The sequence below is a fragment of the Thermoplasmataceae archaeon genome, assembly GCA_038729425.1.
GTDB lineage: Archaea > Thermoplasmatota > Thermoplasmata > Thermoplasmatales > Thermoplasmataceae > B-DKE.
Genome location: JAVYSB010000001.1, coordinates 60,523 through 175,865, shown reverse-complemented (window position 1 = coordinate 175,865; position 115,343 = coordinate 60,523). Strand labels below are relative to the sequence as shown.

Below are 115,343 nucleotides of genomic sequence, written 5' to 3'. Positions count from 1 at the left end.
CTTGACATCCTTCTCTCTGACGATATAATAGGAAGACAGACAATCATATACAGAAACGCTGATAACTATGGCGGGGAGTCCGATTCCCTATACGTGATTCTTGAGGGAACTGAGGCGATATTCTCTAGGATAGCCGAACTTAAACTGGACGATCTCAAGGAAGTGAAGAATGGCCAAAAAATATATGAGAAGGTAAAGGAAGAAGAGGACGAGGCCGAAAGCGGGATGGGCTTCATGTTTGGGCGGTAAGTAAATGATGTTGGTTACGGGAATGCCGGGGGCAGGCAAGGACGAATTTATAAATGTTGCCAATAATTTCGGTTTCACAGACGTTCACATGGGGAATACTGTCAGAAAATATGCTGTCGAAAATGGCATAGAGCTAAGTGATCATGAGGTAGGAGCGTTCGCCACTCAGGAGAGAGAGAAGCACGGGAAGCATATCTGGGCTCAGAGAACCTGCCTTTATATAGAGGGAAGAGAGAATATCGTGATTGATGGCGTGAGGAATTACGAGGAGTTGGAATATTTCCAGAAGAAATATGAAACGTTATCCGTGGTTGCCATTTTCGCGAACAGGAGGGACAGACTCGATAGAATCATGCGCAGGAACCGCCCAGACGACATAAAGTCCGAACAGGGACTCCTGGAGAGGGACAACAGGGAACTATCCTGGGGCATAGGCAACGTAATAGCCCTTGCAGATTACATGATAGTAAATGACTCTACCCTCGAGGTTTTCAAAGAAAGAACAACTGAGTTTCTCAGCACACATGCACTGAAGTAACGAAATTACCTGTTTTTTCTCGTGTATTCCACTATGGAATCAAAGAAATCTTTGCCCGTACCCCTTTCGCCGGTCATTTCTTTGCCCATCATCTGAAAAGGATAATAGACTCTTTCTGGATGCGGCATCAGACCCACAACATTTCCCTCTGGGTTAGTAATGGCTGCTGTATCCAGATCCGATCCGTTCGGGTTCCAGGGGTATCCGCACCCATCCCCCTCTGGATTTGAATATTTAAAAAGGATCTGGTTATTATCTGAAATTCTTTCAAGCAAATTCTTGTTTACGGCTCTTATTCTTCCTTCAGCGTGACCAACAGGTACTTGCCTCGGTTCCCCAATCTTGAATCTTTTACTGAAAATTTTGTTCTTCGAAGCCATTTTGAAATAAACGTACCTGCATTCGTATCGGAAAGATTCGTTGGGCGCAAGAGTTACTACCCGCCCCTTCTTACCATCGACATCAGGAATAAGACCCAGCTCAGCGAGAACCTGAAACCCGTTGCATACCCCAATTACCGGCTTTCCTGTATCAATAAATTTTAAAAGTTTGTCCATGACAGAATATCTAAGCCTAGCAGCGAAAATTGCTCCCGCTCTAACATAATCACCTGCAGAGAAGCCACCCGGAATGAATATGGACGAATAATCATCTAGGTCAACCAAGCCACGGCTGATCTCATTTATATGGATAAAATTAGGCAGGGAACCGCTTCTTTTGAAAGAGTAGTATGCTTCATCTTCATTATTGGTGCCCTCCATGCGAATGATCGCAATTCTGGGTAAGTCACTGCTGGAGGATACGGACTTACTGTCCACCTCTCCTCTCCTTCGCTTTCATTCTAAGCCCGGTATACCCGCACTTTCTGCATCTCTCTGCTCTGGGAGAATTTCTGGCATTGCATCTCATGCAAATCTTTTTGTTGAGTCTTCTTTCAACAGCTTCAGGAAACGCCATTTTGTTCGACCTGTATCAAATATATCCACAATAACTGTAGCGGCAGACAATTATGAAACCATATATGGACTTTTTCCTCTCGATTATTTATCTTCCGTCATATGGGCACAAATTTTCTTTACGCTTCTGGTGGATGAGAGATCGTGGGTTCTCATCATGCTATATAGGGCAAAACGATCTCATAGATCAGTATCATTACGATAATCAGGCCAATAGTGTTTATTATCATCCTTACGGTTTTCTCGTTTTTCAAAAAGCTAAGCCTTTTTCGCCTTCCCCAGATATATAAGGTATCTCTGAGAAACTGGCTGCCATCAAAGACTGATATCGGAAGAATATTGGATAGTCCCAGAAGAAAGTTGATCCAAAAGAACCAGTAAAGTAAGTTCACTACGCCCCAGAACACGGCAGGCATAAACGGCGTAACCGTAAGGGACTGCAGGTACGCGGGAACAGGTGATAGCCCAAGGAATGGAAGAGCTATTGCATAAATGACCCCTTCGAATCCTCCGGTCAGCATTGTTCCGCCAAAAACTTCTGATATGACTGAGTTAACTGGAACTCCTTCAAGCCCGAGGTAGCTAGATTCTACGCCAATAAAACTCTGGGTCCTGTAAGCGACATTGTTAGCAGAAGGATCAAACTGCTGATAATACGAATACTTGGATACGGTGGTAATGCTGAATGTCTTCTGCTGATTGCTTTGAGTAGTTTCATTGTGATAAAGCACGGTCAGTGAAAGCGTACTTCCGGGTGTGATGTTATCGAGTATTCCGGTCAGTTCGTTCTCATTTGTCACAATTCCGTTGTTCACTGATATGATCACAGATCCAGAAAGCTCGCTGCTGAAATTGTTGGCCGGAAATCCCTGAATCGTACTGACTATATTGACGCCGGCTACTAGTTTTGTGTCCACAGTCTTACCCTCATAGACATAGGTAGCGTTATACGTGGTCCCGGGTCTAAGCGTGGAAGCGGTGGAAAGGCTGTTAACAGAATCACCTGAATAATTCCCAAAAGAGGTGATGAGGCTCCCTGGTAATATGTTTGTGTTGTTCACCAATGGCATAGGGGAAACCTGCTCGACATACATGCCACTGCTTACGGGATGTACGCTTGGCATCATGACAAAAAGCAGAAGGAATATGGTGATTAAAGCTATTACAATGTTTACACCAGGTCCAGCGGCAACGATGCGTCTCCTCACAACCGGATCGGCATTGCTCATTTCCTGCTCATCCGGTTCCACAAATGCTCCCAGGGGAGCAACAAAGAACAATGCACCGACGGAATTCACCTTCATCTTCTGCTTTCTCGCAACAACGCCGTGCATGATTTCATGAACTACGACGGACACAAAGAGAGCAATCCCTCCATAGACTACAGGAATTGCCGGGTTTATCCCGGGAAGTGCTATATAATAGCTCAGCGGTGGGGCGGTAGTGATCCTCACAGACGACACCAAGATCGTCTCATAGACTATCAGGAACATTGCGAATATGAGAGTCAGAAGGGAAAGAATCACTGAAAGCTTTCCGAAAACTATGGCTGGAAAACGCTTGGAAATCCCATCAAGGACACCTCGGTTTTTCGTAGTCTTTATCATCAGGGCAGGACCGAGCAATGAAAAGTGTTTTGTTTTCAATATTCTTTCCCGGAGGGAAATTAAAATGACAATCCATGCAAATATGAGAATTACAGCTATTTCCAGCCCCGAAATCATCTGACGCTCATTGAGATTCTATTATTTAGTTTTTCTGCGATCAGTGCGCATATTATATTTGTATGCCCGAAATATAGAGAAAGTTTTTAATTGTTAATTCCATAAGAAAAGGATATCATGAAAACTACTATTTCCCATATTAAAGCAGATATAGGAAGTTTGCCCGGCCATTCGAGCGTTTTTGCTCCAGTAGTTGAGGCAGTTGACGGTTATGTAAGGGATCACAGTAAGGGAATTCTATCAGATTACAGGATATCCCACGTTGGAGATGATATACAGATAACCATGATTCATGGTCTCGGAATTGATAATTCACAAGTCCACGGACTTGCCTGGGAAGCATTTAAAGCTGGTACTGCGGTGGCGAAGAAGTTCGGTTTGTACGGTGCGGGGCAGGATCTCTTAAAAGATGCTTTCTCCGGAAACATTAAAGGGATGGGACCGGGAATTGCGGAAATGGAGATATCCCCAAGGAAATCCGAACCTTTTATTGTTTATATGATGGATAAGACAGAACCTGGAGCTTTCAATTACCCTATTTTCAAAATGTTTTCGGATCCGTTTAACACACCGGGCTTGGTGATTGACCCTAACATGCATGAAGGCTTTATTTTTGAAATATGGGACATAATGAAAGCAAAGAGGATCTTTCTTCCTAGTCCGGAAAGGACGTACGACATTCTGGCGATGATAGGATCCAAGAGCAAATACGTGATTAAGAGGGTGTATACCAAACCATCTCATGAGAAACTCCCTGACGAGAACGTTGCGGTAATTTCCACGGACAAGTTGTCTTTCATTGCCGGCGAATATGTTGGAAAGGATGATCCCGCTGGAATAGTAAGGTTGCAATCGGGACTCCCTGCTGCCGGTGAATCTCTTGAGGCCTTTTCGTATCCGTTTCTCGTGTCAGGCTGGATGAGAGGATCGTTTAACGGGCCACTTATGCCTGTCGGGATGAAGGACGCCAAGATGACAAGATTTGACGGCCCTCCAAGAGTCGTTGCCCTCGGGTTTGTTCTGAAGGACGGCCTTCTTTCAGGTCCTGTGGATATGTTTGATGATCCAGCTTTCGATGGAGCAAGAAAAACAGCCGTAAATATTGTTGACTACATGAGGAGAATGGGGCCCTTCGAACCTCACAGACTGCCGGATGAGGATATGGAATACACCACACTTCCAAAGGTGCTTGAAAGTATGAGCGGAAGCTTCGAAGACATAGATCAACCCAAGAAAAAGGAAAAACTCAAGGTTGCAACGAGAGATATGGATTAAATTACCATTCCCTATTTTTAGAGTATAGTGACCAATGGCTTGAGATCCAATATACTAAGTTCAGGTTTTTATAAGAATGGCAAAGTTTCCTTAATGCTTAAAATCTTGACGCGTATTGGGTGTATGATACACATTTTTTACATTCGTCGCTTAATTTCTAATTTCCCTTTATGAACCGATTCCTCGGAACATTATTATCTATCGAATCGTATTTTTAGCAATTCACAACGAATTCTGCGTGTTTGAATATATTAAATTGTTGCTGATTTGACGACTCTGGTGATAGACGACAGTGATTGATTCTAATTATATTTTACACTTTTTATATGTAGACTACGTTAAAATAAGGTTTACCGAGCAATTGTCCGACATCAATTTCGAAAAGACTTATATAAAGCAGGTGTATCACACATTTATGGATGAGAAAATTAAGATAATTCTCATTTTCTTTATTGCGTCTGTAATTATCGGAGTCGTCAGTGACCTTCTGCTGGCTTACTCTTTTGCGAGGTTTTTTGGAGGGAACCCCGGTTCCCAGACAGCCGCAGTCGCAGCACCCTTCATGGCTTCCGGAATAGCAAGTGGAGCCCTTACGATATTACTTTTGATTTACCCAGTTTTTAAGAAAGCAGATCGATCGCATAATTGGGAGGACTTCAGATGAACAAGAAGATCAAGACAGAACTGCTATGGATGATTGGCGTACTTGCGGTTATTTCTGTTGCAATGTACTGGAATTTTATGGTGGTGCAGAATCAATCCACTGAGATTGCCCAGGCCGATTACGGCAAAATCCCTACCGGCCCAAATGTAATTGATGTTGTGGCTACCCAGTGGCTCTGGTCCTTTACGAATTCTACGGGGAATACTACCTACGACGCTTTCAACGTAGCAGTTAACGAAACATATACACTTGTAATTACGTCTGCAGCCACGCAAACGAGTTCCGCGGTTATTCACTCGCTTCTTATTCCCCAATTAGGTGTACAATCCTACGCAGTTCCTGGCCAGACCAATGTTGTTCAGTTCACGCCAACGCATACTGGTAGCTATTATTTTGTTTGTGTGGAATACTGCGGTCAGGGTCACTACACAATGAGAGGCTACATGACGGTGGTGCCCTGATGGCACTTTACGTTACGCTGCTTGAGTATTCTCTTGGGCTGTCTGTTGCTGGCCTTGTCATGTTTTTCATATACTATTTATATAATTCAAGAAGAGACGCGCTGGTTGACGACGCAGAGAGCCATGATTATGCAGATCCGGATTCTTACGCAAGGGACCAACTAATATCGAGGCAGCGCTTCGCAGACTGGTCAATTTTCATGTACAACGATTCCAAGAGTATAGGACTGAGATTTATATTCACCAGCCTTCTTTTTTTCTTCATAGCCGGGGCATTTGGAATCCTGCTTAGGGTAAGCCTATCCGTGCCGACACCCTCTGTATTGACTCCCGATTTGTATGATATTGTGCTTACCCAGCATGCTACACTTATGATATATATGTGGGCTCTGGGCATAACTGTCGGACTTTCATATTACCTCCTTCCATCAGCAATTAGGATAAAGAGAGACACTATGGGGAATTATTCCTCCTTCGCATACTGGGTCTGGCTCCTAGGCGGAATATTCATAATTCTCTCCAGAACATCCACAAGATGGTATTTCTATCCTCCTCTTGCACTTCAAGCTACGCTTAATGGTGCCGGAGCTGATAACTGGTTAGCGATAATTGGCCTTGAACTCATATTCGTTGCACTGATTATCATCTGCATAGTGGTGATTAGGATGATCCTTCTTGATCGCGGTAATTCGGTCAGGCTGGACAATATGTCAATCTTTGCGTGGTCGGTTCTATTCACCATGATCCTTGCCATACTTTCTCTCGGTCCTGTAGTGGTAGCATTGGGCATGTTGTTTTATGACTTTTTCAATCCAATCTTTTTTGTCGCTTCCTCAGGTAACGTTCTTTTGTTTACAATCCTGTTTTGGTTCTGGGGCCACCCCATCGTCTATATCCCGGTTATTCCCTTCTTCGGTGTAATATATGAATTGTTGCCAACCTTTACTGGTGCGAAAATATACAGCCGTTCATCTGCTATACTAGGACTTGGACTACTGCTCATACTTAGCATGTTGGTCTGGGGGCATCATCTAATGAATTCTGGGCTTGGTGTCATGTGGGACCTCATTTTCAGCACCGCATCATTCCTTATTGTAATACCGTCGGCCATCACGGTATTTAACTATATTGCTACATTGTGGACGGCTACCAGGATAAGGATGACAACGCCCATGCTCTTCATAATAAACGGTATCATTGATTTCATCATTGGCGGCATTACGGGTGTCATGCAAAGTAACGTGGGGGTCAATGAAATAGTTCACGGGACATACTGGGTTACCGGTCACTTCCACTTCATATTTCTTGGTATAACCACGGGAATTGCTTTTGCAGCATTCTATGTTCTTTTCCCAACTTTCACCCGTGGAAGGAAGTATAACGAAAGGCTAGCAAGGTGGCATTTCGGACTGACAGCGATTGGATCCATGATAATGTCACTTGCCTGGACCACTGGAGGGTTTCTTGGTATGCCGAGGGCGGTCGACGGATATTTCGCATTTTTCCAGCCTTTCCAGGATACTGCAATTCTCGGAGGACTGATAATTGGTGTAGGTCAGCTGATATTCCTCTATAATATTGCTTCGAGCTGGCTGAAGTCACCCACTACGGATACATCAAATGTGCTCGAGCCAAACTTCCCTGAAACTTCCCCAGGTGCTGTGGCTGGAGGAGGTAAGTAATCATGCCCGGTAACAAAGGCGGGATTGCCTTCGCGTTGATTGTTGTCCTCGCGGTTGCAGGGTCTGTAGGGTTCGTCATAAGCCCACAACCTACTTCCGTTCTTTCACAAACAATACCAGCAAATCCTGCTTACAAGGTGAGTACCACTCTTTACGCAAATGTTCTCGGGTGGGACACACCTACAAGTTACGGCAACTCAAACGGATCCATACCGATTAATCCTACACTCAACTACACGGTTGGCACTGTGGTAACATTCACTGTGATTGAAACAGACACTCTGCCACACGACCTGTACATAGCTAAAGGGTCAAATGAAAACATGGCGGCATATTATTCTGTTATCGGAGCTATCAACCCAATACCCGGTTCCGTCTATACCGGAGAATGGTACGCACTGGCGGTTGGCACCTATACGTACTGGTGTGAGGTTCACCCCACTACCATGGTTGGCACAATAAATGTCCTGCCGGTTAACTCCAGTTCAGGATCAGGTGGATCACCATCCGTAAACCCAGCACTGCCTGTCGGTTCCCAACATAGAGTTACGGGTATTAATTTCCCAGACGCGCAGGGCTTGTCAATGGGTATCAGCGGAATGCACTCAGGCTTCATGAATCTAGTGCAGGTGGGGATTAACGGAATTTTAACTTTTCCCCCGTTTCTTTCGCTGGTTGAAGCAGGATTGAAGTTATGAGACTGAAACGTGACTCGGCAAGGTTAAATTTAGGTTGGAGATAGAGGAACGCCGGTTTGAAATGAACGTACGCGACTTCATGAAAATTACAAAGGCTGAAATCACGGTACTCATAGACATAGTAGCTGTAACAGGCTTTCTGGTTGCTCCATCATCAGCATCTCGTATAATTCTACTTGTGCCCCTACTTATATCCGGAACCCTTGCATCTATGTCTGCATCGGTTTTCAACAATGTTTACGATGTTGACATTGACAGCCGAATGAAAAGAACCCTCTCAAGAAACAGGATAATCCACATTGGAAACAGGAGATCCTACCTGATAATGGGAATAGTAATGGTGCTTGTCTCTCTGCCTGTGGCATATTTTGCGATCAATCCACTCACATCTCTTTTTATCCTCGGGGGTTTCCTCAGCTATGTATTTCTGTACACAATCTTCCTCAAGCGCAGGACGACATGGAACATTGTGATAGGAGGCATAGCTGGTAGTTTTCCAGCGCTCGCTGGATGGGCTGCCGTTACTGGATCTGTATCATTCACATCCCTCTTTATAGCGTTTCTAGTGTTCCTTTGGACTCCAACTCATTTCTGGAGCCTTGCTGCCGGGAATACTGAAGATTACAGCCGGGCTGAAGTACCGATGCTGCCCGCTGTGGTTGGGATAAAGAGAGGCAGCCAGTGGATCTTCATCAATACGCTCATACTGGTGCTTTATTCCATCCTCCCGATATTTGTGCACCAGATCCAGGTAGGAATGTATTATCTCCCTATTGCTGTCCTGATGGATGGCATAATGCTTTACTTTGTTGTATCTTCCATGTTGGGTGATCACAAGCTTGAAGGATTCAAAAAGGCATTTCACGCTTCAAATTACTATCTACTGTTTATCCTTGTTTCCATCTGGATTGCCTTCATATGAAAGTCCGGAAGTTATCGCTCTGGCTGTCTTTGATCTCCTTGGGTAGCGTAGTTGCCGCATTTTATTTTGGTCATTCCTCCGGATACCTCTTATATGAGAAATCCGTGTTTTTGGAGTCCATTGAGATCATAGCTCCGGCTCTGGTTTTCCCCTTCGTTGTTTCGCTTGAATATCCGAGAATCAGGACGCTTCAGTTTTACTTTTCACTTCTTACCATGCTCTACTATGCCCTACTCGCCTCAGTGTTCGTTTACGTACCAAATATAGACATTTTCCTGATAATTTCTCTGGCTGCTAATGTCTACATTTTCTACAAGTATGCGTACGAAGGAAAAGTCTCGATTTACAGGGCATCCATATTCTATGCTGTCTTCTTCCTGATGTTTTATCTCTCAGGTCTCATGAGGATATACTTTGTCCCTTCATTTTCACCCGTGATGTACGTCGGTTCCATTTATGATGATGAAAATCCTGCCGGTGTCCCGGCGTTCTTTGCTGGGTCTCTCGTCATTTATTCCAGGCTTTTTGTTCTAACCATAAGTTCCCAGACCCTTGCATTGTTTGCTGGGCTCTCTTCAGTCCTCACAGAGAATTATACGCTGATATTCCGGTACGTCAGGAAGCGCGCTTCAACAAGTGCCTTTAGCGGAACTCTCTCAGGGGCGCTTTCTGTGCTGAGCTGCCAGTGTGAGGGCATAACTGCGGCGTTTCCAACTGCGGTAACCCTGCTTATTTCTGTAATGGTCATCCCACTGATACTTGAAAGCATAGTCCTGCTTGCCATGACCAATATTTTTCTTCTGGTTTTCTACATCAAGGGGAGGAGGCTAAGACTAAAGCTCATACTGCTTCATAAGAAGACCGTATCTCCTTACGTACTGTCCGCCGTTTTCCTAATTCTAGTGCCACTTTTGGAAACAACTGGCATATATTATGGAATGGAAAGAAATCTCTTCTTTTTTGTTTCCATCAATTTGGTAATGTTCATTGAGGGCATTACAATTTCGACTATCATTTCAACAGTGGTCAGATTCAGGAAGATAGGAACGTTATTTGTCTATATTATGTCGATAATGTCATTCTGTCTCATGTTTTCATGGTTCATCCCCGCGGTTTCTGTTTACGCATATACATATGTCGAATGGTTTTCCGTTATGACCTTTAGTAGCCTTGCTGCCGGGGTCATTACCGGTTACGTCTATGGAACATTAGACCCAAATCAGAAAAGGGTGTATCTGGAATTTATCACAATGATGTTCAGCATGTTTGCGATTGTCCTGTTCTACATTACAGTGATCGGAAACGTCGTCCTGTGGAAAGGAATCTCCGGGATCGGGGAACAGAGCACCCTTGCTATAGCGATCTGGATGGTATCCCTTCCAGTTATGTGGATCGCAACAAATGTAAGCTTGAACTCATATGGAGATAATCATGCGGCCAGGTCGCAGGCTTAGAATTCTCTTATTCGTGGCCCTTGAGGCTGTGATTTTCTTCCTTTTCTTCTCAGTATATTTATCCGGGGCCGTATATTCTTACTGGATATATGTTACATCAACCCCTATCATTTTGATTTTTTTAATTTACCTGCAGGGTGATATCGGGGCCAGGATCAGGCAACTGGTCTTTTCTAGAGATGTTGTTGTCCTGCTTACAGTATTATTTCTCTGGTATTATTTATATGCAGTAACTGGGGAAAGTGCCTCTTATCTTACTGTTACATTCTATGCTCCCGTCCTGCTGGAGGAGCTGAATTTCAGGTATGTTGTAACGAGTTATCTGTCCTCTCTTACCAGATCCGGGATGGCAACAATAATTCAGGCTTTCTTATACGCTATCTTCTATTCTTCGGTACTGATAGCAACTCCGGGAGCGTATCCAGGTTTCTTTGCGGTATTCTACCTTATTGACATGTTCTCAATAGGGCTTATCTATGGTGTAATTTATTATTTCAGGAAGAATATATATTTAGACATGGCTATTCATTTCACACTTTGGGCCATGATTCCGTTCACGCCTGCCTGGTTGGCCTGGCTCCCTTACAGCATGGCTCCGGCATGATCTGACGCAATTCTCCTGATTTCCACGGGAACAGGAGTTTTCTGGCCGTCTTTCATGAACACTGCGATGGTCTTACCCCTGCAGTAGACCTCTTCTGTACCGAGTTCGAGTATTACATGATCGAACGTTACGCTTGTATTCCCTGTTCTGGATATATAAGTTTCTAGGACGGGCATCGAGAACAGCGTTATTGGTTTGAGATAGTCAGCCTCGACCCTAGCAAGTACGAAGTTTATACTCTCAATTTCACGCAACAGTCCGTTCTTCCTGAGAAGATCGATCCTCCCCAGTTCGAAATAAGTGAAATAGACTGCATTGTTAGCGTGGCCAAGGGTGTCCATGTCGCCATAACGGACCTGGATTTTTAGCACGGACTTATATTCAGACATGATCAAGGTAATCGGCGAGAAGGCTAATAAATTGCGATGGCCGTTCCACAAATATATCCCTTGCGTTTCCTGAAATTTTTACAAGCCTCGAACCGGCTGTGAGATCATGATACCGAAACATAACCCTTTCCTCCTCAACAGGACCCCCCCGTCCATATATGTACCAGACGGGTTCTTCTATTCTGTAGAGGAGTGAAAAGATACCTTCACTGTATTCAGGGGAGATTGCTATGAATCCAGAAGATCCAACCTTTCTGTTAACTAGGGATACTATAATTGCGAGTGCCGCGTAGCCGCTGCCTATAAGAACAGGGGATTCCAGACCCAAGTTGCTGCAGGCAAAAGAAAACGATTCAGAAAGGGGTTCAACATGGCTCCCAACTTCAGCCTTAATCTCAGGTAAAATCACCAGCAAATTAAGATTGAGGCCTTGAGCCTTCCTGACTATCTCGAGGTGTTCAATGTCTCTCACATGACCAATGGGATCGAGCAACAGGACAACGTCTTTCAGGCCATCACTGTTCTTCACCATTATATATTTTAGATCGACACTGTTCCATTTCAGTGCACCAGTTAGCTGATCCATTGCCCATGGTCATGCGTTATAAGAATTAAAAATGGCACATCCTTTCCCGCCAGGAGGTTAAAAAGTTAATTAAGCGCTCCGCTGATAAGGGCGTAACAATGAAGCTGAAGCAATCTTCGCTTGATTTTCACGCATTTATTGCCACCTATGGCCAGGAAATAAGTGGATCTTTTATAAAAAAGATTTTCCAGATATCCTCAAATGAATTCATTTTCCAGATATACAGGTCAGACGTAAAGCGCAGAAATTTGATGGTTTCACTCACTAAAGGCATCTTCTTTTATGATCTAAGAACACCCGATGAGGCATCCTCTGTCGCCATGATTCTCAGAAAGAGCCTTTCAGAGAGAAAAATCGTTAATATTGAACAGATCAACTTCGACCGCGTCGTGAAAATAGAACTGAATACAGGGCAGGAAATCATTTTTGAACTCTTTCGCGAGGGCAATCTCATTATCAGTGAATCAGGGTTGATGAATTTTGTTTTCAATCCCAGGGAATGGAGGAACAGAAAGCTTGTGAAGGGGGAGAAATACATCCCCCCTGGACTTACAGATCCATTATCATACTCTCCTGAAGAAATGTCTATGGTGCTGTCAGAGAGCAAAGGATCCATAGTCCAGACACTGGCCACTCGAATGAATCTTGGAGGTGATATTGCTGAAGAAGTTGCGTTCCGGCTTGGAATAGACAAGGACTTGCCATCGAAATCCCTTCAGGACAAAGGCATGGCTATACTTGCCAAAATAGACGAGGTGGTTCAGGAGAGCGAGAAAAGTGGGGCATTTTACTACGATACTGAACAGATAATATCTCCAATCAAATTATACCATCTGGGCAAAGACCCAGTGAGAACATTTAACGATCTGTCCGAAGGATACAGGTATTATCTGGACAACTATCCGGAAGAATCCAGGAAGGAATCTCCTCTTGAACGCAGGATCGAATCCCAGAGAAAGAGCATTGAGGAATTCACCACACAGATGAACATGTATCAGAACATTGGAAAAGTCATAATGTCTAACCTCGGGCTGGTTAAATCCATCCTGAAAGAATTTCAGAACATACTTAATGAAAAAGGGATCAAGGCAATAAAGGAAATACAAGGCCATCCTGTGTCCAGTATAGACCCAGTGAAAAAGAAATTCAGAATAAGTATTGATGACACAGAAATCATACTTGATTACACAGTCTCCGCCGGGGAAAATGCAAACCTGGTGTTTGGAGAGTCCAAATCTTTCAGATCCAAGATCGTTGGAGCAGAACAGGCTATAGAAGAGACTAAGAAGCAGATGAACCTTGCATCCACAAAATCGACTGCCGTAAGGAAGCGGCCCAAATTCTGGTTCGAGGTGTACCACTGGTTCAGGTCTTCAGAAGGTTTTCTTGTTATAGCTGGGCGCGACGCAAAAAGCAACGAGAAGATCGTGAAGAAGCATCTATCGGACAGGGATATCTATGTTCATGCTGATATACATGGAGCACCGAGCACCATAATAAAAGTAGAAGGTGACTCAAAGCCCAGTGAACAGACCATCCGTGAAGCGGCAATATTTGCATTCTCGTTTTCGCGGGCATGGGCTGCAGGAATCACATCCGGATCAGCTTACTGGGTTCTTCCATCTCAAGTCAGCAAAACTCCAGAGTCAGGAGAGTATGTTTCCAAAGGTTCCTGGATAATCCGTGGAAAGAGGAATTACGTTTTTGACCTGCCGGTGGGGCTGACGATTTGCAGGGTAATGGAAAATGGCATTGCCATTCCCTTCATAGGCCCGACTACATCGACGGCACAGATTGAGGGAAAGAAGGTAAACATCATACCTGGGGGCCAGAAAAGGGGCCAGGTAGCTAAGATAATAGCGAGAGAGCTTGAATTCTCCACTGATGAGGTTGAGGGAATACTTCCTCCAGGTAATTCACAGATCGTTGGCTGATCTACATGTCGCTGGGGGAATCACTTCACGAGCTCAGATTTTAGCTTCTCGATAACACTCACGTCTTCCGGATCCAATCCCCTCAAGATAGAAGCGTGATAGGAGACATAGTCAGCACAGTGGATCGCGTACATAATCTTCTCTACAGGATTTTTTCCCTTCACTGGCAGCAGTTTGAATTTGTATCCTGTTAGGTTTGAAGTCGCACTTATCCTCTTTTCCATCTGGCTGTTTGTGGTATCCCCTATAACAATTGGATAAAATCTCTCCCTGAGATACGACCTCTCGAAAGCCATGATATCATTGTGATCGAGTTCTGGGAAATTCAGGGAGAATGAAAGGATCTTCGCGTTCTCGTTGAACTGTGTTTTCCACCTGAACCCTGCTGACCTGAACCCAGGGAGGGTCAGGAGAACAGGTATCTTTTCATCTTCTACTATCTCACTTGCAACAAGGTCAAGGAATTTATGTTCCTTATCCAGTTCGTCAAGCAGTTCGTAAACTCTCTCTTTTCCAGCGCTATTTATTATGTTGAATGTGTTGAGAAGGGGACTCACTAGGTAACCTAGCGCAGACCTAGGTTGTAGCCCCCCTGGAACTACGACGTTAGTAGAAGCCATGCGTGATATTTTCCCACCGGAAGAAATGCTGACTGTCTGCGCTCCAGCTTTGATAGCAGCTTCCAATGCGGCCAGCGTTTCCTCGGTGTTCCCCGAGTAACTGATTCCTATAAATAGAGTATATTGGTCCACCCACCTGGGGATATCGTAGGATTCGTTCACAAACAGAAGTTTTTCATTGTATAAATCCTGGAATATTTTCCCAGCAATTCCGGATCCTCCCATTCCGGAAATAACCATATTTTTAAAATTCCCTGGTAATTGGAACTTGTCCGATGTCTTGAATTGTTCCTTGAGACTCAATATTTGCTCGTAGAATTCCATGTTTATGTAATGTACTACTGATTTAAAATATATCTCAGTGGATAACAGAGCTGTCGTACTTTCAGTAATTTTGAAGCGGAGGGCTTTGGTTCTCGCTTAAGGGCTCTTCTAGAAACTGAAAGAAAGGGTTTGGTATTATGTTCAGAGGTCCTTCTTAATGCCATTTAATTTTTCCATAACTATGTTATATTAGATTGATTGCGCATACTCAGATATATTGTTATGTAATGACAAAGATTTAAATATGGTTTTCAATGTACTGACACAGCATGATACTGGTTTACGACAGAGATAAGAAACATAATTCTGTCGTTGATGACCTTTTCGGTCCCTTGGGAATGCCATATACGGTAACAACAAAGCTCCCCCTTTCTGCTCCCACAGAAACTCCGTCTGCGGTGGTATTCTTCGTGGATGGAGAGGTAAGCGATACAATTAAAGAATATGTGTTGACGCCGAAAAGGACTTCGATTATCATCCTGATTCACACAAAGGACATCGTAGTAGAGGATAGTGTGGCTCTTACCTGTGCCCTCGTCAAATACGAGGAGAAGGACTTGCTTCTTACTCGTTCCAGGCTAAGAGATGCTCTTACAAACAGACTGTTGAGACACCTGAGCGTCATTGATGATTTCACCATATATATGGCACGAAACGGCCTTTATCCGGGCCAAAGCTATTATACTAACCCAAAGAATGCACAACATTTTTTGAATCTCATAGTTTCGAAGCGAATACCCTGGAAGAAAGTATTGCTTACCTCAAGATACAATCTTATGATAGATGCGCCTGATGTTGTAAAGCAGGAAAATTTCATATGGGTCACAGACTCTGCAGGCCCCCAGAAGAGCCGTCCTGTAAATCTAACATTTATTATTGATGCAATAATTAAGAAAATAAATGAACTGAATCCACAGATCGTCTATATCGACGTTTTTGACTTTCTCATGCTGTATCACCCTTTCTTCGAGATAGCAAGAGGTCTTGAGCAAATTAGAAGCGTTTGCGTAGAGAAAAATATATATCTTATCGCAGTGATAGGGCATTCGTCAATGGATCCAATCCAGTATGGTCAAATTACAAGATATGGGGAGCAGTGGGAGCCAGCAAGTGGTATAATAGACGAGGATTGATCGGAGGAAAATATGCCCAATGAGGATTTAATGAGTCTGTTAAAGCAATTCTTTTATCAGGGAACTGGCAAGTCTCTTATCATTAAGGGCAAACCCGGTGCCGGTAAGACTACTTTCGCTCTCGAGTTCATCGGTCAGATAAAGGATGATACACCCGTTTTCTACCTTCCTGCAAGATCTTACGACGAGCCGCTGAGGGATAAGTACCCGTGGATCAAGGAAATAAAATCGGGAAAGATTTATGCCAATCAAAACCAGGTTAACCTCAACAATGTTGTGAGAAGCTCACTTGAGAAGATGGAGAAGAGTATAGAGGAAAAGATAACCGCGAAGGAATCTTATACCTTTGACAGTGGACTCGTTTTCAACGTCAGTGAACTTATGCCTGATATTGAGGCAATGTATGACTTCGTCGATGAAAACATGGGGATGAACCCAATTATAGTTATCGACTCCATAGACGCCCTTTCGGAGACATACAGGCTCAACAGAGAACTGATATTCTCAATACTGCAGAAGGACCTGGTGGAATCTTCTGGAGCTGGACTAATCTGCATCATGGAAGAGAAAGAGAGCACCAAACTGGAGTATTTTTCTGATGGTGTAATAACACTAGATTACATGCTGAACGATCACTTCCTAGTCAGATCTGTCGTCCTCGATAAACTGAGGGGAGTATCGGTAGGATCGAGTCCTTTCTTCCTTTATACCCTGTTGAACGGCGTGTTCATGCCTTTCCAGAGAATACCCGTTCTGTATCCGGAAACCAAGGTCGAGCACACTCTGAAGGACGAGTCAAAACAGTTTTCTGTCTCCATAGGAAACCCTTCTCTTGGTGTTCTCAACGACTCTGAGGAAGCAAGTATTCCGCTCGGGTCTGTTATAATGATCCATCGCGTCAACAATACAAATAATGTTGATGAAATTGTCAAGCTCATCAAGAACAACCTTGTCCTGCATACAATAGCTAACGGAAGGGGGGTAATCGACGCCTCGTCGAGCAACTACGAGACCTCTAGAGTGATGGTTTCAGCCGCGGACAAAGAGTGGATAAGCCACTATATAACTGCGGAGAAATCCAAAAAATCAAACCCTTATGTTATCAATATTGAGGGAAAAAGCGTTGAAGACGATTTTCCGAGTGAGGTCCTGGAGTTCTATCTTTCTTCATCTGCAAAGCCGGCTGCTTACATTTTTTCAACAGATTATCTGAGGTTCATCTACGGTGACCAGTTCCTTGGAGGATTGTCAAATCTCCTCAATCCAATTAGAACCACCGGGATAATAATGATCATTGCGGACGAGGATGATTACCAGAAGCTAAGCCATTATGCCAATATGACCATACACCTCCGGGAAATCAGAGGGTACGTGGTTGCCAACTCAAATTCTAGTCACTATTTTGCCGCTTCTGTATCATACAACAAGGATAGCTGGCCGGAAATTGTCTTGACAGAGATCGTTTAATCAAGGATTTTCTCGATTCTTGTTATCTCCAGGTTCTTTATCTTGGTAAAATTGTTCTCATCATTTATCATGAAATCCTCGCCCTTTATGCTGTTCAGGAGGGATAGCATTGCCGCCGAGACCAGCACTATAGCTGCGACTTTTCCGCCTGCAGCATCATTGCTTGAGAGTTTGGATAAGACCTTGAGACGGTTACCGTCAGACTCAAAGTGCACCTCCGGACATTCAATTTTGACTTCGTGACCCAGAAGCCTTCCACCGATCTCAGACAAGATCGCAATAGATTCCACACGTGATTTTTCAAAAATACTGTAACGATCGCGATCTATTGTTATCAGGGTTCCAGAACTCTCAAGGTTGACAATAAGGTCACCACGCGCTTCAAGCCTAAACATACTTACCAGCGTCAGTTCAGGAAAGTTTAACTCTATATGAAAACTTATGGTCTATGTTTCCTGTAACTAGAATGCGGCGCACGAGAAGAAATGAACAGATACGTGACCTCTTCAGTGAGGTAAGCGTTGATAGGAACCGCATGGTTATGCCAGTTTTCATCGACGAGACAATCAATGGCAAGGAGCCGATATCTTCAATGCCTGGTATTTTCAGGTACTCATACGATTCATATAAGCAATATATTACCGATCTTGACGCCATCGGCGTAAAATCCGTGCTTTTCTTCGGAATTCCCAAACTGAAAGACAGTATTGGATCGGCCGCGTATGACAGCGATGGAATCGTACAACGCTCCATCGCATATGCAAAGGAAAATACTGACCTTGTGGCTATGGCGGATCTCTGCATGTGTGAATATACGGATCACGGGCATTGTGGAATACTGTCGGGAACTGAAGTGGACAATGACAACACGCTTGAGTCCTACAGGAAAATTGCCAAAAGCTATGCGCAGGCGGGCGTGGATGTAATAGCCCCGAGCGGCATGATGGATGGACAGGTTGGTGAGATAAGAGATGAACTTGACCTGAATGGATTCAAAGACACAATTATAATGGCATACAGTTCGAAATTCGCCTCCAGCATGTATGGTCCGTTTAGGGATGCCGCACAGTCGACCCCCGGTTTCGGAGACCGCAAGTCCTACCAGATGGACTTCAGGAATTCTGACCAGGCAATGAGAGAAATCGAGCTGGACATATACGAGGGGGCTGATATCGTGATGATAAAGCCGGCACTGTTCTATCTTGACCTGATCGAACGCGCAAGATCGAGGTTTGAAATGCCAATAGCGGCCTACAACGTGAGCGGAGAATATTCCATGATCAAAAACGCGATATCATCTGGTCTGGTCTCTGAATCGGTAATAGGTGAGTCCCTTACCTCAATTTTCCGTGCTGGTGCGGATATTGTCATAAGCTACTTCACGGAGTCACTTTACAGGTCGAAAGCTTAGCTCATAAGATTCCCATAAACCGGCAGGATCAGGCTCGATCATCTTTCGCCGTAATCTATTATTTTTCTTTCCTTCCTTGTTTCGGATTTCAGCCTTCCCAGATCATACTGTCCTTCATCTGCAAACCTTATTATTTCAGAAAGTTCTGGATGTACACTCCGAATCCTGTTGTACATTTCAATGGAGATCCTCCTGAGGTCATTATGGGCCTGTGGAGTTGACCTGAGTTCTATGAAATATGTGATTTCCCTGAGGTTAGCCGTCACAGCCACCGGGTATCTGTAGGCATAAGGAACAACGTATTGTGCCTTGGTTGGATCAGATTCATCCAGAATAATGTCATAGGCTGCTCTTGCGCGTTCCATGGCTGTTGTGAATGCTCTCCTGTATCTGTCTACAGATCCTATGATGTCTGGAATTTCATATCCATACCTAGCCGAAAGAGGATTTCGTATTATGGAAAGGAAGCGATGCCGCTGGAGGTCTCTGAAAGCCCCAAAATTGGTATTGACTTCAAAGACATAGTTCACTGACTCAAAAGCCCTTGGGGGTTTCATTCTTCTGTTTTTCCTGAGATCGCCGATGGCTTTAAGCAAACCGTACTTTTCTTCAGTGCTCATTGCCTTAACGATTTTCCCGATGCCCTGCAATGAGCTGGTATTGTGATACAGCAGCAGGGATATAACCCTGTCAAGTGAAGAATTCCTGTCGTCAAAATACGATAGGGAAACAAGCTTATCTGGTGCTTTACGCTCAATATTCCGCGTGGTAAGTTTCTGGACAGCTTCCCCATATCGCAGGATCTCCTGTTTTCTTTCGGAAATAGCATTCTCTAACAGGCCGGGGAACTCCTTTATTAGTTCTCCATAAATACTGTCTGCCAGAGAAACTGATTCAGGATCACCAGCATATTTTAGCCTTGCTACAAGATCTATAAATGACCTACCGTTTCCAGAGATGCCGAGGTTGGTAAGGGTACCGGCTGGCAGTAGGAAACGCAGATCGTCAAGAACTCTTGATCTGACAGACGTCTCATAAGACTTCTTCGCTATCGCTGCATCCTGAAGGCTAAGCCTGTCAAACTCAATTTCGCTATTTCCATCCCGCGGGGTGAATGTGAAGTTGTTTATGGGAAACATATTCCTGACAGTTTCCATCATCGGATCGTACATCGATGTGTAAGTATCAAACAGCTGTTCACAGGCATCTGTATATTCGGCAGCTGATCTCCCTGAAAGCCCTATCCTACTTGGGTCTATAAAAAGATATCTTCCGTTGATCTTTTTATCATATCTAACGTACCTAGAGGACTTCTCCAAAAATGAAAGCCCAACGCGTATCTCTTCTATATTTTTGGATGCTATGTTGGATATGTTCTGGACAGCCATCTGTGCTGTGACAAGTTCAGATACTGATTCATCTCCGTACTCTAGGAAAACCTTCCTGTAAAATTCCACTCCCCGGCTCTCATTTGTTTCAAATTCCTTGTGATATAGATCCCTGATATCCATGGAAGCTGTCCGGCTGTACCTGGACAACAGGGCTCCCCTGTCTATCATCCTCTTGGTGTGGATAACGAAAACATCCTTATCCGTATTGGAGAAATCTTCCATTCTAAGTCATTGTAAGAAAAATAAAAACAATTTGTTCTCCTTCGTACTTGATGTTTTTGGGTAAGTTGTTTACGAATCAATACCAGCATTGCAATCGTTTAATACAGCTCAGGGTTAGATATTCGCAAGAAAAGATGAATCTAATACTGCAAATGTCAAGTGAGTAAGAGGGATCGTGCACAGCCTGAGACGCATAGCCTTTTGCTAAACAGAACCAAAATCCAGATAACCCAACGGAGCGATAAAAATACAGGTTGGACAAGCGATTTTCAATCCTCTTTATTCAAAAAAAAGAACACAAGAGGTGTGAATCTAATTTCCCAAAGCCAGTATGCATTGCTATGCCAAGAAAAATGGATATTAATTTTTATTAGGATAAAAATAAAAAATGTGTAATTTCACTTTTCCTTTCTTTTCTTCTTCTCGGTTGTTCTCTCTGGAACGAAATACACATCAGTCGGGCTGAACTTCAGGTTTCTCCTGAATTTAGCTACAACAGGCATTCCAACGTATATGTCATCCAACGATGCACCGATAAGCCTCGCCATGAACAACGAGTCTACATTCTCAAACTCGACCATGATGAGGTTAAACGGAGTCTCCTTGAGAAATTCCTCGCTGCCGAAATAACAGGTTGTGTACGTATGCACTTTTCCCTTGTTCGGGAGTTCATACCACTGGGTAGGAGCACCGCAGATCATGCAGTGTGCTCTTGGTGTAGCGTAAGTATATCCGCACTTTGTGCACTTGCTTCCCATGATCTTTTTCTTTCCAAGTGCCCGGAAGAACTCTGAATCCTGGGCATAGCTGTGGATATAATCAATTTCGTAATGAGACTTCACTATCAGTGGATCTATGCTATAAACTTCGGTGCCAGTCTGGGTCTCTTCCATTTTTGCGTCCGGGTTGATTGTCATTTCACCGCCTCCATTATCGTTGCAGTAACATAGGTCCCAGTGCCGGCGTGACTGTGTATGAGACCCCGTTTTGGATTACTTAACTGGAGGTAATCGTCCTTGAAATGCTTCTTTACGGTTCTCTGTAGCTGCCAGAACATGAACACAGACTGCATGATCCCGGTGGCGCCCACCGGATGCCCGGATGCGAGTAGCCCTCCGGACGGATTCACCGGAACCTTTCCCTTAAGCTCAGATTTTCCGCTCTCTATGAAGCTTCCACCCTCGCCGTATTTGCAGAGCCCCAGATCTTCGTAAGTTTGAATTTCGGAAGAAGTGTACGCATCGTGAAGTTCAACAAGATCAAGTTCCTCAAGCGGATCTGTGATTCCGGCTCCTTCATAAGCCTCCTTTGCTGCGGTTCTTCCAGCTCGAAAAGAGTGCACGCCAGGGTACTTCAGGTTCGCGTAATCTGATTCTTTCTCGTTTGGCAGGAGCGGTACTTTCAGCATTGGTCTGTCCGCCAGCCTCATGGTATCCGTTCCAGTGCCTATGCTCTTTATCAGCACTGGCCTGTCGGTGATCTCGAATGCCTTTTCTTCAGACGCTAGTATCGACACCGCAGCCCCATCAGACATCGTGCAGACGTCAAGTCTTGTGAGAGGATACGATACCATGGGAGAATTCCTCACGTCGGCAACTGTAATGTCCATTGGGCTCTGAGCATAGGGGTTGTGCAGAGCATTCCTGTGGTTCTTCACAGACACCTTGGCTAACTGTTCCACGGTTGTGCCGAATTCATGCATGTGACGTACTGCCATCATCGCATAATAGCCTGTGTAAAACCCTCCCACAGGATAGTCAAAATTTGTATCGCTTGCCAGTGCTATAAATTCATTCCCTTTCCAGGTGTTCACGTGGGACATTGTCTCAAATCCATAGACTGCGCAGGTATCCATTCTTCCGGAGGCAATCTCCTCATATCCAGTCTGGAACGCGAGACCGCCAGTCGCTCCTCCTCCTTCGACTCTCTTGCTTGGCTTTGGTGTCAGGCCCAGATAATCCTGAACCATAATGCCCGACATTAACTGTCTCTGAAAGTGATCAGAGAAGTACGATGCCACGGATCCGTCTATATCTTTCAATGATAGATGGACATCCTCCATTGCATAGTCAAATGCCTTCTTCACCCTCAACCTGAAATCCATATCCGGAGTCGCCTTTGCGAATTTTGTAACGCCTCCGGCAACCATGTATACATTTCTTCCCTTATGTTTCATCAATCTCAAATAAGTGTAGAACTAATTGCATTAAAAATTTCGCTTAATTAGATTTTTTCTCTCGGCAACATTAATATTTTCATAGACAATAAAGCAGGGTGAAAACAATTGTGTTTGGCGGTTCAGGTTTCTTGGGTACGAATTTTATCAGGTCATTCGGTTCAGAGGAAAATGCCTATTATTCAAGGCACAGGTCAAAAATTTTAGATGATTTTGGGGCAAAATGGATTGAGGGTAGCATACTCGATGAAGCAAAAGTGATTGAGGCAGTGAATGGTTTCGATACCGTAGTCGTCTCGGTCGGAACCCAGAATGAAGTGGATGAGTCCCACTTTGATCTGCAGGTCAACGGGATGAAGAACGTGGTAAAAGGGATAAAAAAAGTCGATAAGGATCAGAAACTGATTTACATTTCGCAGATAAACCTCGAGAAGGGTAAAACAGAATATTTCAGGGTAAAGAGAGTGGCGGAGGGAAACGCGCAACTCGTGAAGAATCACCTTATTGTGAGACCATCTAACATCTTCGGAGACGGAGATCATCTGACGGCAAGAATAATAAACACTGCCAAAAACCATATGGGAAAGTTTCCGCAGGAGGGCGATCTGAGCCCAGTTTACGTAGAGGACCTGGTCACTGTCATTAAGAATTCACTGGAAACCCGAGGCGCCATTAATGTGTCTGCGAAGAACAAATTCAGCTTTCTCGATTGCATAAACACTGCAAGAGTTTCTCTTGGGGTTAAACCTGCTAGGTCGGCTGGGAAACTGTTCAGAAGGGGTGCAATAAGGAAACTTGCCGAAAGATCAATCTTTACGGAAGAAGAGATCAACAGGATGTTGCTTAATTACTACAGGGATAACACAATGCTTCTGGATCGATACGTAAAGGAGCCACTTTCATACAAGCAATACATTGAAAGGTCTGCGAAGTCATCGTGAACCATTTACATTAACACGTGCCCCATCGCTTCTCTGTACACAAAAATACTGAGTTTGTACATATATTTGATGGTATAATCAGGAATCACTCCGGCAAAATCGGGGTCCTTCCTTGCACTGGTCAGATAGCCGGCGGCTAATTGTATCATCGAGCTCGCAGAAAGAAGGTGCGCGGCCCTGAGGTCTCCTCTTGACATTTTTTCAACTAGATCCACAGGTGTTTCTTCAGATCTCTTTATCATTTTTCTCTGGAGGTCTGGAAGTTTAACATCTGGATCGTAAAGGCCGCTGGAAAGTGTGTCTAGCATGTCAAGGATGTCCCTGGTCTCCTGAATTTTGTCTGTTGTGGATATGGCAAGTCCGATATGAGCCTGGGCATTGCGAATGCTGGATAGGTACCTGAAAAAATCGTGATCAATAGGTATCTCCTTCTCTATTAGATCGCAGAAAGCTAAGGTTACGTCTTCACCCTCATCAACACCCTCAGGCATAATATCACCATATCCAAAGATAAATAGCTCCGGGCAGATTCGAACTGCCGTCGACGGGTCCAGAGCCCGTAATGCTTGGCCACTACACCACGGAGCTAAGCAGTACGGCTAACGCTAATCTCCATTAATATTTTTGCCTGCATGCTGATTGGTTAATAACACAAAATTAAATATCCAAAATTGATAAAGAAGCGTGAAAAACTGGAGCGGTCACATTTATTTTGACGAGAAATTCCAGTGGAAAAATCTAGACAAAGCATTCCCTGAACTCTGGAATACAATAGCCAGTCAGACCAAACAGAACATCGAGGATGAACAGTACGATCAAGTCTCCCTCGAACTCAATATGGTTGAAATCGAGAAAAACAAGAAGCCAATGGGATACAACAAGGAAGGTTCAAAATACCGCATGATTTTCCCTCAGGATAAGAAGGAAATGATCATTTACAGGGGTATACCGGCGGAAGATGTGAGGGAAATCACAGAGAAAGCCACGAAAATACTCAAAAACAAGAAAATCAAGGTATCTGTAGATTACGACAAGATGCTTCTTTATGATATTCGCAAGAGGAGAAAGTAACTTTTTTACTGGAAAAATTAATATCTATGATTAAAATATTAAGAAATAGTTATATCTCATCCTGCCATATCGTTTCCATATGGTCAGCAGAATAAAGGTAGTCAACGACATTGGAGAATTAGTATCGATATTCCATGCTGCCGACACAGATGTTAAGAGGAGGCTTCTTCTGGACCTTGCATCTAGTTGGGTAACGATGCCGCAGATCGACCAGAAGTATGGAATGCTGGGGAAGAAGGCACTTTATTATCTTGATAAGATAAAACTCATAGAGAGCCAGTGGATTACGAGCGAAAAGGGACCTGAGAAAGCTTATCACACTTATTATACAAGCGTACAGATAAATCTCCTTGGCTCAATGGGAGAGCTGGCTGATATTATATACGCAACTACGTTTTCTGATGCAGACCTTGAAAAGTACGAGACAAGCATAAAGGGGATGATGGTAAATAACGAGGGTGTTTTTCTTGGTGAAGTGGCTGAAAACCTCGGTATTTCCCAAACTCTGTTGAGGGGAATAGTAAAGAGATCGAGCATTTTACAGATCAAAGGTTTCAAGATTGAGCTTATAGAGAACCGTTAGACTACAGAAGGGAAACCTATTGCCTGAAGTTACAGTGCTGAGAATAGGACATCGCCCGTACAGAGACAAGAGGATAACCACTCACGTGGCACTCGTGTCCAGGGCTTTTGGTGCGTTTCGCATACTAGTGGATTACAGAGATGACGCACTTGAGGAAACTATTAACCGGGTCACCGAGAATTTTGGAGGAGACTTCTCGATAAAAACTGGCGTAAAGTGGAACAAGGAAATAGCCGCATTCAATGGTGTGAAAGTGCATCTCACTATGTATGGAATACCGGTTGAAAATGTCATCAACGATATCAGAGGAAGATTTACAAAAGAAGATTGCATGATTGTTGTTGGAGCGGAGAAAGTCCCCGCAGAGATATATCAGTCATGTGACTACAATGTGGCCATCTTGAATCAGCCTCACAGTGAAGTATCTGCTCTTGCAATTTTCCTGGACAGGTTGTTTGAGGGCGGGGAGCACGTCAGCGGGAAAGATGGGAAACTTAAGATTCTCCCAATGAATAAAGGGAAGATGGTAAGAATTTTTCCCAGTGAAGAGGAAGCAATGAAAATCCTGAAAGAAGAGGGAGCAGATGATAAAATCATTTCCCATTCTCTTGCAGTAAGGGATCTGGCGGTAAAGATTGCCCAGAAGGCTGGGGCTAACATCAAACAGGTGAGAGTCGGAGCGGTGCTGCACGATGTTGGGAGGACCAGAGGGCATGGGGTAAATCATGCTGTAAACAGTGCGATCATACTCAGAGAAAGAAACATCGACGATGCCGTTGTTCGGATCGTCGAAAGACATACTGGTGCAGGAATACTACCAGACGAGGCAGTGAAACTTGGCTTTCCTCCTGGAAACTACATCCCAGAAACGCTTGAAGAGAAAATAGTCGCACAGGCAGATAACTTATTTTCGGGTACCAGAAGGGTTACCCTCAAGGAAACTGTGGACAGCTATATGAGTAAAGGACTGGCAGAACCCGCAGAAAGAATAAAGAGACTTCACAGGGAATTATCGGACATCTGCGGAATGGACCTTGACGAAATTTGAATCTCAAGATATGATTTGCTCAGCAATTATGCTGGGTACTTGGTCACGGGATTGCCGCTAGTCTGCGAAAAGATTAAAAGAAAGCAAACTCTTAACCATAGTCTGTGCCGTTGTAGCTCAGTAGGTAGAGCACTCGGCTGTTAACCGAGCGGTCATCGGTTCAAATCCGATCAACGGCGTATGGGGCTGTAGCTCAGCCTGGTAGAGCGCCTGGCTCATAACCAGGTGGCCGTCGGTTCAAACCCGGCCAGCCCCACTTTATATTAGATTTAAACTCTTCAAACAACAAGGAAATGTAAACGGTTCTTTGTACGTTCTGATATCGAATCCAGGAATATATCAATGTGTGTATAAAAGTAGTCACCCTATCAAATCATCTATGCCCATATGGATCGAAAATCTAGGCCCAGCTGCATAACTTTGTTCCCCGTCACATCGACCCAATCCCTCTGTTTCTTTGCTTTTATTGCCAATATAGCCATGAGAGACGGCACGAGCGCAGAGTCGCCTGTTACACTCAAATCCTAATAGCCATGTCATTTGGGGTGCGCTGATATTAGTATTTTCTATTATAAGCTGGTATGGTTCATTCGGAGGATTTTTCATAGGATTCCTTCTTGGATTGATAGGCGGTATTCTTGCGCTAGTATGGAAACCTAACAGTAACGGAGCAAAAGGAAGAGTATGTTTGAAATGTGGAAGAATGGTAACAGAAAATGTCAATTTTTGTCCATCGTGTGGGAACGACTTGAATCAACCAGCAAAGCCAGAAGCGTAATCATTCTATTCTCTTTCTTTTTATATTCAACTGTGGGTGTTCGCAACTCACCGATGTGCGAACTTTATTTCTTAGACACCTCCGCGGATATCAATCCACTCTGTACCGGTCTTGAGCGAGTACATCCACGGGATATATCAAAACCAGTCATACGGGGAGTATTCTCTGCCTAGACCCTTGTTTCGCGGGAAAACGTATATACTCTGTGCATTATTGGAATAATCAAGTTCGCAACAATCCAGCCTGCTTCTGCTGATCATCGCTGGTGTACGTCATATCGGCATAAATTGTGAATTTGAACTTATTGTGTGAATGCTCAAGTTCGGCTCATGGCTTCGGCATGCAATTCACGATCTTACTTGGGGGGTTTCAGATTCGTGATCGCCGTTATGGTTTCGATTGGATAGAGGGTGTTCAAATTCGGGCAGATGTCTAGATCTTGCGAGGAAGTTCTTCTTCTCCGAAATCTTCTGAAATTCATTCCTTAAGTTGTATATTGTATGATCTCTGCACTGCTGCTTTCTATTAAAGACGAGATGATTCTGTAATATAAAGTGCCTCTCCCCACCACCTCTGAGTCGGGGAGCATTGATTCTCCCCCCGGATAAGATATGGAGAAAAAACCTATAGATTTAAGTGACCATACATTTGTTTTTAAATAGAATCCAGTATGCGATACGAAATGGAATCCCTGCATCGGAAGCGTCAATGGGGGTTTCAGGAAGACAATGCTGGTTATGGATCAAGGCGTGGCGCCGAAAGACGATATCATCTCACGATTCGAAGTAAAAGTAAACAGTTGGTGGGACCCTGGCAAACATTCTATTATGCTGTTCTGTCCGAGTATTGCCATATTGTCTTAATGATCTTCACAGTCAATGACAGGACAATGGTAGAATCTACTGGCACATACCTATCATCCTTCATTGGAGGCTTTACGAAATCCACACCATTTCATTTGGGTGGTGCCAATACTTCAAAGCATTCAGTGAAGGACCGCAGAGATGTGTGTGAGTTTTCAAGCATCTCCGACAGAAATGATAAAATGTACTGGAATTCAACTTCTTTCATAGTATACATTTTAATTAAAATCTCAATTCTATTCCCTACTGATACGGTCTTGCTCACAATTTCAACTATCACCGCCGTGGGGCACCCTTTGGCAATTTCCAATGGTAGACAAGAAGTTCAGAAAAAAGATTATCCGTACCAATTGGGAGTGAGAATTTACAAATAACTGCTAAATTGAAAGACATTTAATGGTTCTATAGTCAGTACTTTCAAATGTTAGGTTTGTACTAGACCAGTTTTCAAAAACCGACGATACTAATCGTACTAGCATTTTGCATGGTTAGAAATATATATATGCCTTATGGGGACATTTCTTAGTTATAAACTGCTAAAACAATGTTTCCTGCTTCTTTTGGCCATTCAGCAACACATCATGCCTCCAATTTAATGGTTTTAGACCAAGCGATTGTCCAAGCAGATCAATGGTTGCAGGCCCGAAACCCTGGAAATGGTTGTTTGCAAAAGCAAAAACGTGATCTAGACTAAATCTCTCTTCGTTAAGTTTACTAGTCCACTTTTTTATTTCAGCATCCCTGTTCTTGCGCACTATTCCAAAATCACCTTCTGGTATTTTTCTATCCCCAACAAGCCTAAGAAGTGCGACTTTACTGGTAGAAACACCCGGGTTCACGACTTTTGTTACTTCAGACCAGACTAAGATGACATTGTTGTGTCTTAGAAGTCGGTATGTTTCGTCAATGTACCACGAGTTATCTCTGAACTCCACTGCGAACTGGATGTCTGAGGGTAGGGACTCTACAAGGTTTGCGAGATCGGCACTACCTTCACTGTGAGAGAGGGAAGGTGGAAGCTGAAAGATCACAACAGCTAGCTTTTTTCCAAGTTCTCGGATTCTATCCAGAAAGGAATTGAGTGAATTGTTGATGCCCCTTAACCTTGATTCATGAGTGATCTCTCTGAAGACTTTTGGGCAGAAGAGGAAATCGTCCGGAGTCGAGTTCCTCCAGTTATTCAAAGTGGAGACGCTTGGGATACGATAAAATGTGGAGTCGATTTCAACAGTATTGAAGACCTTTGCATACAGTTTTAGAAAATCATTTGCCTTCGTTCTTGAAGGATAGAACGGCCCCACCCATTGGATATAACTCCACCCTGAACATCCAAGTCTGTATTCCATCTATGTGAGATAGTCATACTTGGATCTTGTTATATACTTTGCTTAGAATTCGTTGTTCTGGATAAGTAACCTTACATTTTCTCAAAATCCTTTATATTTATTCGCCAGCGAACCTTGATAGTGTAAAAATATGATGAAGTTACTATTACATGGACGAATTTCAGGCATTTTCTGGACGGAATATTAGGGCAAGGATCAAATTTATCTCAGGTTACCTTGCTTAAATAGATACGATCATAGCTTGTTCGTTGGTGCTTAAAAATACTGAAAACTCTCCACACAGAAGACAGGTATTTTCTTTTGTCTTGACGATTTGGATTCATCAGGTCGCAAGGGCGTATCTCTAAGGCTTAATGGTGAAAAATAATAAATATGGACTACAGATAATATAACATTGATAATTGAGGAGATCAAAGGGGTACTCGATACTGAGTTGTCTTTTTCAATGCCATCCAAAAACCCGCTTGCTCCGTTCTTTGAGAAAGCCCAGTTGTTTGCCTTGTCTACGTGGGTTTTAGAGCGGTCTCAGTTTGCTCTGTATTACGTGATTACCCCCACCAGCGAAGTCACCAACGAAATGAAGGTAATTATGGAAACATTAAAGGCCCAACGGAAGGGAGACACGTGGGTCATAGAGAGAGGGAAAGGGCAAACTACTGGTGAAAGCATAATGGACTACCTCGGGAAGGTGCCCTCTGCAGTATTGAATTATTCGTATCTCGATGGAAAGGGCCTTCATATAGATTTAAAGTTTCATCATACAGATAGGGCCGCGATATCTGACATTATTCTTAACAACCTGGCAAGAGGCGCGGATCTGCTGACACTGGAAATCAGGCCAACTTCTAGTCTACCCGGGTTGATAAAAGTTGTTGGAGCAAAAATCCCACTTTGCGTATTGGGGATAAGATATAAGGCCCCACGGTTGACAGAAATAGGTATGGGGGGCAAATCCGAAAGCAAATTTATAAGGGAACAAAGATTTCGCACGGATGATGGTGGTGTCAGTTCTTTATTTTACTTCCAGAGGGCTCCAAATTCAGATCTCCCCGAGTCGTTTAAGGAAATTTCCAGAAAGGATGGACTCTTCTCGTCTACAATCTCTTTTCCTGTGTGGGATTTTTTCTCTAAATCCATCAACGAACTTCCATTGCCGGTAGTTTCGGTTGTGGAGAAGTATGATGGGGCTAACATGCACTCCGAGACCATATTGCCCGTATCCAATACAGGACGTATGATGGATATTGTCAACAGGGCAAGGGTGAAATTTCCAGAGATTGATGTAACACTTGAAAGTCTCAGATATCTGTAGGAGAATGGAAAGACGTAGCAAAATAGGATGATAAAATTCGAAATGGCGCTTATTTTTCTTTAAATAACATTAACAGGTGTTAGTGCTTGAGTCTATCGAAAGAAGGTTCAAACACATCCTCCATGGATGTCACGCCACCTATTTCTATGTTCCAGTCAGGGAACTTTGCCCTAGCCGATGCGATGAGCCCAACATAGTCTGGAACGAAGGCGCTAGGGATCCATACACGTCCAAGGAGGACTTTACCGTTGTATATATGAATGGAATCCGAAAAGAGCCCAAGTTTTTCGCACTCCGAAACAAGGTACACCAATACAGGATTTTCTGAATTGGTCTCATAAAGACTATCCTCTTTCGAGATTGTTTTTAAATTGTATTTCTTCGGGTCAAATTCTTTTCCATAAAAGAAGTATACATGGTGCAGCTTCTGGCCACCGCTGTCATACTTGCGTACTCGCATCCAGGGCTGGCTGAAAATTTCGTTTGTCTCGTCGAACTGCAGCGAATTCGGTTCCATGGTGAATTTTATTGCTGAAAGATGTATACGGGAAGACTGCTCAATAATGGTGGATGCTATGCCGCGGGACTCTCCGAAATAATTTATAGATAGGGCGTCAACCGTTCCAATTTTAGATAGAAGGATGTCAGAGGCATTCTTTATGAAATTATGATGAAACCTGAATCTGATCTTCAGGCTACCTTTATCCATCAACACCATATCTATGACGACCGAGGGGATTGCCACGAGGGATTCTATTGTGTCAATCACCGATCTGTCTGTGATATCGCACCTCACGATCCACGTATTGTTTCTGTTTTTTGCCTTCATCATCGTTATTGCCCTTTTGCCCTCTGCAAGCTGCTCAATTGATGGTGGAAGGTAGAAGAATAATTCAATTCTGTCTGAATGGTAATACGTAAAACCCGGAGCAGTAATTCCAAGCTTCCTGGTCTCTTCTGAAATACGGTCTTTCAGAAGGAAACTAATGTCAAATTGCATAGTTAGCCGTTTGTCAATGTCGGATACATGTCTTGGTGGTTTTTGGTCGGTCATCTTTGCGTTTCCTTCAGCGTATGCCATATCTATTATTTATTTTTGCACCCTTTTATGTATAATCCGCAAATACACTTTGCCGTTAATAGAAATTTATCTCCGGTTATTCCGGGGTGTTTGGCGGACTAGTCTGCGGGTCCTATCCTCAAATTTGATACCCTGACAATCAAGGACATTAAAGGCATTAAAATCTATAACTACTCTCAGATGAATTTAATTGTGACATTAATTCTCTACCTAACTACGAGCTCTATATCATAGATTCAAGTGGCAATGTGTTAGCTCAAGTATCAGCTATAGGGAGTAATGGGAACAATTTCCCTCTCAAGTGGTATTCCAGAACTTGATTCTAATCTTCCTTACTTCGTTTTTTTGCATCAACATCCTCACAAATGCAATTTATACAATAAATTTATAGGAACATTGAACCGAAATGAAACAACAGGGACTATCAGTAATGAGAGATTTTTCTCTTGTCGCTATTTCTATATTTCACCATTCGCCACCATTCTATTTCACAGGAAAGCGTTTTTTTTCCAAGGCAAATTATGGTAACCTTGCATATTTTCTAGGTGGACCTACAGCTTCACAGGATCAGCAACAAATAATGAATGAAGTGCTACAGTCATATCCATTGATTGAACAGAAGATTATTCTTGTGAAAAATTTGCTCATTAACAGCACTACCATGCTCTATATACTTACAGCATTTATTATTCTATTCGTCATACTAATATTCAGAATAACTTTGAACAGATACAAAACCGTTTCAACCGGAGCGTAATCTTTTATTAGGTAGTTTTCGTTGTTTTTGCTTAGACAGCACCGTCCTCGTCCATGGCCATATAGCGTGGTCATCCTTAAGGACGGCAACGTGAAACTGGAAGTTAACAACGTTTCTCAGGGTTCCGTCTGGCAGAGTCAATTTTCTCCGCGGCTGCCTAATGCAACAAGATTACCTTATTCATTCAGTTACGTCTACGTTACGCAGTTCCTGGTGGACATAAATAATGTTACCAGCTAGAATTTCGTATACTCCCGTCGAAGTTGTGCCCATCGTTGAGGCAGGACCTTACTGTGTGAATGGGCATAACGTGTAGGTAACGAAAAGGTTTGTCGGACCGACAACGTGATATATCCTTGCAACAGAATGAGTTGAATTGTTGCTCTGATGATTGTAGGTCGCCAGATCCTTTTGCTGTCGACCCTGTACTTGTGATATATGCTGTTTCAAAGCACGTAGATGATCCGAATACCTATCTGTTCCCATTTGAGGGTGTTATCTGGGGCCTCTAGAATACACAGAAGGAGAGGAAAACTAAGTATTAGTTAGATGATCGTAAAAAGAGAAACTTCGAGAAAGGCTATGCTAAAATAGTCTGTATGATTAGTTCTATCCTTGCATTAATATGTATCAGAAAGCGATCCCTTATCGTACAATGAACCGTTCTGCATTTAGGATTCATGTTCCTAACCTGTATTCTATTAAAGACGGGTCTGCCGGGATTTGAACCCGGGTCTCCGGCTTCGAAGGCCATAAGGATATCCTGGCTACCCCACAGACCCACGGGGTTATCTCTACCCTAGACATAAAGAATTAGCTAAAACCATCCCTTAAACAGATAATGTAGACTGAACTTCATTTCCCGTGGGGAAAAAATCTTCCAGTTTACCTTCTGATTCAAGATAGTCGAAGATATTGTAGAGTGGCTTGCTTTTTTTAGATTTATCTGGCTTGTATGGTGTGGTGAAATTGAAACATAATGTACAGTTTGTCTCAAATGAATCTACCAGGTAGCATTTTCCAGCTTCGTGATAGATACATACGGTCTCACTTGGCAACTCACTCACCGCGCAAAATGGCTACGATCTCTTTAACTACTTCAGCTGGTTTTGTTCCGCTAAACACTTTTTTGATGCTTTCGACAACTCTGTCGTCATTGAGAAATTTCATTCTGGCTATTCCCAGAATTATTATCGGATACAGTATAACATTGTATAATCCGCTCCCGTCCATTAATTCATCCACGATCTTCTTTGATTCCTCAGTAAATGCCAGACGGTTACCGTTTCCGAGCATCTTTGCTGCAGAAAAAGCTCTGAGGGAATAATCATATTTTCTTACGGCGGAGTCCCCAGAATATTTTGCTGGTGGATCGGAGTCCTGAAGTTTGTCAAAGGCAAGGTTGAATATCATTTTGCTGACCTCGACAGTCAGCTTACTGCTTACGTCCCCCATCTCGTTTGCGTACTTCTCAGCGGCGGCTATAGACTCCATTGCCTTATCCTCAGTTTTGCTTAGCGTAAATATAATAGACCAAAATCCAAGATATAGGGGAATGAAGTCCTCAAGAGAACTGAAAGTTGGGTTGAAAAGCGTAGTATCAAACACCCCATTTCCGGTATTTACGGAAAGTATGTGGAAGAGAGCTTTGCTTGCAGACTTCCAGTCTTGATTTTCACTCTTGCCGGATAGATCATTGGCCTTCCTTGAATACTCAAGGCCTTTTTCAGGATCAAGGGCCTCAGCGTAAAACATCGTCATATACCGGTAATATATGAACTTGATATCATTGTCCTGTACAATTTCTATGAGCCTGTCTGTGGTGTTTTTGTATTCAAGTGAAGCGGTCAGATCCCCTATAATGTGAAACATGTCCATCAAGTTATAAAGGGCGTAAGCCCGGATTGAGATATCTCCATTTATATAGGTGTTCTCGAGTAGCTCCTTGAGCATATCTATGCCCTTCTGAAAATTTCCTTCAAAACTTTCTATTATCGCTAGGTCGTGAAGGTTTCTGTTTATTCTGCGTATGTTACCTCTTTCTTTCTCAAGGTCGATCGCATCCTTATAATATTTCCTTGCAACGTCAAGTTTGAACAGGTCAGCATTCGCAGTGGCCATGTTCGTAAGAATCTCATCCATAACTTCTTCTACTCCGTGTTTCTTCGCAATTTCCATAGCCTCGCTGGCGACAGCGAGGGCATCAGATGGCTTTCTAATTCTCAGGAGCAGGGATGCCTTTACAACTAGTCCGAGGGCTTTCTCAGCCGGAGTCAGTTCACTATCCGCAAGGACATGGTCCAAAAGAGCTGAAGCATCATCATGCCTACCGATGGAAGAAAGGGCAGAGGCAATTCTAAGTTCTGGCTCTCTTCCGGCAATTTCTATGTAATTACTCTTTTTGAAACAATCAATGCTTTCTTCAAATCGTCCAAGAAAGAAGAGTGAATTACACCTGATAAGTGATGCGTACTTCTTGGTATTATCGTCCAGTTTGTCGGAAACACTGTCCAGAAAGGTCATAAGATCCTCTGGAGATACGAATGCATTGAGAGCGGCTTTCCAGTTCTTTTTTATAAGTTCCCCAATATTGGCATAAAGTCCCCTTTCTTTGAGTATATTAAGCCTTGTCTGGATAGACAGATCCCCAAAGGATGGGCTATTTATGATCTGGTCGGCCACGTCAATCTTCCACACGCTTGAGATCTTGGCACGGATAATCTCAGCAAGCCTACGCCCAGAGATACGATATTTGAAATTATTGACTGAGATTATCCCTGCACTGTCCAGGGAAGACATTACTTTGTAGAGATCTGATTTTGAAAGTGAAGTCATTCTAGCGATTACATCCATTTCCAGGTCTTCGCCGCTCATCGCCAGAGTTCCGGCCACCCTAAGTTCAGTTTCAGTAAGGTCTGATATTTTCTTTGAGTAATAATCCTCAATGGCCGGAGGTATGGGTAGAAAACGAAACATCGCCTCATTTACTTCCTTCTTCTCATTTATAATTCCTATATCAGAATAATATTTCAGAGCGTAATTGATGGTATTGAGGTCCCCTGAAGATAGTCTGAAAACATCCATCATGAAACTTTCTGGTAGTTTGTAACCAAGACTCTCTACATGGAATCTGGCATCATCAAAATTGGGGTCTCTAATATTGATTATGTGTATCTGTGGCTCCGTTGCCGAGATGATTATGAAGTTGAATTCTCCTCCCTCAAATTCAGACGGTGAACGTTTACTGTATGTTCCCACAAGATGGAAGCCGAATCTCGAAGCAATCCTCGATATATAAAGGAAAAGATCCTGGCTTGATGAATTTAGGCGTTCGAGAGCTTCAATAATAATAAGGAACTTTAAGCCGGTGTTCCCAGAAAAATATTCCGTAAATTTTCTGATTATATCACTCATCCCTCTTTCATCCACAGTATCATACATCGTGTTGAGTATGTGGTTGAACGGCTGGTAAGGCATTGACTCCTGCAATATGTTCCCTGGGAACCTGAAGACTACGTATCCATTTTCGCTTGCAAATGCCTGCAAGCTGTCCATCATAGTATGCTTGCCACCGGAGGTTTTTCCAGAAATTATATGTGTGGTAATTCCGTTTTCTCCCTCTACCAGGATCTTCTTCATATGATCCAGTGCGGACTGCAGAGATTCCAGTTTCGCCATGGCGAAGTACTTATAACGCAGAGGCTATTAAAATTTGACGGAAGTAACAACTAATCTTTATACCCTTTCGTCATTCGCTACGTAGTGGATAGAATAGAAAACAATATCCTGGACACGGAATGTAGTATTGTCGTGTCCGGCGAACTTCAGATTTTCCAGCTTGCTAGGAAACTAGACATTTTTGCCGTGGCAATGCCTCTGTTTCGCAAAACAAGGGTGGAGCTTTATCTTTTCCTGCCTGAAGAAGCGAGCCAGAGGCTTGAGAACAGAATTTTTCTAGAACAGTACCACGCAAAACTTTCCAGCAACACATGGTCCATATTCCTGACAAGTGATGATTTGAGTGAGATTCTTCTACTAAATGAGCTTTCTGGAATCAGTTCAGTATACCTTGAACCTATGTATCTGAAGGAAGGAAATTTAGCGATTGATTTCAAATTTCACAATTCTGACCTCAAAAAGGTATCAGAGTTAGTTCTAGATGCCGTTTCTATAAGTAATACAAATATTTCTGTCAAACTGAACTATATAGGGCCAAGCAGAAATGTCAGGGAGGCTCTTAACACAATATCTTCCCACTTCATGCTCTACGCGGTTTCCTTTGCTTGCAAGCCCCCTGAAAGAAATAAGCGTGCTGAGGATAACCCTCTAGGGCTTAAATACACAAGGTTCCTCAGGTTCCCAACTGAAGAAGAGAATTTGCATGGGATATACAGGATAAGCGGAACGCCTGTTTCCATGAATGGGGTGACAATAATCAGTGAATCTGAAGGAATTTATGAGGCGGTGACCTCCAACGATGTATTGATGGAGCTTTCCCTAAAATCAAATGCACTGCCTCTTGCAAGGTTCAGCGAAAGCCAGACACTCGATGGGAACATTATGATCGCCTCATTTGTCACCATGGAGAGCCATCTTCATACCTTTGTTACGCTGCTGGATGAGCTGAGCAAGAAATTTCAGGACTGGAATATTTACATAGAACGTATAATACCAATAAAGGAACTGATCGATCAGTAGTTGAGGATTATTCTTCTGCCAGATTCGGAAAGTTTGGTTCTTCCAAACTCCTCCATCTCCATAACCTCTTCCATTGAAAAGATGGACCCGTCCCTGCATAGTTGTAGCCCGTCTATAGAGCAGGAGTCGCAGACTCCTATTCCGCATTTCATAGTCCTCTCCATTGCAAATTCAGCCCTCACCTTTTTTCCTCTGAGAGAGTCAAAGATCTTCTTCAGCATTATTTCGGGCCCGCAAACATAAATCATTTCAAATTCTGTCAGATTGAGCTTTTCAAGGGCGTTGAGTGGAGTCCCCTTTATGCCGATAGATCCGTCATCTGTTACTAAGTGAAGGTTTCCCTCATGAATTTTATCGCTGAATAGGAGTTCATCCCTCGTTCTGGCCGAGACTATGGCATAAGACCTCTCATTTATGAGCGGCTTAAGTGAAGCCATCCCCGATCCGCCGCCGATAAGCAGTGTTTTACCTTTCACCAGTGTAAAAGGTCTCCCGTATGGCCCTCGGAAGAATATTCTGGATCCTGTTTCAAGCTTCGTGAGGGCATCCGATGCCGGGCCATAGCTCTTCACCGTGATTTCTTTCAGGTTACCAGTGGACGACAGAGATATTGGTATCTCGCCAATTCCAGGGATCCACACCATGATGAACTGTCCCGGCAAGACCTTGCAATCCCACTTAAAACCTATGGATCTCACCGTAGGCGTATTCTGATCAACCCTGACAACGGTGGAATGTATCATCTCTGAATCGCCATCCCGATAGTATCGCTTATTGAATCAAGTTTCTCACTGGCCATGAGATTCTCAAGATCCCGAGAGATTGCTCGGAATACGCTCCTTCCCCCAGTGTGGAGTGCTGTGCCTATCTCTACGCAAGATGCCCCTGCCATGATGTATTCCAAGGTATCTTCGGCACTCTGGATCCCTCCAACACCGATAATCTCTTTCCCAGTTTCTTTCTTGACCTCGTATACATATCTCAATCCAACAGGTTTAATAGCTGGTCCTGAAAGGCCCCCATATACGTTACTCAGAACCGGCCGCCTGGCGTAGACATCTATGGCCATTGCTCTCACAGTATTAATGAGCACAAGAGCGTCGGCTCGGTCCGCTGCCTTTGCCAGTTCCATGATGTCGCTCACGTTGGGACTGAGTTTTGCAAAAACTGGGATATTGACCGAACGTTTCACTTCCCCCACAATGCTCTCCACCAGATCAGGATCAGATCCTATCTCCTGGCCGACACCCTTCACGTGTGGGCAGGAAAGGTTTAGTTCTATACCGGAAACACCATATGACGCCATCTTTTTTGCCAGGTTTGAAAACTCCTCGGCGTCAGCTCCGAAAATGCTGCCGATGACTGGTTTGCCTGCTTCCCTGGCAATCTTGACCTCATTTCCAAAATTCTCAATGCCTGGATTTGCGAGACCTATGGCATTGATCATATTGCCACCGCCGATCTCAACAACTACCGGTGGTTTGTATCCGCTCCTCTCAGCAGATCCGATTGACTTTGTCACAACTGCCGCGGCCCCTTCCTTGAGTATTCTCTTCATTGTGTATCCATTCTCATCAAGAATCCCAGAAGCAAGGATCAGGGGATTATCTAGCCTTAGCCCGGAAATCACGGTTTGGAGTCTGTTCGACATAAGAGTCTGAAGGCAATCCCGGGAATCTATTAAACTGTTGGCAGACCGGCAATACACTCTGTTATCTATCAGCTTCAAATGTCATAATAATACATTTTTTCAATGGTCTACAGAGAATCTTCTGGAAAGTTGTTTAGCAGGATTATACTATGTGAGTCCTTCTGAACCAATGATGTACTTGACTGTATCCTTATACCATAGGCATATAAGGTTGTGTAAACGAGATCAACCTCAATGTTTGACAGGAACATATTACCACCAAAAAGTGAAAAAGTTTTGCATGGAATATTCCTTGCATATTTCATCACTATCTGGTCTGAATAAGAAAGTGACTCCCTGATCATATCGTCAGATACATTGCTGTTCAAGACGACTCTGCTTGCCCCGGAAACAAAAGTATCTATGAGGTCAGGAATCCGGTAAGGATAATTCATCACTACGATGTCAAAATACTTGGAAAGCCTGTCATAGAGTTTCAGGTTCAGCTTTCCAGACTTTATGGAATCAAGATCTACCACGAAAAGTTCCTCTATGCCGGAATTAAGAAGACTGTCCTGAGTCCGGTTTCCCGAAATCTCTCCATTTTCTATAGTTATGCATTCCATTTGGACATGCGTTTATTGTATGGCTATATATAATATTGGATATTTTGAATTCATTTCAGCGGGTCTGCAGTCGAATAGATTGGATTCGTGAGAAACGCACAGTGAAACGGATCAATGGCCAACATTATTCTCTCATATAGTTATGCGGAACAATCAATAGTTAGCTTTTATCTTTATCTTCAAAATATCAGGAACCCTTGAAAATCAGGGTGGGTGAACGAACGAAGAGCGAGGCGCTGGTATCATCGCAAACCTGTTCAAGATTTTAGGTTTCCAGTTACCAATTGAATGGGTACACAAAATTTATGTACAAAGTAATTCATATATCAGCAACACTAAGTGATTCTATATTCAGTGTTGGTGATGCTCTTGGAAGATGTTGTCAATAGGAAGTCCGGCGTGTTGATTGATCGATTTTCTGCTGAGTCAACCGGAAGTGAACGCTGGATGTATATCGTGGCACCTACCATAAGGGGAAAATCTGGGATGTTACACAGGTTCGATTTTATTTATTCAAATGTGGATGGTGATGGGCACATAATCACGTGTCTCATAATCCCATTGAAAGCCAAAGATACTCTCTCGGCAATAACTTTCTTCAACGCTCATTCAGAGGACATAGCTGCATATAGAAAATTTATCTTCTTTGAGACAAAACCGACACCTGAAGAAAAACTGCTGACAACTTCTCTGGGTATTGAATTATTCGAGGTCAAACCGGGATATACCAGTACAATCAGTGCTTCTTTGATTAAGCCAAAAGATGCACAGAAACCGGTAATCCCGATCAGCACCGCAAGCACTGCTGTATCATCAAAATATGCGTTTCGAAACAAGAAAAAATACCGAGACAGAACCGGTCTAATGTATGAAGTTCTCACATCGGTATCTGCCAATCATGGTAGCAGTTTGTCATCAATCATATTCAGATGCAACCTTAACTACAATTCAGCAAAATCAATCATCTCTGACCTCATAAAAAGAGAATTTCTTGTAACCACAAGAGACGACGGTGAAAAAGAAACATACCATGTTTCAGAACATGGATGGAGTTTCCTCGAGCACATGAGATTCTACAATGCGTCAAAGGCAGAGCATTGACACCAATCATCATTTGTCACAACAGGCATATATAAATAATACACTCATATTAATTCAGCAGGATGAGCCTTATCTTCCTAGTACCCATTGTTTTACTCATTTCCACTGTGGTAGTATACATCTTGCTGGGGCCTTCTCTGAGGACTTATCTAGAGAAAACCGAAGAAAAAACAGACCGGATACAGAAGCTTTCCACATTGATCATAGCATATGACATAGTTACTTTTTTCTCAAATAGTGAATCCAGCAAGGTTGTAGAAGGACTGCTCAAAATGGCCAGGGAAGACGATAAAACCCTGTACGGGTTTCTCGACAATACCATGCTGAGTGCCCGGGACGAGATAAATAGGTTGCATGACAAGCTGAAAATGAGAGATGAACAGACATCAAATCAATCAAAAATCAGGATGTCCGCGGTGTTCATCAGGACAATTACAATCATTGCGATAATTAAAAAGATCGCTGCGGCCAAGGCAAGCATCAATTTAATCGCCTTTTTCTCAGGAAATTTGTGTTTCAAGGCTAGTGAGCAATAGTTATACTCATAAAATTTTTACCAAAGATATACTTCCCAATTTAAAAATATTGCAAGCATAGTGTTATCCAATATTTCTTCACAGAAATTTGTCCAACTTTGCAGCGAGACATTTCATTAAAAACGTGAGGTGAAAGTCTGGTTTGTGCCAAATGTAGGAGGCAAGATAACGGAGAAGAAAACCACGGCATGGTATCGACTTACATGGACATAGTTATGCCATATTCGCGAACTAGCCTTTTTTCAATGGGTCCACGTTCATTCTGCTGTATAAAATCTACCAGACTGAGAGCCCTGCATAAAGGAAACCCTTAAATTTAAAGTCTGGTTAACTATTTCATGGTTGAAGCTCCCCAACCCTATTCTCTTAGATTGCAGAAGATTCTGGTTCCCATGGGCAAGGGGTACAGATCAAGGAGGGTTCTTGATATAGCATTCGATCTTTCAAGGGCATACGACTCCGAGATTACAGCCTTCACCGTGAAGGAAACAACTCAAGAGGTAACGTGGAGCGATAAGGTGTCCTTAGTGACGGAAGCGTTCAAGGAAGGGAAGGACGCCAAAATAAAGGTCGTACCGAGAATACGCATGGCTAATTCTGTGCGTGAAGGAATTGTGATAGAAAGCGGGGCTCATGGGTATGACATTCTGCTGATAGCAACATGGAAACGTTCTGCCCTCTCTGCCTCCCTTTTCGGAGGCATTGGGGACTACGTGCTTAAAAACTCAGGTTCCACCACGGCTGCTCTCAGCGTCAAGAATGCATCGTATCCCTACAGGAAAATCCTCGTTCCAATTTCTGAAGATATTAATACTAGAACGGCGGTCGCCTTCTCTCTTTATCTGAAGAAAGCCCTTAACGCCTCTCTCTATTTTGTGGACATGCGGAAATACGACAAAACCCACACGCATGGATACAGGCTGCTTTTTGAGAACATGGATCGGTTTGTCAGCAGTTACGGTCCGGAGATAAACTTCACCAAGTCTGGAATGACAACATCATTTAAGGATGAGATTCTATTTTATTCCAGACAGATAAATCCTGATCTCATTGTGCTCGGCATACGCACGAGACCAGATGGCGGCGTACGGATAAATGCAGCCATCAAGTCGGTGATAAAGGGAACTGAGCAGGACGTACTTCTAGTCAAGAAATGACTGTGTTATATAACCCTTCTCCATCAGGAGATCGATTATATCAAAATTCAGAACAACTGTGTTCACATACGGCGCTCCCAATATGGGGAAATTATAACTTATGTCGGAGGCAGTTATATTCACAATGTAATTATAAGTGAAATTATCCGTAAGTGAGCCGTTAGTAAATGCAGAGATATTCTGGGATATCCTGCTCACCTGATCTATGGCACCCTGCAATGGTATATTTGGGTCCAGCCCAGACCCAGAATATGTTATCATCGAAGTGGGTATCTGAGAGGCACTGGTCAGATTATTCTCCCTTTCGAATTGCACAAGGTATGCCTTGGTCTGATTGACAAGATTTTTATTGTCTATGGCGTAGGATGGCCCTCCTGATTGCGAAAGATTATAATCAATGGCCGAAGGTCTAGCCTGGAAAAATATTGATGAATTGAAGGCCTCTGCCAGAAGATAGGAACCGTAAATTTTTCCGTCAATGGTGACGGGGGATCCTGTCGCAGAATGAGGATCGATCTCCTGCGTAATAATTGCTGTTATGGTCGGGAAAGCAAAGCCGAGGATGAACATAGCCATTATGGCAAGTGCGGTTGTTTTAAGTGCCATCTTCGTAAGATGGTCGATTTTCACCAAACCACCCCCATTAGTGTAAGCAATACATATATTGCTTTTATCGCCAGGAAAGGAAGGATAACCCCACCAATACCGTATATCAGAATATTTCTCCTAAACAACTCGGTTATACTTGACGGTCGGTACTTCACGCCTCTAATTGCCATGGGAACCAGGATGGGAATAATTATGGTGTTGAATATTAGGGCTGATGTTATTGCAAGAAGTGGATTACTCAGGCCCAGTATGTTGAGCAGGCCAAGTTCAGGTATTAGCGAAAACATTGCTGGAATGACAACAAAGTACTTTGAGACATCATTTGCTATGCTGAAAGTGGTCAAGGCGCCCCTGGTTATGAGTATCTGCTTCCCTATGAAAATCACATCCATGAGTTTGGTAGGATCGGAATCAAGGTCAATCATGTTCGCCGCATCCTTTGCGGGAGTTGTACCCTTGTTCATTGCCATTCCAACATCCGCTTTGGCAAGGGCGGGTGCATCATTGGTGCCGTCCCCCACCATGGCTACCATTCTCTGTTTCTCCTTTTCGGAAATGACCACATTGTATTTATCTTCTGGAGTACTGTTCGCAACGTAATTATCGATCCCGCTCAGGTTGGTGAAATAAGATGCTGTCACTTCATCATCACCTGTGCACATTATTGTATGGATATTCATTTTCTTCAGCAGTTCCAGTCTCTGCTTTATGCCAGGTTTCAGCGTATCATTCAGTTCTATGACTCCAATGAATTTTCCATCCTTCACCACAGGAAGGGCTGTACCACCTCTGAGGGATATTTCCTTACAGAGTGCAATTGTAAACGTGTCATTCAGGTTATAGTTCTTAAGCAGGGTTGATAGCGCACCTTTGTAGACATAAGTATCCTCTGCCTTTATGCCGCTGAACCTGGTCTCTGCCGAAAATGGTAGAAATTTGAAGCCATCAAGATCGGCTTCCGTCACATTTACGCCCTTTTCCTTAGCAAGATTTACGATCGAGATTCCTTCCATTGTCTTGTCCTGAAGAGAAGCCATGGCACAATAACGGATGAATTCATTCTCATCTATGCCGCTGTTCGGATAAAACTTTATTGCCTCCCTGTCTCCCATTGTAACGGTACCCGTTTTGTCTAGTATTATTGTATCAACATCCCCTGCATTCTCAACTGCTCTTCCAGACTTTGATATGACATTGAATTTTGATATCTTGTTGACAGCAGCAATGCCCACCGCTGGCATCAGTCCCCCTATAGTTGTTGGAATGAGAGCAATGAGTAGGACAATGAGCGTGTCTATGTTTATGTTTATGCCGAGGTATCTTGATAAGGCAAAAATGGAAGCGGTGATCATGAGAAATATCAGTGTAAGTCCAGATAGAAGGGTAGAAAGTGCTATTTCATTGGGAGTCTTTTCCCTGACTGCTGTCTCCACAATCTGTATCATGCGATCAATATATGTTTCCCCTGGGTTTGCAGTGATCCTTACAGTTATTTTGTCTGTCATCAGCTTTGTGGAACCCGTAACACTGTCTCCTTCAAGCTTGCGGACGGCTCTGGATTCTCCGGTAATGTTCGATTCATTCACATACCCGCTCCCAGAAATTATCTCGCCGTCACCCGGTATAATTTCTCCTGCGTCAACAACGACTGTGTCTCCTGTCCTGAGATCGTCGGAAGTCACCGTCTCAAATGTAGCACCGGATACTTTCCTTGCTGTTGTCTCAGTTTTCATTCTTTTCAGTGAATCGGTTATGGATCTGCTTTGCTCCTCTGATACTGTTGTGCTGATATTAGAAAAAAGGAGCGTGAGGAAAAGGAGAACTGTCACAGCGATGTAGAAATCAACATAGTTTCCGGTTGTCTGTATGTCAAATTCAGTAGGAAAGATGATAACAAAGATAGAGACTATGAATGCAATTTCAGTGACGAACATAACGGGGTTCTTTGCCTGAAAATCGGGCCTGAATTTTTCCATCGATCCCGTCACAATTTTCCACCAGGAATTCATCGGATCACCGCCATTATGTATCCTGCGAAATCTCTAGCCCAGGAAAGAATAGGTCCTAGGGCAAGAACCGGAAAGAACGACAGCAGGCCCACAAGGATCATTACACCAAGCAGCATAACGCCGAAATAAAAGGAGCCAGTGTCAATAGTCCTCCCGCTTTCCGCCCTTGGTTTCTTGTTTGAGAAAAGGTCGGCTATCTTGAGCTGGAAACCCATAATAAGATACCTTCCAAGAAGCATTACCACGCCCTCAAGGACATTGAAATATGTCTGGTTCTCCGTAAAACCACCTATTGCTGATCCATTGTTTGAGGCAGCGGAGGCAAATTCGTACAGAAGCTCTGTGATAGCATCCGGTCTCGGATTTACGAACGAGGCCATGATGCTCGGAATCATCAGTGTTAATCCTACGGGTATGATAATTATCAGAGGATGTGTGATCAGGGAAAGGGTAGAATACTTTATTTCCTTAGCACCGATCTTTATGCTCATCAGTTCTGGCAGCTTTCCAACTATTAGCGAAGCTATAAAGACCGTGAAAATTACTGATGTGAAGATATTGAGAACGCCGGTCCCCACGCCACCAATCGGATCATTGACCAGGAGATTTACCAAGTTACCAAGCAAACCAGCGGGAGTATACCCAAGCAGAAGCGCATTCGCAGCCCCGGTTGAGGTTACGGTAGATCCAATGCTGAATATGGAAGAAGCAGCGACACCAATTGCAGTCTCCTTTCCAAGCATGTTTCCGCCGTATATGGTGCCCAGATCTGTCAGGGCCGGAATCCCCGTGATCTCGCCATAGTATGTGAGGAACGCCGTGATCATGAAGAATACAACCAAGACGGATACAAGCATAACCATGAATTTCCGGTAGTTGAACACCTTTCCGAAGGACATTATGGATCCGAGGGGAATAACAAAAAATGCGGTGAACTCAACGATGTTTGTGAACCAGTTTGGGTTTTCGAATGGAAAAGCAGCATTAGCACCATAGAACCCACCTCCATTGGTTCCGATGTTCTTGATTGCCTCCCAAGTGGCTACCGATCCAAGTGGCACCTTCGATGTCACAGACGAGAAGACGGCCTGCACATTTACATAAGAAAGAGTAGTTTCAGGAACTCCACTGAGTATTAATATTAGTGTAACAAGGAGCGTAAGTGGAAGAATGAGGTAAAAAATTGAGACTAAGAAATCGTGATAGAAATTTCCAATAGTACCTTTATCGGTGATTATTCCTCTGATGAAAGCCATTGAGGCTGCGAATCCTGTTCCTGCGGAAAGGAACATCAAGCCGGTTATCACAAATGTCTGGCTCACGTACGACAGATCGAATGGGTTGGAGTAATTCTGGAGGTTTGTATTAGTGAGAAAACTAATTACGGTGTTTAATGTGAGGCTCGGGGTCATGTGGTTGTTCGCATAGGCATATGGCAGAAAATGTTGAAAATAGATAAAGAAAAAGGCAATAATGCCGGCGATGGCATTAAAAAACAGGAGGGTGGAAAAATATTCCCTGAATCTCATCTGCCTCTCTGACCCTTCCCCCAGGGCTCTCTCGAAGATTCTCACAATTCTACCTGATATTGGGGTGAGCCAGTTTTTTTCATCTTTATACAGTTTGGCAATGAAACCTGAGATAATATAGCCAAAAATCAGGATTATTGCAAGATATATCAGGATTATTATTACACCTGAAGCAACGTAGTTGGTCTGCCAGAATGAGTTGACAAACGAGGACAGGGACGATATTCCTGAAGGGACATAATTCAAAGTTTCTCAGCTCCAACTATCGTATACACTAAATAAACTGCAGTTAACAGCAACAGAATCCCCAGAACTATGTAAACTGCAAGCATGGCAGTATGCAAATGCAATGGCATATAAAAGTATTGGTACGGGTCATCGCTTATCAAGGATACCGGCAGGTCTGGGATGAATCAGAAACGGGTTCAGATGACTTTTCCCATATAAGGTCCAACTCTTTCGTATCCCAGTTTCCTGAAATACTCTCTGACTCCTATGCCGCTTATGACCAGCATTCTGTCCGTATCATTCTCCTTGCTCAGGGTTTCTGCTTCTGTAATGAGTTCTGAACCAATTCCCTTATGCTGCCAGCTCATCTCTTCATGCTTGCCAACGGGCACAACGTTTCCGAAAACCTTTATCTCCCGCACTATTGAGGAGTTATACATTTCTTTTCTGTGAGCGTTTTTAGAAGGTATCCGGAGTCTCACAAAACCGATTATCCTGTCCTGATCATCGACGAATGAAATAAAATATTCAATGCCGGATGCCGCTTCATACCTGTACGTTGAAAGGTGCATGTTCCCGGAAAATGTCTCTCCCGCAATCTCTCGTCCACGTATTTCCTTGCTCCTCACACCCCTCTTTTGCAGATCTTCCGAAATGAGATTCCTTATGTCACTTCTTTTTACCCCTGCTTCGATGAACTTCACCGGTATATCCCTCTGCATTCTCTGCACCCTTATCCATGGCGGCATCCTCTCCATCATGTATGAAATCAGATCAACGGCAGAGCCGGTGTCAAGCGGATTGTACTTCCCTGATTTCCAGAGGCGGTAAAGAGAGGTACCCTTTGTTACGAGGGTTGGATATATTTTAAGCATATCCGGACGGAATGCGGGGTCCTCAACCATAGTATCAAAACTCTTCCTATCATCCTCCGGGGTTGATCCATACATTCCCGGCATTATATGGTAAACAATTTTCAATCCTGCATCCCGGGATAATTGGGTTGATCTCCGCACATCATTAAGATCATGCCCCCGCAAGTTTATTTTCAGTATTCTGTCAGAGAGGTTCTGTACACCCAGTTCGACCTTTGTTGTCCCATACTCCAGTGCAGTGTCAATTTCCCGCTCGAAGAACCAGTCCGGCTTGGTCTCTACCGTCAGTCCAATGCATCTCTTTTGTGCAGTCTCATTTAGCAGTATAGATTCTTCAATGGAGTTTCCGATTGAACCATTCATGGCATCAAAGCAGCCCTTTACAAAATCTCTCTGGTAGCTAGTATCTCTTGCTGTGAAAGTACCGCCCATGATTATAAGGTCGATTTTACTGGTGTCATGCCCTATGAGATCGAGCTGCTTGATTCTGCTGAACACTTGCCTGTAAGGATCATAATTGTTGTTTCGTCCGCGGAGTGCAGCGGGTTCATGCCCCGTGTACGACTGTGGGGAGTTATTCTCAACACCCCCAGGACAGTAAAGGCACTTTCCGTGAGGACAGCTTTCCGGGGAAGTCATTGCGGCAACGACAGCAACGCCAGAAATTGTCCTGGTATTCTTTATTCTCAGGAGTTCTCTCTGTGATTTGGAAAAGTCTCCCGAATTCAGGATTTCCACATCGCTTGGGATGAAATCGAGGGAGAGTTCCTTGGCCAGTCTGATTTTCATGTCCTGCAACTCCTCCTTTGATGTCACTTCCCCATTTCGAATTTTCTCACCTATAAGCTGATAAAAATCCATCGCAACTCTATTGTGAGCGGAATTTAATGTTTTTCTGACGGAAATACATCAAAAGATGTATTTCCCCCATGATTTATAATTCTAGCTGCAATGTAACTTCATATGACAACTGAAGTGTTCTCGGTGAAACTTGAATACCCTGAAGGAATGAACGTTATTCTCGGCTATTCTCACTTTATCAAAACAGTAGAGGACATTTATGAAATATTGACGACATCGGTTCCCGGAGCTATTTTCGGAATGGCATTTTCGGAAGCTTCCGGAGACAGGCTTATCAGATACGAGGGGACGGATGAAGGACTGACAAGGATTGCCGTTGAAAACCTGATGCGAATAAAATCCGGACACACGTTCATGATCATACTGAAGAATCTTTATCCCATTAACGTACTCAATGCAATAAAGCAGTGCCAGGAAGTTGGGAGCATTTTCGTGGCAACCGCAAATCCTGTGGAAGTTGTCCTGGCCAAGGGAGAGAACGGGAACGGCATACTTGGGGTTATTGATGGGTATTCACCTCTGGGTGTTGAGGATGAGGATAATAGAAATACAAGGAGAAAATTCCTCAGAACAATCAATTACAAAAAATAGGGCCCGTAGTGTAGCGGATTATCACATAGGCCTCCGGAGCCTGTGACCCGGGTTCGAATCCCGGCGGGCCCGTTTAGTCGCCCTCCCCAGGAATGTCATAAATTGGTACCTAGAAGAAATCGAAATTATTGAAGAGGTCAAGATCAATGCTTGATCTGTCTGGTTCGATGTCGTTTTAAGCAGCCATTTCTACCATCAGTCTCAGAATATTCGCTTGGTGTTGATCTATCCAAATGGTTCCATGACGTGTTCTCTTCTCAGTAATGATGATGTGGTTTTCGTTCTGGCATGTAGCTCAACGGAAAGATAATCATAAAAATTTAATCGTACTTGGCCAAAAACTGTTTATAAAGTCCCTATTTACAATCGACATGAGAAAAATAAAACGCATAGTAAGGAAGGAACTATTTTTCCAGTCCTTGCGTGAACCCAGTAAAAGGGAGATATGAGAAGTGACTAAGACACTCCCTTTCCTTCAGATTCTTCCTCTTCTTTAGTTATCTGTTTCCCGTAAATGCTCACCATATCCCTGAAATCGTTCTTCTTGTAGAAGGACAGTGCGATGAGGTTAAGGGAGGGGAACTCTGCAGATACAAGCGTAATTCCACGCTTCTCCAGCATAGAGTTCAGCTCATCCATGAGCATGTGCCCAATTTTCTTTCTTCTGTATTCAGGCATCACATAGAATTCCACAATTCTTGCCTCCGCTTTTGGATCATAACACACTCTATCCAGTATGTCGACTTTTATTAGTCCCACGACGCGTTTTTTGCACTCAGCAACCAGCGCTATGTATTTATCCGGCTCCTTTAAGGCGTTGGAGAGATATCTCTCAATACCAGTCTTTGCGTCCTCGCTTACAACAAATGAAGAATCAAATTCTTCATTGAGTTTTTTCTGTCTTCTTACCAGTTCAATGGCAGTCTCGATGTCTTCTGGTTTCATCTTCCTGATTTTCGTGTTATCTCCCATTCTTCTCATCTCCAAAATAGTTCTTTATCAAGCCTTCTTTCATCATTCTTGAATATATATCTCTGTTACTTTCAATTATTTCGGTAGCAGTCTTCAGGAAACCCTCCTTTGAATTGTGTTTCCTTGCCAGTCCCATTTCGACAGTTTTGGAAGCTACCGCTGCAGCCACCCTCGGGTAGAGTTCCCACTCATTCATAGTAGGGACGATTTTCTCCACTGAAGGATTCTCAACAAAATTGGCGATTTCGTAGGACGCCTCAACCATTATCTGGAAATTGACGCCCTTCGCTCCCGCATCCAGAACTCCCCTGAACACACCCGGGAATACAAGGCTGTTATTTATCTGGTTAGGGAAGTCACCCCTTCCAGTTGCAACAATTTTAGCGCCTGCTTCCGCAGCGACATGTGGCCATATTTCTGGAACGGGATTCGCGAGAGCAAATACAATTGAATTGCTGTTCATTGACTTCACCCATTCCCTTTTGATTGTCTCCGGCCCAGGCCTAGAAGCAGATATCACAACATCGATGCCCTTGAATGCATTTTCGATCGGTCCCTTCCTCCGTTCTAAGTTGGTGCTCATCGCCAGTTGATATTTCCAGGGATTGTTGATCATAAGGGAATCTATATCACTTCTTTCCGGTTCAAGGATGCCATGCGAATCTGCCATTATTATGTTACCTGGCTTGAAACCTGCGGCAATCAACAGATGAGCAGCAGCAATGTTTGCCGCCCCTGATCCCATGAGCAGGACGGTTGAATCCTCAATTTTCTTTCCGGAAACCCTCAGTGCGTTTATCAGTCCCGCGAGGGTTATGGATGCAGTGCCAAGTTGGTCGTCGTGCCAGACAGGAATATTAAGGTCTTTCTGCAATTTTTCTAGAATGAAGAAACACTTGGGGGACTCTATGTCTTCCAAGTTGTACCCGCCGAACGATGGTTCCAGTGCCCTGGCAACAGCCATGAACTCATCCTGGCTCGATACACGTATTGGTATGGGGATGGCGTTGACACCGCCAAGATAATTAAATATCAGGGCCTTGCCCTCCATTACAGGCATCGCAGCTTCGGGGCCCACCTTGCCAAGTCCGAGCACTCTCGTGCCATCTGTCAATATTGCTACGCTGTTCCAGCGTCCTGTCAGATCAAAGGACTGTTCTGGATTCGCAGCTATTTTGAGAGAGACAGCAGCAACCCCAGGCGTATACCAAATGGAGAAGTCACTGAGGTTTCTGACCGGAACTTTTGACATTGTGTTTATCTTTCCTTTGTAGAGCCCGGAATAGCGAATTGCCGCCTCGTTGAACATCCGGGTTCTTTCCTCATCATCCATCTATATCTTTTCATAATCGCGCATACGGTTAAATACATCTCCTCTTACAAGTGAGGTTACAGTTTTATTTCAAAAAGAGATGACAGCATATGGAGATAAAGAATGCAAAAATGGACTGGAATCTTATTCTGAAAGGTTACCTTGAATTTCTCGAGGAAAAATATCCTGGGTTACCAATTAGGGAGTCCATGGAACTTCTAATTGAGAAACTTACCCAGAATAAGATCAGATCCCGGGTAATAGTGTCTGGGAAGGAAGTGGCAGCGTATGCATACATAGTAGAATCTGAGGAATTGAAAGATCGCAATTATGCTTCCATAGGGTTCCTGCATCCTGATATGTACAATGAAAAGCGAGTGGAAAACTTGCTGAACTGGATCATTTCGGAGTCCAAAAATGATAAGAAAATTCCCATGATAAATGAGATATTCAACGCTCCCGAGTCCTGGGAGGCCATTGCAGAGGAACATGGCTTCAGGAAATTTGCCAGAACCAGAATGACAATAGATCTTCACGATCTGTCATTTCCTATCTCTGAAATCCCATCCGGAATGAGGATTTCGCCATTCACCGACCTCACCGCTGCACAATACGCTGAACTTGCATACCGTGCCTACAGTGGAACAGAAGACTCGATCCTTTACACACCGACATTAGAACAGAGTCTAGCTATGTCAAAGTCACTTTTCAGCGAGGAATATGGCAGTATAATCAAGGAAGCGTCCTATGCAGTCTGGAGTAAAGATACGCTGTCCGGCTGCATAGTATTTACAAACGGAGAGGGCCCAAGGGCAATTGAGAGCGTTCCTTTGCTGGCAGACATTGATCTACTGCCACATCTACGCGGCAAAGGAGTCGGAAGGGTTATTCTCACCAGGGCTCTTTCGGAAATGTCCAGAATCGGGTATCTCAGGGCAGACCTATGGGTTTCGGAGAACAATCCAGCCAGGAATCTGTACGCTTCCCTAGGATTTACCGACAGACATCAACCGCGTGAGGTATTCTTTTATATCCCTCCTGATCAGACGAGCGGTGACAGAGCCGCAAGCACAAGCGGGATCATGTAGTTGTCATCGAAGGGATACCTTGCCGCGCTTTCAACAATAGACCCAATAGCTGCAAAGGCTACCCCCCAATATCCAAGGATAATAAATCCGAATATTGCCGCCGGCAAAAAATCAGCAAGAAGTCCTGCGATAGACTTTCTCTTATTGTACGGAAGTTTTGGGGATTTGATGTTTGAGCCGATTATGGTGGCCAGTGAGTCGCCAATCATCAAAATGAAAAGGATAAGAGCCAAAACTTTTACGTTCCCAACAATTCCAACTGCCAGCAGCAAGCCAGCAGCTAACCACATTGCGCCTATTCCTAGCGGCGTGCTTGGTCTTTCTAGGGAATTCAGGAAATTCCCGAGGTATGTGGTGCCGTCGTTGGAGAAATAGTTACCAAGAAGGTATAACAGCAAAGCCGAGAACGTGAAGATCCACGACGAGTCGTGGAACTTGAATGAAAGCAGGATGAAAAGAGCAATTACGCCGATGCCTATCTGCACGTAGTCTCTGTTAACCTCCTTCTCCTTTGACTTTCCCCTTGAGACATCGTTATTATGCGAGTGGTCTCGGAGGCGTCGGTCCTCCATCATAACCAGAATAACACTTAGGGACACTGCAACATCTATGGCTGAAGAGCTGTAGGTTTTTCCCCCGACCCAGAAAAAATAGAAAATAATGGCAAAATCCGCGAAGAATGGAAGGTAGAATTGCATAGAGTAGAGTGCGGTCGTTGATATGAGGGAAAGAACAAATACTGGGAATACGAGTATAGTGGGAAAGAAGTAATACAAGAGAATCAGAAGAGGTATAGAAATTGCATATTTTTTCCAGAACAGTTTGAACCTGTAAGCTAGCGAACCTGCTATCGAAGCTGCTGTAATTGAAATAAGAATGATATTTGTTAGGCCAATCAAACAAGCACTTACAGCAACTGCTAAATAAAAAAGTATCGTATATCAATAATCATTAATTCTGGCTATACCGAAGAGCCAATTGGAGGCGGGTTTCCCCATCAACGCTGCTGGGCCCAGTTTTACTAAGTAACTAGCTTTACTTTGAAGCCGCATTGGAATTCCTTGCCGGCATCAAGCGTTACCAGGCCTATCCGGTTGTTGAATGCATCTGGGGCTCCGGTCATGGGTTCTAAGGCTACGGAAGTGTTCTTGGAATATTTTCCGTTATAGATAACTAGATATTCCATGTTTCTCCTCTCTATCTCAAGAGAGTGATCACCAGCGTTCAATGTCACTTTCCCACCTCCAAAAAACGTATTGTCAAAATTGGAAGACTGCAGATCTCCCGCCCCGTTGAAATCTGTCTTTTCCATTTCTCCGCTTGGGAAATAGGAGTCCTTGTACTGCAATTTATAAAGATCATTTTCGTGGGAAAGGCTCCACTTATTCCTGAAAAGGAAGTATGGATGAAACCCGATCACCAGTGGACAACTTGATTCACCGACATTGGTAACGTTGCAGGTGACATCAAAAAAATCAGTCTCGATTTCATACTTGTTCTTTATTACAATTCTTGAAGGATAACACGGGCTCACGAGATCGTATTTCAGTTCCGTTATATTCGGCGCCTGTCTGGTTTCGGAATCATATGACCATTTCTCCTGTTTCACTAGGCCATGAATACTGTTCATTCCGTCGTTCCTGGGAAGGATGTAGGGCCTGTCGTTCCAGACATATACTGCGTTCCTTACCCTGTTTGCGTATGGCGCAAGGACTGCACATCCTCCATGTGTATCCCTCCCGTCAGGGGAAACCATAAGAATTTGCCTTCCTGACAATTGAAAAGAATCAATGTACGCACCCAATCGATCCACTCTTGCAAGACTGGTTCCCTGTTTCAAGGTTGGCATGAACCATTATCGGTCCAAGCTATTTATCTTATCAAGATTCCAATGCAGGTTTACGTTCCTGTGTTATTTTAATCCTGTGGCACACCTCTGCAGTCAAGGGTTTTAACTTCTGGCGTAATAATGGTAAGTGATCCTTTCATTCATTGGAAAGGGAGGTGTTGGAAAAACATCCATAGCCTCTGCGTTTGCACTAGAACTTGCATCACTGGGCAGGGCAATCATCGTGTCAACTGATTTCATGCCATCTCTGCGTTACATATTCAACCAAAGCGATAAGCTGGAATACGTGGAGCTTTCTGAGAAAGAAGTATCCTCGAAATGGATCGCCAGGTACGGTGATGAGGTCCTGTCAATTGTTTCGGAGTTCATGGATACGGACAGAAGCATCCTTGAGCACATAGCCAGTGCCCCAGGAGTTGCGGAGGAATTCATGATTTCCAACGTTGTAGATATTGACGAATCCGGTAATTACGATTTCGTGATATGGGATACCCCAGCTTCATCGTCTACAATGCATCTCTTAAATCTTGAAAAGGACTTTTACAACCATATTGGCCGCGACATCCAGTTTTACCTGAAGTTAAAGCAGAGGTTGGGAGGGAAAAAAGCAATTGAAACGCTCATTAAATGGAGAGAATTGGCAGACCATGTGTGGAAAAGGCTTGAGAGAACACACTTCATTATGGTGACTACAATGGATGATTTAAGCCTGATTCAGTCTGATGAAATAAGGGGTGATTTCAAGAAAATGGGGCTGCCGATCGACATTATGATATGCAACAGGGTCAGGGATCAGTGTACCAGAAATTCTGGTTGTTCTGCATTGATCAGCGAATATAGCGGGAACGGGAGGGAAATCGTTGAATCAATACGTAAAAACGCTGGTCATGAAATAAGATCCATATTAAGAGGGCTCACGTGAAAAAAAGAAAACATGCGGGTGCCGGGATTTGGACCCGAGGCACGAGCTTGGCAAGCTCGCGTGTTACCAGGCTACACCACACCCGCTCGCGCAGTGTATTGATTTGGAGGTATATTATTTTAAGTGTGGTCGCGGAGATCAAAGGTGAATGAGCCATGGTTGTAGCTAAGGATCATAAATTAAGAATAGTTATCACCCTAGATGGAAAGCACATGAATCGTCTGTCAGCCAATACAAATATAACGACGTCTCCTAACGTTACTTTTAGATGAAGCTCTAAAAATTCATAACAAACAATATTATAAGAACGTCCGGATTGCTGATGCTATCTATATATAAACTTCATGATTGTATGTATCGTAGCTAATAGGGTTGATTAGTAATTAGCACAAAAGGAGACAAAACACTTTTAATAACCGTCAAGTTGCTGCATAAAGTGATAGGTGAAATAAAAGATGATCGCTGAAGAGATGAATAAGCATCCCGAAATTCGTTTTGCGAGTGATTTCGAGATCAGCAGAAACGCGCCATTCAAGACGGTTGATGAATTTGTTCAGCGTCTCGGGCATCTCGTTACATCTGATATGCTTGTTCTAAGGGTAACTGAAAGTCTGTGCCCTCTCTGTGCGGACGATGAAAAGTTCGACCAGATGAGGATCCCTGCCATTGTCTATGAGAACGGCGGAGAAGTCAAGCTTATAAAGGAGTGTTCTGAACACGGTGTTACGAAGGAAAAATACTGGGAAGATTATGATATGTATCAGGAGGCCAAGAAATTCCAGGACAAAGGAATAAAGATCCTGAATCCTCATGTTGCATTCCTTGAGGAAAAGATCATCTGCCCGACACACTGTGGGCTTTGCGTCAAACACAAATCTCACACCGGACTCGGCAATGTTGTTGTAACCAACCGCTGCGATCTTTCATGCTGGTATTGCTTCTTCTATGCAAAGGAGAATGAGCCCATTTACGAGCCTTCTCAGGATCAGGTAAGAATGATGCTCAGAAGGATGAGAAACGAGAAACCTGTTGGCGCCAACGCAGTGCAGATCACAGGCGGCGAGCCTACGATCAGGGACGATATAGTTGATATCATAAAGATTGCCAGGGAAGAGGGATACGAACACATTCAGCTCAACACAAACAGCATAAGAGCTGCTTTTGACCCGGACTTCCCAAAGAAGGTCAGGGCTGCTGGATCAAACGTCATTTATACGAGCTTTGATGGCCCGACTCCCAGATCTAACCCGAAGAATTTCTGGGAAATCCCGGCTGCACTTGAAAATTACAGGAAAGCTCCTCTCGGCGTAGTTCTTGTTCCAACGGTAATCGGAGGAATCAACGATGCATACCTTGGAGACATGATCAGATTCGGTCTCGCGAACATAGACGTGGTAAGGTCTGTTAACTTCCAGCCTGTGAGCCTGGTAGGGAGAATGCCGGACAGGATGAGAGAAAAGCAGAGGATAACCATACCTGGCGCAATAAAGAAGATCGAGCAGCAGACTGATGGAATGATCGGGAGGGAAGATTTCTTCACCGTACCCGCAACTACCAAGGTTTCAAACTTCATAGAGGCCCTAAAGGGGCACGAGACATACAAGCTGTCCATACACTTTGCCTGTGGGATGGGAACCTACATCTTCAAAGAGGGAGACAGGGTTACACCGATCACACGGTTCATTGATGTAAAGGGCATGTTTGAATACATGGGGGATCTTGGAGACGAAATCAAGGAATCAAGCTTCAAGAGGTTGAAGAAAACAGAGTCTGTCGCTAAACTGCTCCTCAAGCTGAAGAAGTTCGTTGACTACGAGAAAGCGCCTAAGGATTTCAAGCTGAAGGATATGGTCTACAATGCTTTCACCCAGGGAGATTACCACGGGCTAAAGGCGTTCCATTACAAGTCCATGTTCATAGGTTTCATGCACTTTATGGACCCGTACACCTACGATGTTGACAGGGTCGAGAGGTGCGACATACACTATGCCATGCCTGACGGTAGAGTCGTTCCTTTCTGTGCTTTCAACGTGATACCTGAACTGTACAGAGACGCTACTCAGAGAAAATACTCGATTCCAGCAAAGACATACGAGGAGAGGACCGGCAAGATACTCAAGAAAGACAAGTACTTCAGGGATTACACGAAGGAAGAGAAGAAGAACATAATCGAGTTCTATGAGAAAAGCATAGGAAGGAAACTATCACAGGACGAGATAGGGCTAAACCTTGATGAGCCGATCCCAGTAATATCATCAAACAAGCCCGAGTAATACCCAAAGTTTTTTTATTTTACCAAACTCCTCTTTTTATTGAAATACGAGATTTTCGATCATACCGGCGATGTCGGCATTATTGTATACGGGAAAAATTTCACCGAGATTCTCAGGAACGCTTTGATTGCAGTTTTCGATCTGACCTTTCCCGGAAGCAAACCTTCAACCGATATAACGTCCGACATGACAATTCAGGGAAATAGCAATGAGGAGATACTTATAAACCTCCTATCCCGTGTGATCTCCCTTGTGGACTCGGAAGAGACCATATACTATGATGTTGATCAGATCACTTTTGTCACAGGCGGCGCAAACTTACGCCTTTCTGGAATGCGCATTGTGGAGGGGATGGAATACGAATACGTACTGAAAGCAGTGACATATCACGACCTAGATATCAATCTGATCCGAGGGTATGCAAAAATACTTTTTGATATCTGAAACCGCAGCAGGTATGTAATTTACACTGTGGCTGAGACTGAACTACGGGAATCACAATGAAAAAAGATTTAAAAGGGCTTATGATCAAGCTTAATGTCTTCGCTTGTTCCCAAGAAAATATTCTTCACGCGCGGTGTAGGAAGGGGGGAGAGTCAGCTACTGTCCTTCGAGGAAGCTCTGAGAGATGCTGGTATCGCACCCTTTAACCTTTCGAGTATCAGCTCAATATACCCTCCCTACGCGGAAACTGTCTCCAGAGAAGAAGGTCTCAAATTACTTACACCAGGTCAGATACTTTTTACCGTTCTTGCAAGAAACTCTGACAACGAACTTAACCGGATGATCTCCTCTGCTATTGGATATGCAATTCCAAGGGATCAAAGCAGATGGGGGTATCTCAGTGAACATCACAGCTTTGGGGAAACCGAAAAAGTGGCGGGGTACTTTGCGGAAAAACTGGCAGCCGAGATGCTGGCAAGCACTATGGGACTAAAGGATAAACTTGCATGGGATGAGGGCAAAAAGGAATACGTCCTTGAGGATAAGATTCTCACCACGAAGAATATATGTTCTACTGCTGTAATTCTTAGATCAGGGGAATGGACTACCACAGTTGCCGCCGCTGTATTGATAGTATAGGTGAAATGTTTTGGATCATGAGACAGAAAAAAAGTGGCAGGAAGCCTGGTCCAGTGCCAGGATATTTGAACCAGCCGTCGATCCTAACAGGAAAAAATTTCTGATTACTGTTCCATGGCCATATACAAATGGGTCACTACATGTAGGGCACGGTAGAACTTACACTCTTGGCGATGTAGTAGCCCGTTATAAGCGAATTACGGGATTTAACGTTCTTTTTCCAATGGGATTTCACCAGAGTGGTACTCCAATCCTTGCGCTGGCCAGTCGCCTCAGAAATGGAGACTTGAAGGCCATAAATCAGGTTGCCAAGGATATCCAGTCATACGAGACTGGGGAAAGAGCTAAACAGATACTGCAGTCCATGTCGGATCCGAAGAAAATTGCAGACTATTTCTCAAATGCGACAGTGAAGGATTTCACATCCATGGGTTATTCAATAGACTGGACAAGAAAATTCACTTCCGCTGATAATTTCTACCAGGATTTTGTCAGGTGGCAGTTCGGCAAGCTGAACGAACTTGGCCTAATTACGAAAGGAAAATACCCCATTCTTTTTAGCCCAGCAGAGAACAATGCTGTGGGAGAAGACGATATTAGCGATGGGGACACGGACAAAGTCGCAATTGAAGAATTCACTGCTGTGAAATTCCGTTCTGGCAAATTCACGCTTCTTGCGGCATCCGTCAGGCCGGAAACCGTATTCGGAATCACCAATCTCTGGATAAACGGCACTGCAAAATACATGCTCTTCACGCTTGGAGAACAAGAACTCGTGGCATCATCAGAAGCATGCAGAAAACTTGACCTGCAGCACGACGGTGTTAAGATTGTCCGTGAAGTTCCGAAAGAGGAGATCCTGTCACAGGTTTACATTAATCCAATAAACGGCGAACACCTGAGTGTTTACGAAGCGGGGTTTGTAGAATCGACCAACGGCACAGGCGTTGTATATTCAGTTCCAGGGCACTCCATTATAGACTACGCAGAGGTGATGAACCAGGGGATCGCAGTGACTCCAAGGATTATAATCACTGTCCCAGACCCAGAAAAAAGCGTAATCAGCAGGGCTGCTACGGTGAACCTTTCCGATCCTGTAAGGCTGAAGGAGATAAACGTGGAATTGTACCGGGAGGAGTATTACAACGGCGTTATGAATTCTGACTTGCCCATAATCGGCGGAGAGCCTGTAATTGCTGCGAGGGAAAAGATTCGAGGCACGCTTACGAAAAAGGGGGATGCGCTGATATTTTACGAAACTTCCAGACAGGCTGAGACGAGGACAGGTGACCAGGTGCTGGTAGCTGTCTTGAAGGATCAGTGGTTTATAGATTATTCACCGGAGTGGCTCAAGGCAAAGGCACATGAGCTTACTGGAAAGATGACATTCATTCCCGATCATTACAAGAGTTCAATGCAGGAGACAATAGACTGGTTGAGGCAGAGGCCATGCGCAAGAATGAGAGGTCTTGGAACGCGTCTGCCCATGGATGAAAGATGGGTAATAGAATCGCTTTCCGACTCCACGATATATCCTGCTGTTTACACTAATTCCAGGTATCTTCGCGCGCTCAAGATCGATCTTGGAACAATAGATCGTGAAATTATGGAGTACATTTTCGGGAACGGGGCGATGCCTGATCAAGACAAATACTCCCCAGAGGCAATGGATTCCATAGTAAATGCCAGGAAGGAAATGGATTACTGGTATGGTGTTGATGTCAGGCTCACATCTTACCCTCACCTGACAAATCACCTTGCATTCTATATTATGAATCACGCTGCCCTATTTACAGGTAAAAAATTGCCGTCATCCCTGATTATCTCCGGCATAATAACGGCAGATGGCAGAAAGATGTCAAAGAGCAAGGGGATAGGTGAATCTCTCCTTGTTGTTTCTAAAAAGTATTCTGCAGATATATACAGGTTGTATGTGACAGTGGGAGCGGATTTCTCTTCAACATTAGACTGGAACGAGGGGGACGTAAACGCACTCAAAAAGAGATATGATAACTTCATCCAGATACTTGAATCCTACAGCAGGTCTGAAGGCAGAATAAACAGTGCAGAGAAATGGTTTGTGTCCTCATTCTACATCCACCTGAGAAGTTATATCGAAAACATGGAAAAGTACAACATCAGATCTGCCTTTGTCAGCATTTTCTATGAGGTCATAAATGATCTTAGAAGATGCGAAAGCCGAGGTGGGCGTATAAACGTCGTCCTGGGGGAAGTCTTGCGGGACTGGTTGATTGCCCTCTCCCCTGCTATACCTCATACAGCTGAGGAGTACTGGCACAGGTTTATCCAGGATTCCTTCGTCTCCTCAGAGAAGCTGAATATGTCCTTCAAAGATAGGATTGACAGTTCAGTGATCGAGGAAGATGAATATGTCCAGAAACTCATTGACGACACAAGGTCCATAATGTCCATCACCAAGATTAACCCTGAAACCATCCTTATCACTGTTGCAGGAAATGAAATAAGAAAAGTTACTGAAATAATGATCAGGGGTGACTATTCGATCCTGAGCAAGCCACAGAAAGCTATGATATCGGATTTCAACAGGAACCGGAAGGGTATATCCGTTAGGGGACTTGATGAGAAAACTACCATTGAATCAAATATCGAGTATTTGCAGGCCATCCTGAATGCACGCGTTATCGTTAAGGTTTCAGATGAGCCGGTAAACGGAAAAGTGCCATGGCCCGGTCGGCCAATTATCACTCTCAGCCAATAAAGGAAATCCCTGATCAAGAGTTATAAAGCTAGATGAGATTCTCCGTTAATGCAAACGGGTAGGTCTGAACCGGAGGCTTTAGAGGAACTGGTCAATTATTCCAGAAGATTAGGATCGAAGAACGAGTTAGTACTGCACGGGGGAGGAAATACATCCGCAAAGATGGTCATACTGGATCATGCTGGCAGAAGCTTGAAAGCATTGTATGTAAAAGGCAGTGGTTCCGATCTCGCTACGATTGGCAAGGAAGGCTTTTCCCGCCTGAAGCTTGAGGATCTCCTCGCAGCAGGGAAACTTGGCGACATGGCCGACGAAGCCATGGTGGATTACCTGCGGAAGAGCTTGCTGGATCCTGATGATCCTTTTCCATCAGTGGAGTCATTCTTGCACGCCTTCATTCCACATAAATTCGTGTTTCATTCACATGCGGATTCTGTTCTATCAATCACAAACACGGATCTGTCCCCTGAACAGGTTAGGGAGATATTGGGAAATGTCATTGTGCTTCCATACATCCCCTCTGGGTTTAAGCTTGCAAAGGAAGTATTATCTGTTGTGGAGCAGATCAGCCAGGAAACTGACGGTATTGTGCTAATGAAACACGGGTTGTTCACATTCTCTGACTCTGCAGAGGAAGCGTGGAATAATCACATCAAGATAATCGCCGCTGCAGACCGGTTCATTAAAGGAAAGGTAAAAGAGAGGTTTCATAGATCATTTGACCAGGTCTCGTGGGCGCAGGTTCGGAACGTAATTCCTGTAATAAGGGGCGCTTTATCACCGCAGGAAAGGAAAGTGCTTAACATAGATTCAACCGGGATAGCACTGGATATTGCTCTATCTCAGGAAGGTGAGCAATTGGCCACCAGAGGCCCAGCTACGCCGGACATGCTAGTAAGAACAAAGCAAGATTTCCTGTACCTTCCGTCGCTGGATGGAGTGAAGGAAAGAATAGATCAGTTCGCAGCCAGATACAGGGAAGAATCATCAAAATATGTTTCGGGAAGATCGATTCACGATCCATACCCGTCGGTAATCGTAATCCGCGGTTTCGGAATAATAGCCGCTGGGATAAATAATCAGGAAGCAGCGATAATCCACGATTTTGCCGTACACAGTTACATCGTTAGCGCCAACGCATCCAGGATTGGAAATCCCGAATTCGTGTCCAAAGAGGATTCGTACCATATGGAATACTGGCCGCTACAGGAAGCAAAACTAAAAAAGTCACCCCGTAAAAAATATGAAGGAAGCATATCAATAGTGACCGGTGCGGCAAACGGAATCGGACTGGAGTCCTTCAAAAAATTATCCGAGAACGGATCGGTAGTTATTGCATGCGATGTGGACAAGAAGATGCCAGAGGTTGCTGCAGAGGTATCAAGAGAAACGGGGACAGCGAGCCTTCCAGTGATTCTTGATCTTTCCAAGGAGGAGGCAATAAGATCGATGTTTGATACCGTGATCAGGACATTTGGCGGTGTGGACGTTGTCTTCAATAATGCAGGGATCCTCAAAAGTGACAGAATCGAGGATATAAAGCTGGAAGATCTGGATTTGCATTACGCAGTTATTTCAAGGGCAAGCTTCATAATGACACAGGAGGCTATGAGGATCATGAAGACACAGGGCCTTGGGGGAAACCTTGTCTACAACATAACCAAGAATCTTACGCATCCAGGAGTTGGTATGGCATCTTATGGCTCCTCCAAGGCATTTGCCGCTCAAGTTTGTCATTATGCGGCGAAAGAGGGAGGCCCATATGGAATCAGGGCAAATATAATCAATCCTGACAAGATCTTCAAGGGATCAAAGATATGGGAGAATGGGGTCCTAGAGGCACGCGCAAAGGCAAAGGGACAAACCGTTGAAGAATACAAGACACAGAACCTTCTCAGGAGAGAAGTTCTGCCGGAACACGTAGCAAATGTTCTTCTTGCGCTTATAGACGAGGATGTGTTTGGAGCGACCACGGACGCCATGATACCCGTAGATGGTGGCGTGATATAGATCAGAGAAAGTGCCTGATAACCTTCATCACGGAAAAACCGATCCCGAAGCCAACCAAGTCTTTCCGCGCACTGTTTGCCCACTTAAGGCTCTTCAGGCCAAGTTTTTCCCCGTGCTGGACGGCTGAGACCAACTCGTGCAATCCATAATAATAGTTGAATTTTTCACTCACTTTCTTTTTGAATTCTTGTTTTACGCTTTCCAGGTCATCGTATCTTTTGAGGCATTGTACAAGTATCTCAGCCGACTCCAGGGCGGGAAGGATGCCTTCTCCAGTTATTGGCGATACCAGGCCAATGGATTCTCCTACTCCTATAATATTTCCAGAGGAAACAATGTCGAGGAGGGGCTTCATTCTGATTTTCCTCCCCGTTACCCTCCTCCCTTTTATCCCCTTCAACGATTCCATTACGATTTCCCTAGATACTGCTCCCGCTCCCACGTGATAATGCTCGCCAAGAGGAAATTCCCAATAGTAGCCAACACCCCTCGCAAAGAAATGGAAGTAGAAATCCTCGTGCATTGCTTTATCTGTAACATATTCAACGGCATACATCTGCTCGTCGCCATTATGCTTCCCCAGGAGTGATCGCGATATCCCTGTTGCGTCCACTGTGATGGCATTGTTACTTATCCTCAATGGTTCACGGTATATTTCAAGACCAGCTACCATATCTTTTTCCATTTGATTTTTGTCGAATGTCCCGATGCCACGAGCAGGAAAAGTAACCGGTTCGAAATTGTTTCCGGAAAATGTTACGCCTTTAGATTCATACAGTACGTAATTCTCAGGGTCTATCCCCGCTCTGGTCGCGAAGGATTTCAGCCTGTTGAGGTTTGTTGCATAGCCGCAGGGTATATAGAAGTCCGGTCGTTTCGGGTCAAATCCCCTTGCTTCCAACCCTTCTTGCCTCAATCTTCTCATGAGGTAAGACCCGGCCATACCCAGGCCAGCAACATTTATCATTATGGTAAAATGTCGAAGTAGATAATTAACCTCGCTGGCTGATGTTAAATGGGATACGCATTCAAGTTTGCATATGAAGGAACAAAATTCACTGGTTTCCAAAAGGGAAACGGCGAGAGGAGCGTAGAGGACACGGTCACTCGCCGCCTCACGGCTTCGGGCATAGATGTTATGATAAAATCAGCGGCAAGGACAGACAGGGGGGTTTCCGCCATGTCAAACGTAATGTATATAGACTCAGGAGAGAAGCCTGAGAAACTTGCAGGCATAATAAACGCCGGCGGAGACGACATCATGTTTCACTCATATGCTGAAGTTAACGAGGAATTCCGGCCAAGGCACTGTGACATGAAGGTATACCGCTATATATTACCGGCAGAAGTCGCAGGGAGACCAGCGTTTATTAAAATATTGAGAAAATTTGAAGGAACTCATGATTTTTCCAATTTCTCAAGATCAGACGGACGGAATCCCATTCGGTCGGTCGATAAAATAAATGCCCGGAAATATTGGGATATCGTCTATGTAGACTTTTACGGGCAGAGTTTTCTGTGGAACCAGATAAGATCCATGATAGCCTTTGCAGATCAGTTCTCCCAAGTTGATCAGGCGACGGATCCATTCAAGTTGGGAGAGCGATTTCCAGGACTCGCTGATCCAAGGCATCTGATCCTCATGGATATATTCTATAAAGAAATCTCCTTTGTACCGCTCCATTTGAAAAGATACTCCAGAAAGACGGCCAGAGAACTGCTTCTTACAGAATCAAGACTGGAATTTGTCAGGTTCCTCAATTCTATAGTGAATGAAAGCAGGGAGGAATTTAGTTACCCTTTTAACCAAATGCGCGATCATCATAAGTGAAATTTTCCATAGTATGTGACACCTTTGAAAAACTCTCAAAGACAACCAAGAGGCTTGAACTCAGTTCTATTCTTGTTGATCTTCTAAAACTAGCGGGAAGTGATCTGAAGACACTCACATATCTGCTCCAGGGGAGGATCGCGCCGGATTATGAAGGGATCGAAACAGGCGTTTCGGCAAAGATCATGATCAAGGCACTTTCTGCTGTTTCTGGCATTCCGGATGTTGAACTTGAGTCCAGGCTTATAAAGGAGGGTGACTTCGGTGACCTGGTAGAGTCGGCACTGTCTGGAAAAAGACAATCGGCCCTTCTGTCCGAGGACCTGACGGTCAGATCTGTCCATGAATCTCTGCTGAGCTTATCTGAAGCGAAGGGTTCAGGGAGCCTTAACACGAGAATAAACATACTGATGCATCTGTTTATCAATGGATCACCAACGGAATCTAAATACATTTCCAGGATCGTTGAGGGAAAATTGAGGCTTGGGATAGCCGACTCTACCATCATAGATGCACTTACGCTTGCATTCGCCAATAAGGAAGATCAGGAAGATGTGGATACAGCCTACAATTTCCACCCTGACATAGGCTACATTGCTGAACTGCTAAGAGACGGGTTTATGGATAAAATACGCAAAACTGGCCCGCAGCCAATGATACCTTTCAAGGTTATGCTTGCGGAAAGGCTTCCAGACATAAATGCAATACTTGGTAAGATGGTGGAAGGCGCAGCATTCGAGTACAAGTATGACGGCCTGAGAACGCAGATCCACAAGAAAGGTTCGCAGATAAAGATCTTTTCAAGGGGTAATGAAGAGGTTACAGACCAGTACCCAGACGTAAAAATGGCAATTATAGATACATTTTCCTGCGATACCTGCATTCTGGATGGAGAAACAGTTCCTTACAACCCAGAGACAGGCGAACTCTATCCGTTCCAGTTTGTGTCGCAGAGAAGGGGCAGGAAATACGATCTCAAGGAGAAGCAGAACGAGATACCGCTCACAGTTTTCCTGTTTGACATCCTATATCTTGATGGAAAGGAGCTCAACGGCATTCCATATCTGCAGAGGAGAAAGATCCTTGGGGGCATTTTTAAGGAAAACCAGGCCATAAAATTAGCGAAGCAGCTGATCTCTGCTGACGAAAGCAAGATCAAGGCATTCTTCGAATCGTCTATAGAAGATGGTTGTGAGGGCGTGGTCGCCAAGAGTCTTGCTGAAAACTCGATTTATAGGGCAGGAGCACGAGGGTGGTTGTGGATAAAATTGAAAAAGGATTATCAGGCACAGCTATCAGATACCATTGACCTTGTGGTCGTAGGGGCTTTTGGAGGCCAGGGCCGAAGAAGGGGAAAATACGGTGCGCTACTTATGGCGGCGTACAATCAGGACAACGACACCTTTGAGACTGTGTGTAAACTTGGTTCGGGGTTCACTGACGAATTCCTCTCATCCATGCCAAGTTGGATCTCAGAGTGGATAGTGCCGGAAAAACCTGCAAGAGTAGTATCAAAGGTGACTCCCGACGTCTGGATCAACCCAGGTATCGTTATGGAGATCATTGGCGCTGAGATCACGGTCAGCCCGGTTCATACATGCGCTCTAGATCTTGTGGAAAAGGATTCTGGCTTGGCAATACGCTTCCCAAGGTTCAGCGGAAATATGCGCCAGGACAAAAAACCCGAAGATGCCACTACAAGCAATGAAATTCTTGAGATGTTTCACAGCCAGAAAAAATCACTCCTGGAATGAAACGTTAAAACTAATAAATTAAAAAAGGGAAAGGATTAAAAATTAATCCTCATTGTTGTTTGAATCTCTTCTGTCCCTACCGCCACCGAAGCCGCCTCTTCCGCCGCCGCTTCCGTATCTGCGGTAAGAACCACCGGAGTTGCCGCCTCTAAAGCCGCCGCCACCCCTGAACTGGTTTTCGTATTCTTTCTCGCTCATGTCGAGTTCTTCGTTTGTGCTGGGGACCTCTTCGGTGCCCTCGCTCAGAGTGCCGTATTTGCCTACATTGAGTCTCATATGACCTCTGACAAGGGAAACGTATCCATTGTCAATGTAGAGTGTTGCTCCATCGGTAGCCTGAGCTGCCTGGTCTCCCCACAGTGAAAGTATGATCTTTCCGGTTTCATCGGCAATGATTACTTCCGTGACTGATTTTTCCTCTCCGAATCTTGTCTGGATCGACTTTGGCTCGCCCACTGATACAACCTTAGCAAGAACGTTTACACGCCTTGAAGAAGGTGTAAGGTCTTTTATTTTGGTAGTTCCTTCCATTCTATTACTTCCTTTTGTCTAAAAAAGACAATTGCTGATTTAAGATCTGTATTTAACCTTATCGAAACGTCATAAGAATCGGCAAACCCGGAAGCTAGCGATGCAAAAATTCATTTATCATTTCCAGACTTGTAAACTTTAACCGTAATATTGCGGCTTGGCAACAAAGGTATCATCAGGACAGATACGAGGGCGAAAACGAACATAACCCACATGGAGTCCGCGTATCCAATGAATGGGTACAGGCCGGTATATACGGCGATTCCTGCAGCGCCCCCGATAGTGTTGCCTATTCCCCACACCATTGAATTTGATCTGGTGGAAAATTCCGAGGGTATCATCTGCCCAACATATCCAAGAAGGACAGGAAAACCGGTAAAAGCCATAAATGTGAATAACGCATATCCGAAGAAAATGATGGGGAAACTATCGGTAATAAGGAAGATGAAGAATCCAACAAGAGAAAAGACCGAAGTAATGGTTATGGTGAATTTTCCACCTCTGATCGACGTAAGGTAACCGAATAACGGTTGTCCCAGTACGGAAGTGAAAAGGCTTGCTGTCAGAAGAATGCCCATTAAACTCTCTGAATTCAACACATTCGTCAGGTAGTCCGGGGAAAAAGTCTGGACCCCCAGCATGAACATAGAACGTATGAACACTATTATTGTGAGTAATATAAGAAATCTCCAGTACTTTTCAATCCCTCCTCCGTGTCTGAATGACATTTTTGAAGCGGAAGCATCCTTCGCGGGTCTGTGAAAGAATCTCAGCCCAAAGTATATGGCAATTGCGGCGGCAAACATATACGCAGATATTATTCCAAGACCGCCCCCACGGACAATAAACGCAAAGGTGAATACCAGGATAGATGGCATAACAGCCCTCCCGGAGCTCGCGATAGCTCCGTTAATCCCCAAGGCAAACGGTGATCTACTTTTTTCAAAAGACTGTGACAGGACTGTCGCGCCAATCGGATGGTAAAAAGCCTGGCCAATTCCCAGCATTGCAGTACCAATAAACATAAACTCGTAAAGAGCTGGCAAGAAAATGAAAGAAATCGCAAATGAAAGGACTGATCCAGCAAGTATAAAGATCCCAGTTGCTATTAGCAAGCCATCCCTGTCACCAGCGTCTGCTTTTGCTCCAACTCTTGTACTGAGGACCCCGGATATAATCTCATAGACAATGGCCAAAGCTCCGAGAATCGTTATTGGTACGTTTGCATACTTTGTGTAGAATACAATCAGAACGGGAAATATGAATGCGGTCCCATCATTTGCGAAATGTGCAAGCGATGTGAAAGCTAATGCCCTTACTCCCCGGTTCATCCCTCCGTATATAGAGGTACATAATAACACTTTTTTTGTACTTTAAAGCCGAACGTTTATAATCGTTCATTGGCAAAAATACATATCAATGCATAATATAGGACTAAACTCGTGCCCGAGTGGGGTAATCTGGATATCCTAGGGGCCTGCGGAGCCTCAGATTCGGGTTCAAATCCCGGCTCGGGCGTCAAAATAAAAACCAGACTCATTATCCGTTGACATGTCTTATATTGTCTATATCTTTTATTTGTAACGGTGTTGGTCCCGGAATATACTAATATTTAACTGTCAATGCGGCACATATGAAAGTGATCTTTCTCTGGATAAATTCGGCATTACCGGACTCGTTTCTCTAATGATCTTGAACGCCTCATCCACAACCTTTAATTGGCACCAAAAATAGGCCAGATTACTCTATGTGCTCTAATCTGTCAATTGAAATTGCAACGCTTTGATTAACAGCTATTTTATTAGAGGTAGGTATACGAATCTCAAGGGCAGCCTGAGGCAGCTGATCGAAGAGGAGAAGGTGGTAAATGTGGAGATAGGTGAGAATGCCAGCAAAAAGCCATTTTTCCTGTTGTCAAGCTACATTAGCGCGACCGAGCCTATCATATCGGATAAATGGGAACCAAGCTTGAATCTCATTTCTCCGTTCGACAATTCAATTACGCTGAGAGATAGAACCAAAAATATGTTCAATTCTTATTACAGTTTAGAACAGTTTTGTTCCCAGAGAAAAGACAAAGTTTGGGATCTATATTCTTCCCATCATGTGGGATAGCGAACTTGTAGGATGGATAGATGCAAAATTAGACAGAAATCGTAGTATCCTCAATATCAATGGATTATTCGCAGAACCGGGATAAGAGAAAGATACAAATGTTGGATGCAGGTTGCAGGGAAAATTAAAGATTTCGTAGAGTTTCTGGGTAAAGAGAAAACCCTCTACGGCAAAAACCAAACCTGAAAAGCGGGCAAAATTTCTCACATAAGCACCTATGACTGCTTTAAGGAAAGATTCTCTTCTTACATAATCTACACCCGATCCAGCTCTTCACTATTCATCGAGGGAAAGAAAATTTTTCTGCCCACGGTCAAAATTGCATGGAAAGGAGGTGGAATGGCACGGTATAATGTAATAAAATCTCAGTTTTCCCTGAAAAGTCAGAAAGGAATTCGTTAAATCGTACATTATTTAAATCTACTTACTGTAGCCGTGGGAAACCTTGGGCACGACATAATATGAAGACAAAATGTTATTAGATAGGAAAGGCATCCGTACTTACTTCGGAAGGTAATGGAAATGGATTGGGGAATGACTAACAGAATCAACAGAATGATCAAACCCGCAACGGGCCGGTCTGTTATGTTGGCCGCGGATCATGGGTACTTCATGGGACCGACACGCAAACTCGAAAACCCACGCAAGACAATTGAGCCTCTTCTTCCATATGCTGATACTCTTGCAGTGACGAGGGGTGTGCTGAGGACATCCGTTGACCCCAAGTGGGATACTCCAATACTACTGAGAGTATCAGGAGGAGCCAGTGTTCTCAAGGATGACCTTAGCGATGAAGAAATCACGGCATCCATGAGAGATTCCATCAGGCTCAACGTTGCTGCCGTTGCACTCTCCATATTTGTGGGCACGCCGCACGAGAAACAGTCTCTGGTAAACCTTTCAAAACTGGTCGATGAAGGCTACGAATACGGAATGCCGGTTGTGGCAATTACAGCTGTTGGAAAGGAACTTGAGAAACGGGACGCTAAATATCTCGGCCTTGCGTGCAGGCTTGCAGCAGAAATAGGCGCACAGATAGTAAAAACCTACTACTGCGAGAATTTCAGTAAGGTGGTAAACGGATCTCCGGCACCACTTGTGGTAGCAGGAGGGCCAAAATTTGAGACTGTTGAAGACGTGTTCAACTTGGTCCACAACGCAATCGAGGATGGGGCCGTTGGGGTGGATATGGGAAGAAATATCTGGCAGAATGATTATCCGGTTGCCATGATCAAGGCAATAAGGTCTCTTGTGCATGAAAATGCAACCGTAAAGGAAGCAGTAGATATCTACAATACAAACAAAAACGGCAAAGAATAAAAAGAAAATTCCTGCAGTTATGCGGGAAAACTGATTCTTTTATTATGTTTTCCGGGAATCAGTATAATCAACACATCCAGATTCCATGGGGTTAGTATTGCCGGCAAGATTCAGACAAAATCTTTTTGTCCGGCTGCACCTGTGTCAAATGTTGAAAAAGAAAATGACAATGGATAAACCTTCGTTTAACCCCATCGTTGGGTTAAGCGCCAATGTACTTGCTGAGCCCCCGAAAGGGCAATTGGATAAACCTATCCTGGCGAACCTTAGAACGGGTATATACTACTATCCTGATTGCAGACTTATTAGGCCGCAGAAAACTCGTGCTGTTGCATTCGGCAATGTGGAAGAAGCGGAAAGTGCTGGATTCAGGCTGTGCGGTCACTGTAGGACTCAGGAAACGAAAAGGCTTGAGAAGATGAATACTGTGAGCGTAATATGCAATTATCTGAAAGAAAATTATCGAGAAAAGATAACACTCGGTTCACTCTCAGGTACGTTCGGTATGAGTTCGCATCGCATACATTCCGTTTTCATGAGCACTGTTGGGGTTTCTCCGAGGAAATATGTTGAAGAGTACAGGATAACAAAACTAAAGGAGAGACTCAGTTCAGGGCAGCCCGTTTCATCCGCCATTTATGCAGTTGGCCATAATTCTACGAGCTGGATATACACAGATTCCAGATCAATGCTTGGCATGACCCCTTCAAAGTACAGAAACGGGAGCAAGGGAGAAAGCATCCTTTACGTCACTGGCCATACAGATTTCGGAGAGATGATCGTGGCATATACCGATCATGGGATTTGCGGAGTAACCCTTGTAGACTCAGAGGAAATGATAATGGGATACCTCAGGAAGGAATTTCCAAAAGCAATTATTACCCGTTCCGATGATACCAATAATTACATAAGTGGGATACTTGACTACCTGAAGGGTAAGGTGGTAGATGTCCCGCTGGATTTTCATGGGACTGATTTCCAATTGAAGGTATGGGGTGCCATAAGAAGAATACCTCACGGAACAACAGTAACGTACAGCGATGTAGCAGACATGATTGGAAAGCCAAAGGCGGTTCGTGCGGTGGCAAACGCCTGTGCCAGTAATCCGGTGCCGCTCATTGTCCCGTGCCACAGGGTTATCAGGAAAGGCGGAAATCTGGGAGGTTACGGCCTTGGTCTTGAAAGGAAAAGACAGTTGCTTGAACTGGAAAATGAAACTAGAACCAACGGTAGCTTAGATGACTGATCCTTCAAAAGAACGTGGAATATCATTCAAACATGGCGTTGCCATATACTTGGCCTCGGTTCTGGGAGGAGGCATATTGGTGCTTCCAGGCCTTGCTGCGCAGGAGGCAGGCTCACTCTCAATAATAGCATGGATCATCCTGTCCATAGCAAGTTACCCATTTGCATTCACTTTTTCACGCCTTGCGCTCCTAAAACCCCGATCAGGAGGGATATATACATTTACCCGCGATGCCTACGGACCATATGTCAGCAATGGGGTTGGATGGCTCTTCCTTGCATGGGTTGCCCTGGGTGCCCCCGCGATAGCGCTAGCTGCCGGAACATACTTATCATTTGCTATTCCCATGAGCGAAATGGAGATTTTTGCCTTCGCGTTGATCATGATACTCTCTGTTGCCCTGGTAAATTATTTCGGAATAAGGTTCAGTGCAACGGTGCAACTGGTGGTAATAATCGCTATCGTTGGAATCCTTATCGTTTCCATAACGGCCGCTTCCTTCAAAATTTCCACTGTGAGTTTAATCTAGTACCCGGGTGGAAACAGTGTCTCATCCATCGGAATTTCAATGGCTCTCATAATCTGGGCATATTTTGGATATGAAAACGTACCCAATCTTGCGGGAGAATTCCTGGATCCCAGAAGGGATATGCAGAGGGCCGTAAAATACAGTGTAGTTATCATAAGGGTGCTCTATACATCTCTGGCAATCGTGACAGTCGGAACTAGGTCATATATTGCAGGCGAAAGCATCGCTCCATTTTCAATAATCCTGTCGACAGTGTTTGGGCGATATGGTGCTGTGGCTGCCGCAATTGTGGCGGTAGTTGCAATATTCAGTACGATGAATGCATATTATGCAGGAGTAAGCAGACTTATACAGACACTAGCCCAGAATGGAGGAATCCCGCGGTACTTTTCAAGGGGCAACAGTCAGACGGGGTCCTCGTCCAAAGCTATACTACTGATGACAGGCCTAGGTACACTGACGCTTGTCGTTTACCAGATATTCAACATCCCATTCTCTACAGCGTTCCTTGCAGTTAGCGGTGCTGGTGTCCTTACCTACATAGCAGGATCATCGGCCGGAATACGGCTTCTCAGGCTACGGGGAAACCAAAAGATGCTGCCATGGATATCTCTTGCGATATCAGTCATAATTCTTGCTTTCATAGGCTACGTGATCATCGTCAGCATAGTTGCTTTCCTGATTTCACTGATATATACAAGGCATTTTTCTGTACTGAGAACCATTAAAGGCGGCACATCGGTTTGATTATTACTCTTATTTTCACAGGGATCAATGCGTACCCTACGGTGAAATCTCTCTGTTCCAAAAGCAGTTTCATACTCTTGCCAATACGAAAGTTATGATGTTAATTATGGTAGTTGAAAGGAAAATTGCGTAGGCTACGGATGCGAAAACAAATGAGAGTACGAAGGTATATCGCCTTTTGCCTATCAAGAACGCAAGTACCGTTATCACGGATACAAGCATAATAAGTATAAGATAAATTAAAAGCTGCGGAATTAGGGGTTCTGCCCTAAACCATGACATAGCAGGGAGGAAGAGAGCAGAAGAGACAAGTAAGACAACCAGGAATTCGGTAACGAGGATCCACAGGTAGTTTTTGCCGGTCTTGGTAGCAATCCCTGTGATTATAGATTCAAATATGGACACGCCAAGAACAACGTCGATCAAAACATTAACACTGAGGCCGAAATTCGGAAGGAAGAATCGTAAGTAGTTGAAAGGAGTTATCAACAGAAAGGAACCACCCCACACGGAGACCGAGATCGCGACCCTGTAAATGAAAAATAGGTTATCTTCTTGGTAAATTTCACTGTCTGGGAGTCGTTCTCTTGGGTACACACTTGCAGTGAACGATGACTCTTTCTTAAGCAAGATGGGTGCCGGAATGGGCGTTTTACGCTTTGAAACCGGAGTCACAAGTTTCTCGGACATACCTGTGGATAGAAGCTCTTGGGCGTAAAATTCCAGAATTTCACTTTTGCTTTGGGAAAGGATGCTCCGAAATGAACAACACAGTATAATCCAGTCATCTGATGTGGGATTTTTGGGTAGGACCGGGACTATCTTCGGCTTCCTTATCCTGTCAATGAGGTTGAATGTGAGAAGTGCCAGGGCAGTGGCTATGAAGTATTCTGGAAGAAAGAAGTATATATTTGAAATACTGATTATAATTCCTGCTGCCATAACCAATCTTTTCTCAAGTTTCACTGAGATATGTGCCAATTTATATATATTTATTTTTATTGGCAAGAAAGTGCAAGTATCTGAGGATCTGAATGCTTTATTTTGTACAGACGACTTCTTGCACCACAAAACATTAAGTTATTATAGAAGCGCAAAATTATTAGCTGGTATTCATGATAAATTTTGAAGATCATGATTCTAGGATCAAATTTGAAACACATAATTCGTATGATCATACACCTGAATTTGCAAAATCGAAACATATGCACGAAATTGAAAACGCCCATCCGTTTGTAAATGGTCTTGATTCAAAGATGGATTTCGATGCAGTTTTTGAAGTGGTCAAGGACTCAGTGAAATTCGTGTTGGGAAAAGAAAGATCTGGACTTGGACTTGCTCTTTCAAACTTACCCTCCACAATGGGGGCGTACTGGCAGATAGGGGGGAACTACATAGTGATGAATGAAAACCTTGTCAGAGCAATGGAGCGCCTGGCCTCCTCGTTTCGTGAATTTAACTCTTTTGTATATATGATACTAACACACGAGTATGTGCATTCACTTGGTTTTATAGATGAATTAGAAGCCAGACGTGTGACAGCCATGGTCGCTTCCGTTGCGTTTGGCGAGAAACACCATGCATCGAGAATGAGTTCAGGCGATCTCTGGAATCTATACCCACAACTAAGGTATGTAGCCAGTGGAAACGGGGATTCGCTGAGGATCGTCAGCAAATTTGATTCCTCGGCAACTTCCTATATAGCGTGATTGGCACTGGTTGATTATCTAATCATTAAGCTTAATCCTAGTGAAAACAAAGATGTATTCGTGTTTAAAGATATAAAACCCGCCTGCAAGTGCCCTGTATCTCCAGAGCTGTTCCGATGACCTTTTTCCTCTCGTTGTATCAAAATTCTTGACTGCCATCGTTTTGAGGGCATACCCCCTTGACATAATCTCATTCATGCAATAAAACCCAAGGGGAATGTGCAACCCGTTCTCATATTTGTCTCCAATCACAAGGGTCAGTATTCTTCCTTCCTGAATGTGCGGATGCAGCCTGGATGAAAGTTCGCCGATTTTATGGACGAATTGCTCAGTGTCTTTAATTGTGGAAAGGTCATCGGGGGATTCTGAAAATTTTATGATGTCCTGGTACGGGGGGTGCAATATTACAAGCTGGAATCTCTCGATTCCATTATCCTCGCGTATCTTTTTATAATCAGCAGCTAGGGCATTTCCTACGTACGTCTTCGTCCTCGCATTAAATGGGTTCTTCTCCCTTTCTATTATTTCTGAAGATCTGTTCATGATATTCTCGTTCAACTCAAGACCTATTCCATTCCTCCCCATTCTCCTGCACTCGATCAGTGTGGTTCCGCTTCCGAGAAAAGGATCAAGAACCCAGTCTCCCCTTTTGGTGTATCTCAACATCATCTGCCTTGGGATCTGAGGAATAAAATTTCCCCAGTACCATGCACTGTGTTCGCCCGATCGGCTCCTCTTCTCTTCCAGCCACAGGCTGTCGGTTATTACTTCCCCATACTCCTTCCACCTGGATAAATCAAGGTCGTTTACGCGGTTGTGCTTGCTTGATTCGAGGCTGTGCTTAAGTCTTCTCGCATAATATAGTGCACGTTCCAATGTTGCCGAGGAAATAATCTGCTCAATCTCGCTTGTCACAACATCCTTTGAGATACGCCTTTCTTGGCCAGGCACGGGCGCAATCGGTGCCATAGGTCTTGATATTTTATCTCGGATTGCTGCTGCCTTGTTCCTCAGAATTTCCATGTCCGTTTCAACAAGAATATCTTTGAGTGCCTCCCTGATCATATATATCTGATGATCCTGCAGAATCTGATTGCCAAGGTTCGCTTCCGTCAGCGGTTTGCGAGTTCCGGTGTGCTGCTCCATATTGTGTGCAATATGCGATCACATCTAGCTCTATTTTTTTTGTTATTCCGAGAAGAGGGGTGCAGGTCAATCAGTGCCTCCCATTATATATTTGAGGTCAAAGGGGCGTACCTCGGTTCAGATATACAAAGAAGAAAAGGAAGGAAATATTCTGTTTCTTTATGACTCAATGGAGAGGAGGACCTCAAATAGGCCGAGCAGCATTCTCCAATACAGTAATGGTAGCAATGGTACAGTCCAAGATCAAGCAATGGCCCTCGAAAATATGCTACTGATATGATCGCTGTCTGTCAACTGAAAATTGACTACGTAAAAAAAACTATACAACGCCGTGTTCATTTGTTTTGGACACCTGTTATCTCATTTGAAACCCCATTTTAAATGAAATATTTCCATATAATTATAGAGATGAAAAAAATGAACGCTACAATGTATAAACCCATATCAATGCGTAAACCGGCACCAATGGATATTGTACTCGTATATATGTGATAAACAAGAGCACCGGAGTAAGGTTTTATATTCATCGTCAAGGGTAAATTGAATTGCTTCAACCAACCCACACCGGGTGCAGGCGTACTGGCGGGGTAATAAACACTGTTTCCAAGAACGTATGTATTGAACAACACTGTCATTCTGACCCAATAATATAGCAGTCCTGCCATTGACAGAATTGTACTTATAAAACCGATTCTTGATATGGTATCTCTTGCATTCCTATTAATGACATTAAATGAATTCCTGAGTGCTCTCCCGTATACTGTAAATGCCAGTGCAATAAATAGCGCTTCCCCGTAGTTGAGGAAGTATACATTTGGAAATTGCTGAGTGTAGTCTGGCATTCTCCATAACCCGGTCGAATTTGCTACCTGCTCAGTTAACCATGGAAATCCAATCGCATGGACCCGGTATCCGTCAATTGAGAATGGAATCTGGAGTATGGATAACTCGAGAATTATTATTATGGAAACGAAAGCACCAACAAGAAACAATGAGCTCCCAACTGCATATTTGAGCTTATCAACGTCCACCCTCCACCTGTTAATTCTAAATTCTGCCATTTTCAACTTCCCTAACCCTCTGTGATGGCATACTCGCTGAGATTGAAAGTGATGGCCGCAGTGAATTCTATCAGTACTATCTTCTTATATACATTCAAGATTTATTCGCCCAGATACGCCACCGATTGTAATTACCTATTCTTTCAATGGTAAAGATACAAATATATTTTAGAATGTTTTGTCTCCATTTTATTATGAGTCAAAATAAGCGCCTTGTAATTGCTGGAGCAACCGGATCAATAGGCAGGTATTTGTGTCAGGAGCTGGGGAATTCTGGATATGAGATCACGGTCTTAGCGAGAGACCCCACGGGGGCGAGGACCGCGGTACCATCCGCAAAGAAAATTGTGAAATTCGATTATGAAGGCGGTGACGGCTGGTTCAGAGAACTGGACGGCTCATTGGGGGTCATAAACCTGTCTGGCGCTCCCATTTTCAAAAGGTGGACCAAACGATACATGAATGAGATAATAGACAGCAGGGTAAAAACCACAGGGGCAATCGTGGATGCAATAAGAATAGCAAAGGACAGACCACGTTTTCTGGTGAACGCTTCTGCTGCAGGATATTATGGGTATGACGGGGGTGGCGTCGACACTGTGACCGAATCAAGTCCGGCCGGGAACGATTTCTGGGGAAAATTTGTTTCAAAATGGGAAGGGGAAGCGAAGAAGGCAAATGATCTGGGAGTCAGGGTTTCTCTCATCCGAACTACTGTCGTTCTAGTCAAGGGCGAAGGGGCGTTGGGTTTGTTGGTCCCGCTATTCCGGAAAGGCATAGGTGGCTACGTGAAGTCCGCCACCCCGTGGTTTCCATGGATACACATGTCAGATGAAGTATCCCTGATTAAGTTTGCAATCGAGAACAACCAGATTTATGGGGCAATCAATGCCTCTTCTCCGAACATTCCGACCATGCAGGAATTTTCGGCCACCCTCGGGAAGGTCTTGAATAAGAGGAGTTCGATTAGAATTCCTCCGTCGCTGCTGAGACTTATACTAGGCAAAGGTTCATCTGTTATATCTCGCGGCTTGAAGGTATATCCGAAGGTCGCATTGGATAATGGCTTCAAGTTTAGTTTCCCTAACCTTGAGGATGCACTCAGAAACCTGCTGTATTGATCTGAAAACGATATTTTTGGCCCTGGCATATTTATAAAAGCTCACGGAATGCAGTAACGGTCGTTTTCAATGGTGAAGCAGAAGATAGCAGTTATCGGTGCCGGAAACATGGGTGCTGCAATTGCGGAGCTCATGGCATTCAATGGATTTGAAGTTGTAGTAAAGGATGTGAACATGGAGCTTGCGGAGAAGGGAATTAAGCGTATCAAAAAGATTCTCGATGATCTTGCATCCTATGACGCATCAAAGGCCAGCAAGGAGATCATGCGTATCGAGAATTATGGCGTAAAGCTTTCTGCCGATCAGAAAGCAGCTATACAGGAAAAACTCAGGCCGAATTATGATCAGAGATTTGTTGAGGCCGCTATGAAGCGAGTACGTGGAACGGACTCGTACACAGAATTCAGGAACGTAGATATTGTAATAGAGGCTGCATTTGAAAGCATGCAAGTCAAGAAGGAAATATTCAAGGCGATTTCTGAAAACTGCAGGGAAGATACCATTGTTGCATCCAACACCTCATCATTAAGCATAAGTGCAATGGCGGGAAACGTCTCCAATGCGTCGCGCGTAATTATCACCCACTTCTTCAACCCACCATATACACTGCCGCTTGTTGAGATTGTTCCTGCGATCCAGACATCGGAAGAGACATTCAGGACGATATCGGACTTCATTGGTGGCTTGCATAACCACAGAACTCAGATGATACCGATAAGGGTCAAGGAGGTACCCGGATTCCTCGTTAACAGGATACTCGTTCCAGTGATGAATGAAGCCGCTTTCATGCTGGACGAAGGTGTAGCAAAAGCTGAGGACATTGACAGGGCAATGAAAGCAGGCGCGGGGTTTCCCATGGGCCCTCTTGAGCTCGCAGATATGGTGGGACTAGATATAACGTACGATGTTGCCAACATATTATACCATGAATACGGAGATAGCAAATACCGGCCATCTAACCTTCTAAAGCGAATGGTCTCTGCAGGTATGCTGGGGAAAAAATCGGGTAGGGGGTTCTACCAGTACAATAAATAATTTTGGAAATGCCTCGTGAGAGGCAATTATTTCGTAGTCACAACTCACTTCAATGGTGTGATGTTCTTTTTCGGGGCGTTAACGAGTACCATGGTTGGCTCAATGTTGTACTTTGTCTTGGAAACTCTAGCAATGGAAACCAACGCACTCTTTCTCTCGTTTCCCTTGAACAGTTTCCTTAGTTCTGCCAATAGCGTCTTGCTGACCGTGAGCTCAACGAAAATGGGTGTTCCAAGGTGATACCAAGTTGCAATGATGGATCTGCTGTCTGCTTCCAATATGTCCTCACGGTCCACTTCAAATTCCAGCCGCTGACCTATTTCTATTTTCAATTCTGGTACCTTAGATAACACATAAAAACATTATTATTTAATCTTTTTTCACAGGTAAATGGTACAATAATACGAGTAGAAAATGAAAATTATATTGAAAATTCAGTGAATTATCCCTTCTGGATGATCTTCACCTCAAGCAGTTTCTCGAGTTTCCTTGCAACCCTCACGTCGGGCATCAACTCTCCTCTTTCAATGCTTGAAAGCACATTTTTCCTTTCCTGGATCTTCCTTGCAAGTTCCTCTTGTGTCCATGACAATTTCTCGCGGGCTTCCCTTATAATGATCGCATAGTCTGGGTCGATGTCCAAGTTCTCTATGTCATCCCTGGGTTTTCGGTAAACCTGTTTCGATCGGACTGGAGGCGGAGTATACTTCGGCTTCTCAGGCATCATCACTGTGCTGGCGGAAGTAACACGCTGTGCTGGGCTATAGCTTCTCATGTTTTCAACTGGCCTGCCGAATTTAGCACAAGCATCACACACATTGAGAATCGCGCCGTCAACCCTAATTTTAGTCGTTTTCTGCACTTTCTTACCGCACATCTCGCATTCAATCGATGCCATGCTACCCTATTTCTAAAAAGATAAATATGTTTTATCTCTCTCTTTTTCTGTTTTGATATGATTCTGGGGGTTTATTGATCTGGCAGCATTTGATTCGCGCAGGATTTTAATAGAAGGGCGGAGGCTTTACACACAGTCTGAGGTGCCCAGAAGCGTGTACGGCGAGGTTACCAAGAGGTCTTCTGACAGGTTTTTCCGATACTGGGACCCCAAGAGGAGCAAACTCTCTGCCGGCTTCCTGAAAGGTCTTAAATTCTTCCCATTTGGGGAAGATACTAGGGTTCTTTATCTGGGGGCATCCACGGGAACCACGGTGAGCCATCTTTCCGATATCTGTGTCTCCGGAAGGATATATGCGGTTGAACTTGCATATGAGCCTTTCATGAAACTGCTTACCCTCGCAGAAAGTCGCAATAATATTTATCCCATACTGGAGGACGCGAATCTCGTGGAGAAATATTCTTTCTTGGTGGAGGATGTGGATGTGCTGTATCAGGACATTTCCCAGAGAAACCAGATACAGATATTCAACAACAATGCCTCTGCCTTTCCTGAAGCAAAAAAGGCCCTGCTCGTGGTGAAGATCAGGGCAATATCCTCGCGATCCGATGAGGAAAAGATCCTCAATGCAGCTATCCGGGAGATCAAAGGTTTCAGGGTAGTACAGAAAGTGAACTTGATCCCGTATGACCGCGCCAACTACATGATTTATCTGGAAAGGCAGTGAACCGATCTGTTCGGCAAGCTTATAATAATGGCGTAATATTTTGGACTAGAAAAATGGCGTGGTGGTTAAATGTCGGGCGAAACCAAGGCTTTTGAGCTGGAATTCTTCAAGTCCAGATCCATGAAGAGGAAACAGTGCACATCGTGTTTATCGTATTTCTGGACATCTGACGATAAAAGAAAGACTTGCGGAGACCCTCCCTGCGACGAATACGGGTTCATCGGAATGCCCCCTACTGCTACAAAATACAACCTTGACGAGATGAGGAAAGAATTCCTTGATTTCTTCAGGGCCACCCATAAGATTGTTTCTCCATACCCCATAGTCCCCAGATGGCGGGATGATGTTCTACTCGTAAATGCCTCAATATATGATTTCCAACCTCAGGTGACTTCTGGGCTTGTGGCTCCTCCCGGTAATCCTCTGGCAATGTCACAGCCATGCATCAGGATGAATGATATCGATCAGGTCGGCGTAACCGGTAGGCATCTCACCAGTTTTGAGATGCTCTGTCATGACTCCTTCAATACAGACAACAAGGAAATTTACTGGAAGGAAGGCACAGTCCGGTACTGCAACGAATTTCTGACCCAGAAACTGGGTATTGACCAGAAGCTCATCACATTCAAGGAAAAACCATGGTCCGGAGGCGGAAATGCTGGTAATGCCCTGGAAGTCTTCGTACTTGGTCTGGAAGTCGCAACGCTCGTTTTCATGGATCTTTCCGAAGATGAAGATGGGGAGATTGAAATTGAAGGGAAGAGGTATTCCCCTATGCCTCAGAGGATTGTGGATACTGGGTACGGCCTTGAGAGGCTAGTATGGCTCAGCAACGGTACTTCCACAGTCTATGACTCAATTTTTCCGAAGATATTGTCGGCAATTCTGAATGAAGCAGGTATCACGAGACCTGACGAGAACATGATTGCCAGAATTGTCAGGGCTATGGCGTCTGACGAAACAGAGTTGCCCCTTGCAATAATCCGACGGGTAATTACCAGCCATGCAACAGAAAATGGGAATAATTCAGATGAGATTACAAAGGAAATGGAGAAGCTGATGGCAGCTTTCATACTAGCCGATCACAGCAGATCGCTTTTATTCATGTTCAGCGACTATGTCATCCCTTCCAATGTCAAGGTCGGGTATCTTTCACGGCTGCTTATCAGAAGATCTCTAAGGTATCTCAGTGAAATTGGCTCTGGTATCACGCTTCTTGATCTCATAAGGATGCAGAAGGATAATCTAGGAGACATGAAGCTCAACTTCCCAGAGGAATTTATCAGGGATGTTATCGAGGAGGAAACTACCAAATACGAGGCTGCCCTGAAAAGAGGAGAAGCTGTCCTGCGAAGAACCATAGAAAAAGCAGGATCTGTTGGCGAGGAACAACTGCTGGAATTATACGATTCATATGGAATATATCCTGAATTTGCGTCACAGATCTACAAGGAAATAACTGGAAAGAATTTGGAAATACCGCATAACTTCCAGGCCAAGGTTGTATCCCTTCATGACGTGAAAAAGCTGCAAAGGGAACCGACTGAAAGGTTTCCTGATATTTTCACGCGGTCGCTTTATTATGATGATGTAAACATGAGAGAATTCACTGCTTCCGTAATGTATTCAGGAAATGGGTATGTCATTCTTGACCAGACAGCCTTCTATCCAGAAGGTGGAGGACAGCCGTATGATCTGGGTGTCCTGAAATACGGGAACTATGAAGTAGAAGTTACAAGGGTAGAGAAACACGGAAAGGCAATAGTTCACTATATAAATGGAAATATACCAGAGAAATCAAGGGTAAAGGGCATAATAGACTACGAGAGAAGGTGGCAGCTGATGGTACACCACTCGGCAACGCACCTCTTGCTAGGCGCAATGAGGCGAGTTATCGGCGATCACGTATGGCAGAGCGGTGTCCAGAAGGAAGTTGCAGATTCGAGAATAGATATAACCAACTACCGGAAGATCGATGCAGATACCATTCTGAAGATTGAGCGCGAATGCCACAAAATTATTACAGAAAGCAGAAAGATTACAGTGAAGAACATAGAGTGGAACAACGCTATTGAACGATATGGTTTCAGGCTCTTTCAAGGTGGCGTCCCCCTCTCGGACAAACTCCGGGTCGTCGAGATTGACGGAGTTGACGCAGAGGGTTGCGGCGGCACACATCTCTCATCAACTGCGGAGATAGGACTCGTCAAGATAAAAAGCGTGGAGAACATACAGGAAGGGATCCAGAGAATAATATTTGTGGCCGGTCCTGCTGCAGTCAATTTATTTAACAATAGCTATAAGGAACTTGCAGAAATCAGGAAAATCATTGGTTATAGTGAGGGCAATATTTCAGACGCCATCAGGGTTATCGTCAACGAAAACATTGATGCTAGAAAGAACCATGAGAAGCACCTGAAAGAGTCTGTGAAGGCACTAATCCACACAGGGAAAACGATAGAATCCGGAAAGGAAAGGGTAATATTTATCCATGGCTCCCTCGACGAGGATGCAGAAAAAGATCTGTCAAAAGCTGCTTACGGACTGGAGGCTAATGTCGTAATAGTTTCCCTTGACAGACATGATTCAAAAAAGCACATGATCTTCGTTAGAGATCAATCCAGTGCCAGGAAAATAGCACAAGGCTTGGGGCTTCCAGACAATGGAAACAACGGATCAGACAGATACTACTCTGCGATTTCATCAAGGAATCTGGATGAAAAGTTAATAAGGAGTTTTTTCGATAGTAAGCTTCAGTAAGGTAAAGAATAATGGATGATGAATACAATAGGATACAGAAGATCGTTGCATCTCATTATGAAATTTCAGAAACCGGGGAGAGGGGTGGTTCATATTATTTCAGGATACCTGGTCTTGCCAATTACCCAGAGGGGAAATTTTCAGAACTGGTGGACGAACTTTCATCCCACGGGTATGTGGTATTCACGTCCGGCATGTTCGGTGACGAGCTTTATGTAATCAAGAGCGTTTCTCAGCATAGGAACAGGAACCTGATCAGATCGATTATGGTTGCCCTTACCATTGCAAGTCTCTGGTACACAGGATACACTTATCAGGAACAATACACGCATACAACCAGTTTTTTTGCCAACACCGCCGTGGCATTTCTCTTGTTTGTTTTGCCCATAATTGGGGTTCTCGGGCTGCGGGAGCTTGCCAGATTCTATGCTCTAAGGAGAAACAGTATGAAATATGAGGCACCTCTCTTCATACCAGATCCATTCGGGATAGGGACAATGGGTGTGATCAATTTGCCGTCCCGGCCATTCAAGACGCGGAGGTCTCTCCTTGAAGCCGGGTCTTTTCCAATCATTGCGGGTTTTATCGGTTCTTTATTTTTGATAATAGTAGGCAACATTGCCATTCCAGCTTCAAACTCATACGCACCAGGCGTAAATTCCCCCATTAATACCGTCAGCCTTCCTATCATATATCCAATTCTGATAAATTTCTTCTATCCTGTTTCTTCAGTGCCTAATATAATAGCTTACAGCGGATGGGTGTGCCTCATTGTCAACTCGTTCAATGCAATTCCAGCCGGATTCCTTGATGGAGGTTTGGTGTCTGTGGGACTATTCGGCGGCTATTCTAGGTACGTTTCTTACATTTCTATCATCGGGCTTGTGCTCATTGGATTAACCTACACTCCATGGTTCATACTCGCCGTTTTTGTCGTCATATTAGGCATTCGTGGACCTGAACCATTGGGCAACATATACCGGCCGCTCAAATTTTCCAGAGTTATAGGCGGCATTGCCATAATCATCCTGTTCCTTGGGCTTGTTCCTTTTCCATTTCATGTCTCAGAGAGCCATATAACCGCAAGCGTAAGTGATCCAAACTTCCTGATCATTAATGGAACCCCACAGAATGCCAATTTTACAGTATACGTGAAAAACGGAGGCATATCCTCTATGGTTCCGGCGTTTTCAGTATCTCCGCTCATTGGATACACATTTTCCTCAGAGCGATCTTCGCCCATAGATCCTGGGGGTTCTGCTCTCTATCATGTAACGCTGGAAACACAGAATCTAAACAGGACAGGTTATTATAACTATACCCTTACCACTTACTACGGGGGAAGCAGTTCGAATATCCAGTTGACTGTAATTCTCGTGAATACCAATTTCAGGACAGACCCTCTGACACTGAACCCCCCTGGATTTGCCAACAACGGTGGTAAATTATCTGAAACGTGGAATGGAACCGTAAATATAACGGTCGAGAATACCGGGGAAGTGGGCCTTAACATTTCAGCGTATATATTTACAGACACCGGTAATTCATACCGCTATACAGTGGGAACAGAAACCGTTAACAGGAGCGCATACGGGTCAGCAACTATATTGTCTCCGGGTGGAAATCTTCAGGTTAAAGGACAACTCCAGCTGCAGGTAACCCCCGTTAATGTGACCGGTGAAATGACCCTCCTGGTGACGGATACTCAGTTCGACGCTGCGGTGGTATACATTTCGTTTCAGCCCCCGCCATCAGAGCCAAGATATATAGGGCAAATAACATAAACCCTCAATGAGAGTAGGCTTCTTCATAAATCCAAGGGCCGGTTACGGAGCGCTGGTGGGCAGAAAGGGATCAGATTCTGTTGAAGATGTTAAGGGCGAAATGAGTGTGTCTGTGACGCGTGGCCTTAAATTTCTTTCCGAAGTGAAGGATCTGGCAATAGATTACCTTGTCCCTTCAGGAATCATGGGTGCTGATGAAATGGATGATCTTGGCATTAGGAGTTACGGGATCATCTATCAACCGGGTAACCCTTCGACCAGCGTTGACACCAGGTGCTTTATGGATCGTGTCGCCGAGAAAGATCCAGATCTCGTTGTGTTCTGTGGTGGAGACGGGACAGCCAGGGATATACTATCATCAGGGCACAGTGATATCCCAGTTCTTGGGGTACCATCCGGAGTCAAAATGGAAAGTTCTGTCTTTGCTGCTAGTGTTCAGTTCGCTGTTAATGTTATGAGGAATATTTTATCTGCGGGTACCTTCGAAACAGTGAAAGCTGAAATCGTGGACATTCCGGAAGAAGAAATTGGGGATCTGCATCCATCACCAAGACTATACGGAGAATTACGAACTCCAATCAGCGAGGGAATAATAAATTCACCCAAAATGGACTTCTTCGGAGGTGATGTTGAAGGAATCGTGGATTATTTTCTGGAACATCTAGACAAAAATGTCAGATACATTTTAGGTCCGGGATCAACATGCAAGGCAATTATAAGGCGCCTAGGAAAGGAAACGAGCTTGCTCGGATTCGATCTAGTATTTGATGGGAATGTAGAGGAGCAGGATATTACTGAGGAAAGGATATACGAAGTGGTTTGTGAAGGCAGCTGTATGCTGGTGATATCTCCGGTGGGTGGGCAGAATTTCCTTCTTGGGAGGGGAAATAAGCAGATTTCAGGTAGAATAGTGACCAGGCTTGGGTTTTCAAATATAATTGTAATATCGGCAGAAGAAAAGTTAACCTATACAAAAAAGTTATATATTGATCTTGACAATATTAGCTCTATCTTAGTACCAAAATATGTAAGAGTACTGACCGGATATGGCATGTTCAAGATAGTTAAAATAGAAGGCTGATAGAGTAATGAAGATAGGATTCTTCACGGATACATATTACCCAACGCCGGATGGCGTTTCCCATTATCTCCGTGATACCAAGAGAGCATTGGAGGATCGGGGGCACGAGGTCTTTGTTTTTTCGTTGAGCGGGGATAGGCACGAGAAGAATGTATTCATAAGCCAGTCCGTTCCCATTTTCGTGTATCCGCAATACAGATGGCCACTGGCTCTCTATCCTTTTCTACTGTTCAGGAAACTGAATTCACTTGAGCTAGACGTTGTTCATATACATTCCTCGTTCTTCATGGGGTCAATAGGGTATCACACCGCAAGAAAGAAAAACATACCGGTTGTCGCCACGTTTCACACGGATTTTATACGGATGCAGGAATCCATAAAACTTCCCTTCAAGAGCCAGTTGTTTGATCTTTCATGGAGATACAATGTTTACCTTTACGATAAATGTGACATGGTAACGGCACCGAGTCAATCTGCAGTGGAATTCCTGAAGGAAAATGGTATAAGAAATGCCATTGAGCTTCCACTCTTCGTTCGTACAGACAGGTATAAACCGGGGAAGAGCAGGGAAAACAAATTCGTGGTTCAATATATAGGGAGGATCACCAAGGACAAGGGTATTTACAATATACTGGACGTAGCCAATGAGTTCCCTAGAAACAATGGCGTCAGGTTTGTCATATCCGGCACTGGACCAGAGGAGGATAAGATCAGGAAAATGATATCCAAGATGGATCTTGAGGATCTTGTGCAGATGACGGGCTATATTGGGGAGCAGGAGAAGCTGAGTGCCCTTTCTAATGCTTCTGTCTTCGTGCACCCTTCAGAGACGGATACTTTTGGTATAGCAGTTCTCGAAGCTATGGCGTGTGGAAAACCGGCAATCGTTTCAAATAAATTCCCACTTATAAACACTAATTCACCTGAAAACGGCATGATAGGCGTTGATTTTTCAAAGCCGAAGGAAGTTGCGGAGAAGATTCGAGAATTGAAGAGCAACAATAACAAGCACACAGAATTGTGCGAAAGCGCGAGAAAGTACATATCCGGCAGGTATGATCCTCATACACATGTGGAAATGCTTGAAAATCATTATAAGAGTCTCATTGAGTTGAAAAAAAGCTCCTGAAGATACTTAAAGGCAAGAATTAAGCAATTGAGTAAGCATTATTAAATCACAGCGTATTCACACCAACGCAGCCAGTACCTAAGAAACACAGATCAATTGAAGACCTCAGCAGATTTGTCAGAGGGGCGCCGGGATGGAAATTCTACATAGTTCCAATTTTCATTCTCGCAGTTGTTGATTATGTTCTGGTAGGGTCAATCCTGGAGGTTGCGATCGGCTTCATTCTCTCATTCATACTTGTGATAATCTTCGATTCCATATTTATTAAGATTGGAAAATTCCATTTCCCGCTTAGAAGGATTGTATATCTGGACTTTATAAGCTACGGTTTGTGGACAGTCATCTTTTGGATTTCCCATCTTTTGGATGCTTTTGGAAGCGTGGAAGCGCAGTTGTTCTTTGCTGTGTCATTCGTCTCATTTTTCAGAGTTCTTATCTTTGAGGTGTACTATACTGAGAAAATATCGTACCTCCTCCCCCCATCCCTTAATTACACATATGCCGCAATAATAACGTTTGGATACCTTTTTGGGGGATACTCACTCATAATACCCTTTGTTCTTTCATCCGTTATTAGTGCCCTGATTGCAATCCTGTTTGCAAGATCAGTGCTTTCGGACTTCGCGACAGACTACGGCGTAAGCCCTATGAAACTTTTGCAGTTTTTCCTCAACTTTCGATCCATGGGAGATTCGGATCAGGTTGGCAAAGAGTTCTTTGACAGGATATACAAGAAAGAGCAGATCGTTCCTGTCAAGGTAATTGACATCCGGAATTCGCATGGACCGCTTGTGTCACTCATTTTTCCATATGTGCACCCCGGACCGTTTGGGCGTCTTGGCTGCAGCGACCTGCCAATCAGGCTGCAGGATAAGCTTTCAGATATGGGCAGGGAACTCATGGTATTTCACACTTCAACAACCCACGCGAACAACTGCCAGGGAGAAAATGACATTGATAACATTGCATCAGGAATTCGTGAGGCACTTCGCAAAATGAAGTACACAAAAGTGATGTCACGATTCAGAAAGCTTAACGCGGGCAGATACAGCATAACCCTCATGAGATTCGGAAATTTTGGATTTGGTGGTGTAGTGCCCGACTTGGAACCGTTCGACGACATCGAGCTCGGTGAGGGAATGAGGGTAATGGAGGCTATAAAAGCTCACGGAGCAAGTGAATTTGCGCTGGTTGATGCCCAGAACAATTTTACCAAAGGAGCAAACGAGCTCAGGGACTGTTCTGATTTAATAAAGCCATTTACCAGAGAATTTGTGAGATCCAATCCAAATTTACCTGCAAAGGTAGGATTTGCATCTTTGAAAGCAACTTTCCCAGGCTTGGCTAAAATGGGAATTCAGACCCTTGCTATCAATTCTGGAGAAAGAAATGATGCCATTGTCTTGACGGATTCAAACAATGTAACGCGGGAGGTCATAGACATGGTCAGAAAGAAGTCAGCTCATATTGTATCTAACGTTGAAATCTATACCACGGACAATCATATAGTCAACGCGAGCACTTTGGATGTTTTTCCGCTGGGTATGGACGGAGACCTGGACATAATCTCTGATCTCATTGTAGGAACTATCAGGGACGCAGTGAGGAATACTGGCAACGTTGAGTTAGGTATGGCGTCAGTAGATGTCGGGGTGAAGATGGGTGAAGAGAACAGCTATCACAAGCTGACGGCAAGCGTCCTTTCCACTGTGAAGAAGGCCAAGAGAGCGATCGCATTTACTCTTCCCCTCGCACTGATTATTTCATTTCTGCTCTTCCTTATCCCGTTCTCAAGCCTGTTCTAGGTCAACACCCTTGGAATGCGATCCGCTGTAATCATAAAGTCTGCTATAACAATCGCAGTTGCAGTCTGGATTACAGGAAGAGCGCGTATTCCTATACAGGGGTCGTGCCTGCCCTTTATCAAGATAGACGTATCCTCCATGGTTTCGAGGTTCACGGTCCTCTCCTCCATTCTTATGGAAGATGTTGGTTTCACGGCCACCCTGAAAGTCATGGGCATTCCGTTGGAAATTCCACCAAGGATGCCGCCGTTATTGTTGCTCAGGAATGATACTTTACCTTCCTTAACGTACATCTCATCCCTGACCGTCGAGCCAGCAGAGCTGGCGAAGTCAAATCCAAGGCCAAACTCAATTCCCTTTATTGCCGGTATAGAAAACATCATCCTGCTGATCTCACTTTCCATGGAATCGAAAATAGGCTCACCGATACCGGGGGGAAGGCCGGTGACGACCGTGCGTACTGACGAACCGAGGCTGTCTCCTCTCCCTAATGCCGCCCTGATGGCAGAGTAAGCCGCCTCATCAACACTCTGGTCAGGGATCCTTGTCTTGAAGGAATATGCATCTTCCGGACGAATCTCTACCTCATGATCGAGGTTGGTATCACCAATCCTGTCAATGTACGATGTAATGGTGATGTTATACTTTTCAAGCAACTGAATACAGGTTGCGCCCGCAAATACTAGTGGTGCAGTAAGCCTTCCAGAAAGGAATCCTCCGCCTTGAAAAGGTCTGTGTTTCCCGTACTTCATCAGCATCGAGAAGTCAGCATGCCCTGGCCTTGGTTTGTATTTAAGTTCAGAATAATGCTCGCTTATAACATCGCTGTTATTGATGTAAAAAGCAAGTGGCCCCCCATTGGTGTAACCGTCACTCAGCCCAGACAGCACACTGACAATATCTGATTCATTGCGTCTTGTGGTGATCTCGCTCTGGCCGGGGCGTCTACGTTCCATCCATTTTGAGGCGCCATCCAGATTCAGAGCAAATCCAGATGGGAAACCATCAATGACCCCCCCCACTGCTGGGCCGTGAGATTCTCCAAAAACGGTAAACCTGAGATCGTTTCCAATGGTAAACGACACTGATCTATATCATAAGTTTATTATATCTAATTTTGCAGGTTCCTCTTGATCGAAGGATAAACATCAATAAATTATATCGAGACGGGATAGCAGAAGGATCATCATGGAAAGCGAAGCGCGTGTTTGGCTTGATGGCAAGATCGTAAGATATTCAGAGTCCAGGGTGCCTGTCCTGACGCATTCCCTGCAGTATGGAAGCGGAATATTTGAGGGGATCAGGAGCTACGATACCAGCGAGTCTGCTTCAATCTTCAGGTTGCGGGAACATGTACTGAGGTTTCTGAGATCCATGAAAATATATTCCATGTCAATTCCCTTCACTGCTGATGACATCGAGAAAGGGATCAGAGATATCATTTCACTAAATGAATACCGGAACGCGTATATCAGACCCTTTGCGTTCTACAACGATGATCGGATAGGGCTCAGTACTGTTGGCAAAAAAGTGAGCGTTTTCATCGGAGCAGTGCCATTCAAAAGTTACTATTCTGCAAAAGAAATGAAAGGTCTCAAGTGCAAGGTTTCCTCTTGGCACAGGCCATCGTCAGCGGTTTTGCCTATCGAGGCAAAAGCCAGCGGAAATTATCTTAATTCGATAATTGCAAACAGGGAAGCGGTGAGCATGGGCTATGATGAAGCTATCCTAACAAGTACAGCAGGATATATAACCGAAGGTCCCGGGGAAAATATATTTCTCGTAAGCGGAAATAGGCTGATAACGCCGAGCGTTGAATCGGATATTCTTGTCGGCATAACTCGGGACACAGTGATGAAACTTGCAGCAGATATGGGGGTAGAGGTCATTGAGAGATTTGTGCACAGAGAAGAACTGTATAACGCTGATGAGCTGTTTTTCGCAGGTACGGCTGCCGAGATATCCCCAATAGTGGAGGTGGATGGGATCATTGTTTCGGAAGGTTCAACTGGCAAGATTACTGGGAAGATTGCAAAACTGTACAGTGACACCGTAACGGGAAAAGTAGGGAAATATGAAACTTGGCTTACCAGGATCACTTAAATGGACAGGTTAATTTGGGGTTTATTGTTTTGTCTGACTTAAATACCTCTTATGTAGGTAGTTTGTGCAGTGGGAATGTATTAGAAGCTATCTGTGGTTTGTCAGACAAAAAGTTTTAAATATAGTCTATGGAATATAAGCGTATGGAAACGGTGGCAGACGGAAACGTCATAAGATCACTTAACAGGAGTGAGCTTAGAAGAAAAGCTCTCTTCTATCTGCTTAGCATATATCCGTACAGGTCGTATCTTTCGGAAATCTCCAGGGCAATCAAGTCGGATCCCTCCAACGTGAAAGGATGCCTTGAGGGACTCGGTGTGAGATACACCGTAGAAGAAAGCCTGGTTGGTCTTGGACTCGTTAAGGCGGAGCAAACTAAGAATGGTTTCAAGTACTTCAAGGTGAACCCCGACGTTGTGGATGAAGTCAGAGCCATGAAAGCAATGTTCACCCAGAAGAAGATATTTGCCGTAGAAATAGGTTAAACCACAGTTTACCGTTTCCTAAATATCCCCATTTTTTAAATCATGTTTATTTCGGTATTTTTCTTTAATTTTGCAACTTCCGCTGTGGGTATATATATTATAAGTTACAAAAGACAAAATTAACTCAATATTGAAAAGGCTTAATTATTGAATTTGGATACGTAAGTGTGGAAGATACAGTCGACAGTGTAGAGGAATGGGTTGACAAATTAAATATTACATCGACAAAGGACATCAAGGTCCCACCAGTCCTCTTTGATCAGGTCATAGGACAGGAGAGCGCAGGGGAAGTAGTAAAGAAAGCCGCGCTCCAGAAAAGACATGTATTACTCATCGGGGACCCTGGAACTGGAAAGTCAATGCTTGCCCAGTCTATGGTGGACTTTCTGCCAAAAGAAGAACTGGAGGATATACTTGTATTCCCGAACCCTGAGGACTCAAACAGGCCAAAGGTAAAGACGTTACCTGCCGGGAAAGGCAGAGAGGTCGTAAAACAGTATCAGATCAAGGCTGAAAGGGTAAAGCGGGACAGGGCCAGATCCATCATGCTCGTGATTTTCTCAATCGTGTTCATAGGAATAATTTTCGCGGTTATGTATGGCATAATTATACTCTTTTATGCCATTATAGCAGCTGCAATCCTGTATGTGGCACTTGCCATGAATCCAAGCTTCAGACAGGAAAAAGCAATGATCCCTAAACTTCTTGTTTCGCATACGGGAAACGAGAAACCGCCTTTTATAGATTCTACTGGGGCTCATTCCGGTGCGTTGCTGGGAGACGTCAGACATGATCCATTTCAGTCTGGCGGGCTTGAGACTCCAGCGCACGATAGAGTCGAAGCGGGCAATATTCACAAGGCACACAAAGGCGTGCTGTTCGTAGATGAAATGAACCTCCTGAGGCCGGAAAGCCAGCAGGCTCTTCTTACAGCAATGCAGGAGAAGAAATTTTCAATATCCGGACAGAGCGAAAGGAGCGCTGGTGCAATGGTTCAGACAGAACCGGTACCTTGCGACTTTGTACTGGTTGCCGCGGGGAATCTTGACGCAGTTCAGGGAATACACCCTGCCCTTCGGTCTAGAATAAGGGGATATGGGTACGAAGTCTATGTCAACAATGTTTTTGATGATAGTGACGAAAATAGGCAAAAAATAGTTCAATTTATCGCTCAAGAAGTTCAGAAGGACAAGAAGATCCCTCATCTTGACAAAGGCGCAGTCGTCGAAATAATAAAGGAGGCGCAGAAGAGATCGGGGAGAAAGGGGAAACTTACCCTCAGACTGAGAGAACTTGGCGGTCTTATCCGGGTTGCGGGAGACATAGCAATTAGCGAGAAGGCCGATATTGTTACTTCAAAGCATGTTATGGACGCTAAAAACCTAAGCAAGCCGCTTGAGCAGCAAGTTGCCGACAAAATGATTGAGGTGAGAAAGAACTACAAGACGTTCCTTTCTGAAGGAGAGGCTGTCGGAATGGTCAACGGCCTCGCTGTCATGGGCGCAAACAGTGGAATGGCAGATTATACCGGTATCGTTATGCCCATAGTTGCCGAAGTTACCCCTGCACAGAAGAAGGGTAACGGAAGCGTTATTGCAACAGGAAAACTCGGGGAGATCGCCAAGGAAGCTGTTGAAAATGTCTCCGCCGTGTTCAAGAAAATAAGTGGCAAGGACATAACTGACATGGATATTCACATCCAGTTTGTTGGTTCATACGATGGAGTTGAGGGTGACTCCGCCAGCGTTTCAATCGCAACCGCAGTTATATCGGCTATTGAGAACATTCCTATCGACCAGACTATAGCTATGACCGGTTCACTGAGCGTGAGAGGAGCGGTTCTTCCTGTAGGTGGCGTGACTGCTAAGGTTGAGGCCGCAATCGAATCAGGCATGAAGAAAGTAATACTACCAAATGCCAACTATGGCGACGTCATACTGGACGAGAAACACAAGGACAGGATCGAAATCGTTCCCGTGGATAATATCCAGCAGGTGCTCGAGACCGCCTTCGTTTCCGGACCGGACAGGCAGAAATTCCTTGACAGAATATCACAATTTCTTAAGCCAAAAATTGGCCCCGGAACGGGACGCGCTGGAGCCAATGTTGGTTAATTTATTTTATATTTCTATTCTTGAACCAAACTGTGTGAGTGAAATCATCGATTTTTCAAAGCAGCAGACCGATACATTTGTTGTCATTGACTTGAAAGCAGTCATTACAGAGCTCCAAGTGAGGATAGCCGTCGAACGTGCTACTAGGAGGCTTGCTTATAGCTCTCGTATACACGATTTTGGATCGCTGGTAATGATGTATATCACGGGGTCGCCTCAGATCGTAAGTGCATTGCACTCTGCTGGGATATCAAAGAACACCAAAAAAGCAATAGTGATCTGCAGCAGTCCGAGTGAGTTCTATGAATTTCTGGAGCGTTTTTCCGGAAGAGTTGGAAGGTTACAAGAATCTCCTCTGGTATACGATGACCAGGTTAGGGACAGGGACACATTGACTGCCATGTCAAACGTGGACTATGAGATTTAGAACCCCATAATGCATAGTCACCGCGATAAGGATTGCAAATACAGCGATATATGTCATTCTTGCAATCTCTCCGGCGAATCCGAGGACATCACTGCTGATACCTGAGAGCACGTTTGCAGTTTTTTTCAGTACGAGATATGCAACCAACAGGGTGAGCACAAGTGCGATAAGGAAGTCAATCCCCAAGATTAAAGAGAGTACTATCAGTATAATCATATTCAGGTAGATGGTGGCGGGCCCTCCCATGTTAATGTTCTCAACTATGCCGGATACGGTTTCGTTCCCTATAGATTTCTTACCGAAGGAGGTTGTTACAAATGTTAATTTTGCAGCTCCTTCTGCGAGAGTGATGGCTATTAGGGCATAGAAAGGAGGTATGGAGAGAACGAAAGCTACCGTAAGACCATATACTACAAGAACTGATCCAATGCCTCCAGTTCCAGCAGCTGGGTTCTTCATCATCTTGACCAATCTGGATCTGTCATTTCTCAGCATCAGTGCATTTCCTGTGTTTAGAACCGAATCAAGTGCATGAAAACCTGAAAGGGCTGTCACCAATATCACGTAAACTACGGCGGCGGAGAATAGACTAACATAGGTGGCGAGGAAGTAGTATATTACACCCTCGATAAACCCAAGGAAAAGGCCAAGAATAGAAAGGAAATAGAGTCCCCGCACTGTAGGAACATCATCAGATTTTACAGGCAGGATCGTGAAATAACTAACCAGTGACTTTATATCTTCGACTATTCCATTTTTTTCAGCCATATCAGGTTCCCTCTTTGCATTCTCTTCTCTTTGGAGAATTCCTTTTTTCTTTCTGGCTATCCTTTCCGAAGGAGATTCTTTTCACTTCCTGCTGGAAGCTAATATGGTTTTCCAGTCCAGAGAGGCCAAATATGGTATATAGAAAGTTCTCACATGAGAAATTCACTTTCATTCACACAGCCGATGATCAAATCAGTACCGCATACCGCGCAACCAATGAATACCTTCGTATTTTCAAGCCTCACAGTCTTGGATCTCCTGCCCATCCCGGTGCCGTCTGGCTTATTTCGGGAAATTAGCTCTTCATTTTTTCACGACCAATTTCTTTCCGCATTTTCTCATGGCCATCATTCTATCTCGCCGAAACATGGGTTATTTATATTACAATCTGGTCATGTGTTCCGGTAGATACAACTTCTTATGAACCTTAAATATTTCGCTCAGGTCGAAGATTATGACCAATATGGAGGAATGAGACGTTATACTCTTCGCAACCTCAGTCGCGATCAGGGAATCGGTAAGCACTATTCCGATCCCGGATCTATTTCACCGGATATTGGGCGCTATATCATCTTCGATATACCTGCCATAGGCCCCACGCGACCCAGAAATGATTAAACAAAGAAATATCTATGAAAAGGATATAGTGTGTGGTGAAAGAGCCATTCCTCGCATACTTTGGTCACGTGAATATCGATGTAATGATCAAGGTCAAGTCCATTCCAACCCACGGATCTATTGGTGTTGAAAGAATGTCCGAGGTCTTCGGGGGGACGGCAGGTAATTTTGCCATCATCTCCTCAAAACTCGGAATCAATTTTGATCTATACTCTTCCGTATCTTCTGTCACGCATCGCGATTATCTCGAAAAGCTTGAAAAAATGGGTATTGACATTAGTCATATCACGATACAGGGAACAGGTATGGGACCAGTATGTTACATAGTTTCAGACGGTTCTGATCAGATTGCTTATGTTTTTCAGGGACCAATGGACTCATGGAAACCCTCGTTGGGCTTCAAAAATAACAGGTACAGGTACGCTCACTTCTCCACGGGACCAGCTGAAGAATATTTGCGAATAGCACAGCAGATCAGTGAAGATTCAGTGATTGTCTTTGATCCGAGCCAGGAAATATCCTACAAGTGGGACAGAGAAACGCTAATTTCAATGCTCGACCTTGCTGATTTTTTCATTGGCAACCTGAGTGAATTCGAAACCCTGCAGAAAATGACCGGTCTTGGTATCCGGGAAATCACGGCGAATGGAACAGATGTCATAGCAACCCTTGGAGAACGCGGATCATCTCTCTATACAAAAAATTCACGCGTTGATGTTCCGCCTCTTAAACTGGGGCCGCCAAGGGACAGTACAGGTGCAGGTGACTCCTATCGGGCGGGCCTCTATTTCGGACTCTCCATGGGAAAGAGCATGCGCGAATCAATGGCAATTGCATCGGTAGTTGCCGCAGAAGCAATACGTGAGGGAATAGATGCCATGAAGCCTAACATTGAAAAAATTCTCAACGAATCAACCAGGTTGATCTTCTAAAAAGTCAATTTATAAGCCTGCAAAGGTTTCAGGTTTATGCCAGTGTATTCGTTTGAGGGAAAGCACCCAGAAATTGGCAGATCGTATATCTTCCCAAATGCTACTGTGATTGGAAATATAAAGATTGGTGACGGCGTCTGGATAGGCCCAGGAGCCGTGCTTAGAGGGGATTATGGCAGGATCGAGATCGGGAGCTACAGTGCAATTGAAGATAACTGTGTGGTTCACGCCAGGCCGGGGGAGACCACGGTCATAGGAGAACATGCAACAATAGGGCATCTTTCTGTGATACACACCGGCCGAGTGAAAGACTGGGCTGTAATAGGCATGGGTGCTACGGTATCGGATTTTGCTACCGTTGGCGCATGGGCTGTGGTAGGCGAGGGCGCTGTTGTTAAGAACAAATTTGAAATCCCGGATGAAAGCATTGCTGTTGGTGTGCCTGCCAAGATTGTGGGAAAAATAGACAGTGCCTACAAGGATCTGTGGACCGGCTACAAGAGCAATTATAACACCTTTGTCGACAGATATCGCCAGAATTTAAGGGAAATACGGTAAATCCCAATCATTTAGCTCAGTGATATCAAGTGAATTAATGCATTTGAAATGTCAGAAATGGTCAAGTTCAGGATGAAATCGAAGGGTTATAAGAGTTTCCGTTTCATTTTGGTCGCTATTGTGACTGGTAATATGAGTAGCCGCAAATGCAGTGCAATCTTCTTAAAAGATAGGCCTAAAATTAAGGTCTACAAATGTGAATTTAAGCTTTAGCCTTGGATCAGTATTTCATTCTGAATTAACTATTTATCAGTTCGTCTCATTACATACATCATGAATGATTTCACAATAAGAGACGTAAGGGCAAGGAAAATTCTTGACTCTAGGGGGAATTTTACCATCGAAGCCGAAGTACATCTGGACGGTGTTAAGGGAATAGCATCTGCCGCGTCAGGAGCAAGCACAGGAGCAACTGAGGTCGTGGCATTCTCGGCAAATGGTATAGATTCTTCCATCAATTACTTCAGGGATCATGCAAGAAAGGCGCTTATTGGCTTAAATGCACTTGACCAGGTGGGAGTTGACAGGATACTTCAGGAAATAGATGGAACTGATAATTTTTCGCGACTCGGCGGAAACATGTCCACAGCGATCTCAATGGCTGTGGCTAAGGCGTCCTCCATAAAACTTGGCATACCACTCTATTCATACGTTGGGGGGGCAATGGCACGATCAATCCCAAGGCCCATGGGAAACGTCATCGGCGGTGGAAAACACTCGAAAAACGGAACAACAATACAGGAATTTCTTGTTTCCTCTCAAGGATCTACGTTCCTGGAATCTATATATTACAATGCACTGGTTCACAGGAGAATCGGCCAGAAACTATCTGAAAAGCTCAAGGGTCAGAGTGTTGGTGTCGGCGACGAGAGAGCCTGGACGGCAAACATATCCGACGAGGAAGCCATAGAGATTGTGAAGGATTCTGCGAAGGAGATTTCAGGTGAGCACAAGGTCAAAATATTGCTTGGTGTTGATTTTGCCGCTACGTCTTATTTTGAGGATGGCAAGTACGTCTACAAAAATAGGAAACTCACCACAGACCAGCAGGTGGATTATGCGACGTCATTTGTCAAGGAACATGGATTTTATTTCATTGAAGACCCGATTGAGGAAACCGATTTCGAGGGATTTGCAGCCGTGACCTCCAAGATCGGGGACCGTGCTCTCGTTGTCGGTGACGACATATACACGACGGACGAGAAGAGAATAAAGAAGGGAATTGAAATGAAATCCACAAACGCCGTTCTGATAAAGGTAAATCAGATAGGCACGTTGACTGACACGTACCGGGCAGTTGAAGCATCCAAGAAAGCTGGGATGAAAACCGTTATCTCACACAGAAGTGGTGAAACAACAGACAATTACATTGCCCACCTTGCTGTCGCATTTGGGTCAGTGTTCATAAAAACTGGAACTATCGGTGGTGAAAGGCTTGCAAAACTAAATGAACTGGCATACATAGAGGAAAACCTGGGCACTGCTAATGCTTAATATTATTGGAATAGGCCTTCGTGGCCTTAAGAGTATCACGCTGGAGGAGGCCGATGTAATCAGATCTGGTGACATTATCTACATCGATGAGTACACTTCCGTGCCACCAGCTGGTACCATTGGCGAGATCTCCGGCTTTTTCCAGAGAAAGATCATCTCTGTTGGTAGAGAGTTCATCGAAGGAAAATCACCGATTGTTGAATCTTGCGAATCAAAAAATGTCGTACTGCTTGTGGTTGGAGATGGAATGTCAGCCACCACACACGGTGTTCTTGCAGCCAGTTGCAGATCACGCGGCATTGATGTGAAGGTGTATGAGAACGCGTCCATTGTCAATGCAATCCCGGGACGGCTTGGGCTGTATGGTTATAGGATGGGTCCACCTGTTTCGCTCCCATTCTTAACGGATGGCTTCTTTCCACAAAGTGTGTTCTCCAAAATATACAGAAATCATGAAAACGGAATGCATACAATCGTTCTTCTGGATCTGAAAGACGGGAAAACCATTGAACCTTATCAGGCATTTATCTGGCTAAAGGAGCTTGAGAATAGGTCTGCCCTTAAGCATTTTCTTTCAGGGGAGACCATTTGCGTGGTCTCAGCGCTTTATCATGATACTGAAAAAATAGTTTGCGGAAATATCGATGACCTGATGCGCCTGGAGTTTGACTCACCATCATCCATAGTAATCCTAAGCAAACCAGATGCGTTTGAAATAGAAAATTTACGCTCATTTTCAGGAAATTAAAAAGAGAGCTGGAGGGGGATATCACTGATTCATGAATTTTCCTACAACGTGACTCACTAAATCTATTGGAATACTCAGTTTCTCTGCAACCGCTTCCTGGTCCATCTGTTCAAGGTATGAAAGAAGTATGTTTCTTTCGAGAGACGAATCAGAGTTGTCCGAAACGCTACGGTGCAGTGCATCAAGAATCTCGTCCTTCCTATTAAGCAGGTTTGTTCTCATTGACATAAGTTCGTCAATCTCACCGTTTATCTTCTCTAGATCCTGAAGGAGTTCTCTATTGCCTTCACTCTTCAGGACATAGTCGTCGTTTGAATACTGAAGTTCCATTCTCTTGATTTCGAAGAAGTTTCTTGAATAGTCTATTGTTATGGTAGAAAAGCCAGATGGTCTGTAAAGTTTCCTAGAGGCCCCGGCATTGCTGGGAACAAGTCCAGCAAGGCTAATCAGTTTTGCCTTCTCAAGCATTTCAAGCTGCTTGTTTATTGCCTGCTGAGAAACCCCAAGCCATTTGCTCATCTCGAGTGCGTAGGAATTATCTACGGTAAGTATCTTCAAAATTTCCCTCCTCGTATTATTGAGGAGGGCATTCATAATTTCGTCCAGGTCTTCCGTCATGAGTATATTCACTCTATCTTGACGCTCTTGCCTGCGCTGGATTCAGGTGATTCTTTGTTGACAACTATGTCCAGAATCCCGTTCCTGAACTTAGCGCTGGCGCTGTCGGTCTTTATTTTGTCCTGAAGATCGATGGATTTGTGGTATTTGCGGTCTTCCTCTTTTGCATTGATGGTAATGTTTCTCTCGGATATCTTCAGCTCAATATTCTCCTTGGATACTCCTGGCAGTTCCACTGTAACATATACTTTTTCTTTGTCATCGTTAAAATCGGTTATGGGTTCCCGAACGTCTCCTTCAAGTTCCCTTCCTGCAAATCTTCCGGGGCCAGGAACATTGCCAAATTCCTGGAATTGAGGCTTTCCATCGGGTCCAACGCGATACGTGAATCCATAAACAAATGGTCCTCTCTCGTCGAAATCCTGTACGTCTTCTTTCATCAACCGCTGGAATATCCTTTGCATCCGATCATTCATTCTCTTGAAGTCAAAGCCAAAGTCGTTGAAGAAATCGCCGAAAAAGTCGTCATCCCAGTCATCTCTCTTTTCTCTTTTTCCAACCATTTTAATCACCTAGTTAACAACCTTTAGTTGTCAACTATGTATAACCTACGCATATATAAATATTGGGGGTCTCTCCCGCAATAGTATCTAACAAAGGTTATTAAGGCTGGTTTCATGAATGAAACGTGCCAAAATTTGAAAAACCCACCTGGGATCAGTACTTTATGAGAATGGCGTATCTAGCTGCTTCCAGATCATCATGCACCCGCAGAAAAGTGGGGGCGGTAATAGTCAACGATAAAAACGTGCTCGCAACTGGATATAATGGTCCTCCAAGCAACACGGCCAATTGTGATGCTGTTGGCTGCATTAGGGATGATCTCGACATTCCTTCGGGGGAGAGGCACGAATTGTGCAGGGGGTTGCACGCAGAACAAAATGCCATAATTCAGGCCGCAGTTCACGGCGTGAGCATTGCTAATTCTAAGATCTATGTCACGACTCATCCGTGCGTGGTGTGCTCTAAAATGCTGATGAACGCAAAAATCGAGGAGATCATTTACGCGGATGGCTATCCCGACGAGCTTTCTGAGTTGATGCTGCTCGAGAGCGATATCAAGAAGCGCAGGTTTTCGCTACCTCCGAATGAAGTAATTGCCATGATCGGTGACTATTCTCTCAAGGCTGGGGAGGACTGAAGCCTTTCCATATTTTATCTACAATTATTTTATAATAGGATAAGTATAAGGTTTTGTGTCTGTATTACTATCAATAGTAGATAGTGTAGTTTTATTCGTGCAAAACCTGATCAGCACTATTGGTTACCCTGGAATATTCGGCCTTATGGTGCTTGAAGGGCTTCTCATTCCAGTACCTTCCGAAGTGGTCTTGGCATTTGGGGGTTACCTAGCTCTGACAGGTGCTCTTCCGCCATATTTTGGTATTTCTGCTTATATAATAGTATTGATTGCGGGATCGCTGGGAAATTTAGTGGGTGCCCTTTTAGCTTATGTCCTTGGAGACAAGGGGGGAATCCCGCTTATAATGAGGTACGGTAAATATTTCGGGCTGGACGAGGGCTCAATTCAGCGGACACACAGGTGGTTTGTTAAGTATGGAGACTCATCGGTATTCTTCACCAGGCTCGTTCCCGTGTTCAGGTCATTCATCTCCATACCGGCCGGTGTTGCTAAGATGCGGCTCAGAGACTTCACCATACTCACACTTGTTGGGAGCATTTTATGGGATATCCTGCTTGTGTATCTAGGATATTCCCTTGGCCCTCACTGGCAGGATATACTCAGTTATTTCGACCAGTATACCTACGTTGCAGCCGCAGCATTTGTGGCAGTATTGATATGGATCATCTACAGGGGTCACTTGCGAAAGAAAGGGAAAATGGAAGGTGCTGTGGCTAAGCACTGAGATTCGTCCTGAAAAATATGCAAAGCAGGATGTTGTACTTGGAATAAACAGGCAATGAGGGAGACATGATCTAGATTGGTCAGGTTCACAAGGCATGCGGGGCTAACCATAGGCATAATGGCCTTCATGGGCATTCTTATAAATTATGTAGAGACAATGATAATGCCAGCAACCCCCGTGCTTGAAAAATTCTTCAGCACAAATTACGATTCACTATCATGGATTATAACGGCCTATGTAATTTCAGGCACGATTTCAGCCGCCCTGTTCGGCAGATTGGCTGACATGTACGGCAAGAAAAATATATTTCTCATACTTGCTCTGATTTATGCGGTCGCGGTTTCTTTTGGGGGATTTGCCACAACCCTTGATCAGTTGATATTTATTCGATCTATTCAGGGGCTGGGTATGGGTATGTTTCCGGTTGCGTTTGCTCTCCTCAACGATCAGGTGCCAAAGCACGATCTGGCACTTGCTCAAGGGATTTTGAGTTCCACCTTCACCGGCGGCGCTGCTATTGGACTTGTTTTTGGGGCGTGGATAACCCAGAATTACTCGTGGGAATGGTCGTACCATTCTGCTATACCTTTTGCCTTTGGCCTCTTTTTCCTGGCTCTTATAGTCCTCAAGGACAGTTCAACACGCTCCAAGCAGAGGATAGATTTTGCAGGAGTTGGGTTACTTGCTGTGGGAGTGGTTACTCTTATTCTTGGAATATCTGAGGGAGAATACTGGGGCTGGTCTTCGATACGTATTACTGCTTCTTTTGCGGTCTCAGTACTGTCGCTTATAGCGTTCGTCCTAGTGGAGAGAAGGGCGGAATCCCCATTCATAAGCATGAAGCTGCTAAGGATCAGAAATGTATTACTCTCAAATTTCACAGGACTCTTTGCAATGGCTGGTATGTTTTTCCTATTTTACAGCGTACCCACGCTGCTTCAAGATCCATCGCCTTCTGGATTTGGCCTTAGTATATTCAGCGCGGGGCTTGTAATGCTCCCTGCTGCGCTTGTTTCGATGCTTTTTGCACCACTTTCAGCCCTGGTCACAAAGGCTCGGGGCCCGAAGATTTCAATACTCATTGGTACCATCGTGCTCTTCGCTGCATATGTGGGCCTATACCTGTACAGGTCCACGGTGCTGAACATAACGGAAGAGGCAGTGATTATGGGCATAGGACTTTCTTTTATATTTGTAGGGGTGATCAATATCCTTTTGGTCTCCACACCTAGCAAGGAATCTGGGGCTTCAACCGGCATGAATGTTGTATTCAGGAACATAGGTTCGTCCATAGCTCCGGCCATAAGTGGCGTTCTTGAGACAATGTATGTGATGCCAGTTACGATTCAAACAGTGCAGGGTTCCTATGTCAGGATGTTCCCATCTTCGCAGGCGTTCAGTTATGTTTACCTGATAGGAATGGTGTTCCTGCTCGTTTCTGTATTCTTCACCCTGTTGATGAAAAATGTGATCCTCAAAGATGGCGGTAAAGGGGAAACAGATAATGAAACTGGGGAGACTGTTCAGCGCCAGCCTAATTTAGATGGCTAGGGCTCATTTTACAAGATATTTATCTTTCCATCGATAATGATTTTTGCACAAAAAGAAAAGGGATGATCTCTGCTCTCAGAGAGCCTGATACAATTTCTTTTCCGTAGAGTCTGACAGAATCTTGGAACACTGGCTCTTACTACCGCCGTGTAAAATTTCTCATTATGATTGAAGTAACCTGTCATATCCGCATTTATAATCATAGAAAGGTCAAGATAAAGAATAAAAAAATATGGTTGAAATACTAAACGCCATTTGAACTAAGTAGCCACGATAGAAAAAACGAAAACAAGGAACCCAGCCGCTATCATGACTTCCACGCCACTGAACGCTAGATTTGCGAACTTCAGCAGGAGACCTGATAGTTCCATTATCAGGAGGCCGAGAAAGAAAAGCGGGTATCTGAATCTTGAAGGCAGTATTTTTATCATTCTAATCACAACCCCAGATGAAACAGCGTGATATTCAACGGCAGATTGATAAGCAAGCCCCTGAGATAGAGATCTGTGAATATGAACATGATCAGGCTCGTCCAGGCAAGTGCTTCATGGTGAGCATTGAATCTGGATTGAACGGTGAAAAATGATCTCTTCTTGTTCAGGTTATTAGACGGGCAACTGAAGCAGTCCTTGTAACCGCCTGTAAGGTGCCTGACGGAGTGGCACGAGAACGTGTAGAGCGTTACGGCTATTGCATTGATCAGTAAGATTATGGAGGCCAGGGTCACTGAGTCTGAATATGCGATTGCCGTGTACACGTCATAGAAGAAGAATGGCAGGATCGCCCATGCCGTGTACATGAAGTATCTGTGGAAATTCTCAACCCTGAAAAACCTGGTCTCCCCAGTGTAGGTTCTCGCCTTGCTGTCTAGTCTTTCTCCAGTAAGGCAACTGTTAGGGTGATTAAAAAGGTGCCTGTGGTAATCTTTCCTGTATGCGTAGCATGTCAACCTGAACAACACTACTAGAGGAAGTACAAGGACTGTCGGGGAATAGAATGGATCTGTGAGGCCATTGTGAACAGGAACCTGATAGAGTACCATAAGATAAGTCCCTATTACCGATACGAGTACGAATGACCAGAATCTCCAGTTTGGTTCAAGGAATTCTGAAGGTATTATGCTATTTATTGCTTTAGATTTAGTGTTTTCCATTGTTTTTCGCCTCCTTCCTCTTCCTTCTTGATCTTAAAATAATTGAAATAGGGTCATAGTATGCGTTGACAGCGCGCTCTTTCTCCGGTATTATCGCATTGTCTGTTATGTGGATGCCCTCTGGACAAACGTTCTGGCAGCATTTTGTGATATTGCAGTACCCAAGGCCCGCACTCAAGTTCAGGAATTCTGACCTATCAAGAGTATCCATGGGGTGCATATCGGCAGAGGCAGCCTTCACCACATGCCTTGGTCCAAAATACCCAGAGGAACCATGTTCCCTCACCACGTGGCAAACATCCTGGCACAGAAAACATTCAATGCATTTCTTGAATTCCTTTGATCTCTCAATGTCAATCTGAGCCACCGTCCATGCTTTTTCGTCATTTTCTCTTGGAGTGAATATCGGTATTTTCTTGAGGCTTACCCAGTTGCCGGATACATCCGTCACTAGATCCTTAATGAGAGGGAATGCCGCCATGGGGGCTACAGTGATATGTTTTCCCGCCTCATCGACTCTCGTCTTGCACATTAGCGATGGTTTGCGGTTTATCTCGGCTGAACATGATCCGCACTTTCCGGCTTTGCAGTTCCACCGGAGTGAAAGAGTTGGGTCTATATGCGTTTCGACATACTTTACGGCATCAAGCACAACCATCCCATCTTCGGTCGGGACTTCATAATCAACAAATTTCCCCTCAGCCTCAAGGGCCGGGTCCTGCCTAAATATACTAAGCGTTATTTTATCCATCAGTATTCCTCCGGGTCTACAAGTTTCTTAATTTCATCCGGCATTTCTGGAACAGGCCGTAATTCTAATTTCATATCATTTCCTATCTTTGTGTAGATTATGTTTTTCCTGAAATTTGGATCCTTTTTCGGGTAATCGCTTCTCGCGTGCGCCCCCCTACTTTCCTTCCGCATGAGAGCTCCTCGGATGACCGCCTCTGCGGCTATGATCATATTGGGAAGCTCAAGGCAGGCCAGGAGCCCTTTGTTGTACTTCAGGTTCCCGCCAACGCTGACTGACGGTACCTGCAATTTCAAATCCTGCAGGTTCTTCAGGGCTTTTTCCAGATTCTCCTCATTTCGGATGATTCCGACATTGTCACTCATATTTGCTGAAAGGGATTCTATGATGTCGTATGGGTTCTTCCCGCCCTCCCTCAGGAAAGATTTTACGCGCGCTATTTCCGTATCTACGTCTGGAGGATTGACCGTTTCGAGCTTCTTGTCCCTAGCGTATCCTCCTGCTCCCAATCCACTGCGTCTTCCGAATACCAGGATATCTGCTAGGGAATTCCCTCCAAGCCTGTTAGCTCCGTGCAAACCGCTGGCGACTTCTCCAGCAGCAAAAAGCCCCTCAACGTTTGTTTTGGTCGTTTCTGGGTCGACCTTGATACCACCCATCTGATAATGCACTGTCGGGGCAACTTCCATCTTTTCTTTCGTTATGTCAACCCCCGCGAAATCCTTGAACTGTGCGTACATGCTGGGTAGTTTTGTCTTTATGTAATCTGCGCCCTTATGTGTGATGTCCAGGTACACTCCTCCATGCGGTGTACCCCTGCCAGCCATTATCTCCGCGTAGTTCGCCCTAGCAACTATATCCCTTGCATCAAGTTCTTTCTTCTTGGGGGAGTATCTCAGCATATATCTCTCACCTTGAGAATTAAGAAGAATGCCACCATCACCCCTTACCCCCTCCGTGACAAGGAGTCCCTTGACTCCAGGAGGGTATACCATTCCCGTGGGGTGAAATTGTATCATCTCCATGTCCATCAGCTCAGCACCAGCGTTGAAAGCCAGTCCAAGGCCGTCGCCAGTCGATTCCCAGGAGTTTGACGTCACCTTGTATATCTTTCCGCAACCACCGGTCGCAATTATCACGGCCTTTGCACGAAACACATAGAATTCTCCAGAATTAAGCTTCAGGCCAATGGCGCCGATTACCTTTTCATCCTTTTTAAGAATTTTTGTTATGTAAAGCTCATCGAAGAAAACAATGTCCCTGTGCAGTACCTGGTCTTCAAGCGTCTTGATGATCTCGAGCCCAGTGCGATCTCCTACGTGACAAAGTCTCCTATAGGTGTGTGCGCCGAAGGCTCTCTGTGAAATCTTCCCTTCAGGGGTCCTGTCAAACAATGCACCGTACTTTTCCAGTTCTATAACTCTCTCCGGTGCCTCTTTTGCAAGCAGTTCTGCCATCTTCCAGTTGGAGATGTAAACTCCTTCCACAAATGTATCATTGAAATGCACCTCCCAGCTATCCTTGCTATCGAGATTCCCAAGGGAGGCCGCTATCCCACCCTCTGCCATCACTGTATGCGCCTTTCCAAGGAGCGATTTCGTAACAACCGTTACCTTGTTGCCGGAGTCATTGGCGGCAATTGCAGCTCTCAGGCCTGCACCACCCGCCCCAATTATAAGTACATCTGTTTCATAGTCAACGTGTTTGTCTGTCATTTCAACACTTCAGTGGCGTCTTGCCAGTACTGCCATTGATCCATAAAATATAAAAGTTCTTTACAAGTAGTTCATTTTTGAAGATACGAAGATTTACATAATTCATGTTGCAACATGAGTATTATTCGCATAGAACGGGAAAATATGCACAAAAAGTTATTAAACCGAATTCCACTTTGCGGATTGAAAATATTTATGTAGGTTGCCCTAAATGCCGGAGATAACTGAACGAAAAGAAGAAGAGGTACTGGACCAGGAGACGGTGGAGCATCACCAGATGGAGAAATGGCGGATTCATTTTCTGGTCTATGCAATAATTTACCTGAACTTTTCTTTCGTGATGTGGTACTATGTGGGATACCTGAATATTGCAGCACTAGTGGCAATATGGGCAATGATCGTTATTTCTGCTTTCTTCATTCTGTATGCAGTTGCATTCAAGACAAGGGATTTTCCATCCAGGATACTTCCGCTAATTGCATTCTCGTTTGCCCTGGTCGCAGTAATTGCGGCTTATGTTCAGTTCTTTCCCGGCGCGACAACAGATGAGATGATTATTGACAGTTATGCGGCGAATCTCACACTTCACGGAATAGATCCTTACGTAAACGCAAACATGGCAAACGTCTTCGTTGGAATTAACATAAATGGCTTCCTTTCCACGCCTTTACTGTCCGGCGGACTCGTCACTTTTTTTGAATATCCTGGCCTTGCGGCACTCATCTACATACCAGCAATTATTCTCGGTGTCCCGGCGTTTTCAGTTACGGTGTTTTTTGATATAGCTTCTTTATTCCTCGTATTCTTATATTATAAGAAGAAAAAATTCGCGCCCAGCACGCTAGTGCTCGCGCTGGTAATGGGCCTTGTAGCAGAGTACGGAATATTCTCATCTGCCGGTGTAACAGATATAATCTGGGTATTTTTCCTAGGGCTCTCATACGCATTCAGAAAAAAGCCGTGGATTTCTGGCCTCTTTTATGGATTGTCAGTGGCATTCAAACAAATACCTGCCATAATATTTCCATTCTTTCTCTACTTTATTTACAAGGAGAACGTTTCCAGGGAAAGAAGTGTGTTCTCTTTCACCGGATTCACAGCTATTTCCTTTTTTTCTGTTAATGCCCTGTATATAGCGCAGAATCCCATGGACTGGCTTTCAAATGTTGTTTCAATAATCTCCCAGAAGATTATAGGGATAGGTATTGGGCCTTCAATACTTTCATTCACAGGCGTTATCCCTCTCCCTCCAGAATTTTTTTCAGTATGCCTGATTGCCCTCACGATTACGCTGTTTTTTATATATATTATCCATTATGACCGTTTCAAGTACGGTTTTTTTGCTTTCCCTGTGATCATACTTCTCCTGGATTACAGGTCTCTGATAAATTACCTCATATACTGGCCTCTCCTGGTACTCCTGATCCTGCCTGATTTCCTCACAAAAGAGCCCTCAAATAATGCTTCGCCCAAAGCAGTACCAAGATCAAAATTATATTTCCTTTTAGCTTTTGAGAAGTCAGCAATAAGGAACAAGAAAGCTACGGCGGTGGTCGTTGTTATACTTATATTTCTCGCCACTGTGATTTCGGCTGGATTTTATTACTCTCAGACAGTAACTAGCCCAGTGACAATTAAAGTAAACAGCGTTGGTAATCCAGATTTGATAGCGGGTAACATCACCTACATGCAGCTCAATGTGTCCTATTTGCCCTCTATGGGGGATCCGCCCAGCCTTGGGCTTAATTACAGGATCTTTCCAAATTCCATAGCCGATGGAAATGGCGGATCAAACGGCATGCTATGGTATGGAGATACATATCACGTACATGCCGGAAATAACATAATCGACATCTATCCTTTGGATGCCAGCTATCTTCTTCCCGCAAAGACAACATTCTTTACGGTGACTGCATACAGTAACATCACCACAATGGCCCCTGCAACATTTCTCTATAATAAGACGCTTCCTTCAGTTTTTACCCCGATAAATAATCCGAGCCTCATGTATCCCATGGATGTAACAACCGGGTACGCATACCCTGGCTGGAAATGGCTTTCTTCGGCCGGCGGATCGTTACCTGTATCAATTCCCAACGGCGTAATAATGACTGCCAACGACTCAGGCATGAAGTCACCAGTGAAGGAGAGCATCACTTCCTATATTGACTACAGCTACCTTGTCAAATTCAACTATTCCCTCAATTATTCAGCCTCCGTTATCGCCGGTGGTCTGACATACAATGAAACTGCGCCATGGACATCATCATATGGTCCTGTGCTTTCAATAAATGAATTCCTCTTTTACATTGAATACAACGGCAACAGTAATCTAAATAACCTTGTAAGCCCTTTGAGCGATGGGAGTTACGTTTACTTTACAGACCAAAAATCCCTGAACTTCAATGCGTTTAACAGATCAATTCATTCACAATATCCGAATATTCCACTGGATCAACCCTTATCATCTCTTAGCTACGAACTGAACTCGCAGTATCAGGGCTTCTCGTCTGTGAGGATCTCCAACCTTTCTCTTATAAATGGCTCAGCAAAACCCTCTCTGCCAGGCACAATTCAATTCGCTTTCGCCCATTTACAGTACAAAAGCGATAATTTTAATGCTTTCATGGGTTCCCTCCTCTTGACAGTGACGCCGCAGGAAGGCAGAACAGTAGATTGAAATTGATTAATGGAGAGGGATAACCCTGGTCGAAATTTCCGTTGAAATACCCACGTATAATGAGGCAGAAAACATTGCAGATCTCATCCAGAAACTTGAAGCACTGAAACTCGACCTGGAGATAATTATAATAGATGATGGGAGCCCTGATGGAACTGCAAAGATCGCTGAAAGCATAGGGGATAAATACGGGAATGTGAAGGTCCTTGAACGCGGATCCAAGCTTGGTCTCGCAACCGCCATACGGGATGGAATGAAGTTGGCAACCGGTAAGTATATAGCGGTTATGGATGCTGATCTCCAGCATCCGCCAGAGGCCCTTGTGAACATGTACTCGGCAATCCAGAAAGGGAATGACATGGTCATAGCTTCTAGATATATGGCCGGAGGAAGTGCGCAGGAGTTCTCTTTCTTCAGGAAATTAGTATCTAAGGGCGCGACATTCATCGCTCACCTGATGATCCAGGAGACGAAAACCCTCACTGATCCCATGTCCGGTTTCTTCATCTTCAGGAAGGAAATTATTGATCAGGAAAGAATAAACTCGAGCGGATACAAGATCCTTCTTGAGATACTGGTAAAGGGATCCGGAACAAAACTTGTCGAGATTCCATACACCTTCAATCCGAGAATGAAGGGGAAGAGCAAACTCGGTATAACAGAGAATCTCAACTATCTCAAGCTTGTATTCAGTTTATCAGGCTACAGGCCATTGAAATTTGTCTCTGTAGGTCTGTCCGGGATACTGGTCAATGAAGGCATACTCTATCTCCTTATTTACTCCGGGTTGTTTCACGGAGCAATTACTCACCCCATATTTGCTGCCATACCTGCTATTGAATTCTCCATTCTTTCTAATTTCGTCATTAATAATTTCTGGACTTTTGGCAACCGCAGGAGTGGACACGTGTTATCCAAGGTTGCCAGGTATAATGGATTTGCTGGCATAGGAGGTATGATCAATTATGTTGCATTCGTCCTTCTTGCATACGGTATACCTTTCAACTACCTCGCTCTGAACCTGTTGGCAATAATCTTTGGTGTGTTCGCAAATTACGTATTCAGCGAGATGTTTGTCTGGCCCAAGCAAAGTGAAGAAGAACCCAAGTGAAAGTGTCATATAGAACGCCTGCCTCAAAGGAACCTGCAAAAAGGAAGCCCCCTCTAATTGTTAGGATAACTGTAACGGTCATGATGACGTAACTTCTCTCTCGTTTAGGGGAAAACGTGAATATTGTGAAGAAAGCCCTGGAAATTGGAATTGCGATCTCTGTGAATATTCCAAGGACCATCAGAAGATCTTCAGCTTGATCCAACCCACCGCCAATCCGAAAAGCACCGAGAAGGTTTGCAGAGCTGTCAGTGCTCGCGAGCAGACTTCTGAGGGTGGCAAGCAGGTCAGATCCAGAACTGAGCTTCGTAATGGTACCGCCCGTCATCGGGAATGACGAGATCAGAAGTCCATAATGCAGGATTTCTGAGTATCAAGCCCGTTGAGGCTAGAAAATGCTTATCTGTAAAGTAATTTGTTTCCCTGGAATGAGCAAATTTTTGGCGTAATTTTCTGGAATGAAAAAGTCGCACAAGGGTTTACCAGAGCCGACTAAACACTCAAGTGCTAATCGCATGGTGAAATGCGGGGTAGGCCAATGAGGTTATAATTTAATACGAGACATGGTCAAGCAGAATTCCATGTGTTCATGAAGTCCTTCTAGTTTTCCAATTTAAAAAGTCTACATGGGCTCGACCGGATTCGAACCGGTGACCACCGCCTTGTAAGGGCGGTATCATAACCACTAGACTACGAGCCCAGACTTGGAGCATATATCGCAATGTTGTTATAATATTTGTTCTCAATCACGCAGTATCAATTGATTCTAGTGCCAATCTGGGGAAAAATATTAAATGCTAGACGTTATTTCCAAATATGGACGATGAATCCATTGATTCTGGGAAGCGTAATTTTTTGAAGGCAATGGTTGTTATATCGGCCGGAGCTGCCGTAGCCGGCGTCGTAAAGGGCGTTGTACAGAATATACTTCCTCCGGCTGTCGGCCTAACGGCGTTTCCCGAACTTACCTTATATTTCAACGGCAGGCCGCTCGCTTATAGCGACATTCCTCCGCAGGAAACAGGAAACAACATTGTATTGTTCGATTATCCGCTGAGCAGCGAGCCTAATTTCCTGATCAACGTAAGCGATGACAATAAAAATCCAATATCGGTCGATCCGGTGTCAGTTTTTATTCCTGCAACCGGAGGAACATATAATTCCCCTGCTGGAGTCGGACCTTACAACTCTGTTGTCGCGTTCAGCGCAATATGCCAGCATCTTGGTTGTGTCCCGCCAATTATACATTATTATCCCGCTGGAAGCCCAGCTTTTCCAAAATATATACACTGTAATTGCCACGGAAGCACTTACGATCCCAGCAAGGGCGCTAAGGTTGTCACTGGACCTACTACACACCCTCTTCCAGCTACCGTTTTGAAATACGATCCTCTTTCCGGAAACTTTAGCGTGGTTGGTTTAACGGGCCCAACTATTTACGGGAAGACAAGCGATCTAACCGGCGGAACTCCATTTCCAGCTGGACAGACATATACTGATGTCACTGTTGAATCTATAAACGGATGATTGCAATGGATCTGAACAAAATTAAGTTGAAATTCATGAAAGGAAAACCTAACGTCCCGAGCGTAGTTGAGACACTGAAGATCGATGAACTACCATTGAAAACAGTTCCGGACTACATGAGGCGAAAGAGAGGCATCTGGTACTGGACAGGAGCCCTGATAACTATGGCTTTCGTGTACCAGATAATCAGTGGTCTCTTGCTCCTCATTTATTATGATCCTGCGAATCCGTATTATTCTACAGTCAACGTTCTTATAGACACAGTCCCATTTGGTGCCCTGTTCCTTGCCTCGCACCTTTATGGAGCATACGCAATGATAGTCCTGATTTATGTTCACATGTTCAGGAATTACTTCATGGGTGCATATAAAACTCCTAGAAGGCTCCAATGGATCCTTGGCGTTTTGCTGCTTGCAGTGACCATAGGTGTTGGTTTCTTCGGGTATTCGATGACGGGGGACGTCCTGTCGTCAGATGCCACGGATGTTGGAAGGGGCATAGCTCTCTCTTCTCCGATTATAGGTTCAGCACTCGAATCACTGGTATTCGGCAACGGGACCTCGCTCTCGCTGTTCACACACATGCTTGCGCTACACATAATTCTCACGCTAATCATAGGGCTCCTCTTTGGGCTGCATTTCTTCTTGGCTGAAGCAAATGGCATGATGCCGTCAAACAGAAAGTCGAAGTACAAAGCCCCCGCAGTTGACAAGGAGGATCCATCATACAGGCCCTGGTATCCTTACAACATGGCTTTCATGACTCAGTTGGCTTTATACACGTTTGGAGCTCTGATAATAATCCCATCAGTCTTGATGCTAATAAACGGTGCTGCCGTACCGGCAAGTGCTGTGAACCCCCCGATCCCACCGCTGTTCTCACCATTTCCATCTTATGCTCCAACCAGTCCACTTGCGGGATATGTTCCGGCTTATCCACCATGGTTCTTACTATTCATATACAAGGCTGTTGACTTCCAGTTATTCTCCGGTCCAATGTCTCCGTTGATACTTTCCACCGTATTTGGAGTTGTTCCGCTTCTGTATTTCCTCCTCATACCATTCATGGATGGAAGCAAGGACCTTCATCCGCTTGCTAGGCCATTGGTTACTGCATTCGGGATTCTTGCTGTGATATACATGATCATATTCTCCGCGTGGGGAGCTCTGTCTCCAGGGGTACCAATTCCACCGAATGAGATACTCGCGGTTCTGGTCCCTCCGTGGATAGTGGTGGTGGGGGGTATGTTTTTCCTTAACAGGATGTACAAACAGAACAAATTCAGGTTGACCTCGCATAAGACCATAGCCTCATTCTTCATTTTCCTGTTCCTCCTCATTGTCATGGTCATAGAACTGGCTCAGAATTTCTCAGCCTTTGTGGGCCATTCTTCCGCATTGAATTTAGTATCTACAGTTCTGGCTGGCGGCGCGGCATCGTTCCTTGCTCTGGGTACCATGAAATCGGCCCAGGTTGCTGAGAGGATACAGCCAAGGAAAGTTCAGAAACAGCACGTCATAAGCGTTAATACCGCTGTGATCATATCTGCACTACTAGGCATTTTTGCCTTGGCGGTGATTGTTATGATGTGGTCTCTTAATCCGGTTGGAGTTATATCCGAAGGCGAATTTGGACTTGGACTTGGGGGGATTCTGGTAATAGGTGGTATTGTAATGAGGCTCTACAGGGCGGCCTTCTACCATGAGTGATATCAGGGTGGATGGGTACGTATCCCTGAGCTTCTGGAGAGAAGAAGAGATCGGCATCATAGTGCTTAGGACAGACGAGAATGCTGAACTCAGCCTCAACCACCTGAGCGAGCTTATCACAGCTCTGGGCACTGCCGCGATGGATGACAAGGTTAGGGCAGTGGCTATCACCGGAATGAACATGAGGTTTGCAGGAGATCTCAAAATTGACAGCAGGGCAGATGCGAAAACGCTGGAACAGTACAGCCAAACTCTGCTATCACTGGTCTATTCAATCGAAAAGCCAATCTTTACAATCCTGAATGGCGATGCCATTGGTGCAGGTTACGAAATTGCCCTTCTTGGGGATGTAATTCTCGCTTCCGGCGACGTTTCATTGGGGTTGGGCGGTTCTTACACATTCAAACTTGGCGGATCCGTAACATCAATCAGATTCAATAACTTCGACATAAGAAAAGCTTCAGTGGGTGTCAATGCTGATGTCATCTTTAATAAGGACAGACTTCTGGATGATGCAAAGCAATACATCAAGGATCATATCCTTTTTGACTATCCCCTCATCAGGAAGAGAAGAATGATCTCCTTGAGGGAATCTCTTCTGGAAGAAAGGGAACGGCTTAACCAAAGAATGATATTTTAGATAGATGGAAATATTATCAATAGGA

Annotated in this window: 104 protein-coding genes, 8 tRNA genes and 2 pseudogenes (1 of these 114 running past the window's edge); 67 read left to right on the top strand and 47 right to left on the bottom strand. The window is 44.2% G+C overall.

The features are described from left to right. Together QW597_00845 and QW597_00840 are read left to right on the top strand one after the other, a co-directional pair. Positions 1-249: the 3' portion of a hypothetical protein gene (locus tag QW597_00845; protein MEM0155136.1), read on the top strand. The gene continues 42 nt to the left of window position 1, outside the view; the window shows 249 of its 291 coding nt (coding positions 43-291); its start codon lies beyond the left edge, outside the window; the stop codon is at positions 247-249. A gap of 4 nt (positions 250-253) precedes the next feature. Next, on the top strand, positions 254-787 hold the full coding sequence (locus QW597_00840) for an AAA family ATPase (protein ID MEM0155135.1): 534 nt from the start codon (positions 254-256) through the stop codon (positions 785-787). A gap of 5 nt (positions 788-792) precedes the next feature. Here QW597_00840 and purQ read toward each other — a convergent pair whose 3' ends face one another. From purQ to QW597_00825, 3 genes are all read right to left on the bottom strand, one after another. Next, on the bottom strand, positions 793-1,605 hold the full coding sequence (gene purQ, locus QW597_00835; protein ID MEM0155134.1) for a phosphoribosylformylglycinamidine synthase subunit PurQ: 813 nt from the start codon (positions 1,603-1,605) through the stop codon (positions 793-795). Further along, positions 1,595-1,744, bottom strand: a complete 150-nt coding sequence (locus tag QW597_00830; GenBank protein ID MEM0155133.1) for a 50S ribosomal protein L40e — start codon at positions 1,742-1,744, stop codon at positions 1,595-1,597. Before QW597_00830 ends, purQ begins: the two co-directional genes overlap by 11 nt. 154 nt (positions 1,745-1,898) lie before the next feature. Continuing rightward, positions 1,899-3,467 carry a site-2 protease family protein gene (locus QW597_00825; GenBank protein MEM0155132.1) on the bottom strand — a complete coding sequence of 523 codons (1,569 nt, stop codon included), beginning with the start codon at positions 3,465-3,467 and terminating at the stop codon, positions 1,899-1,901. 117 nt (positions 3,468-3,584) lie between these two features. Between QW597_00825 and fbp the strand changes: the two genes are divergently transcribed. From fbp to QW597_00785, 8 genes are all read left to right on the top strand, one after another. Next, positions 3,585-4,742: a fructose-1,6-bisphosphate aldolase/phosphatase gene (gene fbp / locus QW597_00820; GenBank protein MEM0155131.1), complete on the top strand. Its 1,158-nt coding sequence runs from the start codon at positions 3,585-3,587 to the stop codon at positions 4,740-4,742. A 415-nt stretch (positions 4,743-5,157) separates the two neighbouring features. Further along, positions 5,158-5,406 (top strand): hypothetical protein, encoded by a 249-nt coding sequence (locus QW597_00815; protein ID MEM0155130.1) that lies wholly within the window; start codon positions 5,158-5,160, stop codon positions 5,404-5,406. After that, a complete protein-coding gene (locus tag QW597_00810; GenBank protein ID MEM0155129.1) occupies positions 5,403-5,867 on the top strand; it encodes a hypothetical protein in 465 nt (154 codons plus the stop codon). The genes QW597_00815 and QW597_00810 overlap by 4 nt, the downstream gene beginning before the upstream one ends. Further along, positions 5,867-7,549 carry a cbb3-type cytochrome c oxidase subunit I gene (locus tag QW597_00805; protein ID MEM0155128.1) on the top strand — a complete coding sequence of 561 codons (1,683 nt, stop codon included), beginning with the start codon at positions 5,867-5,869 and terminating at the stop codon, positions 7,547-7,549. Before QW597_00810 ends, QW597_00805 begins: the two co-directional genes overlap by 1 nt. A 2-nt stretch (positions 7,550-7,551) precedes the next feature. Then, positions 7,552-8,247 carry a hypothetical protein gene (locus QW597_00800; GenBank protein MEM0155127.1) on the top strand — a complete coding sequence of 232 codons (696 nt, stop codon included), beginning with the start codon at positions 7,552-7,554 and terminating at the stop codon, positions 8,245-8,247. A 34-nt stretch (positions 8,248-8,281) separates the two neighbouring features. Next, positions 8,282-9,169, top strand: a complete 888-nt coding sequence (gene cyoE, locus QW597_00795) for a heme o synthase (GenBank protein MEM0155126.1) — start codon at positions 8,282-8,284, stop codon at positions 9,167-9,169. Further along, positions 9,166-10,623: a hypothetical protein gene (locus QW597_00790; GenBank protein MEM0155125.1), complete on the top strand. Its 1,458-nt coding sequence runs from the start codon at positions 9,166-9,168 to the stop codon at positions 10,621-10,623. The genes cyoE and QW597_00790 overlap by 4 nt, the downstream gene beginning before the upstream one ends. After that, entirely contained in the window at positions 10,601-11,227 is a 627-nt protein-coding gene (locus tag QW597_00785) for a hypothetical protein (GenBank protein ID MEM0155124.1), read from the top strand. Before QW597_00790 ends, QW597_00785 begins: the two co-directional genes overlap by 23 nt. Here QW597_00785 and QW597_00780 read toward each other — a convergent pair. Together QW597_00780 and QW597_00775 are read right to left on the bottom strand one after the other, a co-directional pair. After that, positions 11,206-11,616, bottom strand: a complete 411-nt coding sequence (locus tag QW597_00780) for a thioesterase family protein (GenBank protein MEM0155123.1) — start codon at positions 11,614-11,616, stop codon at positions 11,206-11,208. The two genes, QW597_00785 and QW597_00780, sit on opposite strands and share 22 nt — an antisense overlap. After that, entirely contained in the window at positions 11,609-12,202 is a 594-nt protein-coding gene (locus tag QW597_00775) for a hypothetical protein (GenBank protein MEM0155122.1), read from the bottom strand. The genes QW597_00780 and QW597_00775 overlap by 8 nt, the downstream gene beginning before the upstream one ends. Positions 12,203-12,300: 98 nt before the next feature. On the opposite strand from QW597_00775, the gene rqcH reads away from it, so the two are divergent. Continuing rightward, a complete protein-coding gene (gene rqcH / locus QW597_00770; GenBank protein MEM0155121.1) occupies positions 12,301-14,136 on the top strand; it encodes a ribosome rescue protein RqcH in 1,836 nt (611 codons plus the stop codon). A 20-nt stretch (positions 14,137-14,156) separates the two neighbouring features. Here rqcH and QW597_00765 read toward each other — a convergent pair whose 3' ends face one another. Then, positions 14,157-15,080 carry a bifunctional phosphoglucose/phosphomannose isomerase gene (locus QW597_00765; GenBank protein ID MEM0155120.1) on the bottom strand — a complete coding sequence of 308 codons (924 nt, stop codon included), beginning with the start codon at positions 15,078-15,080 and terminating at the stop codon, positions 14,157-14,159. A 269-nt stretch (positions 15,081-15,349) separates the two neighbouring features. Here QW597_00765 and QW597_00760 point away from each other — a divergent pair, with 269 nt between their 5' ends. Together QW597_00760 and gvpD are read left to right on the top strand one after the other, a co-directional pair. Beyond that, positions 15,350-16,213: a DUF835 domain-containing protein gene (locus tag QW597_00760; protein MEM0155119.1), complete on the top strand. Its 864-nt coding sequence runs from the start codon at positions 15,350-15,352 to the stop codon at positions 16,211-16,213. 30 nt (positions 16,214-16,243) lie between these two features. After that, the gene (gvpD, locus tag QW597_00755) at positions 16,244-17,680 is read left to right on the top strand and encodes a gas vesicle protein GvpD P-loop domain-containing protein (protein MEM0155118.1); all 1,437 of its coding nucleotides are present in this window, start codon (positions 16,244-16,246) and stop codon (positions 17,678-17,680) included. Here gvpD and QW597_00750 read toward each other — a convergent pair. Continuing rightward, complete coding sequence (locus tag QW597_00750) at positions 17,677-18,075, bottom strand: hypothetical protein (protein MEM0155117.1); 399 nt, start codon at positions 18,073-18,075, stop codon at positions 17,677-17,679. The two genes, gvpD and QW597_00750, sit on opposite strands and share 4 nt — an antisense overlap. 53 nt (positions 18,076-18,128) lie before the next feature. Between QW597_00750 and hemB the strand changes: the two genes are divergently transcribed. Continuing rightward, positions 18,129-19,091, top strand: coding sequence for a porphobilinogen synthase (gene hemB / locus QW597_00745; GenBank protein ID MEM0155116.1), 963 nt, complete (start codon positions 18,129-18,131; stop codon positions 19,089-19,091). A gap of 38 nt (positions 19,092-19,129) precedes the next feature. Here the strand turns inward: hemB and QW597_00740 are convergent, their stop codons facing one another. The 3 genes from QW597_00740 to QW597_00730 all read right to left on the bottom strand — a co-directional run bounded on the left by QW597_00740 (position 19,130) and on the right by QW597_00730 (position 22,880). Continuing rightward, complete coding sequence (locus QW597_00740; protein ID MEM0155115.1) at positions 19,130-20,704, bottom strand: FAD-dependent thymidylate synthase; 1,575 nt, start codon at positions 20,702-20,704, stop codon at positions 19,130-19,132. 398 nt (positions 20,705-21,102) lie between these two features. Further along, complete coding sequence (locus tag QW597_00735; protein ID MEM0155114.1) at positions 21,103-21,621, bottom strand: Zn-ribbon domain-containing OB-fold protein; 519 nt, start codon at positions 21,619-21,621, stop codon at positions 21,103-21,105. Beyond that, the gene (locus QW597_00730) at positions 21,618-22,880 is read right to left on the bottom strand and encodes a thiolase domain-containing protein (GenBank protein MEM0155113.1); all 1,263 of its coding nucleotides are present in this window, start codon (positions 22,878-22,880) and stop codon (positions 21,618-21,620) included. Before QW597_00730 ends, QW597_00735 begins: the two co-directional genes overlap by 4 nt. A 98-nt stretch (positions 22,881-22,978) precedes the next feature. On the opposite strand from QW597_00730, the gene QW597_00725 reads away from it, so the two are divergent. Further along, positions 22,979-23,821 (top strand): NAD(P)H-binding protein, encoded by an 843-nt coding sequence (locus tag QW597_00725; GenBank protein MEM0155112.1) that lies wholly within the window; start codon positions 22,979-22,981, stop codon positions 23,819-23,821. Between the two features lie 5 nt (positions 23,822-23,826). Here QW597_00725 and QW597_00720 read toward each other — a convergent pair whose 3' ends face one another. Next, complete coding sequence (locus QW597_00720) at positions 23,827-24,312, bottom strand: DUF1940 domain-containing protein (protein ID MEM0155111.1); 486 nt, start codon at positions 24,310-24,312, stop codon at positions 23,827-23,829. A gap of 24 nt (positions 24,313-24,336) precedes the next feature. Continuing rightward, positions 24,337-24,409: transfer RNA gene (locus QW597_00715), tRNA-Gln, on the bottom strand. Positions 24,410-24,505: 96 nt separating this feature from the next. Between QW597_00715 and QW597_00710 the strand changes: the two genes are divergently transcribed. The 6 genes from QW597_00710 to QW597_00685 all read left to right on the top strand — a co-directional run bounded on the left by QW597_00710 (position 24,506) and on the right by QW597_00685 (position 28,538). Continuing rightward, positions 24,506-24,892 (top strand): hypothetical protein, encoded by a 387-nt coding sequence (locus tag QW597_00710; protein ID MEM0155110.1) that lies wholly within the window; start codon positions 24,506-24,508, stop codon positions 24,890-24,892. 79 nt (positions 24,893-24,971) lie between these two features. After that, positions 24,972-25,475, top strand: coding sequence for an ArsR family transcriptional regulator (locus QW597_00705; GenBank protein MEM0155109.1), 504 nt, complete (start codon positions 24,972-24,974; stop codon positions 25,473-25,475). 19 nt (positions 25,476-25,494) lie between these two features. After that, positions 25,495-26,523, top strand: a complete 1,029-nt coding sequence (locus QW597_00700) for a tRNA (cytidine(56)-2'-O)-methyltransferase (protein ID MEM0155108.1) — start codon at positions 25,495-25,497, stop codon at positions 26,521-26,523. Between the two features lie 106 nt (positions 26,524-26,629). Then, positions 26,630-26,702, top strand: a tRNA-Asn gene (locus QW597_00695). Between the two features lie 3 nt (positions 26,703-26,705). Continuing rightward, a tRNA-Ile gene (locus tag QW597_00690) sits at positions 26,706-26,779 on the top strand. Positions 26,780-28,163: 1,384 nt separating this feature from the next. Beyond that, positions 28,164-28,538 (top strand): hypothetical protein, encoded by a 375-nt coding sequence (locus QW597_00685; GenBank protein MEM0155107.1) that lies wholly within the window; start codon positions 28,164-28,166, stop codon positions 28,536-28,538. Between the two features lie 162 nt (positions 28,539-28,700). On the opposite strand, the gene QW597_00680 is transcribed toward QW597_00685, so the two are convergent. Beyond that, entirely contained in the window at positions 28,701-29,510 is an 810-nt protein-coding gene (locus QW597_00680) for a DUF72 domain-containing protein (protein ID MEM0155106.1), read from the bottom strand. Between the two features lie 394 nt (positions 29,511-29,904). Between QW597_00680 and QW597_00675 the strand changes: the two genes are divergently transcribed. Continuing rightward, positions 29,905-30,822: a hypothetical protein gene (locus tag QW597_00675; GenBank protein MEM0155105.1), complete on the top strand. Its 918-nt coding sequence runs from the start codon at positions 29,905-29,907 to the stop codon at positions 30,820-30,822. 79 nt (positions 30,823-30,901) lie between these two features. Here QW597_00675 and QW597_00670 read toward each other — a convergent pair whose 3' ends face one another. After that, entirely contained in the window at positions 30,902-31,903 is a 1,002-nt protein-coding gene (locus tag QW597_00670; GenBank protein MEM0155104.1) for a hypothetical protein, read from the bottom strand. Between the two features lie 406 nt (positions 31,904-32,309). Here QW597_00670 and QW597_00665 point away from each other — a divergent pair, with 406 nt between their 5' ends. Continuing rightward, positions 32,310-32,660, top strand: a complete 351-nt coding sequence (locus tag QW597_00665; GenBank protein MEM0155103.1) for a hypothetical protein — start codon at positions 32,310-32,312, stop codon at positions 32,658-32,660. 708 nt (positions 32,661-33,368) lie between these two features. On the opposite strand, the gene QW597_00660 is transcribed toward QW597_00665, so the two are convergent. Together QW597_00660 and QW597_00655 are read right to left on the bottom strand one after the other, a co-directional pair. Then, a tRNA-Arg gene (locus tag QW597_00660) sits at positions 33,369-33,442 on the bottom strand. 277 nt (positions 33,443-33,719) lie between these two features. Further along, entirely contained in the window at positions 33,720-36,338 is a 2,619-nt protein-coding gene (locus QW597_00655; GenBank protein MEM0155102.1) for a tetratricopeptide repeat protein, read from the bottom strand. 84 nt (positions 36,339-36,422) lie between these two features. Here QW597_00655 and QW597_00650 point away from each other — a divergent pair, with 84 nt between their 5' ends. Then, positions 36,423-37,358, top strand: coding sequence for a hypothetical protein (locus QW597_00650; GenBank protein MEM0155101.1), 936 nt, complete (start codon positions 36,423-36,425; stop codon positions 37,356-37,358). On the opposite strand, the gene QW597_00645 is transcribed toward QW597_00650, so the two are convergent. The 3 genes from QW597_00645 to QW597_00635 all read right to left on the bottom strand — a co-directional run bounded on the left by QW597_00645 (position 37,352) and on the right by QW597_00635 (position 39,614). Then, positions 37,352-38,101: a dihydroorotate dehydrogenase electron transfer subunit gene (locus QW597_00645; GenBank protein ID MEM0155100.1), complete on the bottom strand. Its 750-nt coding sequence runs from the start codon at positions 38,099-38,101 to the stop codon at positions 37,352-37,354. The two genes, QW597_00650 and QW597_00645, sit on opposite strands and share 7 nt — an antisense overlap. After that, on the bottom strand, positions 38,098-39,009 hold the full coding sequence (locus tag QW597_00640; protein ID MEM0155099.1) for a dihydroorotate dehydrogenase: 912 nt from the start codon (positions 39,007-39,009) through the stop codon (positions 38,098-38,100). Before QW597_00640 ends, QW597_00645 begins: the two co-directional genes overlap by 4 nt. A gap of 107 nt (positions 39,010-39,116) precedes the next feature. Continuing rightward, entirely contained in the window at positions 39,117-39,614 is a 498-nt protein-coding gene (locus QW597_00635; protein ID MEM0155098.1) for a hypothetical protein, read from the bottom strand. Between the two features lie 369 nt (positions 39,615-39,983). On the opposite strand from QW597_00635, the gene QW597_00630 reads away from it, so the two are divergent. The 3 genes from QW597_00630 to QW597_00620 all read left to right on the top strand — a co-directional run bounded on the left by QW597_00630 (position 39,984) and on the right by QW597_00620 (position 42,408). After that, the gene (locus QW597_00630; GenBank protein ID MEM0155097.1) at positions 39,984-40,715 is read left to right on the top strand and encodes a winged helix-turn-helix domain-containing protein; all 732 of its coding nucleotides are present in this window, start codon (positions 39,984-39,986) and stop codon (positions 40,713-40,715) included. A gap of 62 nt (positions 40,716-40,777) precedes the next feature. Next, on the top strand, positions 40,778-41,251 hold the full coding sequence (locus QW597_00625) for a hypothetical protein (GenBank protein ID MEM0155096.1): 474 nt from the start codon (positions 40,778-40,780) through the stop codon (positions 41,249-41,251). Positions 41,252-41,589: 338 nt separating this feature from the next. Continuing rightward, positions 41,590-42,408: a universal stress protein gene (locus tag QW597_00620; GenBank protein MEM0155095.1), complete on the top strand. Its 819-nt coding sequence runs from the start codon at positions 41,590-41,592 to the stop codon at positions 42,406-42,408. Here QW597_00620 and QW597_00615 read toward each other — a convergent pair. The 4 genes from QW597_00615 to QW597_00600 form a co-directional block, all read right to left on the bottom strand. Next, a complete protein-coding gene (locus QW597_00615; protein MEM0155094.1) occupies positions 42,394-43,038 on the bottom strand; it encodes a potassium-transporting ATPase subunit C in 645 nt (214 codons plus the stop codon). The genes QW597_00620 and QW597_00615 overlap by 15 nt on opposite strands. Continuing rightward, positions 43,035-45,026 carry a potassium-transporting ATPase subunit KdpB gene (kdpB, locus tag QW597_00610; protein MEM0155093.1) on the bottom strand — a complete coding sequence of 664 codons (1,992 nt, stop codon included), beginning with the start codon at positions 45,024-45,026 and terminating at the stop codon, positions 43,035-43,037. The genes QW597_00615 and kdpB overlap by 4 nt, the downstream gene beginning before the upstream one ends. Continuing rightward, on the bottom strand, positions 45,023-46,801 hold the full coding sequence (gene kdpA / locus QW597_00605) for a potassium-transporting ATPase subunit KdpA (GenBank protein MEM0155092.1): 1,779 nt from the start codon (positions 46,799-46,801) through the stop codon (positions 45,023-45,025). The genes kdpB and kdpA overlap by 4 nt, the downstream gene beginning before the upstream one ends. 179 nt (positions 46,802-46,980) lie before the next feature. Beyond that, positions 46,981-48,519, bottom strand: a complete 1,539-nt coding sequence (locus tag QW597_00600) for a tRNA uridine(34) 5-carboxymethylaminomethyl modification radical SAM/GNAT enzyme Elp3 (GenBank protein MEM0155091.1) — start codon at positions 48,517-48,519, stop codon at positions 46,981-46,983. 102 nt (positions 48,520-48,621) lie between these two features. Between QW597_00600 and QW597_00595 the strand changes: the two genes are divergently transcribed. After that, positions 48,622-49,110 carry an adenosine-specific kinase gene (locus tag QW597_00595; GenBank protein ID MEM0155090.1) on the top strand — a complete coding sequence of 163 codons (489 nt, stop codon included), beginning with the start codon at positions 48,622-48,624 and terminating at the stop codon, positions 49,108-49,110. Beyond that, positions 49,110-49,182, top strand: a tRNA-Arg gene (locus QW597_00590). The genes QW597_00595 and QW597_00590 overlap by 1 nt, the downstream gene beginning before the upstream one ends. 384 nt (positions 49,183-49,566) lie before the next feature. Here the strand turns inward: QW597_00590 and QW597_00585 are convergent. Both QW597_00585 and QW597_00580 read right to left on the bottom strand, forming a co-directional pair. Beyond that, complete coding sequence (locus tag QW597_00585; protein ID MEM0155089.1) at positions 49,567-50,082, bottom strand: GNAT family N-acetyltransferase; 516 nt, start codon at positions 50,080-50,082, stop codon at positions 49,567-49,569. Next, positions 50,072-51,415 carry an NADP-dependent malic enzyme gene (locus QW597_00580; GenBank protein MEM0155088.1) on the bottom strand — a complete coding sequence of 448 codons (1,344 nt, stop codon included), beginning with the start codon at positions 51,413-51,415 and terminating at the stop codon, positions 50,072-50,074. The genes QW597_00585 and QW597_00580 overlap by 11 nt, the downstream gene beginning before the upstream one ends. 89 nt (positions 51,416-51,504) lie before the next feature. Between QW597_00580 and QW597_00575 the strand changes: the two genes are divergently transcribed. Beyond that, positions 51,505-52,482, top strand: a complete 978-nt coding sequence (locus tag QW597_00575; protein ID MEM0155087.1) for a GNAT family N-acetyltransferase — start codon at positions 51,505-51,507, stop codon at positions 52,480-52,482. Here the strand turns inward: QW597_00575 and QW597_00570 are convergent. Beyond that, positions 52,437-53,381 carry a dolichol kinase gene (locus QW597_00570; GenBank protein ID MEM0155086.1) on the bottom strand — a complete coding sequence of 315 codons (945 nt, stop codon included), beginning with the start codon at positions 53,379-53,381 and terminating at the stop codon, positions 52,437-52,439. The two genes, QW597_00575 and QW597_00570, sit on opposite strands and share 46 nt — an antisense overlap. Positions 53,382-53,503: 122 nt before the next feature. After that, positions 53,504-54,331: an aldose 1-epimerase gene (locus QW597_00565; GenBank protein ID MEM0155085.1), complete on the bottom strand. Its 828-nt coding sequence runs from the start codon at positions 54,329-54,331 to the stop codon at positions 53,504-53,506. Positions 54,332-54,458: 127 nt separating this feature from the next. Here QW597_00565 and QW597_00560 point away from each other — a divergent pair, with 127 nt between their 5' ends. Beyond that, positions 54,459-55,253, top strand: coding sequence for an ArsA-related P-loop ATPase (locus QW597_00560; protein ID MEM0155084.1), 795 nt, complete (start codon positions 54,459-54,461; stop codon positions 55,251-55,253). A gap of 13 nt (positions 55,254-55,266) precedes the next feature. On the opposite strand, the gene QW597_00555 is transcribed toward QW597_00560, so the two are convergent. After that, positions 55,267-55,339: transfer RNA gene (locus QW597_00555), tRNA-Gly, on the bottom strand. A 369-nt stretch (positions 55,340-55,708) separates the two neighbouring features. Between QW597_00555 and QW597_00550 the strand changes: the two genes are divergently transcribed. From QW597_00550 to QW597_00530, 5 genes are all read left to right on the top strand, one after another. After that, positions 55,709-57,526, top strand: a complete 1,818-nt coding sequence (locus QW597_00550; GenBank protein ID MEM0155083.1) for a radical SAM protein — start codon at positions 55,709-55,711, stop codon at positions 57,524-57,526. Positions 57,527-57,565: 39 nt separating this feature from the next. Next, positions 57,566-57,970: an archease gene (locus QW597_00545; GenBank protein MEM0155082.1), complete on the top strand. Its 405-nt coding sequence runs from the start codon at positions 57,566-57,568 to the stop codon at positions 57,968-57,970. Positions 57,971-58,063: 93 nt separating this feature from the next. Further along, on the top strand, positions 58,064-58,609 hold the full coding sequence (locus QW597_00540) for an arginine decarboxylase, pyruvoyl-dependent (GenBank protein ID MEM0155081.1): 546 nt from the start codon (positions 58,064-58,066) through the stop codon (positions 58,607-58,609). Positions 58,610-58,619: 10 nt separating this feature from the next. Then, positions 58,620-61,349, top strand: a complete 2,730-nt coding sequence (leuS, locus tag QW597_00535) for a leucine--tRNA ligase (GenBank protein ID MEM0155080.1) — start codon at positions 58,620-58,622, stop codon at positions 61,347-61,349. A gap of 48 nt (positions 61,350-61,397) precedes the next feature. Further along, a complete protein-coding gene (locus QW597_00530) occupies positions 61,398-63,359 on the top strand; it encodes a bifunctional aldolase/short-chain dehydrogenase (protein MEM0155079.1) in 1,962 nt (653 codons plus the stop codon). A 1-nt stretch (position 63,360) separates the two neighbouring features. Here the strand turns inward: QW597_00530 and QW597_00525 are convergent, their stop codons facing one another. Beyond that, on the bottom strand, positions 63,361-64,326 hold the full coding sequence (locus QW597_00525; GenBank protein ID MEM0155078.1) for an NAD(P)/FAD-dependent oxidoreductase: 966 nt from the start codon (positions 64,324-64,326) through the stop codon (positions 63,361-63,363). Between the two features lie 48 nt (positions 64,327-64,374). On the opposite strand from QW597_00525, the gene QW597_00520 reads away from it, so the two are divergent. Together QW597_00520 and QW597_00515 are read left to right on the top strand one after the other, a co-directional pair. Next, a complete protein-coding gene (locus QW597_00520) occupies positions 64,375-65,190 on the top strand; it encodes a hypothetical protein (GenBank protein ID MEM0155077.1) in 816 nt (271 codons plus the stop codon). Next, complete coding sequence (locus QW597_00515) at positions 65,187-66,944, top strand: ATP-dependent DNA ligase (protein ID MEM0155076.1); 1,758 nt, start codon at positions 65,187-65,189, stop codon at positions 66,942-66,944. Before QW597_00520 ends, QW597_00515 begins: the two co-directional genes overlap by 4 nt. A 42-nt stretch (positions 66,945-66,986) precedes the next feature. Here QW597_00515 and QW597_00510 read toward each other — a convergent pair whose 3' ends face one another. After that, positions 66,987-67,475: a single-stranded DNA-binding protein gene (locus QW597_00510; protein ID MEM0155075.1), complete on the bottom strand. Its 489-nt coding sequence runs from the start codon at positions 67,473-67,475 to the stop codon at positions 66,987-66,989. A gap of 110 nt (positions 67,476-67,585) precedes the next feature. Next, positions 67,586-68,806, bottom strand: a complete 1,221-nt coding sequence (locus tag QW597_00505) for an MFS transporter (GenBank protein MEM0155074.1) — start codon at positions 68,804-68,806, stop codon at positions 67,586-67,588. 113 nt (positions 68,807-68,919) lie between these two features. Here QW597_00505 and QW597_00500 point away from each other — a divergent pair. The 4 genes and pseudogenes from QW597_00500 to QW597_00485 all read left to right on the top strand — a co-directional run bounded on the left by QW597_00500 (position 68,920) and on the right by QW597_00485 (position 73,432). Continuing rightward, positions 68,920-68,993: transfer RNA gene (locus QW597_00500), tRNA-Arg, on the top strand. A 1,101-nt stretch (positions 68,994-70,094) separates the two neighbouring features. Continuing rightward, positions 70,095-70,910 (top strand): annotated as a pseudogene (gene lsrF, locus QW597_00495) (3-hydroxy-5-phosphonooxypentane-2,4-dione thiolase). A 148-nt stretch (positions 70,911-71,058) separates the two neighbouring features. Further along, positions 71,059-72,156, top strand: coding sequence for a methylated-DNA--[protein]-cysteine S-methyltransferase (locus tag QW597_00490; protein ID MEM0155073.1), 1,098 nt, complete (start codon positions 71,059-71,061; stop codon positions 72,154-72,156). Next, positions 72,149-73,432 (top strand): annotated as a pseudogene (locus QW597_00485) (amino acid permease). The gene QW597_00490 and the pseudogene QW597_00485 overlap by 8 nt, the downstream one beginning before the upstream one ends. A gap of 69 nt (positions 73,433-73,501) precedes the next feature. Here QW597_00485 and QW597_00480 read toward each other — a convergent pair. Beyond that, positions 73,502-74,398, bottom strand: a complete 897-nt coding sequence (locus QW597_00480) for a hypothetical protein (protein MEM0155072.1) — start codon at positions 74,396-74,398, stop codon at positions 73,502-73,504. A 149-nt stretch (positions 74,399-74,547) separates the two neighbouring features. Between QW597_00480 and QW597_00475 the strand changes: the two genes are divergently transcribed. After that, the gene (locus QW597_00475) at positions 74,548-75,141 is read left to right on the top strand and encodes a hypothetical protein (protein MEM0155071.1); all 594 of its coding nucleotides are present in this window, start codon (positions 74,548-74,550) and stop codon (positions 75,139-75,141) included. An 18-nt stretch (positions 75,142-75,159) separates the two neighbouring features. Here the strand turns inward: QW597_00475 and QW597_00470 are convergent, their stop codons facing one another. Together QW597_00470 and QW597_00465 are read right to left on the bottom strand one after the other, a co-directional pair. Further along, on the bottom strand, positions 75,160-76,287 hold the full coding sequence (locus tag QW597_00470) for a DNA methyltransferase (protein MEM0155070.1): 1,128 nt from the start codon (positions 76,285-76,287) through the stop codon (positions 75,160-75,162). 377 nt (positions 76,288-76,664) lie between these two features. After that, positions 76,665-77,348, bottom strand: coding sequence for a hypothetical protein (locus QW597_00465; GenBank protein ID MEM0155069.1), 684 nt, complete (start codon positions 77,346-77,348; stop codon positions 76,665-76,667). Between the two features lie 194 nt (positions 77,349-77,542). On the opposite strand from QW597_00465, the gene QW597_00460 reads away from it, so the two are divergent. After that, on the top strand, positions 77,543-78,469 hold the full coding sequence (locus QW597_00460; GenBank protein MEM0155068.1) for a TIGR01777 family oxidoreductase: 927 nt from the start codon (positions 77,543-77,545) through the stop codon (positions 78,467-78,469). A gap of 69 nt (positions 78,470-78,538) precedes the next feature. After that, the gene (locus QW597_00455) at positions 78,539-79,504 is read left to right on the top strand and encodes a 3-hydroxyacyl-CoA dehydrogenase family protein (protein MEM0155067.1); all 966 of its coding nucleotides are present in this window, start codon (positions 78,539-78,541) and stop codon (positions 79,502-79,504) included. A 44-nt stretch (positions 79,505-79,548) separates the two neighbouring features. Here QW597_00455 and QW597_00450 read toward each other — a convergent pair whose 3' ends face one another. Continuing rightward, positions 79,549-79,836, bottom strand: coding sequence for a hypothetical protein (locus QW597_00450; protein MEM0155066.1), 288 nt, complete (start codon positions 79,834-79,836; stop codon positions 79,549-79,551). Positions 79,837-79,946: 110 nt separating this feature from the next. Beyond that, on the bottom strand, positions 79,947-80,402 hold the full coding sequence (locus QW597_00445) for a multiprotein bridging factor aMBF1 (GenBank protein ID MEM0155065.1): 456 nt from the start codon (positions 80,400-80,402) through the stop codon (positions 79,947-79,949). A gap of 73 nt (positions 80,403-80,475) precedes the next feature. Here QW597_00445 and QW597_00440 point away from each other — a divergent pair, with 73 nt between their 5' ends. From QW597_00440 to QW597_00415, 6 genes are all read left to right on the top strand, one after another. Next, positions 80,476-81,129, top strand: coding sequence for a fibrillarin-like rRNA/tRNA 2'-O-methyltransferase (locus QW597_00440; GenBank protein ID MEM0155064.1), 654 nt, complete (start codon positions 80,476-80,478; stop codon positions 81,127-81,129). Between the two features lie 69 nt (positions 81,130-81,198). Continuing rightward, entirely contained in the window at positions 81,199-83,889 is a 2,691-nt protein-coding gene (alaS, locus tag QW597_00435) for an alanine--tRNA ligase (protein MEM0155063.1), read from the top strand. A gap of 11 nt (positions 83,890-83,900) precedes the next feature. Beyond that, positions 83,901-85,673: a hypothetical protein gene (locus QW597_00430; GenBank protein MEM0155062.1), complete on the top strand. Its 1,773-nt coding sequence runs from the start codon at positions 83,901-83,903 to the stop codon at positions 85,671-85,673. 7 nt (positions 85,674-85,680) lie between these two features. Further along, positions 85,681-86,754, top strand: coding sequence for an ATP-NAD kinase family protein (locus tag QW597_00425; GenBank protein ID MEM0155061.1), 1,074 nt, complete (start codon positions 85,681-85,683; stop codon positions 86,752-86,754). 7 nt (positions 86,755-86,761) lie between these two features. Beyond that, entirely contained in the window at positions 86,762-87,883 is a 1,122-nt protein-coding gene (locus QW597_00420) for a glycosyltransferase (protein MEM0155060.1), read from the top strand. 95 nt (positions 87,884-87,978) lie between these two features. Then, positions 87,979-89,688, top strand: a complete 1,710-nt coding sequence (locus QW597_00415) for a DUF2070 family protein (protein MEM0155059.1) — start codon at positions 87,979-87,981, stop codon at positions 89,686-89,688. Here the strand turns inward: QW597_00415 and aroC are convergent. Then, complete coding sequence (aroC, locus tag QW597_00410; GenBank protein ID MEM0155058.1) at positions 89,685-90,773, bottom strand: chorismate synthase; 1,089 nt, start codon at positions 90,771-90,773, stop codon at positions 89,685-89,687. The two genes, QW597_00415 and aroC, sit on opposite strands and share 4 nt — an antisense overlap. Positions 90,774-90,876: 103 nt before the next feature. On the opposite strand from aroC, the gene QW597_00405 reads away from it, so the two are divergent. The 4 genes from QW597_00405 (at position 90,877) to QW597_00390 (ending at position 94,817) form a co-directional block, all read left to right on the top strand. After that, positions 90,877-91,791 (top strand): branched-chain amino acid transaminase, encoded by a 915-nt coding sequence (locus QW597_00405; GenBank protein MEM0155057.1) that lies wholly within the window; start codon positions 90,877-90,879, stop codon positions 91,789-91,791. A gap of 143 nt (positions 91,792-91,934) precedes the next feature. Next, positions 91,935-92,276: an archaellum operon transcriptional activator EarA family protein gene (locus QW597_00400; protein MEM0155056.1), complete on the top strand. Its 342-nt coding sequence runs from the start codon at positions 91,935-91,937 to the stop codon at positions 92,274-92,276. 167 nt (positions 92,277-92,443) lie between these two features. Further along, positions 92,444-94,390, top strand: coding sequence for an ATP-dependent protease LonB (gene lonB, locus QW597_00395; GenBank protein ID MEM0155055.1), 1,947 nt, complete (start codon positions 92,444-92,446; stop codon positions 94,388-94,390). 34 nt (positions 94,391-94,424) lie between these two features. Next, complete coding sequence (locus QW597_00390; GenBank protein ID MEM0155054.1) at positions 94,425-94,817, top strand: hypothetical protein; 393 nt, start codon at positions 94,425-94,427, stop codon at positions 94,815-94,817. Here QW597_00390 and QW597_00385 read toward each other — a convergent pair. Next, positions 94,794-95,585, bottom strand: a complete 792-nt coding sequence (locus tag QW597_00385) for an adenosylcobinamide-GDP ribazoletransferase (protein ID MEM0155053.1) — start codon at positions 95,583-95,585, stop codon at positions 94,794-94,796. The genes QW597_00390 and QW597_00385 overlap by 24 nt on opposite strands. A gap of 1 nt (position 95,586) precedes the next feature. Next, positions 95,587-95,757, bottom strand: coding sequence for a hypothetical protein (locus QW597_00380; protein MEM0155052.1), 171 nt, complete (start codon positions 95,755-95,757; stop codon positions 95,587-95,589). 478 nt (positions 95,758-96,235) lie between these two features. On the opposite strand from QW597_00380, the gene QW597_00375 reads away from it, so the two are divergent. The 4 genes from QW597_00375 to dph5 all read left to right on the top strand — a co-directional run bounded on the left by QW597_00375 (position 96,236) and on the right by dph5 (position 99,935). Next, entirely contained in the window at positions 96,236-97,135 is a 900-nt protein-coding gene (locus tag QW597_00375; GenBank protein ID MEM0155051.1) for a carbohydrate kinase family protein, read from the top strand. Between the two features lie 36 nt (positions 97,136-97,171). After that, positions 97,172-97,693 (top strand): gamma carbonic anhydrase family protein, encoded by a 522-nt coding sequence (locus QW597_00370; protein MEM0155050.1) that lies wholly within the window; start codon positions 97,172-97,174, stop codon positions 97,691-97,693. A 273-nt stretch (positions 97,694-97,966) separates the two neighbouring features. Beyond that, entirely contained in the window at positions 97,967-99,187 is a 1,221-nt protein-coding gene (locus QW597_00365; protein ID MEM0155049.1) for a phosphopyruvate hydratase, read from the top strand. Continuing rightward, entirely contained in the window at positions 99,180-99,935 is a 756-nt protein-coding gene (gene dph5 / locus QW597_00360; GenBank protein ID MEM0155048.1) for a diphthine synthase, read from the top strand. The genes QW597_00365 and dph5 overlap by 8 nt, the downstream gene beginning before the upstream one ends. Positions 99,936-99,956: 21 nt before the next feature. Here dph5 and QW597_00355 read toward each other — a convergent pair whose 3' ends face one another. Both QW597_00355 and hsp20 read right to left on the bottom strand, forming a co-directional pair. Then, positions 99,957-100,553, bottom strand: a complete 597-nt coding sequence (locus tag QW597_00355) for a transcriptional regulator (protein MEM0155047.1) — start codon at positions 100,551-100,553, stop codon at positions 99,957-99,959. A gap of 8 nt (positions 100,554-100,561) precedes the next feature. Then, a complete protein-coding gene (hsp20, locus tag QW597_00350; GenBank protein ID MEM0155046.1) occupies positions 100,562-101,116 on the bottom strand; it encodes an archaeal heat shock protein Hsp20 in 555 nt (184 codons plus the stop codon). A 125-nt stretch (positions 101,117-101,241) separates the two neighbouring features. Between hsp20 and QW597_00345 the strand changes: the two genes are divergently transcribed. From QW597_00345 to QW597_00335, 3 genes are all read left to right on the top strand, one after another. Next, entirely contained in the window at positions 101,242-101,754 is a 513-nt protein-coding gene (locus QW597_00345; GenBank protein ID MEM0155045.1) for a cytidine/deoxycytidylate deaminase family protein, read from the top strand. Between the two features lie 55 nt (positions 101,755-101,809). After that, positions 101,810-102,481 carry a DedA family protein gene (locus tag QW597_00340; GenBank protein ID MEM0155044.1) on the top strand — a complete coding sequence of 224 codons (672 nt, stop codon included), beginning with the start codon at positions 101,810-101,812 and terminating at the stop codon, positions 102,479-102,481. A gap of 75 nt (positions 102,482-102,556) precedes the next feature. After that, the gene (locus QW597_00335; GenBank protein MEM0155043.1) at positions 102,557-104,032 is read left to right on the top strand and encodes an MFS transporter; all 1,476 of its coding nucleotides are present in this window, start codon (positions 102,557-102,559) and stop codon (positions 104,030-104,032) included. Positions 104,033-104,292: 260 nt separating this feature from the next. Here the strand turns inward: QW597_00335 and QW597_00330 are convergent, their stop codons facing one another. Genes QW597_00330 through QW597_00315 form a run of 4 tightly spaced genes read right to left on the bottom strand, consistent with a single transcriptional unit; the run spans position 104,293 to position 107,651 of the window. Continuing rightward, positions 104,293-104,463: a hypothetical protein gene (locus tag QW597_00330; GenBank protein ID MEM0155042.1), complete on the bottom strand. Its 171-nt coding sequence runs from the start codon at positions 104,461-104,463 to the stop codon at positions 104,293-104,295. A gap of 5 nt (positions 104,464-104,468) precedes the next feature. Then, a complete protein-coding gene (locus QW597_00325) occupies positions 104,469-105,185 on the bottom strand; it encodes a hypothetical protein (GenBank protein ID MEM0155041.1) in 717 nt (238 codons plus the stop codon). After that, complete coding sequence (locus tag QW597_00320) at positions 105,172-105,936, bottom strand: succinate dehydrogenase/fumarate reductase iron-sulfur subunit (protein ID MEM0155040.1); 765 nt, start codon at positions 105,934-105,936, stop codon at positions 105,172-105,174. Before QW597_00320 ends, QW597_00325 begins: the two co-directional genes overlap by 14 nt. Then, entirely contained in the window at positions 105,936-107,651 is a 1,716-nt protein-coding gene (locus QW597_00315; GenBank protein MEM0155039.1) for an FAD-binding protein, read from the bottom strand. The genes QW597_00320 and QW597_00315 overlap by 1 nt, the downstream gene beginning before the upstream one ends. 211 nt (positions 107,652-107,862) lie before the next feature. On the opposite strand from QW597_00315, the gene QW597_00310 reads away from it, so the two are divergent. Continuing rightward, positions 107,863-110,331: a hypothetical protein gene (locus QW597_00310; GenBank protein MEM0155038.1), complete on the top strand. Its 2,469-nt coding sequence runs from the start codon at positions 107,863-107,865 to the stop codon at positions 110,329-110,331. Between the two features lie 19 nt (positions 110,332-110,350). Beyond that, positions 110,351-111,442, top strand: coding sequence for a glycosyltransferase family 2 protein (locus QW597_00305; protein MEM0155037.1), 1,092 nt, complete (start codon positions 110,351-110,353; stop codon positions 111,440-111,442). Here the strand turns inward: QW597_00305 and QW597_00300 are convergent. Together QW597_00300 and QW597_00295 are read right to left on the bottom strand one after the other, a co-directional pair. Next, entirely contained in the window at positions 111,393-111,803 is a 411-nt protein-coding gene (locus tag QW597_00300) for a DUF1634 domain-containing protein (protein MEM0155036.1), read from the bottom strand. The two genes, QW597_00305 and QW597_00300, sit on opposite strands and share 50 nt — an antisense overlap. Before the next feature lie 266 nt (positions 111,804-112,069). Continuing rightward, a tRNA-Val gene (locus QW597_00295) sits at positions 112,070-112,142 on the bottom strand. A 116-nt stretch (positions 112,143-112,258) separates the two neighbouring features. On the opposite strand from QW597_00295, the gene QW597_00290 reads away from it, so the two are divergent. The 3 genes from QW597_00290 to QW597_00280 are packed head-to-tail and all read left to right on the top strand — an operon-like array spanning position 112,259 to position 115,318. Next, positions 112,259-112,969, top strand: coding sequence for a Rieske 2Fe-2S domain-containing protein (locus QW597_00290; GenBank protein MEM0155035.1), 711 nt, complete (start codon positions 112,259-112,261; stop codon positions 112,967-112,969). Positions 112,970-112,974: 5 nt separating this feature from the next. Beyond that, the gene (locus tag QW597_00285; GenBank protein MEM0155034.1) at positions 112,975-114,678 is read left to right on the top strand and encodes a cytochrome bc complex cytochrome b subunit; all 1,704 of its coding nucleotides are present in this window, start codon (positions 112,975-112,977) and stop codon (positions 114,676-114,678) included. Then, entirely contained in the window at positions 114,671-115,318 is a 648-nt protein-coding gene (locus tag QW597_00280) for an enoyl-CoA hydratase-related protein (GenBank protein ID MEM0155033.1), read from the top strand. Before QW597_00285 ends, QW597_00280 begins: the two co-directional genes overlap by 8 nt. Positions 115,319-115,343 lie beyond the last annotated feature (25 nt).

What these genes read in the sequence shown, in the direction of transcription:
- QW597_00580 (MEM0155088.1), bottom strand. Translation starts at nt 51,415, where the DNA reads ATGGATGATGAGGAAAGAACCCGGATGTTCAACGAGGCGGCAATTCGC.
- QW597_00320 (MEM0155040.1), bottom strand. Translation starts at nt 105,936, where the DNA reads ATGGATAAAATAACGCTTAGTATATTTAGGCAGGACCCGGCCCTTGAG.
- QW597_00760 (MEM0155119.1), top strand. Translation starts at nt 15,350, where the DNA reads ATGATACTGGTTTACGACAGAGATAAGAAACATAATTCTGTCGTTGAT.
- QW597_00575 (MEM0155087.1), top strand. Translation starts at nt 51,505, where the DNA reads ATGGAGATAAAGAATGCAAAAATGGACTGGAATCTTATTCTGAAAGGT.
- QW597_00585 (MEM0155089.1), bottom strand. Translation starts at nt 50,082, where the DNA reads ATGGGAGATAACACGAAAATCAGGAAGATGAAACCAGAAGACATCGAG.
- QW597_00775 (MEM0155122.1), bottom strand. Translation starts at nt 12,202, where the DNA reads ATGGATCAGCTAACTGGTGCACTGAAATGGAACAGTGTCGATCTAAAA.
- QW597_00620 (MEM0155095.1), top strand. Translation starts at nt 41,590, where the DNA reads ATGGTTGAAGCTCCCCAACCCTATTCTCTTAGATTGCAGAAGATTCTG.
- QW597_00510 (MEM0155075.1), bottom strand. Translation starts at nt 67,475, where the DNA reads ATGGAAGGAACTACCAAAATAAAAGACCTTACACCTTCTTCAAGGCGT.
- QW597_00705 (MEM0155109.1), top strand. Translation starts at nt 24,972, where the DNA reads ATGGTCAGCAGAATAAAGGTAGTCAACGACATTGGAGAATTAGTATCG.
- QW597_00645 (MEM0155100.1), bottom strand. Translation starts at nt 38,101, where the DNA reads ATGATACATTCCACCGTTGTCAGGGTTGATCAGAATACGCCTACGGTG.
- QW597_00565 (MEM0155085.1), bottom strand. Translation starts at nt 54,331, where the DNA reads ATGCCAACCTTGAAACAGGGAACCAGTCTTGCAAGAGTGGATCGATTG.
- QW597_00520 (MEM0155077.1), top strand. Translation starts at nt 64,375, where the DNA reads ATGGGATACGCATTCAAGTTTGCATATGAAGGAACAAAATTCACTGGT.
- QW597_00640 (MEM0155099.1), bottom strand. Translation starts at nt 39,009, where the DNA reads ATGTCGAACAGACTCCAAACCGTGATTTCCGGGCTAAGGCTAGATAAT.
- QW597_00720 (MEM0155111.1), bottom strand. Translation starts at nt 24,312, where the DNA reads ATGCCTGAGGGTGTTGATGAGGGTGAAGACGTAACCTTAGCTTTCTGC.
- QW597_00595 (MEM0155090.1), top strand. Translation starts at nt 48,622, where the DNA reads ATGACAACTGAAGTGTTCTCGGTGAAACTTGAATACCCTGAAGGAATG.
- QW597_00370 (MEM0155050.1), top strand. Translation starts at nt 97,172, where the DNA reads ATGCCAGTGTATTCGTTTGAGGGAAAGCACCCAGAAATTGGCAGATCG.
- QW597_00525 (MEM0155078.1), bottom strand. Translation starts at nt 64,326, where the DNA reads ATGATAAATGTTGCTGGCCTGGGTATGGCCGGGTCTTACCTCATGAGA.
- QW597_00680 (MEM0155106.1), bottom strand. Translation starts at nt 29,510, where the DNA reads ATGGAATACAGACTTGGATGTTCAGGGTGGAGTTATATCCAATGGGTG.
- QW597_00470 (MEM0155070.1), bottom strand. Translation starts at nt 76,287, where the DNA reads ATGGAGCAGCACACCGGAACTCGCAAACCGCTGACGGAAGCGAACCTT.
- QW597_00635 (MEM0155098.1), bottom strand. Translation starts at nt 39,614, where the DNA reads ATGGAATGCATAACTATAGAAAATGGAGAGATTTCGGGAAACCGGACT.
- QW597_00445 (MEM0155065.1), bottom strand. Translation starts at nt 80,402, where the DNA reads ATGGCATCGATTGAATGCGAGATGTGCGGTAAGAAAGTGCAGAAAACG.
- QW597_00655 (MEM0155102.1), bottom strand. Translation starts at nt 36,338, where the DNA reads ATGGCGAAACTGGAATCTCTGCAGTCCGCACTGGATCATATGAAGAAG.
- QW597_00805 (MEM0155128.1), top strand. Translation starts at nt 5,867, where the DNA reads ATGGCACTTTACGTTACGCTGCTTGAGTATTCTCTTGGGCTGTCTGTT.
- QW597_00380 (MEM0155052.1), bottom strand. Translation starts at nt 95,757, where the DNA reads ATGAAAGTGAATTTCTCATGTGAGAACTTTCTATATACCATATTTGGC.
- QW597_00490 (MEM0155073.1), top strand. Translation starts at nt 71,059, where the DNA reads ATGTTGAAAAAGAAAATGACAATGGATAAACCTTCGTTTAACCCCATC.
- QW597_00310 (MEM0155038.1), top strand. Translation starts at nt 107,863, where the DNA reads ATGCCGGAGATAACTGAACGAAAAGAAGAAGAGGTACTGGACCAGGAG.
- QW597_00740 (MEM0155115.1), bottom strand. Translation starts at nt 20,704, where the DNA reads ATGGAAGATTTCTCCAATACGGATAAGGATGTTTTCGTTATCCACACC.
- QW597_00785 (MEM0155124.1), top strand. Translation starts at nt 10,601, where the DNA reads ATGCGGCCAGGTCGCAGGCTTAGAATTCTCTTATTCGTGGCCCTTGAG.
- QW597_00400 (MEM0155056.1), top strand. Translation starts at nt 91,935, where the DNA reads ATGGAAACGGTGGCAGACGGAAACGTCATAAGATCACTTAACAGGAGT.
- QW597_00830 (MEM0155133.1), bottom strand. Translation starts at nt 1,744, where the DNA reads ATGGCGTTTCCTGAAGCTGTTGAAAGAAGACTCAACAAAAAGATTTGC.
- QW597_00285 (MEM0155034.1), top strand. Translation starts at nt 112,975, where the DNA reads ATGGATCTGAACAAAATTAAGTTGAAATTCATGAAAGGAAAACCTAAC.
- QW597_00750 (MEM0155117.1), bottom strand. Translation starts at nt 18,075, where the DNA reads ATGTTTAGGCTTGAAGCGCGTGGTGACCTTATTGTCAACCTTGAGAGT.
- QW597_00460 (MEM0155068.1), top strand. Translation starts at nt 77,543, where the DNA reads ATGAGTCAAAATAAGCGCCTTGTAATTGCTGGAGCAACCGGATCAATA.
- QW597_00455 (MEM0155067.1), top strand. Translation starts at nt 78,539, where the DNA reads ATGGTGAAGCAGAAGATAGCAGTTATCGGTGCCGGAAACATGGGTGCT.
- QW597_00670 (MEM0155104.1), bottom strand. Translation starts at nt 31,903, where the DNA reads ATGGCATACGCTGAAGGAAACGCAAAGATGACCGACCAAAAACCACCA.
- QW597_00465 (MEM0155069.1), bottom strand. Translation starts at nt 77,348, where the DNA reads ATGGCAGAATTTAGAATTAACAGGTGGAGGGTGGACGTTGATAAGCTC.
- QW597_00530 (MEM0155079.1), top strand. Translation starts at nt 61,398, where the DNA reads ATGCAAACGGGTAGGTCTGAACCGGAGGCTTTAGAGGAACTGGTCAAT.
- kdpB (MEM0155093.1), bottom strand. Translation starts at nt 45,026, where the DNA reads ATGAATTCCTGGTGGAAAATTGTGACGGGATCGATGGAAAAATTCAGG.
- QW597_00505 (MEM0155074.1), bottom strand. Translation starts at nt 68,806, where the DNA reads ATGAACCGGGGAGTAAGGGCATTAGCTTTCACATCGCTTGCACATTTC.
- alaS (MEM0155063.1), top strand. Translation starts at nt 81,199, where the DNA reads ATGTCGGGCGAAACCAAGGCTTTTGAGCTGGAATTCTTCAAGTCCAGA.
- QW597_00825 (MEM0155132.1), bottom strand. Translation starts at nt 3,467, where the DNA reads ATGATTTCGGGGCTGGAAATAGCTGTAATTCTCATATTTGCATGGATT.
- QW597_00365 (MEM0155049.1), top strand. Translation starts at nt 97,967, where the DNA reads ATGAATGATTTCACAATAAGAGACGTAAGGGCAAGGAAAATTCTTGAC.
- QW597_00280 (MEM0155033.1), top strand. Translation starts at nt 114,671, where the DNA reads ATGAGTGATATCAGGGTGGATGGGTACGTATCCCTGAGCTTCTGGAGA.
- QW597_00665 (MEM0155103.1), top strand. Translation starts at nt 32,310, where the DNA reads ATGAAACAACAGGGACTATCAGTAATGAGAGATTTTTCTCTTGTCGCT.
- QW597_00765 (MEM0155120.1), bottom strand. Translation starts at nt 15,080, where the DNA reads ATGGAATTCTACGAGCAAATATTGAGTCTCAAGGAACAATTCAAGACA.
- QW597_00315 (MEM0155039.1), bottom strand. Translation starts at nt 107,651, where the DNA reads ATGACAGACAAACACGTTGACTATGAAACAGATGTACTTATAATTGGG.
- QW597_00385 (MEM0155053.1), bottom strand. Translation starts at nt 95,585, where the DNA reads ATGGCTGAAAAAAATGGAATAGTCGAAGATATAAAGTCACTGGTTAGT.
- QW597_00330 (MEM0155042.1), bottom strand. Translation starts at nt 104,463, where the DNA reads ATGATAAAAATACTGCCTTCAAGATTCAGATACCCGCTTTTCTTTCTC.
- QW597_00730 (MEM0155113.1), bottom strand. Translation starts at nt 22,880, where the DNA reads ATGAAACATAAGGGAAGAAATGTATACATGGTTGCCGGAGGCGTTACA.
- fbp (MEM0155131.1), top strand. Translation starts at nt 3,585, where the DNA reads ATGAAAACTACTATTTCCCATATTAAAGCAGATATAGGAAGTTTGCCC.
- QW597_00405 (MEM0155057.1), top strand. Translation starts at nt 90,877, where the DNA reads ATGGAAAGCGAAGCGCGTGTTTGGCTTGATGGCAAGATCGTAAGATAT.
- QW597_00625 (MEM0155096.1), top strand. Translation starts at nt 40,778, where the DNA reads ATGAGCCTTATCTTCCTAGTACCCATTGTTTTACTCATTTCCACTGTG.
- QW597_00800 (MEM0155127.1), top strand. Translation starts at nt 7,552, where the DNA reads ATGCCCGGTAACAAAGGCGGGATTGCCTTCGCGTTGATTGTTGTCCTC.
- QW597_00355 (MEM0155047.1), bottom strand. Translation starts at nt 100,553, where the DNA reads ATGACGGAAGACCTGGACGAAATTATGAATGCCCTCCTCAATAATACG.
- hsp20 (MEM0155046.1), bottom strand. Translation starts at nt 101,116, where the DNA reads ATGGTTGGAAAAAGAGAAAAGAGAGATGACTGGGATGACGACTTTTTC.
- QW597_00735 (MEM0155114.1), bottom strand. Translation starts at nt 21,621, where the DNA reads ATGACAATCAACCCGGACGCAAAAATGGAAGAGACCCAGACTGGCACC.
- QW597_00810 (MEM0155129.1), top strand. Translation starts at nt 5,403, where the DNA reads ATGAACAAGAAGATCAAGACAGAACTGCTATGGATGATTGGCGTACTT.
- QW597_00600 (MEM0155091.1), bottom strand. Translation starts at nt 48,519, where the DNA reads ATGGATTTTTATCAGCTTATAGGTGAGAAAATTCGAAATGGGGAAGTG.
- QW597_00815 (MEM0155130.1), top strand. Translation starts at nt 5,158, where the DNA reads ATGGATGAGAAAATTAAGATAATTCTCATTTTCTTTATTGCGTCTGTA.
- gvpD (MEM0155118.1), top strand. Translation starts at nt 16,244, where the DNA reads ATGAGTCTGTTAAAGCAATTCTTTTATCAGGGAACTGGCAAGTCTCTT.
- QW597_00420 (MEM0155060.1), top strand. Translation starts at nt 86,762, where the DNA reads ATGAAGATAGGATTCTTCACGGATACATATTACCCAACGCCGGATGGC.
- QW597_00325 (MEM0155041.1), bottom strand. Translation starts at nt 105,185, where the DNA reads ATGGAAAACACTAAATCTAAAGCAATAAATAGCATAATACCTTCAGAA.
- QW597_00475 (MEM0155071.1), top strand. Translation starts at nt 74,548, where the DNA reads ATGATAAATTTTGAAGATCATGATTCTAGGATCAAATTTGAAACACAT.
- QW597_00790 (MEM0155125.1), top strand. Translation starts at nt 9,166, where the DNA reads ATGAAAGTCCGGAAGTTATCGCTCTGGCTGTCTTTGATCTCCTTGGGT.
- QW597_00550 (MEM0155083.1), top strand. Translation starts at nt 55,709, where the DNA reads ATGATCGCTGAAGAGATGAATAAGCATCCCGAAATTCGTTTTGCGAGT.
- dph5 (MEM0155048.1), top strand. Translation starts at nt 99,180, where the DNA reads ATGCTTAATATTATTGGAATAGGCCTTCGTGGCCTTAAGAGTATCACG.
- rqcH (MEM0155121.1), top strand. Translation starts at nt 12,301, where the DNA reads ATGAAGCTGAAGCAATCTTCGCTTGATTTTCACGCATTTATTGCCACC.
- QW597_00780 (MEM0155123.1), bottom strand. Translation starts at nt 11,616, where the DNA reads ATGTCTGAATATAAGTCCGTGCTAAAAATCCAGGTCCGTTATGGCGAC.
- QW597_00840 (MEM0155135.1), top strand. Translation starts at nt 254, where the DNA reads ATGATGTTGGTTACGGGAATGCCGGGGGCAGGCAAGGACGAATTTATA.
- QW597_00290 (MEM0155035.1), top strand. Translation starts at nt 112,259, where the DNA reads ATGGACGATGAATCCATTGATTCTGGGAAGCGTAATTTTTTGAAGGCA.
- QW597_00425 (MEM0155061.1), top strand. Translation starts at nt 85,681, where the DNA reads ATGAGAGTAGGCTTCTTCATAAATCCAAGGGCCGGTTACGGAGCGCTG.
- QW597_00430 (MEM0155062.1), top strand. Translation starts at nt 83,901, where the DNA reads ATGGATGATGAATACAATAGGATACAGAAGATCGTTGCATCTCATTAT.
- QW597_00540 (MEM0155081.1), top strand. Translation starts at nt 58,064, where the DNA reads ATGTCTTCGCTTGTTCCCAAGAAAATATTCTTCACGCGCGGTGTAGGA.
- QW597_00685 (MEM0155107.1), top strand. Translation starts at nt 28,164, where the DNA reads ATGATCTTCACAGTCAATGACAGGACAATGGTAGAATCTACTGGCACA.
- hemB (MEM0155116.1), top strand. Translation starts at nt 18,129, where the DNA reads ATGTTTCCTGTAACTAGAATGCGGCGCACGAGAAGAAATGAACAGATA.